The organism is Agreia sp. Leaf210, assembly GCF_001421485.1.
Taxonomy (GTDB): Bacteria; Actinomycetota; Actinomycetes; order Actinomycetales; family Microbacteriaceae; genus Agreia.
The window spans coordinates 915,299-1,026,659 of sequence record NZ_LMKK01000001.1 but is presented as its reverse complement, the minus strand read 5'-3'; the positions used below and the strand labels follow the sequence as shown (position 1 = coordinate 1,026,659).

Annotated in this window: 115 protein-coding genes, 3 tRNA genes and 1 pseudogene (2 of these 119 cut by a window edge); 68 read left to right on the top strand and 51 right to left on the bottom strand. The window is 67.3% G+C overall.

Translation table 11 applies throughout. The annotated features are described in order from the left end of the window. The 3 genes from ASE64_RS04880 to ASE64_RS17640 form a co-directional block, all read left to right on the top strand. Positions 1 to 968: the 3' portion of an MFS transporter gene (locus ASE64_RS04880; RefSeq protein WP_055776608.1), read on the top strand. 316 nt of this gene lie to the left of the window's left edge; 968 of the gene's 1,284 nt are visible here — the last part of the coding sequence; its start codon lies off the left edge, out of view; its stop codon occupies positions 966 to 968. A 96-nt stretch (positions 969 to 1,064) separates the two neighbouring features. Beyond that, complete coding sequence (locus tag ASE64_RS04875) at positions 1,065 to 2,024, top strand: Dyp-type peroxidase (protein ID WP_055776605.1); 960 nt, start codon at positions 1,065 to 1,067, stop codon at positions 2,022 to 2,024. Between the two features lie 109 nt (positions 2,025 to 2,133). Beyond that, a complete protein-coding gene (locus ASE64_RS17640; protein WP_200920098.1) occupies positions 2,134 to 2,700 on the top strand; it encodes a hypothetical protein in 567 nt (188 codons plus the stop codon). Between the two features lie 81 nt (positions 2,701 to 2,781). Here ASE64_RS17640 and ASE64_RS04865 read toward each other — a convergent pair whose 3' ends face one another. From ASE64_RS04865 to ASE64_RS04845, 5 genes are all read right to left on the bottom strand, one after another. After that, positions 2,782 to 5,466, bottom strand: a complete 2,685-nt coding sequence (locus ASE64_RS04865; RefSeq protein ID WP_055776600.1) for an ExeM/NucH family extracellular endonuclease — start codon at positions 5,464 to 5,466, stop codon at positions 2,782 to 2,784. A gap of 156 nt (positions 5,467 to 5,622) precedes the next feature. Next, on the bottom strand, positions 5,623 to 5,952 hold the full coding sequence (locus ASE64_RS04860; protein ID WP_055776597.1) for a DUF7882 family protein: 330 nt from the start codon (positions 5,950 to 5,952) through the stop codon (positions 5,623 to 5,625). Between the two features lie 396 nt (positions 5,953 to 6,348). Next, positions 6,349 to 7,041, bottom strand: coding sequence for a copper resistance CopC family protein (locus ASE64_RS04855; RefSeq protein WP_055776594.1), 693 nt, complete (start codon positions 7,039 to 7,041; stop codon positions 6,349 to 6,351). Between the two features lie 4 nt (positions 7,042 to 7,045). Then, positions 7,046 to 7,783 carry a YcnI family copper-binding membrane protein gene (locus ASE64_RS04850; protein WP_055776591.1) on the bottom strand — a complete coding sequence of 246 codons (738 nt, stop codon included), beginning with the start codon at positions 7,781 to 7,783 and terminating at the stop codon, positions 7,046 to 7,048. A 126-nt stretch (positions 7,784 to 7,909) separates the two neighbouring features. Then, the gene (locus ASE64_RS04845; protein WP_055776588.1) at positions 7,910 to 8,527 is read right to left on the bottom strand and encodes a hypothetical protein; all 618 of its coding nucleotides are present in this window, start codon (positions 8,525 to 8,527) and stop codon (positions 7,910 to 7,912) included. Positions 8,528 to 8,636: 109 nt separating this feature from the next. On the opposite strand from ASE64_RS04845, the gene ASE64_RS04840 reads away from it, so the two are divergent. After that, a complete protein-coding gene (locus ASE64_RS04840; protein ID WP_146077631.1) occupies positions 8,637 to 9,818 on the top strand; it encodes a hypothetical protein in 1,182 nt (393 codons plus the stop codon). Here the strand turns inward: ASE64_RS04840 and ASE64_RS04835 are convergent, their stop codons facing one another. Both ASE64_RS04835 and ASE64_RS04830 read right to left on the bottom strand, forming a co-directional pair. Continuing rightward, positions 9,819 to 11,240: a cryptochrome/photolyase family protein gene (locus ASE64_RS04835; RefSeq protein WP_055776582.1), complete on the bottom strand. Its 1,422-nt coding sequence runs from the start codon at positions 11,238 to 11,240 to the stop codon at positions 9,819 to 9,821. Continuing rightward, positions 11,237 to 11,680 (bottom strand): MarR family winged helix-turn-helix transcriptional regulator, encoded by a 444-nt coding sequence (locus ASE64_RS04830; RefSeq protein ID WP_082465894.1) that lies wholly within the window; start codon positions 11,678 to 11,680, stop codon positions 11,237 to 11,239. Before ASE64_RS04830 ends, ASE64_RS04835 begins: the two co-directional genes overlap by 4 nt. A gap of 354 nt (positions 11,681 to 12,034) precedes the next feature. On the opposite strand from ASE64_RS04830, the gene glsA reads away from it, so the two are divergent. The 3 genes from glsA to ASE64_RS04815 all read left to right on the top strand — a co-directional run bounded on the left by glsA (position 12,035) and on the right by ASE64_RS04815 (position 15,110). Beyond that, complete coding sequence (gene glsA, locus ASE64_RS04825) at positions 12,035 to 12,964, top strand: glutaminase A (protein WP_055776576.1); 930 nt, start codon at positions 12,035 to 12,037, stop codon at positions 12,962 to 12,964. A 134-nt stretch (positions 12,965 to 13,098) separates the two neighbouring features. Beyond that, positions 13,099 to 14,628 (top strand): hypothetical protein, encoded by a 1,530-nt coding sequence (locus ASE64_RS04820; RefSeq protein WP_156351644.1) that lies wholly within the window; start codon positions 13,099 to 13,101, stop codon positions 14,626 to 14,628. A 14-nt stretch (positions 14,629 to 14,642) separates the two neighbouring features. Next, complete coding sequence (locus tag ASE64_RS04815; RefSeq protein WP_156351643.1) at positions 14,643 to 15,110, top strand: hypothetical protein; 468 nt, start codon at positions 14,643 to 14,645, stop codon at positions 15,108 to 15,110. An 11-nt stretch (positions 15,111 to 15,121) separates the two neighbouring features. Here the strand turns inward: ASE64_RS04815 and ASE64_RS04810 are convergent, their stop codons facing one another. From ASE64_RS04810 to upp, 5 genes are all read right to left on the bottom strand, one after another. Continuing rightward, positions 15,122 to 15,688, bottom strand: coding sequence for an SRPBCC family protein (locus ASE64_RS04810; RefSeq protein WP_055776568.1), 567 nt, complete (start codon positions 15,686 to 15,688; stop codon positions 15,122 to 15,124). Continuing rightward, positions 15,685 to 16,791, bottom strand: a complete 1,107-nt coding sequence (locus ASE64_RS04805; RefSeq protein WP_055776565.1) for a carboxylate-amine ligase — start codon at positions 16,789 to 16,791, stop codon at positions 15,685 to 15,687. The genes ASE64_RS04810 and ASE64_RS04805 overlap by 4 nt, the downstream gene beginning before the upstream one ends. Before the next feature lie 78 nt (positions 16,792 to 16,869). Further along, a complete protein-coding gene (locus ASE64_RS04800; RefSeq protein ID WP_200920097.1) occupies positions 16,870 to 18,228 on the bottom strand; it encodes an amidase in 1,359 nt (452 codons plus the stop codon). Positions 18,229 to 18,297: 69 nt separating this feature from the next. Further along, positions 18,298 to 19,005 (bottom strand): winged helix-turn-helix domain-containing protein, encoded by a 708-nt coding sequence (locus tag ASE64_RS04795; RefSeq protein ID WP_055776559.1) that lies wholly within the window; start codon positions 19,003 to 19,005, stop codon positions 18,298 to 18,300. Between the two features lie 402 nt (positions 19,006 to 19,407). Beyond that, positions 19,408 to 20,040, bottom strand: a complete 633-nt coding sequence (gene upp, locus ASE64_RS04790) for a uracil phosphoribosyltransferase (protein WP_055776556.1) — start codon at positions 20,038 to 20,040, stop codon at positions 19,408 to 19,410. A gap of 90 nt (positions 20,041 to 20,130) precedes the next feature. On the opposite strand from upp, the gene tadA reads away from it, so the two are divergent. Continuing rightward, complete coding sequence (tadA, locus tag ASE64_RS04785; RefSeq protein ID WP_082465949.1) at positions 20,131 to 20,562, top strand: tRNA adenosine(34) deaminase TadA; 432 nt, start codon at positions 20,131 to 20,133, stop codon at positions 20,560 to 20,562. A gap of 7 nt (positions 20,563 to 20,569) precedes the next feature. Here the strand turns inward: tadA and ASE64_RS04780 are convergent, their stop codons facing one another. Beyond that, entirely contained in the window at positions 20,570 to 21,559 is a 990-nt protein-coding gene (locus ASE64_RS04780) for a LacI family DNA-binding transcriptional regulator (RefSeq protein ID WP_055776550.1), read from the bottom strand. A gap of 139 nt (positions 21,560 to 21,698) precedes the next feature. Here ASE64_RS04780 and ASE64_RS04775 point away from each other — a divergent pair, with 139 nt between their 5' ends. The 3 genes from ASE64_RS04775 (at position 21,699) to ASE64_RS04765 (ending at position 27,281) form a co-directional block, all read left to right on the top strand. Next, positions 21,699 to 23,228 (top strand): hypothetical protein, encoded by a 1,530-nt coding sequence (locus ASE64_RS04775; RefSeq protein WP_055776548.1) that lies wholly within the window; start codon positions 21,699 to 21,701, stop codon positions 23,226 to 23,228. 55 nt (positions 23,229 to 23,283) lie between these two features. After that, positions 23,284 to 26,316: an alpha-mannosidase gene (locus ASE64_RS04770; protein WP_055776545.1), complete on the top strand. Its 3,033-nt coding sequence runs from the start codon at positions 23,284 to 23,286 to the stop codon at positions 26,314 to 26,316. A gap of 80 nt (positions 26,317 to 26,396) precedes the next feature. Then, positions 26,397 to 27,281, top strand: coding sequence for a DUF2268 domain-containing protein (locus ASE64_RS04765; RefSeq protein ID WP_055776542.1), 885 nt, complete (start codon positions 26,397 to 26,399; stop codon positions 27,279 to 27,281). Between the two features lie 7 nt (positions 27,282 to 27,288). Here the strand turns inward: ASE64_RS04765 and ASE64_RS04760 are convergent, their stop codons facing one another. The 9 genes and pseudogenes from ASE64_RS04760 to ASE64_RS04725 form a co-directional block, all read right to left on the bottom strand. Continuing rightward, on the bottom strand, positions 27,289 to 27,825 hold the full coding sequence (locus tag ASE64_RS04760; RefSeq protein ID WP_200920095.1) for a TipAS antibiotic-recognition domain-containing protein: 537 nt from the start codon (positions 27,823 to 27,825) through the stop codon (positions 27,289 to 27,291). 95 nt (positions 27,826 to 27,920) lie between these two features. Further along, positions 27,921 to 28,091: pseudogene (locus tag ASE64_RS17920) on the bottom strand (MerR family DNA-binding transcriptional regulator); the annotation flags it as partial. A 42-nt stretch (positions 28,092 to 28,133) separates the two neighbouring features. Beyond that, positions 28,134 to 28,667 carry a DUF7010 family protein gene (locus ASE64_RS04755; RefSeq protein WP_055776539.1) on the bottom strand — a complete coding sequence of 178 codons (534 nt, stop codon included), beginning with the start codon at positions 28,665 to 28,667 and terminating at the stop codon, positions 28,134 to 28,136. A gap of 55 nt (positions 28,668 to 28,722) precedes the next feature. Continuing rightward, positions 28,723 to 29,700, bottom strand: coding sequence for an acetylxylan esterase (locus ASE64_RS04750; protein ID WP_055776536.1), 978 nt, complete (start codon positions 29,698 to 29,700; stop codon positions 28,723 to 28,725). A gap of 12 nt (positions 29,701 to 29,712) precedes the next feature. Beyond that, positions 29,713 to 30,624 carry a carbohydrate ABC transporter permease gene (locus tag ASE64_RS04745; protein WP_082465893.1) on the bottom strand — a complete coding sequence of 304 codons (912 nt, stop codon included), beginning with the start codon at positions 30,622 to 30,624 and terminating at the stop codon, positions 29,713 to 29,715. Beyond that, the gene (locus ASE64_RS04740; RefSeq protein WP_082465892.1) at positions 30,614 to 31,576 is read right to left on the bottom strand and encodes a carbohydrate ABC transporter permease; all 963 of its coding nucleotides are present in this window, start codon (positions 31,574 to 31,576) and stop codon (positions 30,614 to 30,616) included. Before ASE64_RS04740 ends, ASE64_RS04745 begins: the two co-directional genes overlap by 11 nt. Positions 31,577 to 31,580: 4 nt before the next feature. Further along, a complete protein-coding gene (locus ASE64_RS04735; RefSeq protein ID WP_055776532.1) occupies positions 31,581 to 32,861 on the bottom strand; it encodes an ABC transporter substrate-binding protein in 1,281 nt (426 codons plus the stop codon). A 17-nt stretch (positions 32,862 to 32,878) separates the two neighbouring features. Then, positions 32,879 to 34,486 (bottom strand): FAD-dependent oxidoreductase, encoded by a 1,608-nt coding sequence (locus ASE64_RS04730; protein ID WP_235480492.1) that lies wholly within the window; start codon positions 34,484 to 34,486, stop codon positions 32,879 to 32,881. Between the two features lie 321 nt (positions 34,487 to 34,807). Beyond that, the gene (locus ASE64_RS04725) at positions 34,808 to 35,746 is read right to left on the bottom strand and encodes a cation diffusion facilitator family transporter (protein ID WP_055776529.1); all 939 of its coding nucleotides are present in this window, start codon (positions 35,744 to 35,746) and stop codon (positions 34,808 to 34,810) included. A gap of 73 nt (positions 35,747 to 35,819) precedes the next feature. Between ASE64_RS04725 and proC the strand changes: the two genes are divergently transcribed. After that, entirely contained in the window at positions 35,820 to 36,668 is an 849-nt protein-coding gene (proC, locus tag ASE64_RS04720) for a pyrroline-5-carboxylate reductase (protein WP_082465891.1), read from the top strand. Between the two features lie 71 nt (positions 36,669 to 36,739). After that, positions 36,740 to 37,471 (top strand): SGNH/GDSL hydrolase family protein, encoded by a 732-nt coding sequence (locus ASE64_RS04715; protein WP_082465890.1) that lies wholly within the window; start codon positions 36,740 to 36,742, stop codon positions 37,469 to 37,471. On the opposite strand, the gene ASE64_RS04710 is transcribed toward ASE64_RS04715, so the two are convergent. From ASE64_RS04710 to ASE64_RS04700, 3 genes are all read right to left on the bottom strand, one after another. Further along, on the bottom strand, positions 37,465 to 39,954 hold the full coding sequence (locus tag ASE64_RS04710; protein ID WP_156351642.1) for a hypothetical protein: 2,490 nt from the start codon (positions 39,952 to 39,954) through the stop codon (positions 37,465 to 37,467). The genes ASE64_RS04715 and ASE64_RS04710 overlap by 7 nt on opposite strands. Before the next feature lie 126 nt (positions 39,955 to 40,080). Then, the gene (locus ASE64_RS04705) at positions 40,081 to 40,749 is read right to left on the bottom strand and encodes a potassium channel family protein (RefSeq protein ID WP_055776522.1); all 669 of its coding nucleotides are present in this window, start codon (positions 40,747 to 40,749) and stop codon (positions 40,081 to 40,083) included. Further along, a complete protein-coding gene (locus tag ASE64_RS04700) occupies positions 40,742 to 42,184 on the bottom strand; it encodes a TrkH family potassium uptake protein (protein WP_055776519.1) in 1,443 nt (480 codons plus the stop codon). Before ASE64_RS04700 ends, ASE64_RS04705 begins: the two co-directional genes overlap by 8 nt. Positions 42,185 to 42,325: 141 nt before the next feature. Here ASE64_RS04700 and ASE64_RS04695 point away from each other — a divergent pair, with 141 nt between their 5' ends. Continuing rightward, positions 42,326 to 42,826, top strand: a complete 501-nt coding sequence (locus ASE64_RS04695; RefSeq protein WP_055776516.1) for an ArsR/SmtB family transcription factor — start codon at positions 42,326 to 42,328, stop codon at positions 42,824 to 42,826. Between the two features lie 127 nt (positions 42,827 to 42,953). Next, the gene (locus ASE64_RS04690) at positions 42,954 to 43,151 is read left to right on the top strand and encodes a helix-turn-helix domain-containing protein (RefSeq protein ID WP_044442490.1); all 198 of its coding nucleotides are present in this window, start codon (positions 42,954 to 42,956) and stop codon (positions 43,149 to 43,151) included. Positions 43,152 to 43,261: 110 nt separating this feature from the next. On the opposite strand, the gene ASE64_RS04685 is transcribed toward ASE64_RS04690, so the two are convergent. Continuing rightward, positions 43,262 to 44,221, bottom strand: a complete 960-nt coding sequence (locus ASE64_RS04685; RefSeq protein WP_156351641.1) for a type IV toxin-antitoxin system AbiEi family antitoxin domain-containing protein — start codon at positions 44,219 to 44,221, stop codon at positions 43,262 to 43,264. Positions 44,222 to 44,402: 181 nt separating this feature from the next. Then, positions 44,403 to 45,734, bottom strand: a complete 1,332-nt coding sequence (gabT, locus tag ASE64_RS04680; RefSeq protein ID WP_055776511.1) for a 4-aminobutyrate--2-oxoglutarate transaminase — start codon at positions 45,732 to 45,734, stop codon at positions 44,403 to 44,405. Positions 45,735 to 45,857: 123 nt separating this feature from the next. Here gabT and ASE64_RS17080 point away from each other — a divergent pair, with 123 nt between their 5' ends. Beyond that, positions 45,858 to 45,956 carry a 30S ribosomal protein bS22 gene (locus ASE64_RS17080; RefSeq protein ID WP_003792170.1) on the top strand — a complete coding sequence of 33 codons (99 nt, stop codon included), beginning with the start codon at positions 45,858 to 45,860 and terminating at the stop codon, positions 45,954 to 45,956. Positions 45,957 to 46,122: 166 nt separating this feature from the next. Here ASE64_RS17080 and ASE64_RS04675 read toward each other — a convergent pair whose 3' ends face one another. Then, the gene (locus tag ASE64_RS04675; protein WP_055776508.1) at positions 46,123 to 46,896 is read right to left on the bottom strand and encodes an HAD family hydrolase; all 774 of its coding nucleotides are present in this window, start codon (positions 46,894 to 46,896) and stop codon (positions 46,123 to 46,125) included. A 58-nt stretch (positions 46,897 to 46,954) separates the two neighbouring features. On the opposite strand from ASE64_RS04675, the gene ASE64_RS04670 reads away from it, so the two are divergent. From ASE64_RS04670 to ASE64_RS04660, 3 genes are read left to right on the top strand one after another with little or no spacing between them, the layout of a single operon-like run. Next, a complete protein-coding gene (locus ASE64_RS04670) occupies positions 46,955 to 47,236 on the top strand; it encodes a glutaredoxin family protein (protein WP_055776505.1) in 282 nt (93 codons plus the stop codon). Beyond that, positions 47,233 to 47,532 carry a Dabb family protein gene (locus ASE64_RS04665; protein WP_055776502.1) on the top strand — a complete coding sequence of 100 codons (300 nt, stop codon included), beginning with the start codon at positions 47,233 to 47,235 and terminating at the stop codon, positions 47,530 to 47,532. Before ASE64_RS04670 ends, ASE64_RS04665 begins: the two co-directional genes overlap by 4 nt. Further along, a complete protein-coding gene (locus ASE64_RS04660; protein WP_055776499.1) occupies positions 47,532 to 48,107 on the top strand; it encodes a GNAT family N-acetyltransferase in 576 nt (191 codons plus the stop codon). Before ASE64_RS04665 ends, ASE64_RS04660 begins: the two co-directional genes overlap by 1 nt. A 25-nt stretch (positions 48,108 to 48,132) precedes the next feature. Here the strand turns inward: ASE64_RS04660 and ASE64_RS04655 are convergent, their stop codons facing one another. Continuing rightward, a complete protein-coding gene (locus tag ASE64_RS04655; protein WP_055776496.1) occupies positions 48,133 to 48,447 on the bottom strand; it encodes a helix-turn-helix domain-containing protein in 315 nt (104 codons plus the stop codon). Positions 48,448 to 48,544: 97 nt separating this feature from the next. Beyond that, the gene (locus tag ASE64_RS17840; RefSeq protein WP_268750559.1) at positions 48,545 to 48,673 is read right to left on the bottom strand and encodes a hypothetical protein; all 129 of its coding nucleotides are present in this window, start codon (positions 48,671 to 48,673) and stop codon (positions 48,545 to 48,547) included. 164 nt (positions 48,674 to 48,837) lie between these two features. On the opposite strand from ASE64_RS17840, the gene ASE64_RS04650 reads away from it, so the two are divergent. Genes ASE64_RS04650 through ccsB form a run of 5 tightly spaced genes read left to right on the top strand, consistent with a single transcriptional unit; the run spans position 48,838 to position 53,505 of the window. Further along, positions 48,838 to 49,482, top strand: a complete 645-nt coding sequence (locus ASE64_RS04650; protein WP_055776493.1) for a histidine phosphatase family protein — start codon at positions 48,838 to 48,840, stop codon at positions 49,480 to 49,482. Then, positions 49,479 to 50,090, top strand: a complete 612-nt coding sequence (locus ASE64_RS04645) for a TlpA family protein disulfide reductase (RefSeq protein ID WP_055776490.1) — start codon at positions 49,479 to 49,481, stop codon at positions 50,088 to 50,090. Before ASE64_RS04650 ends, ASE64_RS04645 begins: the two co-directional genes overlap by 4 nt. A 5-nt stretch (positions 50,091 to 50,095) precedes the next feature. Further along, on the top strand, positions 50,096 to 50,851 hold the full coding sequence (locus tag ASE64_RS04640) for a cytochrome c biogenesis CcdA family protein (RefSeq protein ID WP_055776487.1): 756 nt from the start codon (positions 50,096 to 50,098) through the stop codon (positions 50,849 to 50,851). Beyond that, on the top strand, positions 50,835 to 52,505 hold the full coding sequence (gene resB / locus ASE64_RS04635) for a cytochrome c biogenesis protein ResB (protein ID WP_055776482.1): 1,671 nt from the start codon (positions 50,835 to 50,837) through the stop codon (positions 52,503 to 52,505). Before ASE64_RS04640 ends, resB begins: the two co-directional genes overlap by 17 nt. A gap of 10 nt (positions 52,506 to 52,515) precedes the next feature. Further along, complete coding sequence (gene ccsB, locus ASE64_RS04630) at positions 52,516 to 53,505, top strand: c-type cytochrome biogenesis protein CcsB (RefSeq protein WP_235480491.1); 990 nt, start codon at positions 52,516 to 52,518, stop codon at positions 53,503 to 53,505. Here the strand turns inward: ccsB and ASE64_RS04625 are convergent. Genes ASE64_RS04625 through ASE64_RS04615 form a run of 3 tightly spaced genes read right to left on the bottom strand, consistent with a single transcriptional unit; the run spans position 53,490 to position 55,651 of the window. Further along, entirely contained in the window at positions 53,490 to 54,107 is a 618-nt protein-coding gene (locus tag ASE64_RS04625) for a hypothetical protein (protein ID WP_055776478.1), read from the bottom strand. The two genes, ccsB and ASE64_RS04625, sit on opposite strands and share 16 nt — an antisense overlap. Continuing rightward, positions 54,104 to 55,102, bottom strand: coding sequence for an o-succinylbenzoate synthase (locus ASE64_RS04620; protein ID WP_055776475.1), 999 nt, complete (start codon positions 55,100 to 55,102; stop codon positions 54,104 to 54,106). The genes ASE64_RS04625 and ASE64_RS04620 overlap by 4 nt, the downstream gene beginning before the upstream one ends. A 21-nt stretch (positions 55,103 to 55,123) precedes the next feature. Further along, a complete protein-coding gene (locus ASE64_RS04615) occupies positions 55,124 to 55,651 on the bottom strand; it encodes a ribonuclease H family protein (RefSeq protein ID WP_055776471.1) in 528 nt (175 codons plus the stop codon). 77 nt (positions 55,652 to 55,728) lie between these two features. Between ASE64_RS04615 and ASE64_RS04610 the strand changes: the two genes are divergently transcribed. From ASE64_RS04610 to ASE64_RS04575, 8 genes are all read left to right on the top strand, one after another. Beyond that, positions 55,729 to 57,063 (top strand): hypothetical protein, encoded by a 1,335-nt coding sequence (locus ASE64_RS04610; RefSeq protein WP_055776468.1) that lies wholly within the window; start codon positions 55,729 to 55,731, stop codon positions 57,061 to 57,063. A 30-nt stretch (positions 57,064 to 57,093) separates the two neighbouring features. After that, on the top strand, positions 57,094 to 58,029 hold the full coding sequence (locus tag ASE64_RS04605; protein ID WP_055776466.1) for a hypothetical protein: 936 nt from the start codon (positions 57,094 to 57,096) through the stop codon (positions 58,027 to 58,029). A gap of 34 nt (positions 58,030 to 58,063) precedes the next feature. Next, the gene (locus ASE64_RS04600; RefSeq protein WP_055776463.1) at positions 58,064 to 58,984 is read left to right on the top strand and encodes a 1,4-dihydroxy-2-naphthoyl-CoA synthase; all 921 of its coding nucleotides are present in this window, start codon (positions 58,064 to 58,066) and stop codon (positions 58,982 to 58,984) included. 70 nt (positions 58,985 to 59,054) lie between these two features. Next, positions 59,055 to 59,567 (top strand): MarR family winged helix-turn-helix transcriptional regulator, encoded by a 513-nt coding sequence (locus ASE64_RS04595; protein WP_082465889.1) that lies wholly within the window; start codon positions 59,055 to 59,057, stop codon positions 59,565 to 59,567. Positions 59,568 to 59,578: 11 nt separating this feature from the next. Next, positions 59,579 to 60,001, top strand: a complete 423-nt coding sequence (locus ASE64_RS04590; RefSeq protein WP_055776459.1) for an organic hydroperoxide resistance protein — start codon at positions 59,579 to 59,581, stop codon at positions 59,999 to 60,001. Between the two features lie 141 nt (positions 60,002 to 60,142). After that, complete coding sequence (locus ASE64_RS04585) at positions 60,143 to 60,820, top strand: response regulator transcription factor (protein WP_055776457.1); 678 nt, start codon at positions 60,143 to 60,145, stop codon at positions 60,818 to 60,820. Continuing rightward, positions 60,810 to 62,384: a HAMP domain-containing sensor histidine kinase gene (locus tag ASE64_RS04580; protein WP_055776454.1), complete on the top strand. Its 1,575-nt coding sequence runs from the start codon at positions 60,810 to 60,812 to the stop codon at positions 62,382 to 62,384. The genes ASE64_RS04585 and ASE64_RS04580 overlap by 11 nt, the downstream gene beginning before the upstream one ends. Before the next feature lie 93 nt (positions 62,385 to 62,477). Beyond that, positions 62,478 to 62,909, top strand: a complete 432-nt coding sequence (locus tag ASE64_RS04575; protein WP_055776451.1) for a hypothetical protein — start codon at positions 62,478 to 62,480, stop codon at positions 62,907 to 62,909. Positions 62,910 to 62,922: 13 nt separating this feature from the next. Here ASE64_RS04575 and ASE64_RS04570 read toward each other — a convergent pair whose 3' ends face one another. Further along, positions 62,923 to 64,155, bottom strand: coding sequence for an LCP family protein (locus ASE64_RS04570; protein WP_162234542.1), 1,233 nt, complete (start codon positions 64,153 to 64,155; stop codon positions 62,923 to 62,925). A 137-nt stretch (positions 64,156 to 64,292) separates the two neighbouring features. Between ASE64_RS04570 and ASE64_RS04565 the strand changes: the two genes are divergently transcribed. Further along, complete coding sequence (locus tag ASE64_RS04565) at positions 64,293 to 65,513, top strand: AMP-binding protein (protein WP_082465887.1); 1,221 nt, start codon at positions 64,293 to 64,295, stop codon at positions 65,511 to 65,513. Here the strand turns inward: ASE64_RS04565 and ASE64_RS04560 are convergent, their stop codons facing one another. After that, entirely contained in the window at positions 65,514 to 66,695 is a 1,182-nt protein-coding gene (locus tag ASE64_RS04560; protein ID WP_055776446.1) for a Na+/H+ antiporter NhaA, read from the bottom strand. It lies immediately after the preceding gene. 126 nt (positions 66,696 to 66,821) lie between these two features. Here ASE64_RS04560 and ASE64_RS04555 point away from each other — a divergent pair, with 126 nt between their 5' ends. Next, the gene (locus ASE64_RS04555) at positions 66,822 to 67,808 is read left to right on the top strand and encodes a 1,4-dihydroxy-2-naphthoate polyprenyltransferase (RefSeq protein WP_156351640.1); all 987 of its coding nucleotides are present in this window, start codon (positions 66,822 to 66,824) and stop codon (positions 67,806 to 67,808) included. An 83-nt stretch (positions 67,809 to 67,891) separates the two neighbouring features. Continuing rightward, the gene (locus ASE64_RS04550) at positions 67,892 to 68,308 is read left to right on the top strand and encodes an SRPBCC domain-containing protein (protein ID WP_055776440.1); all 417 of its coding nucleotides are present in this window, start codon (positions 67,892 to 67,894) and stop codon (positions 68,306 to 68,308) included. Positions 68,309 to 68,339: 31 nt separating this feature from the next. On the opposite strand, the gene ASE64_RS04545 is transcribed toward ASE64_RS04550, so the two are convergent. Continuing rightward, entirely contained in the window at positions 68,340 to 68,660 is a 321-nt protein-coding gene (locus ASE64_RS04545; RefSeq protein ID WP_055776437.1) for a DUF4229 domain-containing protein, read from the bottom strand. A 73-nt stretch (positions 68,661 to 68,733) separates the two neighbouring features. On the opposite strand from ASE64_RS04545, the gene ASE64_RS04540 reads away from it, so the two are divergent. The 5 genes from ASE64_RS04540 to ASE64_RS04520 are packed head-to-tail and all read left to right on the top strand — an operon-like array spanning position 68,734 to position 72,951. Next, complete coding sequence (locus ASE64_RS04540; protein WP_055776434.1) at positions 68,734 to 69,129, top strand: PLDc N-terminal domain-containing protein; 396 nt, start codon at positions 68,734 to 68,736, stop codon at positions 69,127 to 69,129. Further along, the gene (gene menD / locus ASE64_RS04535) at positions 69,129 to 70,850 is read left to right on the top strand and encodes a 2-succinyl-5-enolpyruvyl-6-hydroxy-3-cyclohexene-1-carboxylic-acid synthase (RefSeq protein WP_055776431.1); all 1,722 of its coding nucleotides are present in this window, start codon (positions 69,129 to 69,131) and stop codon (positions 70,848 to 70,850) included. The genes ASE64_RS04540 and menD overlap by 1 nt, the downstream gene beginning before the upstream one ends. Positions 70,851 to 70,878: 28 nt before the next feature. Continuing rightward, complete coding sequence (locus tag ASE64_RS04530; RefSeq protein ID WP_055776427.1) at positions 70,879 to 71,391, top strand: GNAT family N-acetyltransferase; 513 nt, start codon at positions 70,879 to 70,881, stop codon at positions 71,389 to 71,391. A gap of 29 nt (positions 71,392 to 71,420) precedes the next feature. Continuing rightward, positions 71,421 to 72,080: a dihydrofolate reductase family protein gene (locus tag ASE64_RS04525; protein ID WP_055776424.1), complete on the top strand. Its 660-nt coding sequence runs from the start codon at positions 71,421 to 71,423 to the stop codon at positions 72,078 to 72,080. A 10-nt stretch (positions 72,081 to 72,090) separates the two neighbouring features. Further along, entirely contained in the window at positions 72,091 to 72,951 is an 861-nt protein-coding gene (locus ASE64_RS04520; protein ID WP_055776423.1) for a PPK2 family polyphosphate kinase, read from the top strand. Here ASE64_RS04520 and ASE64_RS04515 read toward each other — a convergent pair. Both ASE64_RS04515 and ASE64_RS04510 read right to left on the bottom strand, forming a co-directional pair. Beyond that, positions 72,948 to 73,613 carry a hypothetical protein gene (locus ASE64_RS04515; protein WP_055776420.1) on the bottom strand — a complete coding sequence of 222 codons (666 nt, stop codon included), beginning with the start codon at positions 73,611 to 73,613 and terminating at the stop codon, positions 72,948 to 72,950. The two genes, ASE64_RS04520 and ASE64_RS04515, sit on opposite strands and share 4 nt — an antisense overlap. A gap of 11 nt (positions 73,614 to 73,624) precedes the next feature. After that, complete coding sequence (locus tag ASE64_RS04510; protein ID WP_055776417.1) at positions 73,625 to 74,887, bottom strand: isochorismate synthase; 1,263 nt, start codon at positions 74,885 to 74,887, stop codon at positions 73,625 to 73,627. A gap of 41 nt (positions 74,888 to 74,928) precedes the next feature. Here ASE64_RS04510 and ASE64_RS04505 point away from each other — a divergent pair, with 41 nt between their 5' ends. The 10 genes from ASE64_RS04505 (at position 74,929) to ASE64_RS04460 (ending at position 84,985) form a co-directional block, all read left to right on the top strand. Beyond that, on the top strand, positions 74,929 to 75,636 hold the full coding sequence (locus tag ASE64_RS04505; protein WP_055776414.1) for a helix-turn-helix transcriptional regulator: 708 nt from the start codon (positions 74,929 to 74,931) through the stop codon (positions 75,634 to 75,636). A gap of 75 nt (positions 75,637 to 75,711) precedes the next feature. Next, positions 75,712 to 76,086, top strand: coding sequence for a VOC family protein (locus ASE64_RS04500; protein WP_055777466.1), 375 nt, complete (start codon positions 75,712 to 75,714; stop codon positions 76,084 to 76,086). Between the two features lie 70 nt (positions 76,087 to 76,156). Then, entirely contained in the window at positions 76,157 to 76,870 is a 714-nt protein-coding gene (locus ASE64_RS04495) for a demethylmenaquinone methyltransferase (protein ID WP_235480490.1), read from the top strand. Positions 76,871 to 76,879: 9 nt separating this feature from the next. Further along, the gene (locus ASE64_RS04490; protein WP_082465885.1) at positions 76,880 to 78,001 is read left to right on the top strand and encodes a polyprenyl synthetase family protein; all 1,122 of its coding nucleotides are present in this window, start codon (positions 76,880 to 76,882) and stop codon (positions 77,999 to 78,001) included. Between the two features lie 16 nt (positions 78,002 to 78,017). Beyond that, positions 78,018 to 79,370 carry an FAD-dependent oxidoreductase gene (locus ASE64_RS04485; RefSeq protein ID WP_055776406.1) on the top strand — a complete coding sequence of 451 codons (1,353 nt, stop codon included), beginning with the start codon at positions 78,018 to 78,020 and terminating at the stop codon, positions 79,368 to 79,370. 77 nt (positions 79,371 to 79,447) lie between these two features. Continuing rightward, the gene (locus ASE64_RS04480) at positions 79,448 to 80,983 is read left to right on the top strand and encodes a L,D-transpeptidase family protein (protein WP_156351639.1); all 1,536 of its coding nucleotides are present in this window, start codon (positions 79,448 to 79,450) and stop codon (positions 80,981 to 80,983) included. 55 nt (positions 80,984 to 81,038) lie between these two features. Next, positions 81,039 to 82,049 carry a FecCD family ABC transporter permease gene (locus ASE64_RS04475; RefSeq protein WP_055776400.1) on the top strand — a complete coding sequence of 337 codons (1,011 nt, stop codon included), beginning with the start codon at positions 81,039 to 81,041 and terminating at the stop codon, positions 82,047 to 82,049. Further along, positions 82,046 to 83,107, top strand: a complete 1,062-nt coding sequence (locus ASE64_RS04470; protein ID WP_055776398.1) for a FecCD family ABC transporter permease — start codon at positions 82,046 to 82,048, stop codon at positions 83,105 to 83,107. The genes ASE64_RS04475 and ASE64_RS04470 overlap by 4 nt, the downstream gene beginning before the upstream one ends. After that, a complete protein-coding gene (locus ASE64_RS04465; RefSeq protein ID WP_055776396.1) occupies positions 83,104 to 83,904 on the top strand; it encodes an ABC transporter ATP-binding protein in 801 nt (266 codons plus the stop codon). The genes ASE64_RS04470 and ASE64_RS04465 overlap by 4 nt, the downstream gene beginning before the upstream one ends. An 88-nt stretch (positions 83,905 to 83,992) precedes the next feature. Beyond that, entirely contained in the window at positions 83,993 to 84,985 is a 993-nt protein-coding gene (locus ASE64_RS04460; RefSeq protein WP_055776393.1) for an iron-siderophore ABC transporter substrate-binding protein, read from the top strand. A gap of 87 nt (positions 84,986 to 85,072) precedes the next feature. Here ASE64_RS04460 and ASE64_RS04455 read toward each other — a convergent pair whose 3' ends face one another. Further along, positions 85,073 to 85,771, bottom strand: a complete 699-nt coding sequence (locus ASE64_RS04455; protein ID WP_235480489.1) for an NUDIX domain-containing protein — start codon at positions 85,769 to 85,771, stop codon at positions 85,073 to 85,075. Between the two features lie 11 nt (positions 85,772 to 85,782). Beyond that, the gene (locus ASE64_RS04450; protein WP_055776386.1) at positions 85,783 to 86,271 is read right to left on the bottom strand and encodes a YajQ family cyclic di-GMP-binding protein; all 489 of its coding nucleotides are present in this window, start codon (positions 86,269 to 86,271) and stop codon (positions 85,783 to 85,785) included. A gap of 62 nt (positions 86,272 to 86,333) precedes the next feature. On the opposite strand from ASE64_RS04450, the gene ASE64_RS04445 reads away from it, so the two are divergent. After that, the gene (locus ASE64_RS04445) at positions 86,334 to 87,065 is read left to right on the top strand and encodes a lytic transglycosylase domain-containing protein (protein ID WP_055776384.1); all 732 of its coding nucleotides are present in this window, start codon (positions 86,334 to 86,336) and stop codon (positions 87,063 to 87,065) included. A 76-nt stretch (positions 87,066 to 87,141) separates the two neighbouring features. Next, positions 87,142 to 87,226: transfer RNA gene (locus ASE64_RS04440), tRNA-Tyr, on the top strand. Positions 87,227 to 87,364: 138 nt separating this feature from the next. Here the strand turns inward: ASE64_RS04440 and ASE64_RS04435 are convergent. After that, the gene (locus ASE64_RS04435; RefSeq protein ID WP_055776380.1) at positions 87,365 to 88,258 is read right to left on the bottom strand and encodes a serine hydrolase domain-containing protein; all 894 of its coding nucleotides are present in this window, start codon (positions 88,256 to 88,258) and stop codon (positions 87,365 to 87,367) included. Between the two features lie 56 nt (positions 88,259 to 88,314). Here ASE64_RS04435 and ASE64_RS04430 point away from each other — a divergent pair, with 56 nt between their 5' ends. Next, on the top strand, positions 88,315 to 89,097 hold the full coding sequence (locus ASE64_RS04430) for an alpha/beta fold hydrolase (RefSeq protein WP_055776377.1): 783 nt from the start codon (positions 88,315 to 88,317) through the stop codon (positions 89,095 to 89,097). 31 nt (positions 89,098 to 89,128) lie between these two features. On the opposite strand, the gene ASE64_RS04425 is transcribed toward ASE64_RS04430, so the two are convergent. Further along, complete coding sequence (locus tag ASE64_RS04425) at positions 89,129 to 91,141, bottom strand: beta-galactosidase (protein WP_055776374.1); 2,013 nt, start codon at positions 91,139 to 91,141, stop codon at positions 89,129 to 89,131. Between the two features lie 115 nt (positions 91,142 to 91,256). Here ASE64_RS04425 and ASE64_RS04420 point away from each other — a divergent pair, with 115 nt between their 5' ends. Together ASE64_RS04420 and ASE64_RS04415 are read left to right on the top strand one after the other, a co-directional pair. Then, positions 91,257 to 92,081, top strand: coding sequence for an inositol monophosphatase family protein (locus ASE64_RS04420; RefSeq protein WP_055776371.1), 825 nt, complete (start codon positions 91,257 to 91,259; stop codon positions 92,079 to 92,081). A gap of 154 nt (positions 92,082 to 92,235) precedes the next feature. After that, entirely contained in the window at positions 92,236 to 93,723 is a 1,488-nt protein-coding gene (locus tag ASE64_RS04415) for a peptidoglycan DD-metalloendopeptidase family protein (protein ID WP_055776368.1), read from the top strand. 183 nt (positions 93,724 to 93,906) lie between these two features. Here ASE64_RS04415 and ASE64_RS04410 read toward each other — a convergent pair whose 3' ends face one another. Next, a complete protein-coding gene (locus ASE64_RS04410) occupies positions 93,907 to 95,646 on the bottom strand; it encodes a glycoside hydrolase family 13 protein (RefSeq protein WP_082465884.1) in 1,740 nt (579 codons plus the stop codon). A 118-nt stretch (positions 95,647 to 95,764) separates the two neighbouring features. Between ASE64_RS04410 and ASE64_RS04405 the strand changes: the two genes are divergently transcribed. The 4 genes from ASE64_RS04405 to ASE64_RS04390 all read left to right on the top strand — a co-directional run bounded on the left by ASE64_RS04405 (position 95,765) and on the right by ASE64_RS04390 (position 97,538). Then, positions 95,765 to 95,836: transfer RNA gene (locus ASE64_RS04405), tRNA-Thr, on the top strand. A gap of 50 nt (positions 95,837 to 95,886) precedes the next feature. Next, positions 95,887 to 95,960, top strand: a tRNA-Met gene (locus ASE64_RS04400). Between the two features lie 88 nt (positions 95,961 to 96,048). Next, complete coding sequence (locus tag ASE64_RS04395; RefSeq protein WP_055776365.1) at positions 96,049 to 96,717, top strand: CDP-alcohol phosphatidyltransferase family protein; 669 nt, start codon at positions 96,049 to 96,051, stop codon at positions 96,715 to 96,717. 11 nt (positions 96,718 to 96,728) lie between these two features. Then, positions 96,729 to 97,538: a TrmH family RNA methyltransferase gene (locus ASE64_RS04390; protein ID WP_055776362.1), complete on the top strand. Its 810-nt coding sequence runs from the start codon at positions 96,729 to 96,731 to the stop codon at positions 97,536 to 97,538. A 45-nt stretch (positions 97,539 to 97,583) separates the two neighbouring features. Here ASE64_RS04390 and ASE64_RS04385 read toward each other — a convergent pair whose 3' ends face one another. Beyond that, the gene (locus tag ASE64_RS04385) at positions 97,584 to 98,285 is read right to left on the bottom strand and encodes a hypothetical protein (RefSeq protein ID WP_055776359.1); all 702 of its coding nucleotides are present in this window, start codon (positions 98,283 to 98,285) and stop codon (positions 97,584 to 97,586) included. 60 nt (positions 98,286 to 98,345) lie between these two features. Here ASE64_RS04385 and ASE64_RS04380 point away from each other — a divergent pair, with 60 nt between their 5' ends. From ASE64_RS04380 to ASE64_RS04360, 5 genes are all read left to right on the top strand, one after another. Next, complete coding sequence (locus ASE64_RS04380; RefSeq protein WP_082465883.1) at positions 98,346 to 98,792, top strand: FAS1-like dehydratase domain-containing protein; 447 nt, start codon at positions 98,346 to 98,348, stop codon at positions 98,790 to 98,792. Beyond that, entirely contained in the window at positions 98,789 to 99,238 is a 450-nt protein-coding gene (locus ASE64_RS04375) for a MaoC family dehydratase (protein WP_055776352.1), read from the top strand. Before ASE64_RS04380 ends, ASE64_RS04375 begins: the two co-directional genes overlap by 4 nt. Beyond that, positions 99,235 to 100,452, top strand: coding sequence for a UDP-N-acetylmuramate dehydrogenase (locus tag ASE64_RS04370; protein ID WP_082465882.1), 1,218 nt, complete (start codon positions 99,235 to 99,237; stop codon positions 100,450 to 100,452). Before ASE64_RS04375 ends, ASE64_RS04370 begins: the two co-directional genes overlap by 4 nt. A gap of 63 nt (positions 100,453 to 100,515) precedes the next feature. Continuing rightward, the gene (locus tag ASE64_RS04365; RefSeq protein ID WP_156351637.1) at positions 100,516 to 101,271 is read left to right on the top strand and encodes a hypothetical protein; all 756 of its coding nucleotides are present in this window, start codon (positions 100,516 to 100,518) and stop codon (positions 101,269 to 101,271) included. A 127-nt stretch (positions 101,272 to 101,398) separates the two neighbouring features. Beyond that, positions 101,399 to 101,815 carry a hypothetical protein gene (locus ASE64_RS04360; RefSeq protein WP_055776347.1) on the top strand — a complete coding sequence of 139 codons (417 nt, stop codon included), beginning with the start codon at positions 101,399 to 101,401 and terminating at the stop codon, positions 101,813 to 101,815. A gap of 247 nt (positions 101,816 to 102,062) precedes the next feature. Here ASE64_RS04360 and ASE64_RS04355 read toward each other — a convergent pair whose 3' ends face one another. Together ASE64_RS04355 and ASE64_RS04350 are read right to left on the bottom strand one after the other, a co-directional pair. Further along, positions 102,063 to 102,554: a CarD family transcriptional regulator gene (locus tag ASE64_RS04355; RefSeq protein WP_044442618.1), complete on the bottom strand. Its 492-nt coding sequence runs from the start codon at positions 102,552 to 102,554 to the stop codon at positions 102,063 to 102,065. 83 nt (positions 102,555 to 102,637) lie between these two features. Next, complete coding sequence (locus ASE64_RS04350) at positions 102,638 to 103,216, bottom strand: TetR/AcrR family transcriptional regulator (RefSeq protein WP_055776345.1); 579 nt, start codon at positions 103,214 to 103,216, stop codon at positions 102,638 to 102,640. 114 nt (positions 103,217 to 103,330) lie between these two features. Here ASE64_RS04350 and ASE64_RS04345 point away from each other — a divergent pair, with 114 nt between their 5' ends. Beyond that, on the top strand, positions 103,331 to 103,828 hold the full coding sequence (locus tag ASE64_RS04345) for a MarR family winged helix-turn-helix transcriptional regulator (protein ID WP_055776342.1): 498 nt from the start codon (positions 103,331 to 103,333) through the stop codon (positions 103,826 to 103,828). Positions 103,829 to 103,845: 17 nt separating this feature from the next. After that, positions 103,846 to 104,163: a DUF7882 family protein gene (locus ASE64_RS04340; protein WP_055776340.1), complete on the top strand. Its 318-nt coding sequence runs from the start codon at positions 103,846 to 103,848 to the stop codon at positions 104,161 to 104,163. Between the two features lie 6 nt (positions 104,164 to 104,169). Here ASE64_RS04340 and ASE64_RS04335 read toward each other — a convergent pair whose 3' ends face one another. After that, positions 104,170 to 105,261 carry an NAD(P)-binding domain-containing protein gene (locus tag ASE64_RS04335; RefSeq protein ID WP_055776338.1) on the bottom strand — a complete coding sequence of 364 codons (1,092 nt, stop codon included), beginning with the start codon at positions 105,259 to 105,261 and terminating at the stop codon, positions 104,170 to 104,172. Positions 105,262 to 105,415: 154 nt separating this feature from the next. On the opposite strand from ASE64_RS04335, the gene ASE64_RS04330 reads away from it, so the two are divergent. Next, positions 105,416 to 106,105 (top strand): SOS response-associated peptidase, encoded by a 690-nt coding sequence (locus ASE64_RS04330; protein WP_055776336.1) that lies wholly within the window; start codon positions 105,416 to 105,418, stop codon positions 106,103 to 106,105. Between the two features lie 11 nt (positions 106,106 to 106,116). Here the strand turns inward: ASE64_RS04330 and ASE64_RS04325 are convergent, their stop codons facing one another. Continuing rightward, positions 106,117 to 107,301: a M20/M25/M40 family metallo-hydrolase gene (locus ASE64_RS04325; protein ID WP_055777456.1), complete on the bottom strand. Its 1,185-nt coding sequence runs from the start codon at positions 107,299 to 107,301 to the stop codon at positions 106,117 to 106,119. Positions 107,302 to 107,470: 169 nt separating this feature from the next. Between ASE64_RS04325 and ASE64_RS04320 the strand changes: the two genes are divergently transcribed. Continuing rightward, positions 107,471 to 108,181, top strand: a complete 711-nt coding sequence (locus tag ASE64_RS04320; RefSeq protein WP_055776334.1) for a hypothetical protein — start codon at positions 107,471 to 107,473, stop codon at positions 108,179 to 108,181. A gap of 27 nt (positions 108,182 to 108,208) precedes the next feature. Here ASE64_RS04320 and ASE64_RS04315 read toward each other — a convergent pair whose 3' ends face one another. From ASE64_RS04315 to ASE64_RS04305, 3 genes are all read right to left on the bottom strand, one after another. Continuing rightward, positions 108,209 to 109,657, bottom strand: a complete 1,449-nt coding sequence (locus ASE64_RS04315) for a phytoene desaturase family protein (RefSeq protein ID WP_055776332.1) — start codon at positions 109,655 to 109,657, stop codon at positions 108,209 to 108,211. Between the two features lie 10 nt (positions 109,658 to 109,667). After that, entirely contained in the window at positions 109,668 to 110,687 is a 1,020-nt protein-coding gene (locus ASE64_RS04310) for an SDR family oxidoreductase (RefSeq protein WP_055776330.1), read from the bottom strand. Positions 110,688 to 110,816: 129 nt separating this feature from the next. Next, positions 110,817 to 111,361, bottom strand: the 3' portion of a protein-coding gene (locus ASE64_RS04305) for a linear amide C-N hydrolase (RefSeq protein WP_055776328.1). 391 nt of this gene lie beyond the right edge of the window; the window shows 545 of its 936 coding nt (coding positions 392-936); its start codon lies beyond the right edge, outside the window — the gene reads right to left on this strand; its stop codon occupies positions 110,817 to 110,819.

The following is a 111,361-nucleotide window of genomic DNA, read 5'->3' as shown; positions in this document are numbered from 1 at the left end:
AGCTCTGGCATCTCGTCGTCGCGGCCGCTCTCCTCGGCATCGGCGAGGGGTTCTTCTACCCGGCGTATTCCGCGATCCTGCCTGCGCTTCTCCCCGCCGACGACCTGCTCGCGGCGAACGGAATCGAGGGAGTGCTTCGCCCCGCCGCGATGCAGGCGGCCGGTCCCGCCCTCGCTGCCGGCCTCATCGCGCTCGGCGGTCCTCCTCTTGCGTTCACGGTGATCGTGGTCGTGCACGTGCTGGCGCTCGCCGGACTCAGCCTGATGCGCAGCGTGCCCGTCGTGCGCGACCGCTCGGCCGACTCCGCGCATCCGATCGTCTCTGTCTATCGCGACATGCGGGAGGGCGTCGTCTACATGGTGCGCACGCCGTGGCTGCTCGCGACCCTGCTGTTCGCGTTCGGCTGGGTGCTCGTGATGCTCGGGCCCATCGAGGTGCTTCTTCCGTTCGCGGTGCGCGACCAGACCGGGGGAGGCGCCGGATCGTTCGCGTTCGTGCTCGCCGCCTTCGGTGTCGGCGGCGCCATCGGATCGATCTTCGTCGCCTCTCGACGACTGCCGCGCCGCTACCTCACGGTGATGCTGCTCGCGTGGGGCGTCGGCTCGGTTCCGCTCGCGGTCATCGGGTTCACGAGTGAGCTCTGGGTGATGGCGGTCGCCGTCTTCATCGTGGGATTCACGGGCTCTGCCGGCCAGGTGATCTGGGGAACGCTCCTGCAGCGCCGTGTTCCGCGTCACCTGCTCGGCCGGGTCTCGAGCCTCGACTTCTTCGTCTCGCTGGCGCTCATGCCGGTGTCCATGGCGCTCGCAGGCCCGGTCGGCGAGGCGGTGGGCCTTATGCCCACGTTCCTCGTCGCGGCCATCGTGCCCGTCTTCTTCGCGGTCGCCGCTCTGCTCATCGCCCGCATGCCGCGCGACGAGATCGCGCATCCCTTGGATGCGACGGCGCCCGTCGACGAGGTCGGCTGACGCCGGTCGCGGGCCGGCCGCTACGTGGGTCGGCTCCGCCGAAGGTTTCGACGCCCGTCTAGTGGAGTCGGCGTACCGCTCCAGTAGCGTTCACGTGTGACCGATCCTGTCGACGGGGTGCCACTCGCCGCATCCCAAGCCATCCTGAATCCGCTGAGCGATTCCGCGATCTTTCTCGTGCTGACGGTGGCGCCGGGCAACGAGCAGCTGGTGCACGACGCCCTCGGAGACATCTCGGGTCTCGCGCGCTCCGTGGGCTTCCGTGTGCCCGATGGCGTGCTCACGTGCATCACCTCGATCGGCTCGGATGCCTGGTCGCGGCTCTTCGACGGGCCGCGCCCGAAGGAGCTGCACGTTCTGCCCGAGTTCCACGGAGCGGTGCACTCGTCGGTCACGACGCCCGGCGACATCCTCTTCCATATCCGCGCCAAGGGCATGGATCTCTGCTTCGAGCTGGCGAGCCTTCTCGTCGAACGATTCGGAGGGTACTCCGCCGTCGTCGACGAGGTGCACGGATTCAAGTACTTCGAGGAACGCGACCTGCTCGGCTTCGTCGACGGCACGGAGAATCCGACCGGCGCCCTGGCCGTGCAGAACGTGATCGTCCGCGACGACGTGCCCCAGTTCGTGGGAGGAAGCTACGTGGTCGTGCAGAAGTACCTGCACAACCTCACGGCCTGGAACACCCTCACCGTCGAGCAGCAGGAGCAGGCGATCGGCCGGGGCAAGGCCGACAACGTCGAGCAGGCCGAAGAGAAGAAGGCCCCGAACGCCCACACGGTCTTGACCGTGCTGACGGATGCCGATGGCAACGAACTCAAGATCGTGCGCGACAACATGCCGTTCGGCACGATCGGCGAGGCCGAGTTCGGCACGTACTTCATCGGCTACGCGAAGACTCCTGCGGTCACCGAGCGCATGGTGAAGAACATGTTCGTCGGCGATCCGGAGGGAAACTACGACCGCATCCTCGACTTCTCGACGGCGGTCACGGGCTCGTTGTACTTCACGCCCACGGGCGATTTCCTCGACGACCCGCCGCCGCTCCCGAGCTGAGCGCCGCGGGCACGAGCGTGTGTCGAGTGCGTGGTTCGGTGCTTTCACACTGAGCACTGCCACTCTGGAACCCCGACGCGCCAGCGCCGCGGAAGAGAAGGGTGCCGACATGGCTGATAAGAAGACGAAGAAGTCCACCTCGAAGGCGACGAAGAAGTCGAACGAGAAGACCCCGTCGAAGGCTGCGAAGAACATCGAGAAGAAGCTCGAGAAGGCCGCACGCGAGGCGATTGCCGCCGCGGAGACCGCAGTGAAGAAGGCGCGCAAGGCCGCGAGCGAGCGCTCGAAGGAGCTGCGCAAGCAGGCCGAGAAGGTCGGCCGCGACCTCGAGAACGTCGTGAAGGATGCCGCGCCCGCGGCGAAGAAGCCCGAGGCGAAGAAGCCTGAGGCGAAGAAGCCCGAGGCGAAGAAGCCCGCCGCCGAGAAACCCGCCGCCGCGAAGAAGCAGGGTGCGAAGAAGGTGGCCGCGCCGCCCATCGCATCCGCGCCGCCGGCGACCAAGCGCGGTCTCGACCTGCCGAAGGCATCCGCCCCCACATCGGCGCCGAAGACCGCGGCGACAGCCCCGACCAAGCCGCCGACCCTCGTCGAGCTTCGCGCTCAGGCGAAGGCCAAGGGAATCGTCGGTTACTCGCGGATGAGCCGCGCCATTCTGGTCGAGAGGCTCAAGGGCTGACACCCCGATAGCAATTCAGGAGGAGCGCGTCGCCGTGGCCACTGTGGCGACGGAGACGCGCTCCTCCTGAATTAGTCGCGACTAGGCGCGGCGACGACGAAGAGCGACGTGACCGAACCCCGCCCCGAGCACGAGCAGCGCAAGGGCCGCGAACAGCGCCGGTGAGGCGTCCGTTCCGGTGGCTGCGAGGCGGCCCGATGCGGCGCCGCCAGCGCCCCCGGCGCCTCCGCTCGGAACCCCTGCTCCGGGATCGCTCGGTGTACCCGGGGTTCCCGGGTCGACCGGCGCGTCTTCCCGCAGAGCCAAGCCGACGACCACCGGATCGTGGTCGCTCGAGCGGTAGGGGTCGGCCCGATACAGGTCGAGCGCGTTGTAGTTGTAGCGGCTGTACTCGAGGGCGATCGACTCGACCGAGTTGATGTTCCAGATGTCTGTACCCGTCACATCCGCCGCGGCCGCGCTCGACGCGAACACGTGGTCGAGCGAACCGACAGCGCCCTCGAACGCGTAGCTCTTCTTGCCCGTCGCCTCGCCGATATCGGTGTACCCGGCCGCGAGGATCACGTCGATCGGATCCTCCTTCTCGTAGGCGTTGAAGTCGCCGCTCAGCAGCACCCGGTCGATGCCCGTCTCGGCCTTGCGGTCGGCGGCGAAGGTCACGAGAGCGTTGGCCTGGCGCACGCGCGATGCGTTCGACCCGCTCTGCCCGTCGTTCTGGTTCGCGTCGTCGCCCGTGCCCGAACTCTTCGACTTGAAGTGGTTCACGATCACCATGAACTGGCTGTCGTCGCCTCCATCGGCGAGTGCGAACACCTGCGACAGAGGGTCGCGCGCGTTCACGAAGGCCGGGTCGTCGAGGATCACCGAGGGGCCGACGGTCGTGATGACGGCCGGCTTGTAGATGAAGGCCGTACGGATCACGTCTTCGTCCGCGGGGATGGCGGAGGGCGAGGGGACGAATGCCCAGGTGTCGGCGCCGGCCGCGGCGTTGAGGGCTGCGGTCAGCTGGGCGAGGGCGGCGTCGCGTGCCTCTCCGAAGCGTGCCGAGTTCTCGATCTCCTCGAGAGAGACGACGTCGGCGTCGAGTGCATTGATGGCCGAGACGATCTTGGCCTGCTGCCTGTCGAGGTCCTCCTGCTCGGCCGCGCCACGAGCGTCACAGCCCCTGTTCACGGTGACGGGGTCGCCCTCTCGGTCCGTGTAGAACGAGCATCCGGTGAGCTCGTCGCCCGTGGTCGAGAAGTAGTTGAGGACGTTGAACGAGGCGACGGCGGCGTCGCCGCCGACCGCGGCGGGGGCGGGCGTGCGCGTGTTCTCGAACGTCGCCGGCTGCACCTCGGCGGCGTTCACGGCCGTCAACTGCTGAGTCGGCTGAAGGCTCCAAGCCTCGAAGCGGTAGTCCAGCACGACCGGGCGGGTGAAGGTCACGCCCGCGCCGATGCGCACCGGGGCCTCGACCGTCAGATACGGAAGCGGAGTCGAGCTGTTCGCGGAGCTCGAGAAGTCTGTGCTCGATCCGTCGTCGAGAGTCACCTTCGCGGCCTCGTTGGCGGCCAGGAGCGCCCTGTACTCGGCGCTGCCGGGCTCCGTCACCGACGTCGGCGTCACGAGCGGCTCGCTGCCCGCCGTGAGCACGACGGATCCGTAGAAGTTCGTGTCGTAGTTGTCGGTCACCGTGTAGTCGCCGACGGGGGCGATCAGCATGCTCTCGAGAGACTCGCGCTGGGCGGCGTCCGTGGGAACGGCGATGGTGGCGGGGGCGGGCGGCGTCGCCGCCTCGGCCAGCACGGTCAGCCCACCGGATGCGACGGTCACCTCGGTCAGGCCCTGATACTCCGACACGGCGCCGGTGACCTCGACGTACGCGCCGACGGTCGCCTGCTGAACCGTGGCCGATGAGAAGACGAAGACGGCATCGGATGCCGCGTGTGAGGCGAGGTCGAGCGCTCCTCCGGTGCCCGGGGTCTGGATCACGTAACCGTTCAGGCCACCCGTGGGGTAGCTCGCGGTCACGACTCCGCGGGTGACGACCCTCTGTCCTGCCAGCGGGCTCGTGTCGGTCGTGCCCTGGATCTCGGCGATCGAGGCCGGAGTCGGCGGCCCGGATGGCTCCTCCGGCTCTGGATCCTGCCCGCCGGTGCTGTTCTCCGGAGTCGGCGCGACGGCGGAGAAGTCGACGGAGTTCACGTCGCTGTCGGTGGTGCTCGAGCGGGTCAGCGAGGTGGTCACGGAGGGCGCTGCCGCGGGGGTGCCCTCGAAGGTGTTCGACGTGCCGTAGCCCAGAAGATCGACGACTGCCGGGTTGTTGACGAGGGAGCCCGTGGCGGGCGCCGACAGGGCGGTGGTCTGGTTCGCGAGGAAGAGTGTTCCTCCTCCACCCGCGAAGGAGAACGACAGAGTGGCGTCGGGTGTCGGCAGCGCCTCTCCGTTGGCGGCGTTGCTCGTGCCCTGAATGAGGTAGTGCCCGCCGGCCGGGATGGTTCCCGACAGCGGAAGGACTCCGGTCGGGTTCGCCGCCGCCGTGGCGGAGCGGTACTGCAGCGACATCGTGCTCAGGTCGACAGCGGCGTCGGTGGGGTTGTAGAGCTCGACGTACTTGTTGAGGTAGCTCGCGCCGGCGGAGCCGCCGTTCACGTACGCCTCGTTGATGATGACGCCCGCGCTGGCGGCGAGCGCGGGCACGGCGATCACGGGGCTGGCGGCGAGTGCTGTTCCCACGACGACGGCGAGGCCGATCGTGGTTCGCGCATGGATCATGCGGGGCATGGAGATCCCTTGTTCAGATGATGGGTGGTATCCATCTATCCAAGGGACAGCGAGCGACGCGCGAGAGACGAGCGTGTAAACAACAGGTTTAAAGTACCCCCATCAAGGGGGTGTTGGGCGAGTCCTGCCTGGCTGTGCTAGACGCCGCGGAAGGTTCTAGACGTGGCCGCGGGGCGGGTTGGTCGACCCGTTCGGCTCCTCGGAGAAGATGAGTCCCTGGCCGCTGTTCGCGGACGAGGTCAGGATCTCGAGCCATTCGCGGTTCAGCGTGGGCATCTTGCCGCCGAAGAACTTGAAGTACAGGGGGATCGACTTGTCGAGCCAGATGCTGGACCGGCCGTCGCCGATGGCCGGGTCGTCTTTCCATGAGAAGAAGAAGCTCTCACCACGGCGCAGCTTGGAGCCGATCACGATCTGCAGGTGCGTCAGCGCCCGGTCGTCGAACTCGATCTCGATATCGGAGTCACCGTATAGCAACTTTCCCATGATGTCCCCTCGTGCCTTACTGCGCCGCTGCGCGCGATGATCCTCCCACATTAGGCGAGACACGAGCTGAATCATTATTCGACGCGAAGAGTTCCAGTGCGTCATCAAGGCTGCGAGCTGTATGGGATGCGACGCCGCCGTTCAAAAGCGTCACCTCGAAGAGGGTGCCGCGTGCCTCAATGAACCCGAGCAGCGATGCGGCGTCGTGCGGTGAGACGCGAGGATCGGACACTCGCCACTCTGTAGGAGACAGTCTCACAAGCGAGATCGCCGGTTGAGTCGGCGCGGCTGTGCTGTGTGCGATCACGCTATTCCTGCTCTTTCTTCGCTTCTCTCACGAAGGACGCGAACCGAAGCTCTCACCAGTCTCGGCGAGAGCCCCGATTCGCGGCAGGGCTAGATATCCCTCGAGGAGCGTGAATCACTTCCGGAGCCGGCTCCCAGCTTCGGGCGACGCAGGACGAACAGCGTCACGCCCACCGCGACCGCGACGGCGGCGAGTGCACCGCCGCCCCATGCCGCGACCGAGAGGAACTCGTCGTTCGAGGTAGCCGCCACAGAGGTGTCGGCGCCGTCGGAAGAAGACGGCGCAGACGCATCGTCGACCGCCGTCGGACAGACGGGCGCGGTCGCGGAGCCGGAGGAGGCGGGCTGGCCCGCATCCGGCTGCCAGGTGAACGAGAACTGGTTCGAGACCGGATGCCCGTCGGTCGAGACGACCCGCCAGAGCACGGTGTAGTCGCCCGACGGACCGAGCGCTGCTGCTGTCGAGATCGAGGGTCCCGAGACGGTCACGCATCCATCGCCGTAGAACTTGCCGTCAGGGCCCTGCACCTCGAGGGCTCCTGCCGACCCGGTGTTGCCGCCGCCGAAGTCAAGCAGCACGTCGTTGGTCGTGATCACGAAGTCGCTCGGCAGCGTGGTGAGCACGGAACCCGCCTCCGGGGTCGACGACACGAGATAGTTGTGCGCCGACGCGGCCGGAACCTGACCGATCGCGCCGACGGTGAGCGCGCCCGTGCCGAGCAGCGCGAGTGCGCCGATCGCCACGGTCGCGCCACTCGACAGTCGCGGAAGAGGGATGCGCATGCGCCTAGGCCGCCCGCGAGCGTCGCGTGGCCACGACGGCGATGACGACGCCGACGGCTCCCACGACGAGTCCGCCGATGCCGAGAACGCGTGCCAGCACGTCATCCGACGAGCCGGAGGCGGCACTCGAAGCCGAACCCGACGCATCCGACGAAGCGGAGGCGGCGTTCATCGGGTCGCCATCGGCCTCGGTCGCCACGGCATCGGTCACCGTGATGCTGGGCGCCGGATGCTCGACCGAGTCCTCGTCGGCGCCGTCGGCCGGGATCTCGTTCCAGTTCGTCGACCCGGTCTCGCAGGTCTGCAGAACGGGGAAGTCGAGGGTCGTGCCTGCTGCATCGGCGGGGAGCTGCAGCGACAGAGCGAAGGTGTCGCGGTATCCATCGGCCAGCGGCGTCTTGGCGGTGTACACGACCTGACCGACACGCTCCGTCGCGGTTGCGCCGTGAGCATTCGTCGCGGGCGTGGCCAGCGGGGTCATGGTCTTCGACACGTCCCAGTTGGGGTTGACCGTGGGGGTCACCGATGCGATCGACTCGGGAACGTCGATGGTGATCGACGTGGTGGCCGACCCGTCGCATCCGTGCGGAACGGCGAACGTCAGCACGGTGTACGACCCGGCTGCCGTGGCGGCGGGCGTGACGCTCACGTGAGCGCTGGCCGACAGCGGAACGGCGACGGCCATCAGCAGTCCGAGGCCGAGGCCGGTCGAGGCGAGGGTGAGCGAGGTGGATTTCTTCATGGTGGGTCCTTGAGAAGAGTGCGGAGGGGCGCGTCGAACGCGCGGCTGCTCCGGCGAGGTGGATGCGCGGGGTGCGCGAAAAAGTCTCGGTACGCGGGCGGGTGCCGGTCCGAGCGAGGTGAGGGGTCAGGCGAAGAGCGGAGGACCGCGGTGCCAGAGGGATGCGCGCAGCACCTCGAGCGCGGCCGGTGCGTCGATGCGGTGTACCCGACCCACGCGGATCGCGCGGGGCACGAAGGTGGGAGCGGGGAGAAGGAGTGCCACGAGACGGCTCGAGCGCAGCACCGCGGCGGCCAGGAGGCCACGCACGGCGCGTTCACCCCAGACGATCGCGGCGAAGGTCGCTACCGCGGCGAACACGTGACCGGCGACCATGGCGATGTCGACGGTCACCGCCAGAGCACTGGATGCGCCGGGGCCGGCGGGTGCGAACATCGCGGCCATGTCGTGGCCGCTGTGAGCAGGCCGCGCGGTTGTGGCCGTCTGCGCCGCGGGCGTGGCGATGAGGCTGAAGAGAGTGTGGAAGAAGACCTGGCTCACGGCGACCGAGGCGCCGATGCGCCAGTACGAGAGGCCGCGTCCGGCGAGGGCCACGCAGATCATGGTCGAGAAGGCGATGGCCAACGAGACCGCCGCAATGCTCGGGGCCGTTCCGCCGGCGATGGCGTGCGAGAAGGCGGCGACGAAGGTGGAGAAGACGGCGGCGAGGCTGCCGCGAGCGACGCGTGTCCAGCGTGTGCTCATCGTGCTCCTCGTCTTGCGATCGCCCTCAAGTCTATTCGGCTCTTCCTCTCTCGAAATCCGCTCCCCGCTAGTCTGTTCAGCAGGATTGTGACGAGTGTTAGGAACCTCCGTGAGTCTTCCCCCGTATCCGACCGGCCCCGAGCGGGGCGGCGCAGAAGGTCGACCGCCGGTTCCCCCCATGCCACAGCAGCACGCCCCGCAACCGTCCTATCCGCCGCAGCCCACCCAGCAGTTTCCGTCACATGCGCCGCAGCCCAACGCATCCGGGTCGCCGAAGCCGGCGCGCACGCGCGGAATCACCTGGTGGCAGGGACTGATGGTCGGGGTCGCCGCACTGCTGGCGATCGCACTCCCCGTCTCGGGCGGCGTCTACTACATGGCAAACGCCCGGCTCATCGCCGACCGCCAGTCGGTGGCCGACTACACCCCGAGTGACAACATCGCGTCGCTGGTCGAGCGTGCTGATCTGAACGATGTCGGCACCTTCATCTTCTACACGAGTCATCCCGAGCTGAATACGGCCAACGAGTTCAACACGGCCTGCGGAATCCGCCCGGAGCAGTTCCTTCTCGGCTGTTACACGGGCGAGACGATCCATCTCTACGACGTCACCGAAGAGCGCCTCGACGGACTGCGCGAGGTCACCGCGGCGCACGAGATGCTGCACGCGGCGTTCGACCGCCTCGACACGGCGTCGCAGGATCACCTGGGCGACCTTCTCGAGAAGGCCTACGAGGAGCACGGCGACGACCCTGAGCTCGCCGAGCGCATGGATGCCTACGCCGTGTCGCAGCCGGGCACCCGCATCACCGAGCTCCATTCGATCATCGGCACCGAGTTCGCCGATCTCGACCCGGAGCTCGAGACCTATTACAAGCGCTACTTCAACGACCGCAGCGTCGTCGTCGACCTGCACGCCTCGTACATGAAGGTGTTCAGCGACCTCGAGCAGCAGACGACCGACCTGTCGAACCAGATTCTGGCGCTGGCAGACGAGATCGAGTCGGACACCGCGACGTTCAATGCCGATCAGACGCAGCTGAACACCGACATCGATGCCTTCATCGCCAAGAACCAGGCGTATGGCTACTCGGGCGACCCGGCCGGATTCGACGCCGACAAGGCGGCGCTCATCGCCCGCGACTCCGAGCTCGAGACGCGCAGGACGGCCATCAACGACAAGACCACGCGACTCGGAGACCTTCAGCAGCAGCTCCGAGACCTCGACGCCGATGCGCAGGCGCTGAACCGCAGCATCGACTCGACGATCGTGCCGGGCGAGGGAATCTAGCTAGTCGCCCGAGGCGCCCGGCTCGCCCAACGCGCGATCCTTCGAGATCGAGGCGTAGGCATCCAGCGCGGCCTTGCGCGACTCTTTGAGGTCGACGAGCGGCGGCGGGTAGGTCTCGTCGTCGATGTCGGGCACGAAGCGCCGGATGTACTCGCGGTGCGGGTCGAATTTGGAAGCCTGCAATTCGGGATTGAACACGCGGAAGTACGGTGCCGCGTCGACCCCTGAGCCCGCCACCCACTGCCAGTTCACCGCGTTGGCCGCGGGGTCTGCGTCGACCAGGGTGTCCCAGAACCACCTCTCGCCCTCGCGCCAGTCGATGCGCAGGTTCTTCACGAGGAACGAGGCCACCACCATGCGCACCCGGTTGTGCATGATGCCGGTCTGCCACAGGTCGCGCATGCCCGCGTCGACGAGCGGTATGCCCGTGCGACCCATCTGCCACGCCTCCATCACGACGTCGGTCGGCTCGGCCCACGGGAAGTCGTCGAAGGCGGGCCGCATATTGGCGTGCGTGATCTGCGGCCAGTGGAACAGCAGGTGGTACGAGAACTCGCGCCACACGAGTTGGCGCAGAAACGCGCTCGCCCCCTCGGCGGCTCGGGCGCCCTCCGAGGTGCGCCTGTCGAGCGAGGCGACGAACGAGCGGGTCTCGTGCCACACCTGGAACGGGCTGATCTCGCCCCAGCGCAGATACGGCGAGAGACCGGATGTCGCGTCCTGCGCCGGCAGGTCCTGCTCGGCCACGTACGACGACAGTTCGTCGGCCAGAAATGCGCGCAGCCTCTCGAGTGCGGTCTTCTCTCCCGGAGTCCACGCCTCGCGCAGTCCGCCCGCCCAGTCGGGCGTGGTGGGCAGCAGCGCCCAGTCGCCCAGATCGTCACCGGTCACGCCGGTGAAGGCCGACACGTCGTCGTCGACGGGCAGCGGATGCCGTGGCTCGGGTTGGGCGAGGCACGACCGGTAGAACGGGGTGAAGACGCGATAGGGGGCGCCCTGCCCGGTGAGCACGGTCCAGGGTTCGAACATCAGCGCAGCCTGAGAGCTTCGCGCCTCGATGCCCGCAGCCCGGAGCGACGACTTGATGCCGGCATCCACCGTGCGTTCGGCCTCGCCGTAACGACGGTTCCAGAAGACGGCGGCGGCACCCGTCTCGCCGACGACGGCGTCGATCACGTCGGCGGCGGCGCCACGTCGAAGCGTCAGTTCGAGGCCGAGGTCGCGCAGCGACGAGGCGAGGGTCTCGAGGCTGTGGTGCAGCCACCAGCGGGCCGCGCCGCCCAGCGGCCTGAGCCCTGGGCTGGCGTCATCCAGAATGTAGAGGCACACGATGGGCTCGCCGCGTTGGGCGGCCTCGTGCAGGGCGGGGTTGTCTGCAACCCTCAGATCGTCGCGAAACCAAACGACGCTGGGCGCGCTCATTTGGCGGTGACGCTTGCGTAGAGCTTGCCGGTGAGGCGGGCCAACTCCGTGAGCTCCTCGGGCGAGAGTGCGGCATTCATACGACTGGTGATCGATCGGCCGTGGATGCGGGCGGCGTCGCGGAACAGGGCGAAGCCGGCGTCGGTGAGAGCGACAAGGGTTCCCCGTCCGTCGTTCGGATCGGTGAGCTTGGTCACGAGACCGCGGGCCGAGAGCCGGTCGACGAGGCGGGAGATGCTGGGTTGGGTGAGCAGCACGTTCTCGTTCAGTTCGCGGATGCGCAGGGTGCGGTTCTCGCTGCGGGTGAGGGTGAAGAGAACGTCGTATTCGTTCAGAGAGATGACGTCAGAGGGGAACTCCGAAGCGATCTGCCGCATCACGGCGACCTGGGTGCGGAAAAGGGATTCCCACGCGTCGACGGGGGAGGCTGGCTTGGTCATGGAGATCCTCTCGTGGCTCCACATTAGGGCGGCCACCGGGTAATCCCCGAAACAGGCGAGGCGGGTTGACATCCCCGCGGGAGCGACGCGTTCGCAGACAGACAGAAAGCCCGTCGTAGAGGCTAACGACGGGCTTTCTTCCCTTGCACCAAGAGTGTCCTGCAATCACATTCCGCGTTACCTGCCACAGCAAACAACTAACGCTCTAGAACCATATAACGGTTGAGTAACGGAGCGCTAGTTACCAAAACGTTATTTTACTGGGAGTTGGCTGTGAGCCCCTGTTCGGGGGTGACTGCTCTGCGCGGGCGAAGTCGTCTGCGTTTTCATCGCGCGCCCGCCAGACTGGTGCACATGACGTCCACGGCCGACATCCTCGCTTACGACCTCGACCGACTCCGCAGACGAGTGCTTCCGGATACCGCCGGCGAAGTAGACGACAGCATTCCGCAGTTGGCCGACGCGGATCCCGACCTCTGCGGCATCGCTCTCGTCACGGTAAACGGCGAGGTCAGGGCGAGCGTCGATGCCGACGTGCCGTTCAGCATCCAGTCGGCGGTGAAGCCGTTTCTCTTCGCGCTCGCTCTGCACGACACCGACCGTGCGGCCCTCGGGCGTATCGGGATCGAGCCCACGGGTGAGGCCTTCGATGCGATCAAGCTCGAGACCGGCACCGGGCGTCCGCCGAATCCGATGGTGAACGCGGGCGCGATCGTCACCAGTTCACTGGTCGAGGGCGATGGAGTAGACGGACGCATCGCTCGAATCATCGCGGGCCTGTCGGCGTTCGCCGGACGGACTCTCGACATCGATGACGACGTGGCCCGCAGCGAGCACCTCCTCGGCGACCGTAACCACGCCCTGGCGCACCTCATGCGCTCCGAAGGCACCCTCAATGTGGAGGCCGATGACGCCATCGCCGTCTACGCGAGTGCGTGCGCCGTGCTGGTCGACGCGGAGGCGCTGGCCACGATGGGTGCGACGCTGGCCGCGGGAGGAGTGAATCCCCGCTCGGGCGAGCGCGTCGTCTCGCGCGACGTGGCGCGCGACGTCATCTCCGTGATGGCGACCTGTGGCGTGTACGACGGCTCTGGCCGGTGGATGCGGGAGGTCGGGGTGCCCGCCAAGTCGAGCGTCTCGGGAGCCATCGTGCTCTCCGTTCCCGGGGTTCTCGGAGCAGCGGTCGTGAGCCCACCCCTCGATGAGCGCGGTACCAGTGTGCGGGGCCACCGCGCCAGCGATGCACTGAGCGCGGACCTCGGCCTGCACGTCTTCGACGTGTGACGGGCAGGCTTCGGAGCTGCGCTCTCGGTCGGTGAGGGCTATGGGTAGTTCTGCCCATGGCTGTCTGGACCCCGTGCCCCTACTGTGGATCGAACCGGTGGTCAGTGCACGCCGCGCAAAAGGGGGAGTCGTTCATGGCCGGATTCGTAGGCGCCGATGTGGCCGAACTCCGCGCGTTCGCGAAACTCGTCGACACCGCCAGCCGCCAGCTCGACGATACGGCGATCGGCCTGACGGCGACGTTGACCGGCACGCCATGGCTCGGTCCAGACGGCTCGGAGTTCACGTCTCGGTGGAACTCGCAGCATAAGCCGGTGCTCACCCGGGCCAGCGGAAGTCTGCAGGGTCTCGTCGCCATCCTCGTGAAGAACGCCGACGATCAGCAGGCCACGAGCTCTGATGCGGGAGGAGGGGCCGGCGGTGCGCACGGATCCGGCGGAGAGAGAGCTGGCGGACACTCGGGAGAGCTGGGTGGCAAGTCGGTCGACGACCTCAGCGACATGTCAGCCGACAAGTTGCGCGATCTGGCTGAGAAGTACAGCAAGGATCCCGATGCCGCTCACGCGTGGTGGGAATCGCTGACGCCTGCCGAGCAGGCCCGGCTCATCAAGGATGCGCCCGAGCTCGTCGGAGGCCTCGATGGAGTGCCGGCGCTCGACCGCGTCGATGCGAATGCGAACATCGCGGGTGACCAGATCGATGCGAACGATGCCCGCATCAAGGAGATCGAGCGGGAGTTGGCCGACCCGTCGAGCATTGCTCTCAGCTCTATCTCGGCGGCCAACGACACCCAGGCCCTGCTCAACGAGCTGAAGGCGCTGCAGAGCGAGAACAAGTACCTGCAAGAGGCCGTCGACGGCGATGTCCAGCTCTACACCTACGACAAGGACGCCGACCGAATCGTCGAGATGATCGGCAACCCCGAGACGGCCACCCAGCAGCTGACCTGGATACCGGGAACGGCCACCACGATGGAGTCGTTCTACGGCCATGGCGTGCAGGGGCTCTCGGAGGTCTTGGCTGGACGCGTGCCCGACACTGTCGCCTTCGTCATGAAAGATGGAACCTACCCGCAGTGGGATCTCGCTCGTCCACCGTCGGACACCTCGCTCGCCGGTGATCTCGGCGCGACCCAGGCGCAGTTCCAATCCGGGCTCGAAGCATCCGGATTCGCATCGATGCCGAACACGGCCGTCGGTCACTCGGCAGGGCTCGCCATCCTCACTGCTAGCGAGACGGCGGGTGCGCACTACACGAATGTGGTGTCGTTGTCGGGCATCGGAATGGCCGGGGGATGGGAACCAGACAAGGGCACCGGCTACTACGACTACACGTCGGGAGGCGACGCCATCCTGCCCGTTCGAGGAGTCAACGGACTCCTGCCATCGGATATCGACTTCGGTGGCTCGATTCTCGATCCGTCGGTCTCGATAACTTTCGAGAGGGCTGGCTTCCCGCTCACTCCGAGCGAAGAGAACGGCTTCTCCGTGCTCGACTCGGGTATCGATTACGCGATACCCCCACTCTTCGGCCTCTTCCCTGTGCCGAGCCTCGTCATGGAATCGGTGGATCACCATAGTCTGATCGCCTCGTCGGATACGAGTGCGGAAGTCAGGAACGGTCTGATCAACTTGCTCACAGGCAAGAGGCCAACTGGATCGTGAAGTTGGGAATCAGAATGATGCTGGCGACCCTTGCGGTCGCCATGACAGTGACAGGATGTGGTGTGGTGAACAATGCGCAACCGACCGAATTGACGTTCGCCGAGGCGAAGGCGGGAGCGTTGTCGCTCGTGGATGAGATGGAGCAGATGCTGCCGTCTGAGGCGATCATCGCTTCAAGTGATAACGGAGTGCGCGTCGCGTGCGGTAACGACGCGGCTCAGTTCGATGGCATCAGAACCGTTTCTGTCGGAGCGGAGTTCGATCGTGCCGTATGGCTCGACGACGCTGCGGCCGAATTTGAGAAGAGGCGTGGCTGGACTGTGCAGAAGAATGTCAGAGCGGATGACTCGTCAAATGCGACATCGGCCCTCGCGGTCATATCCGCCGACGGCTACTACCTGCGGTTGGACGAATTTGCCACAACGTCTGCGGGCGGGCCCGTGATGGTCCTGTCCGCATCGAGCCCATGTGTGAGGGTTTGATTCCTCGGTCTTCAGTCGTACTGGGGCGGGCGATCTCCGCGTGCCTCGATCGCCTCGACGATCACCGAGAGCACCCGGCGCATGTACGGCGCCCAGAACAGCCCCACGATGGCGCGAACGATCGGCGCCCGGCCTGGCAGCGGAAAGAAGCGGTACTGCCAGCGGATGTTCGTGGTCGCCGATTCGGAGCGCGGGCTCGAGCCGCCCGGGCCACCTGAGGCGTCGGAGCCGCCGGAGCCTGCGGGCGTGAACGTCCACTCCGCGCGACCGCCGCTCACGAGGCGTCCGAGGATGCCGGTGAACTGGCTCAGATCGTAGGCGAAGAACGCCCCCGCCTCGCTGTGCGTGATCGTTTCGATGACGGTGCTGTCATCGGAGAGGCGAAGTGTTCGCGTGGAACCCACGATGTCCCAGGTCTCGGGCTGCCCGACGACACCGACCACGGCGGGCAGGGGCCCAAAGCGCGGGTAGAACTCGGTGGGAGGCGTCTGCGTCGCGACGCCCCAGCTGCGATGGGCCACGGCACCCGCGACGAGGTCAGTGGTGAAGCCGATAGCGCGGCGCGGTCGTGTCGTCATGGGTGTGCTCCGATCGATTGGGTCTCCGACACCACAAGCCTCACGACGTCGTCGAGCGCTTGTGTGCGGGCGAATGTCGCGCGCTGCCGGTCTGATGAATTGCCTCGCGCCAGGGTGTCCTGCGTCAGCGTCTGCACGTCGTCGTAGTCTCCCAGCTCCTCGAGGGCCGGGCGCACCAGGGCGATCAACTCGCTCACGGCATCCGCCGCGGGGATCGGTTGGGGGCGCGGGCCCGCGCTGAGCAGCTCTGCCGACAGCCCCGTGCGGGATGCCTGCCAGAGGGCGGCTCGCTGCACGGGGGCGCGGCGGGCGCGGAAGGGGAGACCCTTCTCGAGATCGATCTCCGCCGCTCTTACGATGCCCCGGAACAGGCCCGCGATGAGCACAGCATCGTCGACCCGGGGGATCGCATCACAGACGCGCAGTTCGAGCGTCGGCACGTGAGCGGAGGGGCGCACATCGAAGTAGGCCATGCCGCTGTCGGCGATGACCCCGGTGTCGATCAGCTCGGCGATGAGTTCATCGTATTCGGCCGCCGACTCGAGCGGGCCCGTGTCTCCGGCGCTCGGCCAGCGTTGCCAGACCAGGCTCCTGACGCTCGCGTACCCCGTGTCGTGACCGTTCCAGAACGGCGAGCTCGCCGACAGGGCGAGAAGTACGGGAAGGTGCTCGGCCACACGTTGCGCGAGTCGCACGGCGAGGTCGCGGTCGGAGACGCCGACGTGCACCTGGAAGCCGCAGATCAACTGCTCGTCGACGAGAAGCCGGTACTTCTCCTGCATGGCGCCGAAGCGCTGCGACGGGGTGAGTTCGAAGTCGGAGATCTCGGAGCGCGGCGCGGTACCGACCGCAGCGATTCCCACACCGAGCGGACCCGCGACATCCATCACGCCGCGGCGCAGCCGCACGAGTTCGTCGCGCAGTTCGCTCAGCGTTCGCACCACGCGGCTGTTGGTCTCCACGGTGGTGCGCTGCAGCTCGGCGGCGTAGCTCTCGCTCGGCAGCGTCGTCAACAGCTGCGGGGCCGAAGCCGAGAGGCGCGACGAGTCGAGATCGATGAGGTGAAGCTCTTCTTCTGCGCCTAGCGTCAGTTCCGCGCCCATGGGCACAACCTACTGGCGGTGACCGCGCAAAGCGAGAGCATGTCCCGGGCGGCGCGACCTGCTAGGAGAGCCGACGCCTCAGTCCGCGTAGATCAGCGGCAGTCGATCTGACCACGGGGCGGCCTGCTCCAGCTGCGCGGCGACGGCGAGGAGAAGGTCTTCGCGACCGGGTGCCGCCACGAGTTGCACGCCGATGGGAAGTCCTTCGCGACTCTGCGCGAGCGGGATGCTGATGGCCGGGTTGCCGCTGATGTTGAACGCAGACACGAACGGGCTGACCTCGAGCAGCCGCTGCAACCACTGGCGCACCGTGCAGTCGGGGTCGTCGTAGTCGAGCGCGCCGATCGCAAGAGGCAGCACCGCCATCGTCGGGGTGAGGAGGAGATCGTGGTGCGAGAAGAAGTCGGCTACGGCGCGGGTGACCCTGTTCTGGGCGGCGAGAGCGCGCTCGACGTCGACGACGCCCGCAGACGCCGTCTCTCTGAGAACCCGACGAGACACGGCCTCGAGCAGTGCCTCGTCGGGCTGGTGCGGCAGGCTCAGGATGGCTGCGCCCGACGAGTAGACGGCGAGCATCTCCGCCTCGAGCAGGTCCGACGTGGCGAGGGTGGGGCCGCCCTCGTCGAGCTCGTGCCCGATCCACTCGAGCAGCTCTCCGCACATCACGGTCGCCCGCGTGATCTGCGGGTCGGTGAAGGAGCCGGGTGCAGTTGCAGTCGTCACGCCGATGCGCAGCCGTCCCGGGTCGGTCGTCGGTGCGTCGACGAAGCGCGACAGCGGGGTCGGCATGGAGTACTTCTCGCCGGGGGCATGGGGCGACACGCAGTCGAGGAGCAGCGCGCTGTCGCGCACGGTGCGGCTGACGGCGAACTCGACGGTCAGCCCGAAACCGGCCTCGCCGACGAGGGGGCCGCTCGGCGTTCGACCCCGGCTCGGTTTCAGCCCCACCAGTCCGCACGAGGAGGCGGGAATTCTGATGGAGCCGCCCGCGTCGTTCGCGTGTGCGAGGGGAACGGCGCCGGCGGCGACCAGCGCGGCCGCTCCTCCGCTCGACCCGCCGACGCCGCGGTCGAGGTTCCACGGATTGCGGGTGGCGCCATAGCGCTTCGACTCCGTGGCGAAGCTCAGGCCGTACTCCGGTGCAGTCGTCTGAGCGAGGGTCACCAGACCCGCCTCTCGGAACCTGACCATGATCGTCGAGTCGACAGGCGACCTCGCTGCGGTGATGCTGCGGCTGCCGAGCGAGAACGGCACGCCGGATGCGACGGGTCCCGAATCCTTGATGGCGAACGGCACGCCGGCGAGGGCGGCAGACGGATCCGCGTGCAGAGCCGGCTCGAACGCGGGCGCGGCGAGGGCGTTCAGCTCCGAGTCCACCACAGCGATGCACTCTCGGGCGACGGCCTCGACCTCGGAGGCGGTGACCTGGCCGGTCACAAGCAGCTCCCGCAGGGCGGTGGCGTCGAGCGCCGAGTATTCGGAGGTCTTCAGAACGGCGCTCGCGGCTTAGAAGAGGTCGGGCGACGGCGTCGACGTGTGCTGCACAGACACGTCGGCGTGGCGATCGAAGCGGTAGCCCGCGCCGCGGACCGTGCGCACGATGTCTTCGTAGTCGCCCAGCTTGGCGCGGAGGCGCCGCACGTGCACGTCGATGGTGCGCTCGTTCGGAATGTCGCTGTCGTCGGCCGACCAGAGCGAGGCGATCAGTTCGGCGCGGTCGATGGTCTTGCCCTCGCGAAGCACGAGGTACTGCAGCAGCTCGAACTCCTTGTACGTGAGGTTCGCTGCGGTGTTGTCGAGCAGCACGCGCTTGCGGGACAGGTCGATCACGACGCCGTCACGGGCGCGGTCTTCGTCTTCGGGGGTGTGGCGGTGCTTCGCGAGCGCCGCAGGATCCTGCAGCGCGAGGCGCACGACGTCGACGTCGCGTCCGCCGGCGCCGCGAGGGGCCAGGGCGACGGCAGCATAGGTCTCGGAGGAGGGGGACAGCTGGGCTGCGAGAGCCCGCAGCTGGGCGACGATCTCCGAGAGATCGGTGCCGTCGGCTGCGGCCTTGTCTTCGTCGATTCCGACGTAGAGCACGAAGCCGCGAGCCTCGGTGCCGGTGGGCACGGCGCGCAGATGAGCCGACGTCGACTCGGGAGCGAACTGCTCCGAGCGGGTAATCGGGGTGACGGAGGCGGCGGGGCGGGTGTCGAGGTGTGCAAGAGACATGAGAGAAGTCCTTCGATGATGTGCCCTCAGGGCTCCGGCCGGATTCGGCGACGAAGCGGATGCCCCAGGGCGGGTTGTGCGAATGGTGCGGCGCAAAGGCCGGAGACCGCAGACGGTTCTAGAGAGTCAGAACCAGGCGGGGGGAACGGAGGTCTCGTTCACGAAAGAGAGAAGCAGACCTCAGAACCGAGCGAACCTGATTGTCAGGCGCAGTGTCTGGATTAGGCACACATTCGGCAACACATGACAGCGCTGCTGGGCATCATCATGCCAGCAGTCCCCAGTGCCTCAAAGGAGGTAAGGGCGAGCGCGTTGTCAGTCATGAACGAAAGCTAAGCGGAATGTGACTCCGCGTGTCAAGTTATTTCTTGCTCGCGAGGTCGATCGTGACCTCGCGAGGGGTCAGACGAGGCCGTAGAGGCGGTCGCCGGCGTCTCCGAGGCCCGGAACGATGTAGCCCTTCTCGTTGAGTCGCTCGTCGAGCGCTCCGAGAACGAGGTGCACCTCGCGACCCTCCACCGCCTTCTCGAGCGCCGCGACGCCCTCGGGTGCCCCGAGCAGGCAGATGGCGGTCACGTCGACGGCTCCGCGCTCGAAGAGGAACTCGATGGCTGCGCTCAGCGATCCGCCGGTGGCGAGCATCGGGTCGAGCACGAAGCACTGGCGGTCGCTGAGGTCGTCGGGCAGGCGCTCCGCGTAGGTCGTGGGCTCGAACGTCTCTTCGTCGCGCACCATGCCGAGAAAGCCGACCTCGGCGCTCGGAACGAGCTTCATCATGCCTTCGAGCATGCCGAGGCCCGCGCGAAGAATGGGAACGATCAGGGGGCGAGGCTCCGAGATGGCCAGACCCTGGGTCTCGGCGACCGGCGTCTGGATGGTGACGACCTCGGTGCGCACCTCGCGGGTGGCCTCGTAGGCGAGCAGAGTCACGAGCTCTTCGGTGAGCGCCCGGAACGTCGGTGACGGCGTCGACTTCTCTCGCAGCACGGTGAGCTTGTGCGTGATGAGCGGGTGGTCGGCAACGTGTACTCGCATAGGCTCAATCTACTGGAGCGGAAGGGGACCGACGGAATGTCCGATCGATCGCACCCCGCGCATCCATGGCCTGCCGCCTACGGCGAGCGGATGCGCGAGCTTCTCGCAGACGCCCGGCTCGCCGAGGCGTCGGGCGATGTGCCCGTGGCGGCCATGGTTCTGGATGCCTCGGGCCGGGTCATCGGACGCGGCCGTAACGAGCGCGAACTGCTTCACGACCCCACCGCCCACGCCGAGGTGCTGGCGCTGCGCGAGGCCGCAGCGGCGACGGGGGACTGGCGTCTCGAGGGCTGCACGCTGATCGTCACCCTCGAACCGTGCGTCATGTGCGCCGGGGCGATCCTCGGCGCTCGCGTTCCCACCGTGGTGTTCGGCGCGTGGGACGAGAAGGCGGGCGCGGTCGGGTCGGTCTACGACGTTCTGCGCGATGTGCGGCTGAATCACCGCGTCGAGGTGTGGGCCGGCGTCGAGGCCGACGCCTGCTCGTCAGCGCTGACCGCGTTCTTCCGCAGTCGGTTCTGACACGTCGTCAGGCGGGCGGCGCCAGAGTCGTGCCGGGCTCGATGCGGCAGTCGAGCAGCACCTGGTGACCATGCTGGCCTGGTTCCGACAGCATCGACACGGCAAGGCGGCCCATCTCTCGCCTCGGCAATTCGAAGCCGGCGTATTCCTCGGGTGAGTCGGGGGAGCCCGACAGTGTCACGAGCGAGAAGGCAGACGGCACAGACAGGCCCTGCCGGGCGAGAGCGGCGACCAGCTGCTGAACCTGCTCGTGCTGCTCGACGAACACCACTGTCGATCCCGACGCGCGGATGGCGCTGAGCCACTCCTCGGGCTCGCCTGTCGGAGCGAGATGGGTGCCGTCGGGCCCCGCCTTCGCGTCGAACCCCTTCGCGCGGTCGACGTACGACTCGACACCGGCCCCGTAGCCCAGATAGAAGAAACGTCGGTGGCCGAGCGACCGGGCCTGCTCGACCAACGCTCCGACCGCCTGCTCGTAGTTGGCCGCGACGTAGGGGATCGGCCCGCCCGCGTCATCGCGACGACCGATCGATACGAAGGGAAAGCCGCTGCCAGACAGGAAGCGCAGCTCTTCGGGAGGCATGTGCTGGCCGAGCAGGATGCAGCAGTCGGCGAGCCGTAGCCTCGTCGCCCCCGCGCTCAGGCCGAGGTTGCGCCCGGCGGCGCGCCCGCTGGTGAGCAGCAGCAGATCGTGGTCGAGGCGCTGCGCCTCCTCTTCGATTCCGGCGAGGAACGGGTAGAAGAAGTCCTCGCGATCGTGGGGGAACAACGCCTCGTAGGTGTAGACGCCGATCATGCGATTGCCCATCTGCTTGAGCCGTCGCGCGATCGGGTCGGCGACGTAGCCCGTCTCTTGGATGATGCGCAGCACTCTGGCTCTGGTGGCCTCGGGGACGCGCGTCAGATTCTCGTCGCGTTCGTTCAAAACGAAGGAGACGACCGTCTGGCTCACCCCGGCGAGCTTGGCGATGTCCTTCTGAGTGATGCGTGGATTCATTGCGGGCTCTTCCGTGAACCGTTGGGATCCCTATCGGATTCCAGTGCTAATAGGTATTACTTCTTGACGATCGTAGTCGGGTGGCGCATGCTCCGTATAGATACCCCCGCCATAGAAGCCGCACTGTAAGGATTCCACCATGTCAAAGAAGACAGAGAGTCAGAACGACGAGCCGATCAGCTCGGAGAACCGGTCCGACGAGAAGGGCACGGGGCGACGCCTGTTCCTCACCGGCGCTGCAATAGCTGCGGCGGGAGTCGTCACGGCGGTCGGCCCGGCGCGGATCGCCGCAGCGGCGGGAATGACGGCGTCGTCGGCGAGCGGCGCCGCATCCGGTGTTGTCGCTGCGCCGCCGGGCCCGAAGCCGCCGAAGCAACTGACCGTGAACGAGAAGCCCATCTCGCCGCTCGACCCCGAGTTCCACTACGACCGCACGCCGGGCGCCGACAACACCGCCGCCGTTCAGGCGGCCATCTCGAAGGCGATGACCGCCCCCGGTGGCGAAGTCTCTCTGCCGGCCGGCGAGATCTATGTCACGGCACTCGCGGTCGACTACCGCAATTCGCCGACCCAACCGGTGAACGGACTGCCCTACGGCTATGCGGGGCCCAAGATCACGGGAGCAGGCATGCGGCAGACCAAGATCATTCAGATCGCAGGCTCGACAGCCGACATCTTCACGGTCTGCGGGCAAGTCGACTCGAATGCGGGGCCCGCCAACAACAACAAGGCCACCGGCGTGACGATCGCCGACTTGGAACTGACAGGAACACCGGGAGGCGGAAACGGCCTCTACCTGCGCTCGCTCGTGAACTGCGAGTTCCGCAACATCTGGATGCAGAAGACGGGCAAGTCGGGCATCTTCAGAGAACGTGCGACCTTCGTGGGTGGGGTGAACGACGAGTACTCCTACGCGAACTCGTTCAACAAGATCAAGATCGTGTCTCCCGGCGGATGGGGCGTGCAGGACTCCGGCATCGCCTCGATCGGGGGCTCCATGACGAACGTCGAGGCGATCAGCCCTGGACTGGGCGGCTTCTTGCTCGCACCCACGAACATGACGCTGCTCGACTGCCAGGCGATCGGCGGCACAGTGGGCCTCCGATCGGTTCGCAACCAGACCCTGCGTTCGGTCAACTCGGGGCTCACCCTCCTGAACTTCCGCTCCGAGGGATCGCGCGAGGGCTACGAGATTCTGGTCGAGGCCGGTATCAGCCACATGATCGTGAACCCCAACTTCTTTCCGACCTCGGGCGCGCACTGCCTGGGGGTCGGTCTCGGAGACGAGAATTCGGACAACTACGTGCGCAACCTCACCGTGGTCGGCGGGTACTTCGGAGTCATCAGCAAGTTCGGCGACCAGAAGGCCATGGTGCTGGGCCCCAATTCACGGAACACCCGGTTCGTCAACCCGACCATCGAACTCGGCGGCGGGGAGGCTGCTCGAACCGAGGAATCCCTCATCTCCGACGGCGGATATCGCACATCGTTCGATCTGCCCGGATACACGTCGATGACCCCTCAGGGTTACACCACTCAGAACCGCTTCGCGGATTCCATTCCGACCCCCGCGGCCGACCAGGTCAACGAGGGCTGGGAGAAGAACGGCTCGACCTGGCAGAAGGTCGCGGTGTTCCCCGACGGGCGCCGCGTCGTCATCGCCTCGTAGCCGAGCACCGGCGGCAGACGCCACAGAACCCCACACGAGAAAGCACACACCCGACATGCACTTCAGCACCACCCAGATCCAGCAGCGCGTCGAGCGTTTCCGACAGGAGCGGATCCTGCCGGCCCTGCACCTCAGCACGACTCCGCTCTCCATCAGCATGTGGGAGGTGCCCGACGAACCGGTGCCGTTCGCCGAGATGCGCGCCCACCTCGACGAGTTCGAGGCGTTCGACGTGGGGCGTCTCTGGGGTCGACCCTGGGGAACGGTCTGGTTCCGCGTCACGGGAGAGGTGCCCGCCTCCTGGGCCGACGTGTCCGACGGTTCTGCCGAGCTGGTCGTCGACCTCGGATACACGGGGGCGCAATCGGGCTTCGAGGCGGAGGGGACCGTCTACACGCTCGACGGGCGCATCGTGAAGGCTGTCGAGCCGTTCAACAAGTCCGTTCCGCTTGCCACGGGCACCACGACCGTCGACCTCCTGATCGAGGCGGCGTCGAACCCGAACGTCACCGGCGACTGGTCGTTCGCGCCGACTCCGTACGGCGACAAGGCCACGGCGGGCCGCGACGCCATCTACCGCCTCGCCAGGCTCGAGCTCGGACTTCTCGACCAGACGGTCTGGGAGCTGGAGCAGGATCTGCGCACCCTCGTGGGGCTCGCGGCCCAACTGCCCGAGACATCCCAGCGCCAGGCCGAGATCATGGTGGCCCTCGACCGGGCGATCGACGCGCTCGACCCCGAGGACGTGCGCGGAACCGCTCACGTTGCCCGCGACATCCTGGCGGTCGCCCTGGCGAAGCCCGCGTCGGCGAGCGCGCATCACCTGCACGCCGTGGGCCACGCTCACATCGACTCCGCCTGGCTGTGGCCGACCCGCGAGACCGTGCGCAAGGTGGCGCGGACCTTCTCGAACGTCTGCGACCTCATCGACGAGAACCCCGACTTCGTGTTCGCGGCGTCTTCGGCGCAACAGTACGCGTGGCTGAAGGAGTTCTATCCCGAACTGTTCGAACGCGTGCGCGAGCGGGTCGCTTCGGGCAACTTCGTGCCCGTCGGGGGCATGTGGGTCGAGTCCGACACGAACCTGCCCGGCGGCGAGGCGCTCGCCCGGCAGTTCGTCGAGGGCAAGGCCTTCTTCCTCGAGGAGTTCGGCGTCGACACCGAAGAGGTGTGGCTGCCCGACTCGTTCGGCTATTCGGCCGCTCTGCCGCAGATCGCCATAGCCGCGGGTGCGCGGTGGTTCCTGACCCAGAAGATCTCGTGGAACGAGACGAACGTCATGCCGCATCACACCTTCCACTGGGAGGGAATCGACGGCAGCCAGATCTTCACGCATTTTCCACCCGTCGACCTCTACAACTCCGACCTGTCGGGTGAAGACCTCGCCAGGGCCGAGCGGCAGTACGCCGAGAAGGGTCGCGGCACCACATCGCTGGTGCCGTTCGGCTACGGTGACGGCGGCGGAGGCCCCACCCGCGAGATGATCGCCGCGGCCAAGCGAGCCGAGAGCCTCGAGGGCTCGCCCACCGTCGAGCTCTCGAGCCCACGTCGTTTCTTCGAGGCCGCCGAGGCCGAATACCCGCAGCCGCCGGTGTGGAGCGGCGAGCTCTACCTCGAATTCCACCGCGGCACCTACACCTCGCAGGCGCGCACCAAGCGGGGCAACCGCCGCAGCGAGCATCTGCTGCGCGAGGCCGAGCTGTGGGCGACCGCGGCCAACGTGCGCGCCGGGGCCGAGTATCCGGTCGAGGCCCTGCAGCAGGCCTGGCACACCGTTCTGCTGCAGCAGTTCCACGATGTGCTGCCGGGGACGTCGATCGCGTGGGTGCACCAGGAGGCCGAGCGGAACTACGCGCAGATCGCCGAGGTGCTAGAGCAGATCATCCGCTCGTCTGTCGAGGCGCTGGCGGGTGAGGGCGACCATGAGCTGACCCTGAACGCCTCGCCGTTCGCCGTCGACGGGATCCCGGCGCTCGCCGGGGGCGTTCTCGCGCCTCCGTCGGGGTCGACGGTGACTCGCCCCGAGGGCGACGGCTGGGTGCTCGAGAACGGCGTCGTGCGGGTCGAGGTGAACGCCAACGGGTTGATCACGTCGCTGCGCGATCTGCGCATCGACCGAGAGCTCGTGCCCGCGGGCTCCGTCGCGAACCTGCTGCAGCTTCATCGTGACACCCCGAACAAGTGGGACGCGTGGGACATCGACGACCACTACCGGCGCAACACTGTCGAGCTCACCGAGGTCGAGTCGATCGAGGCGGGAGAGGGGTCTCTCCGGATTGCACGATCCTTCGGCTCGTCCACGATCGTGCAGACTCTGGTTCTGGCTCCCGGATCCTCGACCGTCGACATCGAGAACGTCATCGATTGGCACGAGCGACAGAAGCTGCTGAAGCTGGCCTTTCCGCTCGACCTGCACACGGACCGGGCAGCCTCGGAGATCCAGTTCGGCCACGTCTACCGGCCCACTCACGCGAATACCTCCTGGGATGTCGCACGCTTCGAGACCTCGGCCCATCGCTGGGTGCACGTGGGCGAGCGAGACTACGGTGTCGTGATCGCCAACGACTCCACCTACGGCCACGACATCGGTCGTACGCGCCCCAGCGGCGACACGGGACGACGGGCATCGGCGACCACCATCCGGCTCTCGCTGCTGCGCGCGCCCACGTTCCCCGATCCGGCTGCAGACCAGGGCACCCACACCCTGAACGTCTCCGTGGGTCTCGGCGCAGACATCCGGGCAGCGGTCGAGGCCGGATACCGCAGGAACCTGCCGCTGCGCACGTTCTCGGGCGTCAGCGGGGCTCCCCTCGAGCCGCTCGTCGTCGTCGCCGACCAGGCCGTGGTGGTCGAGGCCGTCAAGCTGGCTCGCGACGGCAGCGGAGACGTGATCGTGCGGCTGTACGAGTCCACGGGGTCACGAGCACGGACGAGTGTGACCGCGGGGTTCGACGTGGCGGGTATCTCAGAGACCGATCTCCTGGAGCGCGTGCTGCCCACCGATGCTCTCGTCGAGACCGAGGGTGCAACGGCTCACATCGAACTGCGACCCTTCCAACTGCTCACTCTGCGCTTCGCGCGGGCGTGAGTGTCGGCCGCGCGGCTCCCTTGGGCTGCGCGGCCGGCACCGCTTGACCCTGACGTGACGTCAGGCTTTAGCGTGGCCGCATGACGATCACCGTTCTCGACACCTCAGCTGGCATGCGGGCCGTTCTCTCAGCCGACCCATCTCAGCGCCCAGAGGCGCTGCGTCGGATGCTCGCCCCGACGAAGGGCATGTTCCGCTACTTCTCCGACGAGGTCGACCTCGCGGCGATGCACGCCATGAGTCTGGGTTTCCCTATCGACCGGCACCTGGAGGAGTCGAGTCGTGCCCTGGCTCGCCTCGACGAGGCTGATGCCTGGACCCGAATCGAGACGTCTTTGGCCGAGGCGGTACGAGTGCAGACCGCGGCGCTTCCCGCCATCGTCGTGCCGGACATCACGGTTCTGCTCGTGCTCGGCGACCCGGGCGACGATTACTTCATGGGCCCCGCACGCGGCTTCACCGGAAACGGCAGCATGACGGGATTCATCGCCCTCACCGTGTGGCCGACAGACGAGAACCTGGGCAGGCTGGAGGCTGCGGCCGCTCACGAGCTGCAGCACAATCTTCGGTACGCACCCGGAGGCGTGGTCTGGAATCCGGCATCCGTCATGGTGGGGGAGCAGATCGTCTCGGAGGGCCTGGCAGACGCGTTCGCCCGGGAATTGTTCGGCGACATCGGCTACACGCCTATGGGTGCGGCGCATCTGCACGACGACGACGTCTTCGACAAGGTGGTCTCGGGCTTGCGGGTAGACGGCATGCAGAACTTCACGGCCTGGGTGCACGGAGACGAGGCGGCTCGCCGGTTCGGCGCAGAGCCGATGGGCGTTCCGACCGGAGCGGGCTACGCGGTCGGGAATCGCTTGGTCGACGCCTTCTTGCAGAGCACGGGCATGTCGGCGTCGCAGGCCCTTCACGTCGACAGTCACGAGGTCATCGACGTGGCCCTTCGAGCGTTGCGCTAGGCCGGGCTCAGATCCACTGTGCCGAGCTCGGGTCGACCCCCTTGGCCGTCGCGTTCGCATCGATGATGCGTGTGAGCCACTCGGCGAGCCCGGGCTCGATGTCGTCGTAGAAGGCGGTGAATCCGGCTTCCGTCACGTAGCGGCGCGCGATGAGGACGTGCATCGAGTGCGTGCAGTGGAAGTGCTCGCTCTGAGCGGCGCGATGACGCTCGGCGAGGGCGTTCGCCTCCGCCGTTCCCGGCTCGACGTGTGAGCGCATCGCGCCAGCCAGGTCGGCGTGCAACGCGTCTGTCGCCGACGCCATCGACCGCCACTCGTCGGATGTCCTCTGGCTGCTGCGCTCGACGTACTCCGCCCACTGCGCGGATCCGTCCCACCGGTCCCGCGCCTGCTGCGTCCACGAGGGGTCCCAGGCCGGACCGAAGATCTCGGACTGCTCCTGCTCGGTGAGGGCGAGGCCCCCCTCGTGGGCGTCGAGCAATCTGTCGAGGTCTCCGGCGAGCCGTTGCAGGTCGGTGATCTTGTCGCCCAGTTTGCGACGCACCTCGGCCAATTCGTGTCGTCTCGACTGCCAATCGTGTCGAGCAGCGCGGGGATGGCCGCCAACTCGATGCCGAGCTCTCGGAACAGCATCACCCTGCGCAGGTAGGCGATATCGGCGGGGCTGTAGGCCCGGTATCCACCGGCAGTGCGTCCGGACGGCGACGCAACGCCGAGTGCATCCCAGTGGTGCAGCGTGCGCACACTCACGCCGAGCCGTCGGGCGACAGCGCCCACGAGTTCGGGTCCATCCGGGTCGTGCGCGCGCATGCGACCAGCCTTGCAGACGCCGATCGTCGACGGGTTCTTTTCTCAGCGTGCGTTTCGTGCGCGGAACAGCACGGCTCCGAAAACGGCGAGCACGGCGGCACCCAGCCATCCGGTGATCGAGCCGAGACCGGGCGCGACAAACAGCACGACCGTGCCGAGAACGATCAGCACTCCGGCCAGCACCCCGAACACCCTCAGCCCGTACAGCGAGATGAACACGAGATAGTGAGCGCCCACGATGATGAGCGATGCCGCGAAGAAGAGAGCCGGTTCGTACGCACCCAGCACGATCGCGACGAGCAGGCCGAACGGAACCGTGAATGCGGACTGCATGGCGAGGGCGACCGATGGGTGGCCCTTCGGCAAGGTCGCCGGCCCTCCCATGAGCTTCAGCACGAGTGTGGTCAGCGGAAAGATGAGCATGCCGCCGACGAAGAGCACGACCATGGCCGCGCTCGGAGAGACCCAGATGAAGACCGCGTTCGCCAAGGCCCAGATGACGGCCGAGATGAGGGGACCGGGAAAGCCCGCGCGATAGACGCGTCGAACATCGGCCTGAGCTCGAGACACGTTCATGAGTTCCTTGGCCTAACGAGCGATTGTGGGGAGAGGCGGGCTGCGGGAGCGCTGATCAGCCCCGCAGTACCTCGGCGAAGATCTCGAGCGCCTGGGCGCGGTCTTCGATCGCGCCGCCCTCGTGGCCGTTGTAGGGCCACACCTGAATGTGCTTCGGCCCCGCGTAGTCGTTGTACGACGCGAACACCGTCGACGGCGGGCAGATCGCGTCCATGAGGGCCACCGAATACCACGCGGGTGCCGACGCGCGGCGGGCGAAGTTCACGCCGTCGAAATAGGCCAGGGTCTGCGTGACCGCATCGACCTGATCGCGCTGCGTCGCCAGGTAGTTCGCGATCTCGGCATACGGGTTCTCGTTCGTGATGGTCGTCGCCCGCACGATGTCGGAGAGGAACGGAACAGAGGCCACGGCCGCCGCGATGTCGTCGCGGAGGCCCGCCACAGCGAGCGACAACGCCCCGCCCTGGCTGCCGCCGACGACCCCGATACGCGTGGCATCGACGAACGGCAGTTGCGCCACAGCGTCGACGGCGAGCACGGCGTCGGTGATCAGCCGACGAAAGTAGTAGCTGTCGCGGTGGCCGATGCCCTTGGTCATCACCCCGGGGAATGCGGGTGGCGAGCCGTGCGGGTCTGCGGTCGCGCCCGCCGCCTGAAGCCGACCCGAGCCCTGCCCTCGCGAATCCATGACGAGATGCGCGAAGCCGGCCGACGCGTAGGCGAGGTGCGCGATCGGGTTGCCGCGACCGCCGCCGTAACCCAGGTACTCGACGACGGCCGGCATCGGATGCGCTGGGTCGGCGCCCACGGGCACGATCAGCCAAGCGCGCACGGGCTCGCCGCCGAAGCCCGAGAACTGCACGTCGTGCACGTCGACGCTCGAGAGCGGTGTCGCGAGCGCGGTGAAGACCGCGGGCTGAGCCGCCTGGCGCGACGCGGCGATCGTCTCAGACCAGAACTCGTCGAAGTCGGCAGGGGCGACGACGGCGCTGCGGAAGGTGCGCAGCGCCGCCTCGGGCATATCGGTGAACATGACTCGATCCTGTCAGCCCTTGAGACCGGAGTGGGCCAGGCCCTCCACGAACTGTCTCTGCGCGATGAGGAAGACGACCAACACCGGAACGACCGTCATCGTGGCCGCGGCCAACTGGGTGTCCCACATCTCTCCGCCGTAGGCATCGGTGAACCTGGTCAGCGCCTGCGGCAGCGTGAACAGCTCGGGGCTCGTGAGATACACCGTGGGTTCCAGGTACATGTTCCACGATCCGAGGAACGTGAGGATGGCGACGGCCGAGAGTGCGGGTTTGGCCAGCGGCATGCAGATGCGCCACCAGATCGCCACACGACCCAGGCCGTCGAGGCGTGCGGCCTCTTCGAGCTCGACCGGCAACGAGATGAAGAACTGCCGCATGATGAAGGTTCCGAGCACAGCGGGAGCACCGATTGCGGGCACCAGGATGAGCGGCAGGTGGGTGTTGATCATGCCCAGGTACTTGAAGATCTGGAACAGCGGGATGATCGTCACCTCGCTCGGCACCAGCAGGCCCGTGAGCACGATCAGGAACAGCACGTTCTTGCCGGGAAAGCGGATGCGCGCGAACGCGTATCCGGCCAGGCTGGAGACCAGCATCGCGACCACGGTGACGATCGCCGCGATATAGAGGCTGTTCAGGTACTGCTGCGCGAACGGCTGGAATGTGAACGCGTCGACGTAGGCCGCCGTGGTGGGGTTCTCGGCGAACAGGGTCGGCGGCGACGCGAAGATCTCGTTCAACGGCTTGAACGACGACGTGATCATCCACAGGGTCGGCACCGCGAATGGGATGGCCATCACGATCAGCGAGGCGATGAGCAGCACCGACCTGAGACGCGAACGCACGCGACGAGGCTTGCGGATGCCGTTGGCCGCCGGGGCCTGTGTAGCCGTGACGGGTCTGGTCAGGACGTCAGTCTTCATAGAACACCCACTTGCGTCTCAGCTGCCACTGCACGATGGTGAGCACCAGCACAAAGCTCAGCAGCATCAGCGCCAGCGTGGAGCCGTAGCCGATGTCGTTGAATTGGAAAGCCTGCTGGAACACGTAGTAGACCAGCACGGTCGTCGAGAGTTCCGGTCCGCCCTCCGTGAGCACGGCCACCTGCGCGAAGGCCTGCAGTGATCCCACGATGGTGATGACCGAGGTCAACAGGAGCGTGGGGGAGATCAGCGGCAGCGTGATGCTGAAGAAGATCTTGCGAGGGGTGGCGCCGTCGATGCGGGCAGCCTCGTAGAGGTCGCCGGGCACGCCCTGCAGAGCAGACAGGAACAGGATCATGTTGACCCCGACGCTGCGGATGACCTGCGTGACGATGACGGCGATCATCGCGGTGGGGCCGGTCTGCAGCCAGTTGGGTCCACTCACCCCCACGAGCGCGAGCAGGTTGTTGATCGCGCCGTTGTCTTGGAGGAGGAAGCCCCAGACCAGGGTCCAGGCGACGACCGAGATGACGACCGGCGAGAAGAACAGCGTGCGGAACAGGGCGCCGCCCTTGATACGCCGATTCAGCAGCACGGCCAAGCCGAGACCGACGGCCAGGTTGAGCACGACGACACCCACGCTGAAGATGGCCGTCGCACCGAGCACGCTGCCCAGCTTGGGGTCGGCGAGGGCCGCGCTGTAGTTCTCTCCGCCGACGAAGCTCAGCTTGCCCGTGAAGATGTTCCACTTGTTGAGGCTGAACCAGATGCCTAGCCCCACGGGGATCAGCACGAACGCGACGATCCCGATGAACTGGGGAAGGATGAACAGGTAGCCCGCGAGAGTGTCGCGGCGCTTCATATTCCAGAACGACCGCTTCTTCGCCGTTGCCCCGGGGGGCGCAGCCGGCGACGTGGGGGGCGCCACCGGCTGCGAGATGGTGGAGGTCATGAGGTCACTCGGCCGTCAACAGGGGCTTGAGCGCACCGCACATGTCGGTCAGAACCTCTTTCACGTCGGCGTCAGGCGTCCACATGCGGTCGAGCACCGTCTTTCCGGTCTGCGCGATCTCGGCCGGACCTGTGTGCACGGGCGGCGAGACGGCCTCGGGAAGCTCATCGACGACCACGCGGGTCAGCTGCTCCTCGGAGAGTTTCGTGTTCACAGCGGCCAGCTTCTCGCCGGTCAGGAGCGACTCGCGGGGCGGCGGGAAGAACTGGGCCAGCTTGGCCGAGTTCGTCGGGTTCGTCAGGAACGAGAGGAAGTCCACGGCCTCCTGCGGGTGCTTGCTCGACTGAAGCACGCCCATGCCTGCCTGGCCGAGAACGGAGTAGTCGCCTGCGGGGCCTGCGGGCAGTGGGTAGATGTCGAAGTCGAACGACCCGTCGAGCAGCGACGCCCGTGACACCTGCGCGGTGGTGAAGGCGGCGTCACCGGCGAAGAAGTCCGCCGTCACACCAGGACCGGGCATCGACTTGTCGACATAGACGGCGTCGTGCAGGAACTGGAACGCGTCCACCATCTCCGGCGTGTCCATCGTGCACGTGTCGCCCTTGTCGTTCCAGGCTTCTGCGCCCCATCCGGTCCACACCGCGGGAAGGGTGAGCCACGATGAGAAGTTGAAGTCGCGGATGACGAAGCCGGCCTTGCCGGTCTGCGCGTTCACCGCCGCCCCCATCTTCGAGACGTTCTCCCACGTGAGATCGGCGGGATCGACCGTCTGGCCGGCCTCGGCCAGCAGCGTCTTGTTCACGTACAGGGCGAACGGCGAGTTCGAGAACGGATAGGCGTAGAGCTCTCCGTCTTGAGAGAACGACTTCGCCACGCTCGGCAGGATGTCGTCGTAGTCGTACCCCTTGGTCGCCTTGAACGGCTCGGTCAGCGGCACCATGGCATCCGACACGATCAGGTCTTTCGCGATGTCGCCGACCCAGGCCATGTCAGGTGCGTTGCCGCCGGCGACCTGCGTCGTGAGGGTGGTGTTGTAGTCGGCGAACGGCAGTGACTCGAACGTGATCGACTTGATCTCGGGGTGGGTCGTCTTGTACTCGTCGGCGACCGAGTTGAACAGCGCCAGCTGGTTCGCGTCAGACGTCCAGACCGACATGCGCAACTCGACGCTTCCGGGCGGGGCGGAGGTGGGTGCCGCGTCGGGCGCCCCTCCCGAGCACGCGGATACGAGCAGTGCGCTCGCCGCGATCGTGGCGACGGCCGCCAGCTTCCTTGCTGATTTCATTGCCTCTCTCATTTCTCTTAGTAGCCCAGGATTTCGGGCCAGTGGATCTCGATTCCGGACGCTTCGAGCCGCGCCTGGAACTGCTCGGTCAGGGCGTCGTCGGCCCAGACGTCTCTCGGTGTGTGCCCGGTCTCGAGGCAGAACGCCGCCAACTCACCCGCGGACTCGCCGATGTTCCACTCGACCGGGTGCAGTCGATACGCGCCGTTGGTGATGTGGGTCGTGCCGATGTTCTTCGACGCGGCCAGCAGATTGATCGTCTCCCGGGGGATCAAGGCTCCCAGGGGGATCTCGAAGGGGCTGCATTCGACATCGATGTAGTTGTCGCCGCCGACCGACGGGTGCAGGTCGATACGGTACATGCCGACGCCCACCGACTTGTCGAAGCGGGCCGGTCCGTCGCTTCCTCGAGCGGCGACGCTGATGTCTTGCTCGACGATCGTCGTCAGGGCTTTGATGCGGCGGGATTCGCGGATATACGGTGCCTGGGCCAGGCCGTCGGCCGTTCCCAGAACGTCGCCGCGCAGCCTGAGTCCGGGCCAGCCGAACCCGCCATCCGGTCTCGGTGCCTCGGTCTGAAGCCAGTAGAAGTACGACAGTGCGAGCTGGCGGGCGCCCTCGAGATGACGCGCGACGTCGTCGTTGTCGAGGATGGACTCGTCGAGGTAATCGAGCATCGGCCAGTTGGCGATCACGATGTCGCTCTCGTAGCTGCCTTCGGTGAACGTGGAGCGTGCGGCGATGCGGCGGAACATCCACAGATCGGTGTCTCCGCCCGACAGGCTCTGATCGGCGTCGCGGCCCTCGACGAGCGGCGGGTTGACGAACATGGTGCGCAGCTCGGGCGTGAGGGTGCGTGGGTTCGGGGCGGTGAACGACAGCAGCCTGTCGCCCCAGAACGTCGGTTCGTAGCTGTGCCAGTAGTCATAGTCGGCTGGGCGGTCGATGGTGTTGTCGCCCGGCGCGACGTCGAATGCGAAGCACCACGTGACGGCCTGCACATTGCGCGGGTCTGCGGTGTCGGGAGCGCTCGGTTCGCCGTACTCCGCGTTCGACTCGGAGCCGGTCACGTAGTCGGTCGACGAGAGCGGAAGCAGCGCTCCTGTCTCGGTGGCGTCGAGCACGTACGGTGCCGACACCGAGACCTCGTGTCCGTTCTCGATATTGCGCAGCAGCACGCTCGAGACGACGTGTTCGTGGCGCTCTACGGCAACGGGAACGTAGGGCTGCAGCACCTGCAACCGCCCGCTCGAACGGTAGGGCGCCAACATCTGATCGATGACGGCGACGGCGACGCGGGGCTCGTGGCAGAGCTTGCTCACAAGACCCGCACCCGGGTTCAGCCAAGCGTTGTCGCGAGCCTCGGGGGTGAGCGGGTAGAAGTCGCGGTAGTACTGCCTGATTCCCTCACGCAGGGCTCGATACGAGGAGGTGACCCCGAACTGCTCGACCCACTTGTGCTCGTCGGGCGGCACGGCCTGCGAGGTGAGCTGTCCGCCGAGCCAGGAGAACTCGTCGCTGAGCAGAACCGTGCGTCCCGAACGCAGCACGGCGAGGGCCGCGGCCACTCCGCCGAGGCCGCCCCCGATCACGGCGACGTCGACCTCGATCGACAGGGCCTTCACGCTCGCACCCGGTCGCGGCGGGCTTCGGCCGACCGCGCGGAGGAGGTGCTGTAGTTCGGCTCCATCGTTCTGCTCCCTTGCAGGTAATTCGTATTGTGTCTGGGACTTGCCCGGTACCCCAGTGACTCTACGATGCGTTTGCACGAAGAGAAAGCTTTCGCGCGGGTAATCTTCATTGCCTCGTCGAAGAGGGTGTTCAGAGACCGATCAGCCTCGGGCGCGCGAGCTAGATGAGGACAAAATCCTGCCTCGAGCGGACGGCACAAGCCGATTCGCGGCACACGCTGCGCCGAGTGGGACTCGACGCGAATATGTCCTCGGTTAGAGGTCGGTCGTCGCGTCCGCGACGCTCGGCGCGTAGACGTCGGGCTCCAGGTAGATCACACGAGCGATGGGTACTGCCTCGCGAATGCGCGCCTCGACGGCGTTGATGGCCAGAGCGATATCGGTGAGCGTGGTGGCCGCGGGCAGCGTAATCTTGGCGCCGACGAGCATCTCGTCCGGGCCGAGATACATCGTCTTCAGGTGCACGAGGTGCTCGACCTCGGGGCTCGACGTGATGGCGTTCTCGATCTTCGAGAGGTCTTCATCGGTGGCGCCCTCGCCGACCAGCAGACTCTTGGTCTCGATGCCCAGGATCACGGCGACGAGCACGAGCAGGGCACCGATGAACACGGTTCCGATGCCGTCCCACACGCCATTGCCGGTGAGAACGGTCAGGCCGACTCCGGCGAAGGCGAAGACGAGTCCGAGCAGGGCAGCCGTGTCTTCGAGCAGTACCACGGGCAGCTCCGGCGCCTTCGCCCGGCGGATGAACTGCAGCCAGCTGAGCGTGCCACGCGTGGGGTTCGACTCGCCGATCGCCGTGCGCAGAGAGAACCCCTCGAGGCCGATGGCAATGACGAGCACCAGCATCGGCAGCCACCACACCTCGAGCGGGTGCGGATTGTTGATCTTCTCGATGCCTTCGTACAGAGCGAACACGCCACCCACAGAGAACAGGATGATCGACACGACGAAGGCGTAGACGTAGCGCTCGCGGCCGTAGCCGAAGGGATGCGCGCGGTCGGCCTGCTTGCGCGACTTGCGGCCGCCGAGCAGCAACAGCAGCTGATTGCCCGAGTCGGCGGCAGAGTGCACGCTCTCGGCGAGCATCGACGACGACCCAGAGAACAGGAAGGCGATGAATTTGGTGAGAGCGATGCCGAGATTGGCTGCCAGCGCGGCGAAGATCGCCTTGCTGCCTCCGGATGTGCTCATGAGTCTGTCCTCTACGCGCTGTACCTGCACAGGTGGCGGCTTACCCGTCGATCCCCAATCCTAGGATGGACCCGTGACCGACACTGCCCCCGTCTCCCTGCCCGCCATCGCCATCCTCGGCGCCGGATCGATGGGTCGTGCCATTCTCTCCGGACTGCTCGCACCGACCGTCGACGTGTCCGGCGGCATCCGCGTGACGAATCGCTCGGCCGCCCGCGCCGCGGAGTTCGACGACGTCGAGGCGGTCTCGGCCTGGGCGACCGACGACGATCCCGAGGCGAATCGCCGGGCTGTCGCCGGCGCATCCATCGTTCTGGTGGCGGTCAAACCGCCCATGGTGCCGGCCCTGCTCGACGAGATCGCGGATGCGCTGGAGCCCGGCGCGATCGTCGTGAGCGTGGCGGCGGGCGTGACCGTCGCGACTTTCGAGCAGCGTCTGCCGGAGGCTGTGGCCGTGCTGCGGTCGATGCCCAACACCCCCGCGATCGTCGGCAGCGCCGTGACCGGGCTCTCGGCCGGCACCCGGTCGACGGCCGATCAGCTCGCGCTCGTCAGGCGGGTGTTCGAGACGGTCGGCGAGGTCGTCGTCGTTCCCGAAGACAAGCTGGATGCGTTGTCGACGATCTCGGGGTCGGGCCCGGCGTACGTCTTCTTTCTGATCGAGCAGCTCACCGCGGTGGCCGTGCAGAAGGGGTTCACCCCGGAGGAGGCCGCCGTTCTGGTGAACGGCACGTTCCTGGGGGCATCGCAGTTGCTGGCGGCGTCGGAGTCGACCCCTGCAGAGCTGCGTCGACAGGTGACGAGCCCCAAGGGAACGACCGAGCGCGCCGTCGCGGTGCTGCAAGACGGGGGAGTCGACGAGCTGTTCGCCCGGGCGACGGATGCGGCGCTCGCTCGCGCTCGGGAGCTCGCCGCCGGCTGAGCGTTCGCTCCCTGAGCCAGCAGATGGGCAACCCCCTGTGCTGTGTCGGGGCGCAGCGATAGCGTTTCAGAGTGAACCTTCTCTCTCTGTGGCCGATCAGTCTGATCGTGCGGCATCGCGAAACAGCGGCGGCGCGCATCGACCTCACGATTCCGGTGAACTCGGCGTTCTGGCGCGCGCGCCAGAAGAAGGCGGGCGAGCTGCTCTACGTGGTCATCGGAGATTCAGCGGCGCAGGGAATCGGGGCGTCGAAGCCGTACCGCGGTTACGTCCAGGTCGTGGCGAACCACTTCGCCGCAGAGACGGGGCGCTCTGTGCGGATCGTCAATCTCAGCGTCGCGGGCGCCCGGCTTCGAGAGGCTCTCGCCATCCAGATGCCGAAGCTGGCCAAGCTGCTGCGCGATGTCTCGCCCGATCTGCTGACCGTGTCGATCGGTGCCAACGACATCAACTCGTTCGAGAAAGAGCGCTTCGCCCGCGAGCTCGAAGAGCTGTACTCACAACTGCCCTCGACCGCGATCGTCGCCGATCTGCCCTGCTTCCATATCCCACAGCGTGAGCGGCTCGTGGCCGTCGCCAATCGCATCGTGAGGGCGACCGCCGAGCGCCATGGCCTCACCGTCGCGCCGCTCTACGAGGTGACCAAGCGGCAGGGAATCGTGAAGGCGGTCTATCAGTCGGCGGCCGACCTGTTCCACCCGAACGACCGCGGCTACCGGGTCTGGGCCTCGGCGTTCTTGCCTGATGTCGCTTCGCGGGCCCGAAGCATCCGGGCCCGCGAGGCTGCATCGCCGACTCAGTAGCCGTTGGAGTCGGGCACGAAGGTCGCCTTGTCGCCGTCGATCTTCACGTCGCCGCTCACCCGGATAGTCGTCTTGTTCGAGCCGTCACGCTCGCCGCCCGAGGTGTACTTGTAGGTGACCGAGGCGGATCCGGTCTTGGTGGTCGTCACGCTCATAGTGCCGTCGTAGCTGATTCTGATCTCGTATTCGGGAGCCTCGGTCAGACTCCACACCACGTTGGTGGGGTTGCCGTACGAGTAGTACAGATCGTTCGGGCAGTTGTCAGGCTCGAGCGATGTCGACGCGATGCACTCTGCGAGGTAGGCGTCCACCTGCTTGCTGATCTCCTCTGTCAGGCCCGGCGTGGCCTCGGGCTCGAGCGCGACCGGGTTCGTGCTGCCGAGGACGCTGCCGGCCATGATTGTGCCGGAGACCGGTTCCGCGGTCAGCCATCTGCTCGACTTGGAGATGCTGAAGTCGTAGCGTCCCGGGAACGCGATCAGGCTCAGCCCTTCACCGCGCTGCTCGTCGCTGAGTTCGATCGGCACGCCGTTGACCTCGACCTGGTCGAGCGACTCGTCGATGTACACCGGCAGGGTGGACTGTTCGGGGCGGTCGAGCTTCCAGTCGTCGAAGAAGAGCCACTGCTTGCCGCGGGACTCGACGGTGAACTGCATGGTGGCCTTGCTACCGTCTTGATCGACCTCGGCGGTCACGTTCGCGGTGTCGCCCGAGGTGGTCACCGACGTGATGTCGTATGACGTGATGCGGCCGGCCGCGGCGCGGAAGATCTCGTCGTCGAGCAGGAGGCGCTCAGAGTTCGGGGCGTCGACGTCGCTCAACTGGAGCGCACGCGAAGCGTCGCCCTCGACGAGTGCATCGAGGTACTCCGACACCTTCGCCTGCGGGGCGTTGACCACGCCGTTGGCGATCGAGAGCCCCACCGACGCGAGTACCGCGACGACGATCACGCTGCCAGCCACGATGGAGCCGACCACGATGCGCTTCTTGGTGCGCGGATCTAGCGGGTTGGTGGGCGGGGTCGTCACCGCGGGTGAGGCAGTGGTCGCGGGTGCCGAGGTTGCCGCGTTCGGGTCGGTGACGACCGGCTCCCCGACCTCGGGAGCGCCCGCGAACGGCGCGACGGACACGTGGGGCCGAGCGAGAGACGCGGGCGGAGTGGAGCTCACGAAACGCAGCGCCACGCGGTTGAGGCGAGCGACGAAGCCGGCGGGCAGGACTCCGAGTACGTATCCCGCGACGTACCGAGAGACCACCTCGACGAGGGCCCCGAGCGCGGCGAAGAGCAGGAACGTGTAGGCCGCAGGGCCGACCGTCAGTGACCCCGAGACGAACCCGCCCACGGATCCGCTTGCCGCGACCGAACCGAACAACGAGATGAGCAGACCGACCAGAGCGAAGGCGCCGACGCTCGAAGCCCAGGCCGCCACGGGAGCCATGGGTCGCGAGGCCCGGAGGACTCGCAGGAGCGTGCCCGCAACGGCGATCAAGACGATGACGAGCACGACATCGACGACGACGACCCAGGGGTCCGCCGAGCCGATCCAGATCGAGCTCGGTGTGCCGGTTCCGATGGCCTGCATCAGGGTGCCGCCGGCCGAGAGCTGGCCGAAATGCATGACCGCAAGCGCGTCGACCGCGGCCGTCGGCAGCCAGAGCGGCGCGCTCAACAGGGCGCGCGGACCAGATTGCACGGTGACCCCGATGATGAGTGCGATGCCGACGACGAGCGAAGCGGCGACGGCGTAACCGAGGGCGATCCAGAGCGCTGAGCTGAGCGCAGCGGGAAGGCGAAGGCCGACACCGAACGGCTTCGCCTCGCGTCGGGCACCGGGTGTGCTCGCGCGACCGATCACAGCACTGAGCGTCATGATCACGAGTGCGCCCGCGAAGAGGCTGACGGATGCTGTGGTGACCGAGAACATCGCGCCCTCGGACGAGTAGGCGATCGAACCGATCAGCGCGAGCACGGTGATCAGGACGGAGTAGCTCAGGCCCTGGGTCAGCGCGGTGATCCAGCGTACGGACGCAGTGTCACTCGGTACTCGCCGTTCGGCAACGTGAGACGTGACGGCAAGAGATCCGGCCTGCACCAGGAGGAAGAGCAGCGGTACGACGAAGACGAAGACCGAGCCGCTGACGGACAATCCCATGGCGCCGGCAGAGACCGATCCCGTGATCGTTCCGAAGAGCCCGGCACCCAGCAGCTGCAGGGGAAGTGCGGCCACCAACGACCATGGCCGAGACTCGTCGATCGAGAGAACGGTGAGGATCGTCGCCAGGAGTCCGAGCACGTAGCCGACCACCAGCGTGGTGGCCACGGGCAGAAACATCGGCAACAGGCGCTGCGGCCCGAATGCTCGGGCAAAGACGGATGGCGGCCCCGCGGGTGGCGGTGTCGCAGCGGCCGGTTGCGGCTGCGCCGGGGCGGCCGGTTGCGGGGTGTTCGGATCGCCTGCGGGCGCGGTTGCTTCGTCGGTCACTGGAATTCCCTCGAGTCGGCCTGAATTCGGCGTGGGATTTTCCCCACACCTTGTCTAGCACTCGGGGGCACCCGTATGAGGGTGTTCGGTGTCCGCATTTATGCCGACACCGGTAGCGAGATTTCGCTACTCGAGGGCCGAGAACTTCTCGATGTCGCTCGAGGTGCCGGAGACGATGATGATGTCGTGGTCGGTCACGACCGTCTTCTCTGTGGCGTAGGTGAAGGGCTTGCCGGGCGACTTCACTCCGACGACGGTGATGTTGTGGCGCGAGCGAACGCCCGACTCGGTGAGGTTCTTTCCGCGGATGGGCCTCGGCGGGAACATCTTGACGAGAGCGAAGTCGTCGTCGAACTCGATGAAGTCGAGCATCCGTCCCGACACGAGGTGGGCGACCCGCTCGCCGGCCTCGGCCTCCGGGTAGATCACGTGGTTAGCGCCGATGCGCTCGAGGATCTTGCCGTGCGATTTCGAGATGGCCTTGGCCCAGATCTGCGGAACCTTGAGATCGACGAGGTTGGCGGTGATGAGCACGCTCGCCTCGATCGACGAACCGACGGCGACGACGGCGATCGAGAACTCGCCCGCGCCGATCTGCCGTAGCGCGTCGATGTTGCGCGCATCCGCCTGCACCGTGTGGGTGATGCGCTCGGACCACTTCTGAACGAGCGTGTCGTTGTCATCGATGGCCAGGACCTCGCGGCCGAGGCGGTCGAGCTGGCCGGCCGTCGCGGCGCCGAAGCGACCGAGGCCGATCACGAGGACAGGAGCGTCGTGCTTGATGCGATCAACCAACGATGGGCCTCTCTTCGGGTCGTCTGAACAGCTGCCGGCGCTGGCTCGCTGCGAGGGCTGCGGCGAGAGTCACTGTACCAACGCGACCCATGAACATCGTCGCGGCCAGCACGTAGATGCCCGAGTCGGGCAGGGATGCCGTGAGTCCGGTCGTGAGCCCCGAGGTCGCGAACGCGGAGATCACGTCGAAGAGCACGAAGTCGAGCGGTGCCTTGGTGATCTGCAAAATGACGATGGTGGAGATGGCCACGGTGGTGGCGCCCCACAGCACGACGCTCACGCCGAGTCGGAGGACGTCACCCGGGATGCGGCGCCCGAAGGCCTCCATCGACTCGTTTCCGCGGGCCTCCGCGAAGGCGGCGAGAAACAATACGGCGAGTGTGGTGACCTTGATGCCACCGGCCGTCGACGCGGAACCGCCGCCGATGAACATCAGCATGTCGGTGACGAGCAGGCTCGATCCGTTGAGGTCGCTGATGGCAACCGTCGAGAAACCACCCGACCTCGTCATCACCGACAGGAAGAGCGACTGGAAGATGGTGTCGCCCGCGTTGAGGTCGCCGTAGGTCTTCGGGTTGTCGAACTCGAGCACGATGTAGAGCACGGCACCGGCGACGATGAGGATGAGCGAGGTCACGAGCGTGAGCTTCACGTGCAGTGACCAGCGCTTCGGCTTCTTGATGTTGCGCGAGAGCACGTAGATGATCGGGAATCCGATGCTTCCCATGAAGACGCCCAGCATCAGGATGCTGAGGAACCAGTAGTCGTTCTCGAACGGGGTGAGGCCTTCGGCGTTAGGCGAGAAGCCGGTGTTCGTGAAGGCCATGGCCGAGTAGTAGAAGCTGTCGGTGATCGCCGGGGCGAGGGCGACGCCGTCGATGAGCATGCGGGGGATGAGAAGAAGCGCGATCACGAGCTGGATCACGAGGGAGCTCACCGCGACGGTGGCCAGCAGCCCGCCGATCTCGCCGAGCCGCACGGCCTGGCCTTCCGACACGGCGCCGTGGCGCATCCGCATGGGGTTGGTGTCGCCGGCGGCCATGAGTCGGCTCTTGAGGCCGAGTTTGCGCGACACGGCGAGGCCGAGGATCGACGCCAGCGTGAGAACGCCCAGCGCACCGATCTGCACGCCGATAAAGATGAAGATGTGGCCCACGACCGACCAGTGCGTGGCCATGTCGACGGTCGAGAGCCCCGTGACGCAGATCACCGAGACGGCGGTGAAGAGCGCGTCGGCGATCGGCGTGACCGAGCCTTTCGCCTGCGAGATCGGCAACGAGAAGAGCACGGTGAAGATCAGGATCATCGCCGTGAAGATCAGAATCGCGAAGCGCGACGGCGACTGCTCGGAGAACTCGTCGATCATGTCGCGGATGCGGCCGATCGGTGTGCGCCTGGCGTAGACGGAGCGCCGCGTGGGTGCGGGTATGCGCATCGAGCGTCCTTCGTCGACAAGGCCGACTGCTGCTCGGTCGGCCGAATGAATTCCAGTCATGGTACTCCGGCGAAGCATCCGGGCGGCGCGCCAGCCCCCAGGCTAAGAAGCAATCTCGCCTCGACTGACTACCCTGGTGCCATGGCCGACATCTTCTCCGTGATCGCTGACCCGACGAGACGCCACCTGCTCGAGCTTCTGCTCGAGCGCTACACGGCAGCTGGTTCCGCCGAGGCCGCGCCGCACGCGGGGGAGTCGAGCGTCTCCGAACTGGTTCACGCACTCGACCTGAGCCAGCCCACCGTGTCGAAGCACCTCAAGGTTCTGCGCGACGCCGGCCTCGTCGCCGTTCGCGAAGAGGGGCAGCACCGGTACTACAAGCTCGACGCATCGCCGCTCGAAGAGGTCGAGGACTGGGCCATCCCGTTTCTCTCGGCCGACTTCGATGGCTCCCTCAAAGACGACGACGCCGAGTGGGCAGACACAGCCGTGGGCGGCCACACGCCGGATGCCGCGGGCTCGGCCTCGGAATTCGCCCGCAACGTCGGGCGCACGGTCGCGACCTCGAGCCACCAGGCGCGAGCCGTGGTCGAAGATCTGCAGGCCAACGCGACCAAGCTCGTATCGCGACTGCGCAAATAGGGGCGAACACCCGGTTGCCCCGCATCCGGTGCACGCCCTAGAGTTGCGAATCATCACGGAGTCTCGTTCGTCACTCGCGTGATTCGTCGCAGTGCCCGTAGAGAAGTTCGTATAGAGGAGAGACGCCATGGCCGGCTCAGACCTGCCCGATGTGCGCTTTCTGACCGTGGCCGAGGTCGCCGACATGATGCGCGTGTCGAAGATGACCGTCTACCGCATGGTGCACTCGGGCGAGATGCCCGCGATCCGTTTCGGCCGCAGCTTCCGCGTGCCCGAGACCGCGGTGGCCGAGGCCCTCACGCAGCACGCGGCCGACACGGCGTAGCCCAGCGGCGGTTCCTGCCGCCCGCCGCTTGCCTCCCGCCGCATCCGCGCCTACTGGGCGCATCCGCTCCTGCTCGTCCAGGCGCGGATACCCCGAACAGGCGCGGATACTCAGCGATGCCAGCGGCGGTGCGGATTTACGATGGGCAGTCCATCACGCAGGAGGCGCGCTCGCAGCTTCGGAATGCTGATGCAGATCGGCCAGTCCCAGCGCGTGACCTTTCTGGGCAGCGCCTTGAACCTGTCCTCACGGATCTTCTCTTCGTAGATCACGTCGCCCGCATTGCGCCCGCGGAGGTATTCCGGCTTGAAGTACTTGACCTTTCCGTCCACTTCTCCGAGGTGGTCGAAGCCCTCGAAGTCGTAATCCGGTTCGCCGATGAAACCGTCGACGTCGAAGAACGGGGTTTGCAGGCGAGGCTGGGGAAAACCCGCCAGGTACATGTTCACGCGTCCCGCGGATTCGGCCGGAGAGTCCGCGAGGTGCGTAGCGAACTCGAGAATGCGCAGCGATCGTGCATGGGCCTTCAACGGCTTCGCGGCTTCCCACTCCGCGAGTAGTCGCTCCTTCGTGAGATGGCCGGGCCGCTTGCGGTGGAGCGCGTATTCGGCGCTGGCTACACCGGACATCGCCGAACTCACCGTGGCCAGATCGATGATCGTTCGAACGAACGATGTCACGAGCAGTCCGTCGACCTCGACGACATCGACCGACGCCATCTCGGTGACGTGGGCGATGATGCCGTCTTTCGAGCGTCCGCCCGATGTGCGATCGATCACTCGATGCACCTCGGCCGGCCAGCGCCCGATGATCGGGATGCCCCAGATCGCCGCTGCGGACCAGTGAGAAAGCACCGGGCGCTCGCGTCGCGTCTCGGCAACACCTCGCACGCGCAGCAGATAACGGTCGAGGTCATTGAGGTCGGCCCAGTCGGCGGCAGACGCATAGACACCCCGCCGAAGCCGCACGGCACGCCCCGATGTCTTCGCCCGCGCAAGCGCGTGCCGGTCACCTCCCACCCTCTCGAACTCGCGGATGAGCACAGGCCGTGGCGTGTTTTCGGTAGTCATGCACGACAGCGTGCGGCACCGTGATCTCTCCGACCCATTCTCATCCGCACATTGTGCACAGCTCGCGTGCGACGTTCGAGGGGAGGAGTGGTCGGCGCGCACGTCCGCGCCGGTTCGGCGCATCCGCTACCGGCCGACCAGGCGCGGATGCCCCCAACAGGCGCGGATGCGAGCGCGGCGGCTAGAGCGTGGCCAGCGCCTCTTCGAGGACCGTCGCCGCGTCGTCGATCAGTTCGTCGCTGATGACGACCGACGGCATGATGCGCAGCACCGAGTCCCAGCTGCCCGCATCCAGCACGATCACGCCGTGCGTGGTGGCGTACTTCAGGATGGCGGTCAGGGCCTCGGGGTTGGGCTCGCGCGTGCCGGGCTTGACGAGCTCGACGCCGAACATGGCACCCTTGCCGCGCACCTCGCCGACCACGTCGAACCTCTCGGCCCAGTCGCCGATGCGCGCCCTGAGCGACGCCTCGACCCGCTGCGCCTCGGCCAGCAGGCCCTCGCGCTCGATGATGTCGAACACTTCGAGGGCGGCCGCGGTCGAGACCGGGTTGCCGCCGAACGTGCCGCCGATGCCGCCGGGCTGCACGGCATCCATGATCTCTGCGCGACCCGTGACCGCGGCGAGAGGGAACCCGCCCGCGATGCCCTTGGCCGTGGTGATGAGGTCGGGGATCACGCCGTCGTGGTGCTCGATCGAGTACCAGGCTCCGGTGCGGGCGATGCCGGCCTGGATCTCGTCGGCGACGAAGACGATGCCGTTCTCGCGGCAGAACTCGGCGATGCGGGCGAAGTACCCGGGTGCCGGAATGACCACGCCGCCGTCGCCTTGGATCGGCTCCACGAAGAACGCGGCGATCTCGGACGCGCCGATGTGGGTCGTGATGTAGTCGATGGTCTTCTCAGCGGCCTCAGGTCCGGAGAGCCCGTCGCGGAACGGGTAGCTCGTGGGAACGCTGTAGACCTCGCCGGGGAACGGCCCCATGCCGGCGCGCTCGGGCCAGGGGCGGTAGGTCATGGCCATGGTGAGGTTCGTTCGGCCGTGGAACGCGTGGTCGAGGCTCACGATCGCCCGGCGCCCGGTGAACTTGCGGGCGATCTTCACCGCGTTCTCCACCGCTTCGGCGCCCGAATTCACGAGGATCGAGTGCTTCTCAAAGTCGCCAGGAGTGATCTCCGCCAGCTTCTCGGCCACCCGCACGTAGTTCTCGTAGGGGGTGACGGTGAACAGGGTGTGGGTCAGCTTGCCGGCCTGCGCGGCGGCGGCTGCGGCGACATCCGGATGCGCGTGGCCGATCGTGGTGACACCGATTCCGCACCCGAGATCGATCAGCTGGTTGCCGTCGACGTCGACGAGGATCGCTCCGGCACCGCGGTCCATGTAGATGTTCGCCAGGGTGCCGGCGCCGCGCGAGACGGAGCGCTCCCGCCGCTCCTGCAGGGCGACCGAATTGGGCCCGGGCAGTTCTGTGACGAGCGAGCGCTGTTGGGGAATGTCGAAGTCGCGAACCATGGCTTCAGCCTATGCGCTGGTCGGGCGCATTAGTCGTTCAGCGTTCGGCCTTGTAGACTGCTCCGAGGCAAAATTCTCTTCCGCTGCGATCTGCGCAGCGAAGCTCAAAATCGTGAGGTCCCTGTGGGTTCAGTAATCAAGAAGCGTCGCAAGCGTATGGCGAAGAAGAAGCACCGCAAGCTGCTTCGCAAGACACGTCACCAGCGCCGCAACAAGAAGTAGCATCTCGTGCAGCGCTCATAGCGCTGCCGATGTAGCACCAGCGCCAGGCCTGAGGTCTGGCGCTTTTGCTGTGCCCGCGCGCCTTGGCGGCCGCATCCGCGCCGATCGGGCGCATCCGCTGCTGGTCGATCGGGCGCGGATGCGCCCAACCGGCGCGGACGCCGGATCAGCGAGCTCGGCGGGCCTCTCGGCGTACGCGCTTGCGTGCATCTTTGATGCTCGACGGGTTCAACCGCATCACCGGCCAGTCGTGCTTGGTGGCGTGGGCGAGCAGCGCGTGGTCGGGGTTCACCACGACCGGATGGCCGACGAACGACAGCAACGGAATGTCGTTGCTCGAGTCGGAGTAGGCCCAGCATTCGGTGGGGTCGACGCCGGCTCCGTTCGCGAGGGCGATCGACGCGTCGGCTTTGTCTTGCGCGTGCATGACGGGGCCCTCGAGCACGCCCGTGTAGACGCCGTCTTTCGACTCGAAGCGGGTTCCCAGTGCGCCGGTCAAGCCGAGTCGGCTCGCGAAGACGTCGGCGACCTCGCTGGCTGTGGCAGAGACGATCCAGACCTGGTGCCCCATCGCGAGGTGCTCTTTGGTGAGCGCCACGGTCTCGGGCCACAGTCGCTGGCTGATGCGGCGATCGAAGATGTCCTCGCTCAATGAGCGGATCTCGGCCTGAGTCTTGCCCGCGATGAGAAGCAGCGCCTTCTCTTTAATGTCGCTGAGGTGGCCCATGTTCTCGCCGACCTTGATGAAGTGTCGCTGCTGCCAGAAGAAGCGCCAGATGTCGCGGGGCGAGAGCATGCCGCGTCGCCACGCGCCGATGGCCACATGCCAGATGCTCGCGCCGCGCAGGAGCGTGTTGTCGACGTCGAAGAACGCGATGACAGGGCGGTCTCCGGCGGGCGATTCGCGGCCGCCGCCAGACGGGAGTTCGGTATTCGGCATGGGTTCTCCATGGTACTCACCCGGGCTGCGCGACAGCGCCGGGGGCTAGGGTGAATGAGTGCCCGCCATCCAGCTCACCCTGCTCTCGAAGCCGGGCTGCCATCTCTGCGATGATGCCCGACAGGTCGTGGCAGACGTACTGGCGACGATCCCGCAGCGCGACAGTTCTGCCTCGGTGGACTTCGACGAGAAGTCGATCCTCGACGACCCGGAGCTCTTCGATGAATACGTCGAGGAGATTCCCGTGGTGCTGATCAACGGGCGCGTGCACACCATCTGGCGCGTCGACCCGGCGCGCCTCACGAACGCTCTCACCACCGAACTCGAGGAGTCCGCATGATCCGTCACGTCGTCGCATGGAAGCTCGCCGCAGAAGACGACGAGGGCAAGGTGGCCGCTGCCGCCTCCATCCAGGCCGCCCTCGCCCCGCTTCCCGCGATCATCCCCGAGATCAAGAGCTTCTCGATCGGACCCAACGTGGCGTACGCCGATCAGAACTGGGACATCTGCCTCGTCGCCGACTACGACGATCTCGATGGGCTGGAGACGTACCAGGTGCACCCCGAGCACCTGAAGGCCGTCGACGTCGTCAGGCCGCTCGTCTCGGCGCGGGCGAGCGTCGACTTCGAACTCTGATGACCGCGACGGCGCAGCTCGAGACGCCGAGGCTCATCCTTCGCCGCTGGCGCTCGTCCGACCGTGAGCCTTACGCGGCGATGAACGCCGACCCCGAGGTGATGCGCTACTTTCCCGCTGTGCTCGATCGCGAGAGGAGCGACCTCTCGGCCGAACGGATCGACGCGGGCTTCGATCTGCACGGCCACGGGCGCTGGGCCATGGAACGTCGTGACACCGGCGAGTTCATCGGCTTCACGGGCGTCGGGCCGATGCCCGAGGGTGTGCCCGGTTCTGACGGCATGGAGATCGGCTGGCGGGTCGCCCGCGCGCACTGGCGGCAGGGTTTCGCCCTCGAGGCGGCGACCGCCGCGCTGGATGCCGCGTTCGCGCCGGACGCTGCTCCGGCGCTTCAGGAGGTCAACTCCATCACGGCGGTCATCAACGAGCCGTCGCGCGGCGTAATGCGCCGTCTCGGCATGCGCCATGTCGACGATTTCGCGCATCCGGTCGTGCCCGAGGGGTCGCCCATCAGGGCGCACGTGCGTTACGTGCTCACGCGCGACGAATGGATGCGGTCGCGCCCGACCTCGTGACGGTGTTGCCTGCCGCGTGAAGCGGTCAGGACGCCTCGGAGCGCCGCGACGCCTCGCGTTCGCGAATGAAGTCTGCGGCGGTGAGGCCGTGCACGCGCTTGGAGTACATCGACGCGTTCAAGCCTTCGACGAAGAAGCCCGGGTCTGCGTTGAGCGCAGTCGCGAGCCGCACCAGTGTCTCGACGTTGGGGTGCACCTGGCCGCGTTCGATCTTGCCGACGCTGGTCCAATGCATCTCTGACAGCGAGGCGAGGTCTTCAAGAGTGAGACCCAGCTTGAGACGCTGTTCGCGCACTCGTTCGCCGAGAATCGCGGCGGCATCCGAGTGCGTTTTGGTCACGCGTCATGATGTCGCGCATAAGAGAAGCGAGGCCAGAGCGTCGACGCTCAATGCGTTTGTGCCCTGCCAGGACTCGAGTCTCGGCAGGGACTCGGCGTCAGCGTGCGGCGTACTCGCGCGTGGGCTGGCGGCGGTAGCCGTCGGTGGCGACGGCGCGCACGGTTGCGGCGATGCCGGCGACCGAGATGGTGGCGAAGATGGACGATACGACGATGGCGATAAGCATGAGTTGTGAACCTTTCTTGTGATAAGTCTCAACTTCTCAACGCAGAAGCACAACTAACTATTTCTTGCACCGAGAAGTAGTTTGCCTACTTTGTTGGGCTTCTCTGTAAGCGCATCATGCGGCTATCAGCTTTTCCCCGACCGAGGCTCCGTAAACTGGACTCCGTGGTAGCCAGCCAGATCCATCTCGTGCGTCACGGCGAGGTCTTCAATCCCCAACGTGTGCTCTACGGGCGACTCCCGGGATTCGGTCTCTCCGATCTCGGGCACGAGATGGCGCGCTCCGCCGCGGCCGAGCTCGTCGAGAGGCGCCGCAGTGTCAGTGCCCTCTACGCATCTCCCCTGCAGCGCACGCAGGAGTCGGCCCAACCGATCTCGCAGGCGTTCGAGCTGCCGATCATCACCGATCCGCGCATCATCGAGCCCACGAACCGCTTCGAGGGGCTGAATATGCGCGGCCGCAGCTCCGCGCTCAAGAGCCCACGCACCTGGCCGTGGCTCCGCAACCCCACCATCCCCACGTGGGGCGAACCGTACGCTTCGATCAAGATCCGGATGCTGGCCGCCATGAGTGACGCCTACAACTCCGTCGAGTCGGGAGACGTCGTGCTCGTGAGCCATCAACTCCCCATCTGGACGACACATCTCGCGGTCGCCGCGAAACCCCTCTTCCACGATCCGCGCCGCCGCCGATGCGAGCTCTCGAGCATCACGAGCTTCGAGCGCGTGGGCAACCGCTGGGTCGAGTCGGGGTACGTCGATCCAGCCGCCGATCTTGCCGAGAACGCGACCGACGTGGGTGCCGTATGACCGGCATCCGGATGCGCCGCGCTGCCAAAGCGGGGGTCGCGGGTCTCGTCGTGGCCGGTGCCCTGCTGCTGGCGGGATGTTCGAACGATCCCCTCGCAGACCAGTACCTCTCGGGCGACAGCAAGAACTACATCGCCGGCGACGGCACGGTCACCGAGATCGAGCCCGAGTCGCGACAGCAGGCCGTCGACTTCAGCGGCACCACGGCCGAGGGCTCCACGGTGAGCCAGGCCGACTACTCGGGCGAGGTTGTCGTGCTCAACTTCTGGTACGCCAGTTGCGCGCCGTGCCGGGTCGAGGCCCCCGACCTCGCGAAGCTCAGTGCGAAGTACGACGGACAGGGCGCGAGCTTCCTCGGGGTCAACGTGCGCGACCAGGCGCCCCAGGCCATCAGCTTCGAGAAGAACTACGGCATCGAGTACCCCTCTGTGATCGACACAGACGGCGCGCTGCAGCTCGCGTTCAGCGGAGAGGTGTCGCCGAATGCGGTGCCGACCACCCTCGTCATCGACAAGCAGGGCCGGGTCGCCGCTCGCATCCTCGGCCAGGTGAGTGAGCCGTCGATTCTCGACACGCTCATTCGCGACACCATCGCCGAGTCGAGCTAGCACCGGTGAACAATCCCTTCGCGGAGGCGGTGCTCTCCGGGCAGTTGCTGCTCGCCCTGCCGATCGCCTTGCTGGCCGGTCTGGTGTCGTTCGCATCACCGTGCGTTCTTCCGCTCGTGCCGGGCTACCTCGGCTACATAGGCGGCTTCGCCTCGGCTCCGGATGCGACGGGTCGCGCGCGCGGCCGCGGCCGGCTACTCCTCGGCGTGGCTCTGTTCGTGCTCGGTTTCTCGCTGGTCTTCGTGGCCTACGGAGCGGCATTCGGCGCGGTCGGCGCCTGGCTCACCACCTGGCAGGACCTGATCACTCGCATTCTCGGCGTCGTCGTCATCGTGCTGGGCCTGGTCTTCATCGGCCAGTTCACCTTCATGCAGCGCACCTTCAAGCCGTCGTGGGCTCCCGCAACCGGGCTGGCCGGTGCGCCGTTGCTCGGCATCGTCTTCGGGCTCGGCTGGACTCCCTGCATCGGCCCGACCCTCTCTGCCATCGCCGCGCTCAGCCTCAACGGAGCCTCCCCGTGGCGGGGTGCCCTGCTCGGCCTGGTGTACTGCATCGGCCTCGGCATCCCCTTCTTTCTCGTCGCCCTCGGCTTCAACTGGGTCACCGGATCGGTCGCATTCCTCAAACGGCATATTCGCGCCGTCAACATCATCGGTGGAGCGCTGCTCATCGCCGTCGGTCTACTGATGGTCTCGGGAATCTGGACCATCGTCATGAACAACCTGCAGGGGGTGATGTTCTCCTTTGTCTCGCCCGTCTGATCATTACGATTCCCCGAGCCCGGCGCCCGAGTCCGCACGAGGCGGCGGCTCGGCATCCATCACCCAGCCCAAGCTGGGCGTGGTCGGCTGGCTACGCTGGTTCTGGCGTCAGCTCTCGAGCATGCGCACCGCGCTGTTCCTGCTGCTGCTGCTCGCGCTGGCGGCTGTGCCCGGCTCGCTCGTGCCGCAGCGCTCCAGTGACCCGAACGGCGTCACGCAGTACTTCGTCGACAACCCCACGCTGGCGCCGATCCTCGACAGCGTGCAGATGTTCTCTGTCTATAGCTCTGTGTGGTTCTCGAGCATATATCTGCTGCTGTTCATCTCCTTGGTCGGCTGCGTCATTCCGCGCACCAAGCACCACTTCGACGCGCTGCGCTCTGCCCCGCCGAAGACGCCCGCCCGGCTCGAGCGGCTCGGTGGGTTCATCACCCGACAGGCCGAGGGCGACTCCGCCGCGATCCTCGAGTCGGCGCGGACGGTCCTCAAGAAGTCCGGTTACCGGGTGCGTCTGTTCCAGGATGCGCGCTCCACGTCGGTCTCGGCCGAGCGCGGATACGCTCGCGAGACCGGCAACCTGGTGTTCCACACGGCCCTCGTCGGCATCCTCGTCACCGTGGGAATCGGCGGTGGCTTCGGCTACGCCGGACAGCGCGTCGTGGTCGAGGGACAGACATTCGTGAACACGCTGCTGGCCTTCGACTCGTTCAACCCGGGCAGGTTCTTCTCCGACGACACGCTCTCGCCGTTCACGCTGCGGCTCGACGAGTTCGACGCCACCTACGAGACCAAGAACCTCAATGCGTTCGGGCAGCCGATCGACTACACGGCGCACGTGACGACCGCCGAAAACGGCACGGAATCGGACGGCGAGGTCAAGGTCAACAGCCCGCTGAAGATCGGCGGCTCAGACGTCTATCTGCTCGGAAACGGCTATGCGCCGACCCTCACCGTGAAGAACGCTCAGGGCGACGTCGTCTTCACCGACTCGGTTCCGTTCCTGCCGCAAGACGCCAACCTCACCTCTCTGGGTGTCATCAAGATCACCGACGGGCTGCCCGAGCAGCTGGGAATGATCGGCTTCTTCTATCCGACGCAGGACGTGGGCTCGAACGGCGCCTACTTCTCGTCGTTCCCCGAGGCCGAATATCCGGTCGTCACCCTCAATGTCTACGAGGGTGACCTCGGTCTCGACAAGGGTGTGCCGACATCCGTCTACTCGCTCGCGACCGACAAGATGACCCAGCTCACCGGCGGCAAGACCGGTGTGGACTCGATCGAGCTCAAGCCCGGCGAGACGGCGCAGCTGCCGAACGGCATGGGCACGGTCACGCTCGACGGGATCAAGCGCTTCGCGTCGTTCGACATCCACCGCGACCCGACGCAGGCCTGGGTTCTCGTGTTCGCCATCCTGGTGCTGGGCGGCCTGCTCACCTCACTGTTCATCCCGAGGCGCCGCGTGTGGGTCAAACTCATCGAGAACGCCGACGGTGCGGGCGTGACTCTCGAGTACGCGGGACTGGCCCGAGGTGACGACCCTCGACTCGACGACGCCGTGGCCGAAATAGCCGACAAACACATCAAGAGCCTTCCGACGCCCGCCGGCAAGCCGACAACCACAAACCCCGGCGCGAACACGCCAGACGACGCTTAGGATTACCCCCGTGACCGAAACGCTCGAACAGTACTCGATTCTCCTCGTCTATTCGGCGATGGCGATCTACGCGCTCGCGTTCATCTCCTTCGCGCTCGACCTCGCGCGTCGCTCATCGCAGATGAAGGCCGCGGCGGCTGTTGCTGTCGCGCCTGAGCTGGTGGGCGCTTCGGTCTCGGGTGCGGGTTCCGCGTATGGCACCCCGGCAAGTGATGCGCCCGTCGACGGCGCGGTGGCCACGAAGCGCTCGGCGAGCCTGCGCATCGGCGTCTCGCTCACCATTCTCGGATTCCTGCTGCAGCTCGTCGGCGTCGTCCTCCGCGGCATCGCCGCCGGACGCGTGCCGTGGGCCAACATGTACGAGTTCTCGATCACGGGAACGCTGCTGATCATGGCCGTCTTCCTCGTCGTGCTGACTCGCCAGGACCTGCGCTTTCTCGGAACGTTCATCACCGGCCTCGTGCTGATTCTGCTGGGCGTCTCGACGGTCAACTACTACGTGGCTGTCGTTCCGCTGCCGCCCGCGCTCGAGTCCGCGTGGCTCGTCATCCACGTCTTCGTGGCCAGCCTGGGCACCGCGTTCTTCGCCCTCGGCGGCGCACTCTCCGGCATCCAGCTGTTGCAGAACCGTCGTGAGGCGTCGCCGAAGTCGCGCTTCCTCAACTTCCGTCTGCTCGACACGCTGCCCGACTCGGTGCGCCTCGAGAATCTGGCCTACCGCATCAACATCGTCGGCTTCGTGTTCTGGACCTTCACCCTCATCGCCGGTGCCGTCTGGGCCGAGCGGGCCTGGGGTCGCTACTGGGGCTGGGACACCAAAGAGGTGTGGACCTTCATCATCTGGGTCATCTACGCGGGCTACATCCACGCTCGGGCGACGAAGGGCTGGCGTGGATCGCGTTCAGCGTGGCTGGCACTCATCGGCTTCGCGGCCGTGCTGTTCAACTTCGGCGTCGTGAACGTGTTCTTCAAGGGTCTGCACGCCTACTCGGGTCTGTAGGCCGCGCGGTCGAGTACGAATGAGGCTCCGAAGAGTCCCAGGGCGAGGAACGTAGCCGCCAACATCCCGGGCTGCACGACGAGCGCGGCGACCATGAGCACGCCTCCCGCGATGTAGAGAACGAGCCGAGGCCGCGGCCCCCGTACCGCGAAGAGAACGAGTACGACCGCCGCGAACGCGCCCATCAGAATCGTGACCACGAGCATCGGGCCCGACCAGAAGTCCCGCGGCTGCCCTGTCACGCGGAGTCGGTCGATCGACTGGACTGCGATGACACTGATGTACGCCATGGGCGCGAGTGCGAGCAGGCCGACGAGCCGCGGCCGAAGCGTTGATGGAATCCACGCGGACATGGCGACGATCGCCAACGCTGAAACAAGCGTCCACACGAGGATGGCCGTTGCGACGGGAACGATGTAGCCGATGCCGTCGGCACACATGAACGTGCCCGGCGCGGACTCGCCCACATCGGAGTACTCGCAGTAGAGATGCACGCCGTCCCGAAGGAAGGAAACAAGCGGGAGTGCTCCGACGATCACGGAGAGAACGAGCGCCACGCAGACGACGGGCGCTGCCCACGCGCGACCGGGAACTCGTGTCATGCCCGCTCTGACAGCGAGTCGTAGCAGCGGCTGATTCGCGCTCGCCACCAGGCGTCGCGCTCGGGCGACGCCGCGTGCTGCGTGAGTCGTTCCTCGTCGAGGTCGACGCGCCCCACATCGATGAAGCCGCCGACGGCGCGCAGAGGCCGTGCCGTCACATCCGCCGCCAGCAATGACGCGGTGCCGAGGCCGCAGTCGAAGTCGAGCGAGGGGATGCTGGCGGCCAGCCATGCGCCCATCGACAAGCCCACAGACGTGTCGAGTGCGCTCGACACCACCACGGGCAGACCTGCCTCACGAACGATGTCGAGCGCCGAGTGGATGCCGCCCAGCGGTTGTGCCTTGATGACGAGCAGGTCGGCGGCGCCCGCACGCGCCACCGCCAGCGGGTCGTCGGCTCGGCGCACGCTCTCGTCGGCCGCGATCGGGATGTCCCAGTCGTGCAGGCGCTCGCGCAGCTCCGCGAGCTCGTCGATCGTCGCGCACGGCTGCTCGACGTACTCGAGATCGAATTCCGCCAGCGAATGGATGGCGTGCTCGGCCTCGTCGACGTTCCAGCCGCCGTTGGCATCGACCCGGATGCGCCCTTCTGCGCCGAGCTCCCGGCGAACGGCGCGCACGCGAGCGACGTCGTCGGCGAGCACCTGCCCGGCCTCGGCGACCTTCACCTTCGCGGTGCGGCATCCGTCGTACAGGGCGAGCACCTCGGGCACGCGTGACGCATCCACCGCGGGAACAGTGGCGTTCACGCGGATGCGGTCGCGCAACGGCGAGGGTTGCGTGCGCCACCCGAAGTCGATGGCGGCGGCGAGCCAGGTCGCGGCCTCGTCGTCTCCGTATTCGACGAAGGGAGAGAACTCCGTGGATCCCTCGGGCCCGCGGAAGACCACGGCCTCACGGGTGTCGATGCGGCGGAACCGGGTCGCCAGCGGAAGAGAGACGACGTGCGCGACGGCGAGCAGGTCGGCGAGGGGAGGGAGTTCGGGAGAGGCCATCTCCCCATTCTGCTCTGTGGCTCAGAACAGGGAGGGCGGGGCGGTGTCTTCGGCCAGGATGGCCTCGACCGGGGCAGATGCGGCGGCGCCCGGCCATCCCGGACCGCTCGGCACAGCGGTGCGGTTCTGGAATGCGGTGGATGCCGCGCGGGCGCGAGCGTCGGCCGCCTCGTTCATGGGGTGGTTCGCGTGGCCCTTGACCCACTCGAAGGTCACGACCCGGCCCTGTAGCGCCTCGTCGAGCTGCTTGATGATCTCCACGTTCAGCACCGGCTTGCCGTCGGCTTTGCGCCAGCCCTTGCGCTTCCAGCCCGCGAGCCACTCGGTGCACGCCTTGATGGCGTACTGGCTGTCGCACAGGATGTGCAGGGGCTCAGACTCGTTCTCGGTCGCGCGCAGCAACTCGAGGACCGCGGTGAGTTCTCCGATGTTGTTCGTGGCGCGCGGCCATCCGCCTGCCGCCCAGCGCTCGTCGTCGACGTACCAGGCCCAGCCTGCGGGGCCGGGATTGCCGAGGGCTGAGCCGTCTGCGGAAGCGACGATCGTCACGGGTGAACTCCTTCTGGCGCACGAAGCGGGAATGCGCACTATCGAGGGTAGGCGACTCCGACTGACACACTGGACAGATGGACGGAGACGACGAAGCGGTCACCAAGAAGGTCGTCCGTCGATCGAGACCCGCCAAGCCCAAACGGTCGGGCCCCGCAGTGTCTGCCCCGCCGTCGGGCCCGCCGGTGTACGGAACGCCGCCGGGCACGGATCCCGCACTGCCGGTCTACGGCAGCCGCGATTCGGCGAAGCCGGTCGAGCCCGCGCGGCACGATTTCGATCCCCGTGCCGAGGAGAAAGCCGCCGCGGCCGAGGCGGCCGCTGCCGCGCGCCGGGCGGCGGCCGCCGCGCGCGAGGCCAAGGCGGCTGAAGCAGCCCGGGCCGCCAAGGACCGTGCGACGAAGCGCGCGGCTGAGAAGGCCGCGAAGAAGCAGGCGGCGAGGGCCGCCTACGCCGCGAAGAAGGAGCGCACGGCTCGGATAGCGGAGGAGACCCGGTGGGCGCGATTCGAACGCAATGGCCAGAGGGGAACCTACCGCTATGAGCGTGCACGGCAGCGCAGGCTCAGACGGAGGCCACCGAAGCCACCGAGGCCACGGGTATCCGGTGTCGCCCGACCTGCAGAGCGCGCTCGGAAGTCGGCAACCGTGCGGAATCTGCTGGTCGCAACTCTGCTGATTGCGGCAGCGATCTTCATTCCGATCATCGTGACCAACAGCTCTTCGTCATCATCGACGGTGTCAGACGGGGTCGATTGGACGGGCTACCCGGGTCAACGTGCCGGTGACGCCCAGAGTACTCTCGCCGCCCCGAGCAAGGAACAGGTGGTTGCCGAGAACACGGCTCTCCTCGCCGAGCTGCGGGCCGCCGTCGATGACGAAGTCACCGTCTCGTGGCTAGAACACGGCTCCACAATCGACCGGCCGCTCGAGAACGCGTGGGGTGCCCCGAGCCTTCTGAGGGATTCGCAGTCGCCCCGCTGGTATGCGACAGAGCCGGTCTCCGGCCAGAAGCTCAAGCAGCGACTGGTCGACCGTGTGAGCGAGGTGCTCTCCGATCACGGATTCCAGGATGTACGGCTCATGAACGATCCCGCCACGACGTTCTACTCTCCGAAATCGATCGAGCGGTTGTACGGCGGCTCGAAGCTCGACACTCAAGTCGTGTGGGAGCTCAAGGCCTCGAGCGTCGAAGACGCGTATGTCGATGTCACCGTCACCATCACCGACTTCTCGAAGGACAAGGCCGGCGAATTCGCCGCGGATGCCGAAGCAGACGCGGAGCACCTCGACCTGCCCGTGAGCTCGATAGCGATGACGCTCACGAGCCATGCGCTTCTCGCCGCCTCCGATGCACCCGAGTTTCGCGAAAGGGCGGCCCCCTTCGAAGACAAAAAGCCGCCGAGGCGGTAACAGAGCGATTCCGGCTGGCACACTGGTCGCATGCACGACGACGCGGAGGGCGGCATCCCCGACTACGGCACGCCTGGAGGCACGCCGCCTCGCATGGGCGGGCCGGCCTACGGCTCGGCGCGGCCCGCTCGAACGGTGTCGGATGCGCCGGCCCCGGCGGTCGAGACCGGGCCGGGCGACGACGACGAAGGCGGCTTGGCAGGGTTCCTGGATGCCGTTCAAGACCGCGCCCAGGCGGTGCTCTCCGATCTCGGCATCGGCCCGGACGACGACCTGCCCACGGTCGCCGACGGGGTGGACTGGTCGCTGTACCCCGGAACGAGGGCGGGCGACGCCGACTTCGCTCTCGCCGCCCTCTCGCAGGAGGAGACGATCGAGCGCAACGAGGCTTTCCTGGCACGACTGCGCGAGGCCATCACCCCGCGCTTCGGATTGAGCTGGGGGCTGTTCGGAGAGATCCCGCGCATCGACCCCGAGGTCAACGACTGGGGAGGCGACAGCCTGCTCGAGACCTGCACCACCGGCACCTGGCGCTCCACGGCGAAGCTCACGAACCCTCTCGTCAAGATGCAGCTCGTCGATCTGGTCAGGGGAATGCTCGGGGCCGCGGGCTTTCACGACGTGACTCTGCGCAACGACCCGGCCCACGCATCCGGGGCCGCGGCACTCGCCGCCCTCGAGCACGAGTTCGGCGGTATGACCCTGCGGGATCAGGTGGTGTGGTCGCTGGTCGCCCGCGAGTCGGTGCACTCGGACAGCGTGTTCGAGCTCATGATCATCGAGCTGAAGCACGATCGCACCGGCCGCTTCCTCGAAGCGGCACAGGCGAGGGCCGAGCTTCGCGGCGGGCCGATGAGCTCGGTCGACCTCGAGATCGTCAGTCGCGGAACTCTGCCCGCCGAGCTCGAAGACGAGTTCCGCGACAGGGCCCGCCGCTACGACGACCGCGAACCACCCGAGCTCTGACCTCGCATCGGGCAGAGGCTGGCAGACTGGCAGCATGTCTGAAACGCCGTTCGTCTCTGAGATCTTCGATGCATCCGAGTGGGCCACCGCGCCCGGGGCGAGCGCCCTGACCGACATCACCTACCACCACTCGAACGACGGGCGCGTGGCGCGCATCGCCTTCAACCGTCCCGAGGTGCGCAACGCCTTCCGACCGCACACCGTCGACGAGCTCTATCGTGCCCTCGACGACGCGCGGCAGAATCCGCGTATCGGCGTCGTGCTGCTCACGGGAAACGGACCGAGCCCGAAAGACGGCGGCTGGGCCTTCTGCTCGGGCGGCGACCAGCGCATCCGGGGCCGCGACGGCTATCAGTACGCCGACGGCACGGCGCCCGACGGGCCGCTCGCCGGTGCCGCGACCGGGCGCCTGCACATCCTCGAGGTGCAGCGACTCATCCGCACGATGCCCAAGGTCGTGATCGCGGTCGTTCCCGGTTGGGCCGCCGGTGGCGGACACTCGCTGCACGTGGTCTGCGACCTGTCGATCGCCAGCGCCGAGCATGGCAAGTTCAAACAGACGGATGCCGATGTCGGCTCGTTCGACGCCGGTTACGGCAGCGCGTACTTCGCACGCCAGATCGGGCAGAAGTTCGCGCGCGAGGTCTTCTTTCTCGCCCGGGAGTACTCCGCCGAGCGAGCGTACGAGATGGGCGCGGTGAATGCCGTTGTTCCGCATGCGGAACTCGAACGCGAGGCGCTGGACTGGGCGCGCACGATCCTCACCAAGTCGCCCACGGCCATCCGCATGCTGAAGTTCGCGTTCAACGCGGTCGACGACGGCCTGATGGGGCAGCAGGTCTTCGCGGGCGAGGCCACACGGCTGGCCTACGGAACCGACGAGGCCGTCGAGGGCCGCGACTCGTTCCTCGAGAAGCGCGAGCCCGACTGGTCGCCGTTCCCGTACCACTACTGAGGCCGTACCACTTCTGAGGGGTTGCTGGGAAAGAATTGCGCGCAATTGAGTTGTGCGCAATGCTTTTGGAATGACCGCATCGACGACAGCCTCTGCAGCGCCGCAGCCCTTCGTGATCGATGAACTCGTCTGCTTCGCCCTCTACAACGCGTCGCACGCGATCACCCAGACCTACCGCTCGGTTCTGGCGCCCTGGGGGCTGACCTACCCCCAGTACCTCGTGTTCGTCGTTCTCTGGAACGAGGGAGCGATGTCGCTGCGAGACCTCGGAGCCAGGCTCGAGCTCGACTCCGGCACCCTCTCGCCGCTCACGAAGCGCATGGAGGAGGCGGGCTACCTCGAGCGCTCGCGCGCGTCCGGCGACGCGAGGGTGGTGACGATCGGCCTTACCGACAAGGGCGAGCGGATGCGCGAGGAGCTCTCGGCCGTTCCGGGCTGCGTCTCCGGCGCGATGAACCTCGACCGCTCCGCCGCCACGCAGCTGCGAGGCATGCTGCACCAGCTGGCCGACGACACGCGTTCATTCGACGCCGCGTCGTCAGGCCCCACCCAGACCACCGGCGCACCCGACGCCGGTCGATGAAAGGAAACCCCATGGAGATTCTCTACACGGCAGAAGCGCTCTCGACCGGCGAAGGCCGCAACGGCCACGTGCGCACCAGCGACGGACAGGTCGACCTCGACCTCGCCATCCCCAAGGAGATGGGCGGATCGGGTAACGGAGCCAACCCCGAGGACCTGTTCGCAGCCGGTTACGCGGCCTGCTTCCACTCCGCTCTGCAGAGCGTCGCCCGCGCCCGCAAGGTGAAGATCTCCGACTCCAGCGTCGGCGGCCGCGTTCACATCGGACCGAACGGCGAAGGCGGATTCCAGCTCGCCGTTCTGCTCGAGGTCGTCCTTCCGGGTCTCGAGCTCGGTCAGGCCCAGGAGCTCGCCGACGCCGCGCACCAGGTCTGCCCGTACTCCAACGCGACCCGCGGCAACATCGACGTTCAGATCGTCGTCGAAGAGGGCTAGTCTCCTCGGATTCTCCGCGCCGAGCGCGGGTGTTCTCGCCGACAGCGGTGGCTCAGCCACGGCACCGCACGAGGACGCCCGCGCTCTCCGCTTTCACTCCGCTTCAGCCTCGCTTCAGCGCCCGTCGGGCAGACTGGGCGCATGCGCGTGCTGGTTGTCGAAGACGAGAAACGCCTCGCCGAGGGGCTGAAACGCGGACTGGAGGCCGAGGGCTTCGCCGTCGACGTCGCCTCGACCGGCACCGACGGCCTCTGGCTCGCCACCGAGAACGACTACTCGGTGATTCTGCTCGACATCATGCTGCCCGGAATGAGCGGGTACCGCGTGTGCGAGCGTCTGCGCGCCGATCAGAACTGGACTCCGGTACTGATGCTCACCGCGAAAGACGGTGAGTGGGATCAGGTCGAGGCGCTCGACACCGGCGCCGACGACTATCTCACCAAGCCGTTCTCGTTCGCGATCCTGCTCGCGCGCATCCGGGCCCTCATCAGGCGCGGCCAGAGTGAGCGGCCTGCCGTTCTCGAGGCCGGCGACATCCGCGTCGATCCCTCAACGAGACAGGTTCGCCGCGGCGAGACCGTGGTCGACGTGACCGCTCGGGAGTTCGCCGTGCTCGAGTACCTGATGCGTCGCAAGGGCGACGTGGTGTCGAAGCGCGACATCATCGACAACGTCTGGGACGACGACTTCGATGGCGAGCAGAACATCGTGGAGGTCTACGTGGGGCATCTGCGCAACAAGCTCGATCGCCCTTTCGGCCGCAACGCCATCGAGACCCTCCGCGGCGCGGGCTACCGGCTGGCATCCCATGGCGGCTGAACAGGCGGCCCGCCGCCGTCGTCTGTCGCTGCGCTGGAGGATCGTGCTCGTGGCGACCGCGGTGGTCGCGGCGGCCCTCGTCGTCGGATCCGCCGCATTCGTCGGGGTTCTGCGCGAGTCGCTCGTCTCCGGCGTGCAGCTGAGCGCCGAGCGGGATGCCGCAGAGCTCGTCGGCCAGGTCGAGACGACCGGGGTCGCGGCCGTCGACACCGATATCGACGACGATGACGGACGGGTCGTTCAAGTCGTCTCGGCCGGGGGCACGCTGCTCGCGTCGACGGACAATGCCGACGACGCACCGCTGATCGCAGTGCCTCAGCTGCGCCACCGCGCGTCGCCCGTGACCGACGACGTGGCCGGCTCTCCGACTCCCTCGCCGAGCGACGACGACTCCGATGACCCGTCGGACGACTCGTCCGACGGCGATTCCGACGACGATGCGAGCGACGCTCCAGGCGAGACCGCCGCCCCCGGCTCTACCTCTGATGACACGGCCTCACCGACGGCGCCTCCTGTGCTGATCGATGACTCGGCGACTCGATCCGTCACCTCCGACGACGGCGACCCGTACGTGGCGGTCGGACGCACGGCGACGGAGGGCGGCTCCGGCCGCGACCTCTGGGTCGTCGCCGCGCGCAGCCTCGCGCCCGTCGACGGCACCATCGGCACCGTTCTGAGCCTCCTCGCGGTCGCCCTGCCGGTTCTGCTCGTCGTGCTGGCCCTCACCATCTGGTTCGTCGTGGGCAGGGCGCTCCGCCCCGTCGATCGCATGCGCCGGCAGGTCGACGAGGTCACGGCGTCGAGCCTCGACCAGCGCGTCGCCGACCCCGGAACGGACGACGAGGTCGGACGCCTCGCCCACACGATGAACCGCATGCTGCAGCGCCTCGACGACTCCCGCCGCTCGCAGAATCGCTTCATCTCGGATGCGTCGCACGAGCTCAAGTCGCCTCTCGCGTCGCTGCGCCAGTACGCCGAGGTCGCCCGTGCGCACCCGGATCGCATCTCGCCCGACGAGTTGTCGACCGCGGTGCTCGACGAGGGAGCCAGGCTCGAGAGCCTGGTGCAGGGGATGCTCGTTCTGGCGCGGGCAGACGAGCGCGCGCTCGCGAGGCCGACGGCCCTCGTCGATCTCGACGACATCCTCTTCGCCGAGGCCCGGCGCCTGCGGGACTCGACGTCGCTGACCATCGACTCGAGCGGCGTCGCCGCGGCACAGCTGCGGGGCGACGCGGGTCTGCTCGCGCAGCTGGTGCGCAATCTGGTCGACAACGCGGTGCGCCACGCCCGCTCGTCGGTGGGACTGGCTGTGCGCACGAACGACGCGGATGGCACGGTCGTTCTCGTCGTCGACGACGACGGCCAGGGCGTTCCCGAGGCAGACCGACAGAGGGTCTTCGAGCGCTTCGTGCGCCTCGACGAGGCTCGTGCCAGAGACGGCGGCGGCAGCGGGCTAGGACTCGCCATCGTGCGCGAGATAGCCGCGGCCCACGGCGGCGAGGTCACCGCGTCGACGGCCGAAAGCGGGGGAGCGCGCTTCGTCGTCACCATGCCGGTCGACTGAACGGCTTGCTGAAGAAGGCTTCAGGATGCTTCAGGACTGCTTCAGCGCCCCTCGGACACAGTGGTCTCACCACCACAAACCAGGAGGCACATCATGCAGAAGAAGACCATGTGGATCACGGCCGCAGCCGTCGGAGCCGTTCTCGTTCTGGGCGGAGCAGGAGTCGCCGTCGCATCGAGCGACGCGTTCGACAACGACGACGACCGCGCCGTCAGCAGCTCGTCGGGCACCGGCTCGAACGATCGCTCGGTGACAGGGCAGGACATCGACGACGACCGCGACGTCGACGACAGCGGCGACGTCAACGACATCGATGACACCGACGTTCCCGCGACCGCCGAGGAGCGCTCGGCCGCAGAGGCCGCCGCACTCGACGAGGTCGGGCAGGGAAAGGCGAACGAGTTCGACACCGGCGACGCCGGCGACACCTACGCCTACAAGGTGGAGGTCGTGAAGGACGACGGCACCAGCGTCGAGGTCGAACTCGACGACGACCTGACCGTGCTGCGCGTCGACAACGACTGACGCTGCTTCGCGGTCAGTTGGGGATGGCGCAGGTCGCCTGTTGCGCCGTCTGCCCCGTCACTCCATCGAGTACGACGGAGTCAACCCCGGCAGGCGCCTCCGGTTCCGTCGAATCAGGAGCTGAGGGCTCCTCTGCAGGAACTGCCGGGTCGACGGGCGCGGTCACGCTCGGATCTGCGACCGTCCCGATCCCCTGGGAGTCCGCGCCCAGAGTGAAGGGCTGGTCTGACGCGATCAGTGCGAATAGCTCGTCGGCCTGGTCGGAGAGCGGCACGACCTTGCCGGGGTAGTTGGAGTCACCGGTCGATCCCGGGTACTGCACGAACACGATGTTGTCGAGGTCGATGGTGCGCAGCGCCTGGGCCATCGAGATCATCGTGTCGGCGCTCGTGAGGGTGCTCGACAGTCGAACGTTCGTGGCCACGACGTTCGCCAGCGAATAGAGCTTGCTCAGATCGCTCAGCGTCTCGTCGCTCTTGATTTTGCGCATCAGTGACGACAGGTACTGCTGTTGCGATGAGATGCGTCCGAGATCGCTGCCATCACCCACTCCGTGCCGGGAGCGAAGAAAGCCGAGCGCCGAGGCCCCCGAGATCTCGGAGTATCCGGCGGGCAATGCGAGGGGAATCCAGGGGTCGTCGAACGAATCGGTGAGGCAGATCGTGACGCCGCCGATCGCATCCGTCATCTGCACGACGGCGTCGAATGAGACCTGCCCGGCGTAGGGCACGTTCAGACCGGTGAGCTGCTCGACAGTGCGCACGACGCAGGCCAGACCGCCTCGGCCCATGGCGATGTTGATCGGTTCTCCATACGCCTCCGGATACTCGGCTCCGTCTGGGCCGGTGCACGTGGGATGGTCGACGATGAGATCTCGGGGGAAGCTGACTGCCACGGCGTTGGAATGATCGGCCGACACATGCAGCATGAGATTGACGTCGTTGAGCGTGCTTCCGCGCTCGCCGTACGCGTCGCCTTGTTCGGAGTCGTTGTCGACGCCCACGATGAGGATGTTGAACGCGCCCGAGTACTCGCCGATCGACGGAGGTGCCTGCTCGTCGTCGTCGAGGATCTCGATCGAGTTCGCCTCGACCTTCTTCGCGAGGCTGAAGCCGGCGATGGCGGCCACCGACGTTGCACCGACAAGAGCCACCGCGAGCGTCATGCCGACGACAATCAGGATCGACAGCACGGGACGACCTCCGTGGCGGCGCGCATGGCGAGGGTTCGTGTTCGTGGGGGGCATTCGGCTCTTTCTACTGGTGGAGGATGACGTTCCCTCGGAACGCTCCCGATACGAACGGGCAATGTTACGGCACATGATCGAAGCGATTCCGGCCAGACGTTACCCACCGGAAACACGCGCTCCCGTAGGGTGAACGAATGACACGCCCGCTCGACATCGTGGTTGCGAATGATCCCATGGCCGTGCTTCAGCGCCTGCGCGAAGCCCTGTCGCAGGGCGGCGCGGCCATCCTGCCCCGGCTCGAAGAGCATCTCGCGCCCGACGCGCGGCCCCAGCCGCGGCACGCCGCCCCCGCACCGGGCGAGACGCCCGCCGTGCTCGATAACCCCGTTCCCGACGAGGTCGCCAAGAATGTCGCCCTCGTCATCGAGACGTCCGGCTCCTCGGGTGCGCCCAAGCGCGTGGCGCTGTCGACCGGAGCCCTGCTCGCCAGCGCAGCCTCCGTCGAGAGCGAACTCGGCGGCAACGGTCAGTGGCTGCTGTCGCTTCCCACCCACTACATCGCCGGCGTGCAGGTGCTCGTGCGCTCCATCGTCGCCGGAACGACGCCGGTCGTGCAGCCCTCCGGCCACTTCTCGGCCAGGGTCTTCGCCTCGCTCGTCGACGAGATGGATGCGCCGCTGCGGTTCGCCTCCTTGGTTCCGGCCCAGCTCGCCCGGGTCATCGACGCGGGAGAGGCCGATGCGGGCATCCGACAGCAGCTTCGTCGCCTCGACGCGATCCTCGTGGGCGGCCAGGCGTTGCCGGCCGCTCTCTTCGAGCGTGCCGTCGAACTCGGTCTCACCGTTCGACGCACCTACGGCTCCTCCGAGACGGCGGGCGGATGCGTGTACGACGGCATTCCGCTCAGCCAGGTTCAGGCGCGGGTGAGCGCGGGCGAACTCGAACTGTCGGGCCCGATGCTGGCCGAGGGCTACCTCGGCGACCCGGAGCTCACCGACCGCAAGTTCCGAACCGAGAACGGCCGTCGCTGGTACCGCACGGCAGATTCCGGCGACGTCGTCGACGGGGTCGTGCGTGTCTCCGGCCGCATCGACAACGTCATCATCTCCGGCGGCATCAAGGTGTCGCTCGACCGGGTCGAGCGCGTCGTCCAGTCTCTCGAGGGCTTCCGCGGCGCCGTCGTCGTTCCCCAGCCGAGTGCCGAATGGGGACAGGTGTCGGTGGTCGTCACCGACGGTGTTGTGGATGCCGACAGCCTGCAGCGCGTGCGCGACGCCGTGATCGCGGGGCCGGGCCGCGCGGCTGCGCCCGTGCGCATCGTGACCGTCGAGGCCATGCCGACCCTCGCATCCGGAAAGCCCGATCGGCTCAGCCTCGCCCGAACCCTGGCGTCGGCCGAGCCCTCTGCCGGCTGATCAGGAGGTGCGGAGTTTCTCGACCGCACTCGCGCGCAGCACCCGGAGCCGCGTGTAGTACGCGGCGAGGCTCGAGACGAGCACCGCGGCGATCACGATGGAGATCGACGACCCGAGCAGCACGGCGAGGGTGCCTTCATCGGCCACCTCTTCCTGGCCGGCGAAGGCGAGCTCGTTCATCAGCAGCGAGACGGTGAAGCCGACGCCGCCCAAGGCTCCGGCCGCGAGCAGTCCGTGGAGGGTGAGGTGGGGCCGCTTCTCGCGGGGCCCGACGAAGCTCGAGAGCCATCCGCCGAGGCTGATGCCGATGATCTTGCCCACGGGCAGGGCGACGAGGATGCCCCAGAAGGGCGCGGCAAGCTCGCTCGGTGCGACCTGCGGAATGGCGACAAGCGCCGCCGAGAAAGCGAACAGCGGAAGGATCGCTCCGTTCGTCACGGGTTCGAGCACGTGCCGAACGCGCATGGCCGGCAGCCGCACCATGGCCAGGCCGAGCGCAACGCCCGCGATGGTGGCGTGCACGCCGGAGAGATAGGTGAGCGACCAGGTGGCCACGGCCACGAGCCCCATGAGGATGCCGACGGGAACCCGGTAACGCCCGCCGAGGCTGCGGCTGAGCAGCCAGAAGAGCGCGACCCCGACGGCGGCGAGGCCGATGAACAGCAGATTGGGGTCGGCCGTGAAGAACACGGCGATGATGAGGATCGCCACGATGTCGTCGAGGATCGCCAGCGCCAGGATGAAGATGCGCAGGCGCGACGGGATGCCCTTTCCGAACACCGCGAGCACGCCCAGAGCGAAGGCGATATCGGTGGCGGTGGGGATGGGCCATCCGCCCTCGTAGCCGGAACCGGCCGTGATGGCCACATAGATCAGGGCGGGCACGATCACACCGCCGAGCGCGGCGATGGCCGGGCGCACGGCCTTCGACACGCTGTTCAGCTGACCGACGGCGAACTCGTTCTTCAGCTCGACGGCGACCACGAAGAAGAAGATCGCGAGCAGGCCGTCGCTGATCCAGTGACCCACAGAGAGATCGAGCGGTGTGCCGGGGATGGCGAGGTGCGCGTCTTGCAGACCCATGAGGGCCGGGCCCACGGGCGTGTTCGCGAGGATGAGGCCGACGGCAGCGGCCACGAGGAGGAAGAGGGCGGCGACGCGCTCGGATCGAATGAAGCTCATGTGGTGTCCTTCGTGCCTCCGTGTCGGAGGGGTCGAGAAGCGGAATGAAACGATCCCCTGATCGCTTGCCGACCAGACTTCCCGGCGCACCAGCATCCATTCTACGTCGAGCCCTACAATCATCGGGTGCCTACGAGTAAGAAGTCGCCCCGCAAGAAGTCTCCGTCGAGGAACGCCCGTCGAGTGAAGTCCACCGGGCATCCGGCCGGGCCTCGCGTCGCGCCCAACCGCCCCACGAAGGTCACGGCACGCGACTGGATAGCGGGCGCGCGGCTGCGCACTCTTCCCCTGGCGATCGCACCGGTCGCCCTCGGAACCGGTGCCGCCACGATCCTCGGATCGGTGCACGACAAGTGGCCTCTCGTCGTGCTCTGCCTGGCCGTCTCGCTGCTGCTGCAGATCGGCGTGAACTACGCGAACGACTACTCCGACGGCATCCGGGGCACCGACGCCCACCGTGTCGGCCCCGCGCGCCTGACCGGCTCGGGTGCGGTACGACCGAAGCTGGTGCTGACCGTCGCGCTGGTCTTCTTCGGTCTCGCGGCGGCTGCCGGTCTCGCCATCGTGATCATCACCCAGATCTGGTGGCTCCTCGCGGTGGGCGCCGTGGCCATCGTGGCGGCCTGGTTCTACACCGGCGGCAAGCGTCCGTATGGATACGCGGGGCTCGGCGAGCTCTTCGTGTTCGTCTTCTTCGGACTGGTCGCCACCCTCGGCACGCTGTGGGTTCTGGCCCGTGACCTCAGCGTCGAGGGTCTTCTCGTCGCCGTGGCGATCGGGTTCATCTCTTGCGCCGTCCTGATGGTGAACAACATCCGCGACATTCCGCAGGACCGCATCGCCAAGAAGAAGACGCTCGCGGTTCGGGTCGGCGACCGGGCGGCGCGCATCCTGTACTGCGTTTTCATGCTGATTCCCTTCCTCGTGGTGGGATTCCTGACGCTGCTGTTCCCGCTCGCGATCCTCGTGCTCTTCGCGCTGCTCATCGCGATTCCGGCGTCGCTGATCGTGCTCACCGCGAAGACGCCGAAGGAGCTGATCCTGGCGCTGCAGCTCACCAGCCTTACCGGGCTCGTCTACGGGTTGGGCCTGGCGGCCGCGATCGCGTTCTAGCCGAAGCGCTGATCGAGTAGCCGAGCGAGCAGCGCGGAGGGGCAGCGGCGCGAGGCGAGTGCCGCAGCGCCTAGAGTCGAGGGATGGCTGACTACTCGCGACCGAACACTTCTGCAGGCTGGGATGTCGGCGTTCGACAGACGGTTCTGGGCAGCCGCAAGGCCGTCTGGGCGTTCCTCGTGGGCGAGGGCCTGCCGCTCTGGCTGGGCAAGACCACGAAGCTCCCGCTGGTCAAGGGTGCTGCCTACGAGACCGACGATGACATCACCGGCCGGGTTCTCAGCGTGCAGCCCGGAGTGGACCTGCGCGTGAGCTGGCGACCGGGCGAATGGAATCACGATTCCACTCTGCAGTTGAGCCTCAAAGAAGCCGATGGCGCGACGACCATCTCGTTCCACCAGCAGAAGCTCACGAGTCGCGACGAGCGCAAGATGATGCTCGGGCGCTGGAAGGGTGTCGCCAGCGACCTCGAGAAGGCGCTGAAGCGCCAGGCCAAATAAGCAGAGGCCTTCAGCCTCGCAGCCGAGGGGGCTACGCCTGCTTGTCGCCGGCCCGGCCGTCGCCGGCCGTCCCGTCGACGGCTGCGTCTTCGACGTCTTCATCGTCGCCCGCCGCAGACGACTGGGAGCGCTTGGTGCTGGCGCGCGCCTCGTAGAGGCTCCGCGCCGCTTCCTCGCGAGGTTTGCGCAGGAAGATGAACGAGATGCAGAGCGAGATGACCGCGGCGAGCAGTGCTGAGATCCACGCGGGCACACCGCCAGGCGACAAGAGAAGCAGCAGAAGCGCGAGGATGACGGCGAACAGCCCGATGCGGATGAGCGAGAAGAGCAGCCAGGTGCGTCGAGGATTCACGGCACTCAGTGTATGCGCTGCTCCTCTGGCAACCCCCGGGCAAACGTACGGTTACCGCGCCTATCATTGACGCATGGCCCGCTTGCTGTTCGTCCTCGGTATCGTCGCCGTGACGTTCATGATCTATTCGATCGTCGACGCCGCCCTTCGGCCTGTCCGCCTCATTCGAGGTCTTCCCAAATGGGCATGGCTGCTCATCATCATCGTGATCCCGATCATCGGTGGTGTTCTCTGGTTCGTCATCGGCCGCGGTCGAGAGCAGAAGTCGGCTGTCTACCGAACGCTGGGCCCTGACGACGACCCCGACTTCCTCGGTAAGCTCGGCTACACGACGCCGCGCGACCCGGCAGCAGACGCTCGCACCGACGAACAGATCCGCGACCTCGAGAAGCGTCTCGCAGAGCAGGCGGGCGACAACCCGACGGACGACCCGACGTCGGGGCGCAGAGGAAAGCCCGGCCCGGCCTAGTGAGTCCGGCAACGGACTTCTCCGTCGCCCTCCTCACGCACCTTGCGGCCAGGGGGCTTCGCCATGTCGTGCTCACGCCGGGGTCGCGTTCTCAGGCCCTCGCTCTGGCGGCCGCTGAACTCGATCACCGCGGCATCCTGACTCTCACCGTTCGCATCGATGAGCGCTCGGCAGCCTTCACCGCCCTCGGCATCGCCCGCGAGACCGGGCTGCCCGTAGCCGTCGTCACGACGTCGGGCACGGCCGTCGGCAACCTCGTTCCCGCTGTTATGGAGGCGCACCACAGCGGCGTGCCCCTCATCGTGATCTCTGCCGACAGGCCCGCTCCGTTGCGAGGCACAGGGGCGAACCAGACCACCTGGCAGCCCGGCATCTTCGCCGCGTTCGTGAGGCTCGAGCTCGACGTGGAGCCGCCATCCGCTGCCGCAGACGAGCCGGTCGACGAGGTGCTCGGGCTGACGCCCGACGCGGCGGCACTCGCGGCCCGGTCGATGGATGCCGCGCTCGGCGGAGCGGGCATGCCCGGCCCCGTGCACCTCAACCTGCAGTTCCGCGAGCCTCTCTCGGGTGCATTCCCCGAGATCGAGGTGCCGGATCTCGGTGACCCGGGCCCGTCGCATCCGGCACCCGCCCACGCGCTGGAGCCCGGACCGCGCACCATCGTCGTCGCGGGCGACGGCGCGGGCGCCGAGGCCGAAGAACTCGCCCATGCGGGTGGCTGGCCACTGATCGCCGAGGTCTCGAGCGGCGCGCGCTTCGGACCGAACCTGATCGTCGCCTATCGCTCCCTGCTCTCGAGCGAGCTGGCCGCGCATGTCGAACGCGTGATCGTCTTCGGCCATCCGACTCTCAGCCGCGAGGTGCCCGCCCTGCTCGCGCGAGAAGACGTGCAGATCGTGGTCGTGGCATCGGGCGGCGAGCGCATCACGCCCGGTCACGACGGCCGGATGCTGGTGGACCGGGTCGAGGCGAGTGCCGAGGCCATCGCCGCGAGTCGAGAACCGGATGCCCGTGCCTGGCTCGGTCGCTGGGTGATGGCGAGCAGACACCAGCTCGAACTAGACGACCCGGAGCTGCCCGCCCCCGACGTCGAAGCTCCGCGCTCGGGTGATCTCGGTCGTCGTCGTGAGTACGCGAAGGCCGAGCTCGCCGCCGCTCGCGCGTCGATCTCGAGGCCGATCCTCGCGCTCTCTGTGTGGCGAGCGACGTGGCCGCACGACAGGCTCGTGCTCGGTGCATCGCGACTGATCCGCGAGGTCGACAAGATCGTGCCTGGCAAGAAGATCACGGTGCACGCCAATCGTGGCCTGGCCGGCATCGACGGAACGGTGTCGACCGCCGTCGGGGTGGCGCTCGCCAGCCAGACCGATGCGAAGGGCGGAATCACCCGCGTACTGCTCGGCGATCTCACACTGCTGCACGACGTGGGCGGCCTGCTGATCGGCGACGGCGAGAGACGCCCGAGGGTTCAGCTCATCGTCGCGAACGACGGGGGTGGCACGATCTTTGACTCCCTCGAGGTCGCGGCGACGGCAGACCCGGATGCCTTTGCCCGCGTGATGCGCACGCCCCAGTCGGTCTCGGTCGAGCAGCTCGCCGCGGCATACGGCTGGAGCTACACGAGGGTCTCTACGCGTGCCGAGCTCGATCGCGCGCTCACCAGCCCGGAAGGGCCGCTGAGCATCGTCGAGGTTCCGTTCGGCGACGCCAACGAAGACTGACCCGTCGCACTCCGCTTAGTGTTGGGGGATGGTCGTGACCCGTCGTGCGAATGCTGATGACTATGAACGCGTTCTGGGGTGGGTGCCCGACGCCGACGCTCTGTATCTGTTCGCCGGTCCGAGCCTCGTCTGGCCGCCGTCGGCGGCGCAATTCGCGGAGATCGCTCAGCGATCCGGTTTCAGTGCCTGGATGGTCGGGGACGACGAACACCCGGCCGCATGGGGACATTTCGACCTCACGATGCAAGACGATTCTGCGCGATTGGGACGGGTGATCATCGATCCCCGGTATCGGGGCCGGGGCCTGGGACGCGCTCTCACCCAGGCGGCGATCGAGAAGGCTCGTGCCCTCGGCGCGAGTGACGTTCGCTTGGCCGTCGTTTCAGACAACGAACCGGCCGTGAAGGCCTACCGGCGAGCCGGGTTCGAGGAGATCGTCGATCCCGAGCGTTCCCAGTTCACGGCAATGAGGTACGCCATCTCTGATGGCCCGTACCCTCAGCGCGTTCAGCACGGCGGCCGAAACGGCGAAACCGCCTAAACAGCTCGCGGGATTGCTAGATTGCCCTCGTGACGAAACTCCGGGTGCACAATCTCGCCGTCTCGATCGACGGCTTCGCCACGGGCGAGAGTCGAACGTTCGAGGCTCCGTTCGGTCATGCCGGGCATCGGCTCATGCAGTGGTTCATGCCGACGCACACCTTCGTGAGCAAGACGGGCCACGGCGACGAAGCGGTCGGCGCCGGCACTCGGGGTGTCGACGACGCGTTCGCGGCCGCCACCCACGTGGGTATCGGCGCCGAGATCATGGGCCGCGGCAAGTTCGGGCCGCAGGAAGGACCGTGGGAGGACGAGTCGTGGCGCGGCTGGTGGGGCGAGGAGCCACCGTTCCACTCGCCGGTCGTCGTGCTCACGCATCACGCGCGCCCCGACATCTCCGTCGGCGAGACGACGTTCCTGTTCCGCGATGCCTCGCCCCGTGACGCCCTCGAACTCGCGACGGAGGTGGCCGGCGGTCTCGACGTGCGCCTGGGTGGCGGACCCACGATCGTGCGCGAGTTCCTCGAAGCCGACCTCGTGGATCTCCTGCACATCGTCGTCGTGCCCATCGTGCTCGGCCGGGGCGTTCGACTGTGGGACGGCCTCGAGCACCTCGAGGATCGCTTCGACGTCGAGACGACGGCCTCGCCGTCGGGCGTGGTGCACTACGTCTTCACTCGCAAACAGTAAGGGAACGACCATGGCCAAGAACGACGACACCTTCTTCTCGGGCAGCGCCCGCGATCTTCTCGCGGCGCGCGCGGGCTTCGTGCTCGCCGACGTCGATCCGGCCAGCACCCCGGGCGTGACCGCGTCGAAGAAAGAGGGTGAGAAGGCCCTGGCCGCCGGAGCACCCACTCTCGACGATCTGCAGATCAGGCTGCACGCCAACAGCCTGTCGGGTGACAACCGCAGCGTCTTGCTGGTTCTCCAGGCAATGGATTCCGCGGGCAAGGGCGGCATCGTCAGTCACGTGATCGGCACGGTCGACCCCGAGGGTGTGTCGCACACCTCGTTCAAGAAGCCGACGCCCGAAGAACTCAGCCACGACTTTCTCTGGCGCATCCGCAATGCACTGCCGAAGGCCGGGCAAATCGGTGTGTTCGACCGTTCTCACTACGAAGACGTGCTCATCGCGCGGGTGCGCAATCTCGCCACCCCCGATGTGATCGAGCACCGCTACGAGCTCATCAACGAGTTCGAGCGTCAGGTCACCGAGTCGGGCACCAGCATCGTCAAGGTCATGCTGCACATCAGCTCCGACGAGCAGAAGGAGCGACTGGGCGCGAGGCTCGAGCGCGAAGACAAGTACTGGAAGTACAACCCGGGAGACGTCGACGAGCGCCTGCTCTGGCCCGCCTATCAAGAGGCGTACCAGCTGGCGATCCAGAACACGTCGACCGAGATCGCCCCCTGGTTCGTCGTACCCGCCAATCACAAGTGGTACGCCAGGGCCGCGGTGCAGCAGATTCTCATCGAGACGATGTCGGCGTTCGGCCAGGGCTGGCCTCCGGCCGACTACGACATCGAGGTCGAGAAGGCGCGGCTGGCTGCCAGCTAAGGCTCGCCCTGCCCGACGCTCGATCCGTTCTGGCCGACGTGCACGTCGGCGCCGTCCCAGAACGCACTTATCGAGGTCGATCCCACGCTGGAGATGACCGCACCCGACTCCGCGAAGACCTCGGGGGTGACGCACTCGGCGACGGCTTTGGTCGTGCCGGACTCGTGCACGACCAGGCAGAGATCGGCATTGTCGCCCTTCGCCACGTAGACCTTCCATCCCGGCATCGCCGTCGAGACGAGCCGGGTGGTCGACCCATCGACATACGACGGCAGGTACGAGTCCACCCGATCGCGGTCGGTCTGCGTCTCGTCGAACCACGAGCCCGCCGGCCCCGTGGCCGCGCCGGCATCGAGCGGCGTGCTCGACCGCAGGGGTGGCGCGAGCAGCAACGCGGCGCCCAGCGCGATCACGCCCATGACGGCGAGTGCGACCAGCACCCGAATACTGCGAGACCGGATGCGATGGGCTCGGCGCTCGCGGGCATCCGCCGCATCGAGGGCGGCCCGTTCCAGAGCCTGCCGCTCGGCAGCCTCGAGGAGATCGAGCTCGCGCAGCCTGCGTGCCGCCTCGGCGGCGCGGGACTCGTCTTCGCTCGATGCCGTGCGTCCGAAGGCGACACGCGCCAGCGCCTCGCGCTCAGAGAACGAAGACGGCGGCACGACGCACGCTCCTAGCCGAACGCCTCGACGATGGGCCGGAACTTCATCTTCGTCTCGATGAGTTCTCGGTCCGGATCGGATCCGGCCACGATGCCCGCACCCGCGTAGGCCGTGATGTCGCCGTTCTCGGCGATCTGGGCGCAGCGCAACGCCACGGCCCACTCGCCGTCGCCATCCGCCCCGACCCACCCGACGGGCCCGGCGTAGCGGCCCCGGTCGAACGGCTCGAGTTCGTCGATGACAGACAGCGCGGTCGCCGTCGGCGCACCGGCGACGGCCGCCGTCGGGTGCAGCGCGGCGATCAGATCGAGCGAGGTCGAGCCGTCGGAGAGGATGCCTTCGGCGTCGCTCGCCAGGTGCCACAGGTTGGGCAGCTTGAGGGTGAACGGAATCTCCGAGGTGATGAGCGTGCGCGTGTGCGGCTGCAGAGACTGCACGACGCTGGCGACGGCGAAGCGGTGCTCGTCGAGGTCTTTCGAGCTCGTGGCGAGCGAGATGGCGGCGTCGTGGTCGGCCTCGGCGTCGCGACCGCGCGAGATCGTGCCGGCGAGCACTCGGGCGCTGACCGTTCCGTGGTCGACACGCACGAGAGTCTCGGGGCTCGACCCGATGAGGCCGTCGACCGCGAAGGTCCAGCAGTCGGGGTAGCCCAGGGCGAGGTCGGTGAGGGTGCGTCGCAGATCGGCTTCGGCGGGCAGGTGCCCCACGAGGTCGCGGGCGAGCACCACCTTGTTCAGCTCTCCGGCAGCGATGCGTGAGACGGCGGACTCGACGGAGGCGCGGTAGTCGTCGGGCTTCACCTGCCCCGGCAGCAGCGAGAGTCGGTACTCGGCGCCGAGCGGTCGGGTGGTGGGCATCGGCAGAGGAGGGGCGAGCGGAGCGCCCGAGTCGGACACGGCCGTGATGCGGGTGATCCAGTAGACGCCAGCGCGCTTGCCGATGACGATCTCGGGAACGATGAGGGTGGAGATGAGTGCCGAGGTGGCCGAGAACGCAAAGGCGCCGAAGGCGACGAGCCCGGTGCCGGGCGACTGCAGCGGATCGGTCACCTGGGCGAGCCGGGCGACTTCTCGCCAGGTCTCGCACGCATCGACGAAGCGGTTCTCACCCGAAAACTCGAGTCGCAGCGCAACACCCGCGCCGGCCATCCCCTCACCCTTGCGCATCCAGAGCAGCGGGTGCCGCGAGTCGAGCAGTGGCACCAGAAGTCGGATGTCATCGACGCGGGTGGTCTCGACGACCAGCCGGGGCAGAGTTCGTGACGTTTCGCTCACTGGTTCAGCCTAGTTCCGCTAGCCGCGCCTAGGGTCGAGGTGTGAACCGTACCGACCGTCTCTATGCACTTGTGGAGGAACTTCGCACGGTCGCGCCCCGCCCGAGGAGCGCTCGCTGGCTCGCAGAGCGGTTCGAGGTCAGTTCTCGAACCATCGAGCGAGACCTGGCGGCCTTGCAGCAGAGCGGGGTGCCGATCTGGGCCGAACCGGGGCGCACCGGCGGCTACTGCCTCGATGTGTCGCACACGCTTGCTCCGCTCGGCCTCACGGTCGACGAGACCCTCGCGGTCACGATCTCGCTCGAGATGCTCGCGACGAGCCCCTTCCGTGATGCCGCGACGTCGGCGCTCCGCAAGGTGGTGGCCGTCATGAACGACCGCCGCCTCGCGAAGACGGTGGAGTTGGCAGAGCGAGTGCATCTTCTGACGGACGGCCCCGTGGCCGAGACCCCCGTGGAGTTCGTGGATGCGCTGCGCACGGGGCACGTGCTGCGCATCGGGTACGCCGACAAGGCGGGCGCGCGCACAACTCGCGATGTCGAGCCGATGGGGTTCGTCGCGCGCGGTCAGTACTGGTACCTCGTCGCCTGGTGCCGTGATCGGCAGGGCACTCGGGCGTTTAGAGGCGACCGGATCGTGAGCGCGGCGCCGACCGGCGAGATTCCTGAGCGGCGTGCCCTTCGTGCCGAAGACCTCGATATCGCATTCGGCGAACTGCGCACCATCACAACGACGGAAAAGAATCGCTAAACACCGACAGGACGGTGTCGTCGCCCCGCGTCACGATGGATGCGTCGGGCCGAGTGGTCCGACGGAAAGGCAGAAATGACTCTCGCATCCATCCGCATCATCACAGACGATGTCGATCGTCTCGTCGCGTTCTACGAGACGGTCACGGGCATGGCTCCGGCCAGGCCCGCGCCCGTGTTCGCCGAGTTTCGAACCGAGAACGGCACTCTCGCCGTAGCAAGCACGGCGACCGTGGCCATGCTGGGCGACAGAGCACCGAGGCCCGGGAGCAACGACTCCCTGATCATCGAGTTCATGGTCGCCGACGTCGACGCGGAGTTCGACCGCCTCCAGAACTCGCTCGACGACGTCGTGCTCGTGCCGACCACCATGCCCTGGGGCAATCGCTCGACCTTGTTCCGAGATCCAGACGGCAACCTCGTGAATCTGTTCTCCAGACCCGTTCCGTGATCCGCGCGGTCGACTTTTCGGGATGCGCTATCCCCAGCCGTCATGCGGGCTACGCAACTACACTGGGAGCGTGAATAAGGCAGACCTTACTAAAAAGCCCCAAGCGGTCTCAGCGATGTTCGACCAGGTCTCCACGCACTACGACCGCACGAACGCGGTGCTCTCGGTGGGCAACGACCAGCTGTGGCGCGCGGCCACGGTGCGGGCCGTCGACCCTCGACCCGGCGACCGCATCCTCGACCTTGCGGCCGGAACGGGCACGTCGAGCGCCGCGCTCGCCGCGAAGGGCGCCCACGTCGTGGCCGCCGACTTCTCGCCCGGCATGATCGAGGTCGGCAAGCGACAGCAGGCCGGCAACCGCAACGTCGAGTTCGTGCAGGCCGACGGCATGAACCTGCCTTTCGCCGACGACGAGTTCGATGCCGTCACGATCTCGTTCGGTCTGCGCAACATCGTCGACCCCCACGTCGCGCTCACAGAGCTCTACCGGGTCACCAAGCCCGGTGGCCGCATCGTCATCTGCGAGTTCTCGAAGCCCCCCGCCAAGCTCGTGCGCACCGGCTACTTCACCTACCTCAACAAGGTCATGCCCACCCTCGTGAAGCTCGCCTCGTCGAACGCCGAGGCCTACGACTACCTCGGTGACTCGATCAAGGCCTGGCCCGACCAGAAGACCCTGGCCGAATGGATGCGCGTGGCCGGGTTCTCGAGGGTCGCGTACAAGAACCTCAGCCTCGGTATCGTCGCCCTGCATCGGGGCATCAAGCCCCGCACGGGTCAGTAGGCTGAACTCGTGACCCCGAAAACACCCGTTGCCGGCACAAGTGTGCCCGCAGGCAAGGCACGGCGCACCCAGAGCCTCTCATCGTCGCTCAATCTGCACGACCGCCTCTTCTCGACGAGTCGCGACCGCGAGGTCGCGCGCGCCGTCGACAACGGCATCGAGCGCCTCGAGGCGCGGCTGTTCGCCGAGGTCAAATTCAGCGACGAGCTCGCCGACGTGGCGGCGCGCTACCTGCTCGAAGCCGGTGGCAAGCGGGTGCGACCCATCCTGGCGATGCTCACGGCCCAGCTCGGCGACGGCGTGACCGACGAGGTCATCATGGCCGGGGCATCCATCGAGCTCACCCACCTCGCCTCGCTCTACCACGACGACGTCATGGACTCCGCTCCCGTGCGACGCGGCGTGCCGACGGCCCAGAACGTGTGGGGCAACTCCATCGCGATCCTCGTCGGAGACCTGCTCTTCGCCCGCGCGTCGAAGCTGCTCTCCATCCTGGGCGAGCGCGCCATCCAGCTGCAGGCCGACACGTTCGAGCGCCTGTGCCTGGGCCAGCTGCGCGAGACGATCGGCCCCAAAGACAACGAGAACCCCATCGAGCACTACCTGCAGGTGCTGAGCGACAAGACCGGGTCGCTCATCGCCGCCTCCGCTCAGATGGGCGTGATCTTCTCGAACGCTCCCGTCGAGTACGAGCAGCCCGTGATCGAGTTCGGCGAGAAGATCGGTGTCGCCTTCCAGCTCATCGACGACGTGCTCGACATGTCGCCGCCCGCCGCGAGCGACGCGAAGAGCCAGCCCACGGGTAAGAAGGCCGGCACCGATGTGCGTGCGGGCGTCGTCACCCTGCCCGTTCTCTATCTGCGCAAGCGGGCCAAGCGCAACGCCGAGGCCGCAGCGCTGCTGAAGCGCATCGACGCGATCGCCACGGCGAAGCCGGGCGCTCCGGTCGACGAGGCCGCCGTCGATGCCGTGATCGCCGAGCTGCGCGCGCATCCGGTGACCAAGGCCACGATCGACGAGGCGCACGGCTGGGCCCGTGGCGCCGTCGATGCCCTCGCTCCTCTTCCAGACGGAACCGTCAAGAAGACCCTCACCCGATTCGCCGACACTGTGGTGGATCGCACAAATTAAGGAAACACCTCCCTCCATGACCACGTTGCGACTGGCCATCGTCGGAGCCGGCCCTGCCGGCATCTACGCTGCCGACCTTCTGATCAAGGCCGAACGTCACTTCGACGTCTCGATCGACCTCTTCGAGCACCTTCCCGCTCCCTACGGACTCGTGCGTTACGGCGTCGCCCCCGATCACCCGCGCATCAAGGGCATCATCACCGCTCTGCGCGAGGTGCTCGATCGCGGAGACATCCGCTTCTTCGGCAACGTGCGCTACGGCGTCGACGTGACCCTCGACGACCTCAAGAAGCACTACAACGCCGTGATCTTCGCCACGGGCGCCATCACCGACGCTCCGCTCGCGATCCCGGGCATCGAGCTCGAGGGCTCCTACGGCGCCGCCGACTTCGTGAGCTGGTTCGACGGCCACCCGGATGTTCCGCGCACCTGGCCGCTCGAGGCCCAGTCGGTCGCCGTGATCGGCAACGGCAACGTCGCGCTCGACGTGTCGCGCATCCTGGCCAAGCACGCCGACGACCTGCTGCCCACCGAGATCCCCGACAACGTCTACGAGATCCTCAAGTCGTCGCCCGTCACCGACGTGCACGTCTTCGGCCGTCGCGGCCCCGCTCAGGTGAAGTTCACGCCGCTCGAGCTGCGCGAGCTCGGCGAGATGCGCGATGTCGACATGATCGTCTACGACGAGGACTTCGAGCTCGACGAGGCGTCGAAGGCCGCGATCGCCAGCAACAAGCAGGTGTTCGTCATCAACAAGGTGCTCAACCAGTGGCGCGAGCGCCCCGTGGGCGAGGCCTCGCGTCGCCTGCACCTGCACTTCTACGCGAAGCCGCTCGAGATCACATCGGATGCCGATGGCCGGGTCGCATCGATCCGTTACGAGCGCACGCGACCCGATGGCGCGGGAAGCGTCGAGGGCACGGGTGAGATCCGCGAGATCGAGATCCAGGCCATCTACCGGGCCGTGGGGTACTTCGGATCGCCGCTCACCGACATCCCGTTCGATGAGCGTCACGGCGTGATTCCCAATCACGAGGGGCAGGCGCTCGCAGACGACAACTCCGTGATTCCAGGCGTCTACGCCACGGGGTGGATCAAGCGTGGGCCGGTCGGCCTCATCGGTCACACCAAGTCAGACGCCATGGAGACCATCCAGCACGTGGTGAACGACCAGGCGAGCTGGTGGGCGCCGTCGCAGCCCGACGAGCAGAGCATCGTCGATCTGCTCACCTCGCGGGGCATCGATTTCACGACCATCGACGGCTGGCACCAGCTCGACCAGCACGAGCTCGCGCTCGGCGAGGCCGAGGGGCGTCTGCGCAAGAAGGTCGTGCCGCGCGACGAGATGATCCGGGTCTCCAACGCCTGACGCCTGATCGTTATCGGCCGCGCCGAACTTGTGACGTAGCATGAGGTCAGTGAGTTCTCCGAGGCGGAGGTAGTGACGTGACTGAACTGGCTCCTGCGCCCAGCGTGGCCGAGGCCTCTACTGTCGCGCCCGAAACGGCCCAGACGCCTGCGTCGGCCGCCTCGCCCAAGACGACCCGATGGGTTCTTCCCGAGACTAAGAAGAAGAAGAAGCGTCACCTCGGCCTCTGGATCGGCGTTCCGGCGGTCGTTGCCGTGGCTGCTCTCGTGGCCGCGTCGCTCGTCTTGATCGCCCCGGGAACGACCGTGGCCGGTGTGAATGTCGGCGGCATGACCGTCGGCGCCGCATCCGATGCCGTGAGTCAGCGACTCGCCAACACCTCGATCGTCATCACGGGGGCCGACGGCGACCCGATCGTTCGCGGAGCACAACTCGGGGCCAGCGTCGTAAGCGCGCCCAAGAGCGCGACCACCGAGCTCACGGGCAGTGACCTCGGGGCGTCTGTCGACGCCAAGACGCTCGCAGAGAAGGCGCACGCGGAGAGTCCGTTCTGGAACGTGACCGCGTGGAACGCGAAGACCTCTGTCGCCCCGACCGTCGAGATCGACGAGAAGACGGCCACGGCCGAGCTGCAGAAGGTGGCTCCCAGTCTCTTCGTCGAGCCGACGAACGCGACCCTCCAGTTCGACGCGGCGACCGCCACCTACACGGTGACGCCTGCCGTCGACGGAACCGGTGTCGACCTCGATTCGTTCCGCGACGCGCTGCAGAACGCGCTCGTCTCGGGCGAGTCCAGCGTCGAGGTCGCGGCGGAGTCCACGGTGCTTCCGGCGTCCGCGTCGACCGAGGCCGTGACCGCGACGGCCACGCAGCTGAACACGATCCTCGACACCGCGGGCTTCTACGTGGGCGAGGAGCGCACCGTTCCCGTCGATCGAGCCGTGGTGGCATCGTGGATCACACTGTCGACGAACGATGACGGCACCTACAGCTACACGGCAGACAAGGCGGCCATTCAGAAGGTCGTCGACACCCTGCCGGCAGCCGTGAACCGTGATGCGGTCAACGGTACGGAGATCACCGACACCGACGGTGCCACTCTCGACACCGTCACCGCGGGCGTCGACGGCCGCGCGCTGGGCGACACCAGTGGAGTGGCTGCGGCCTTCGCGACACAGCTGGCCGCGGGCAAGCCCGCGCTCGAACTGCCCGTCACCGTCACTCCCGCGCAGGTCACCAAGACGTCGCGCAACATCGTCGTCAACCTCAGCGAGCAGCGCACGTACCTGTTCGAGAACGGTCAGGTCATCGACAGCTTCCTGATCTCGTCGGGTACTGCCGGGCACGACTCCCACACGGGCAGCTTCCGGATCACGGCGAAGCTGACCTCGCAGAACATGGGCAACCCCGACCTGACGAAGGCGCCCAACTACTACACGCAGAACGTTCCCGACGTCATGTACTACAACGGTGACGAGGCCCTCCATGGCGCCTACTGGCACAACAACTTCGGCAACGTCATGAGTCACGGCTGCATCAACATGCCGCTCGACAAGGCCGCCAACGTCTTCGACTGGGCTCCGATGGGAACCGAAGTCACCGTCACCTACTGACGATTCGCCCGCCCGTTCTCAGAGAGCGGCTCGGGCCGACTGTCATACTTAGGTAATGCTTACCTTCACCCGGCCCGCGACGAGGATCCTGGGTTTCATCGCCCTGCTCGTCGTGGTGCTTCTCGCGGTGGGGGCGAGCCTCCTTCTCGGCAGCCGTTCGATCGACGTGGCCGCCGTGCTCGATGCCGTGTTTTCGCGCGGCACGAAGGGGGTCGAGCAGATGGTGGTGCTCGACCTGCGCGTTCCCCGCACGGTCATCGGGCTTGTGGCGGGGGCGGCTCTCGGACTCGCGGGCGCTCTGATGCAGGGCCTGACGCGAAACCCGCTCGCCGACCCCGGTCTCCTCGGGGTGAACGCCGGGGCCTCGCTCGCGGTCGTCACGGCCATCGCCTTCTTCGGCGTCACCGCTCCGTCGGGCTATATCTGGTTCTCGTTCGGGGGAGCCGCCCTGGCTGCAACGCTGGTGTATGCGGTGGCCTCGGGCCGCACGGGCCCATCCCCGCTCAGCCTGACCCTCGCGGGCGCAGCCACGACGGCCGTGCTCACGTCATTCATCACGCTGATCCTGCTGCGCGATCTCGACACCCTCGCGCAGTACCGGTTCTGGTCTGTCGGCTCGCTGGTGGGCAGAGACGTGTCTACGGTCGCCACCCTGGCGCCGTTCCTGGTCGTGGGGGCGGCGACCGCGCTGCTGCTCGGGCGCAGCCTCAACTCGCTCGCGCTCGGAGACGATGTCGCTCGAGGGCTCGGCCAGCGGGTGGGACTCACCCGCATCGTCGCGGGCGTCGCCATCATCTTCCTCTGCGGCTCGGCGACGTCGCTGGCGGGGCCGCTCGTCTTCGTCGGACTCGTCGTGCCGCACATCGTGCGTCGCTTCGTGGGCGCCGACTATCGCTGGATTCTGCTCTGGTCGATGCCTCTCGGGGCCGCGCTGCTCGTCATCGCCGACACCATCGGACGCCTCATCTCCCCGCCCTCCGAGGTCGAGGCCGGCATCGTGGTCGCGCTCATCGGTGCACCGGTGCTGATCGCCCTCGTCCGCGGAAACAAGGCGGTGACCCGATGAGCGTGCTGAATCACGGCCGCCCGCCGGCCGACGATCTCGCGCTGGTGGCCGTCGCGCGCCGGGCCGGGCGCATCCGGACTTTCGTCATCGCCGCCGTGCTGCTTGCTGCGCTCGCCGCCCTCGCCGTCGTCGCGCTGATGCTCGGCGACCGTGTTGTCGCGCCGGGCGACGTCTTCACCACGCTGCTGGGCGGGGGCAGCGGTGGCGACCGCTTCGTCATCCTCGGCCTGCGGGTGCCACGGCTCCTCCTCGGGCTCATGGTGGGCGCGGCGTTCGGGCTGTCGGGCGCGGTCTTCCAGAGTCTGCTCGGCAACCCGTTGGCGAGCCCCGACATCATCGGCATCTCGCAGGGCGCGAGCGCGGCGGCAGTCGCTGCCATCCTGCTGGCCGGCTGGAGCGGCCTTGCCGTCTCGTTCGCCGCGTTCGGTGGCGCCGTGCTGGTGGCGGGGCTCATCACGGTGCTCGCGGCCCGGCACGGAGTGGCCGGCTCTCGGTTCGTGCTCGTCGGCATCGCTCTCGCCTTTCTCGCCCAGGCGGTGATCGGGTACATGCTGACCCGGGCGGACGTGCGCGACGCTCAGTCCGCCCTGGTCTGGTTGGTCGGCAGCCTCGGAACTGTCACCTCGGAGGAGCTGACGAGCACGGCCGTCGGTCTTGTCGTGCTCGGTGTGGCGCTCGCCGCGGTGTCGCCCCGGCTGCGGATGCTGCAGCTCGGCGACGAGGCCGCCGCCGGTCTCGGCGTGCGCGTCACCCCGGCGCGACTCGTCATCACCCTGATCGCGGTGGGGCTGGCGGCTGTCGCCACGGCTGCCGCGGGGCCCGTGGTGTTCGTCGCCTTCGTGTCTGCGCCCATCGCGCGTCGGCTCCTCGGCGGAACCGGGCCCGCCCTCGTCGTCAGCGCGCTCGTCGGGGCGCTCGTCGTCACGGGCTCCGATCTGATCGCCCAGCACGCCGTCTCGAATCTCCAGGTGCCGGTGGGCATCGTGACGGGGATCGTGGGCGCCCCGGTTCTGCTACTTCTGCTGGCCTGCAGCAACCGATCGAGAGGAACAGCATGACGTCTCATGAATTGCGAGCGGATGGTCTTGCTCTCGGCTACGACGGGCGTCGCGTCGTCGAGGGCCTCGACGCCGTCATCCCCGACGGGCGCGTGACCGTGATCGTGGGCCCGAACGCCTGCGGCAAGTCGACGCTGCTGCGCTCGTTCGCGCGGCTGCTGCGCCCGGAGGCGGGCGTCGTGACGCTCGACGGAACGGACGTGCACCGCTACCCCAGCAAGCAGCTCGCGACCGTGCTCGGTCTGCTTCCTCAGCAGCCCATCGCCCCCGACGGCATCACCGTGGCCGACCTGGTGGGTCGCGGACGGTTTCCTCGTCAGGGCCTGTTCCGGCAGTGGACGGCCGAGGATTCGGCGGCCGTCGCCGAGGCGCTGCGATCGACCGACACGGTGGATCTGGCCGACCGGCGCATCGACGAACTGTCGGGAGGTCAGCGGCAGCGGGTGTGGATCGCCATGGCCTTGGCGCAGCAGACCGACATCCTGCTGCTCGACGAGCCCACGACCTTCCTCGACGTGACTCACCAGATCGAGGTGCTCGACCTGCTGCACGAGCTCAACCGCGAGCGGGGGACCACGGTGGTGATGGTGCTGCACGACCTCAATCTGGCTGCCCGCTACGCCGACCACCTCGTCGTGATGTCGGCCGGCACGATCGTGGCGGAGGGCGCACCGGGTGACGTGATCTCGGTCGACACCGTGGGCACCGCTTTCGGGCTCGAGGCCATGATCATCGACGACCCGATCAGCCACTCGCCCATGGTCATACCGATGGGGCGGTTTCACCAGGGGCTGTGAGTGGCGCGAGGGGGCCAGGTCAGCTTAGGCTTACCTAATAACCCCGAACCCTCGCATCACTATTGGAGATCTCCCCTTGCCCCGAAGAATGAAACTCGCCGCGCTCGCAGCGACGACTCTCACCGCAGCGCTGCTGCTGGCCGGCTGCAGCACCGCCGCCTCCGACTCCTCGACCGACTCCGCGTCGGCCGGAGGCGCGACCATCGAGCACGCGTTCGGTGAGACGACGGTGCCGGCCAACCCGAAGAACGTGGTGACGCTCGGCTGGGGCAGCACCGACGCATCCATCGCCCTCGGCGTGATCCCCAAGGCCATTCCGTTCGACTCCTACGCGGGCGACGAAGACGGCGTGCTGCCCTGGGTGAAAGACGCGATCGAGAAGGATGGCGCCGCCATGCCGACGATCCTCCCCGACTCGCCCGACGAACCGCCGTACGAGGCGATCGCCGCCGCAGACCCCGACGTCATTCTGGCCGTCTACTCGGGCATCACCGACGAGCAGTACAAGAAGCTCTCGGAGATCGCACCGACCGTCGCGTACCCCGATCAGGCGTGGAGCACGCCGTGGCGCGACGTCGTCACCACCGTGGGCACCGCCCTCGGCAAGAGCGACGAGGCCAAGACGGTTCTCTCGGACATCGACGCGCAGATCGCGCAGAAGGCATCCGAGCACCCCGAGTTCAAGGGCAAGACCCTCGCCGCCGTGGCCGACAGCTCGGGCACGTTCTACGTCTACAAGAAGAACGATCCTCGCGTGGGCTTCATGTTCGACCTCGGCTTCACGAACGCACCAGCGGTCGACGAGCTGTCGAATGGCGACGGCACGTTCTTCTACACACTCAGCTACGAGCAGCTCGACAAGCTGCAGGCCGATGTCGTGCTGAACTACGCGACCACGCAGCCTGAGGCCGACACGTTCACCAGCTCGCCTCAGACCTCGGTGATCCCGGCCGTCGCTGCCGGGCACGCCGCGCAGCTGGTGGGGGCGCAGAACATCTCCGCCGTCTCGCCGCCTACCGCGCTGTCACTGCCGTGGGGCCTCGACAACCTCGTCGACACCCTGGCCGCCGCCACCAAGTAGGCGTCGGCACGAACGCAATTCAGGAGGAGAGGCTCACCGTCGCCACAGTGGCGTTGGCGAGTCTCCCCTCCTGAATTCGTTACGGCGTCAGCGTGCGAATGGTCCGCGCAGTGCGGCCCACTGCAGCAGCATGATCGTCTTCGCGTCGATGATGTCGACTCCGATGCGATCGAGCGCCTCGTCGAAGTCGATCTCGAGCAGCTCGATCTCTTCGCCCTCGTCGGCGAGCCCGCCACCGGCATCCGCTCGGGTATCGGGCGAGTAGGGCGCGGCGAAGAAGAAGAGCTTCTCGGTGACCGAGCCGGGGCTCATGTACGCCTCGAAGACCGGGCTCACCTCGCCGATCTCGTGGCCTGTCTCTTCGCGCGCCTCGCGCCGGATGGCGGTGAGCGGGTCGTCGTCATCGAGCAGGCCCGCGGCCGCCTCGATGAGATTGCCATCTGGATGCCCGTTCACGTAGGCCGGGTAGCGGAACTGACGGGTCAGCAGCACCGTGCGCTGCTCGACGGAGTAGAGCAGGATCGTCGCTCCGTTGCCCCGATCGTAGGTCTCTCGATACTGCGTCTCCCACACACCGTCGGCTCGCTGATACTCGAGCGTGTTGGCGCGGAACACGTGCCAGTTCGACGAGAGCAGGCGCACGTCTGCGACGCGCACGCGGGGATTGCCGCTCAGGTCGCGGCCCGTCTGGTCGAGACCGATGCGACCCCGAGCGTCAGGAACATCGACGCCGGGAACTCCCGCGGGCTGCTGGGCGGTGGCCGGCGTGCCGGCATCCATCACCATCTAGCCGCCGATCAGCGGAAGTTGATGAACTGCAGGGCCACGTCGAGATCGGCGCCCTTGAGCAGCGCCATGGTGGCCTGCAGGTCGTCGCGGCTTTTCGACGAAACGCGCAGCTCGTCGCCCTGGATCTGGCTCTTGACGCCCTTGGGGGCCTCGTCTCGGATGAGCTTCGAGATCTTCTTGGCGGCCTCTTGCTCGATGCCGTTCTTCATGGATGCCTCGAGTCGGTACTCCTTGCCGGACGCGTAGGGCTCGCCCACGTCGAGGCTGCGCAGCGAGATGCCGCGCTTGATGAGCTTGGCCTCGAACACCTCGAGGATCGCCTTCACGCGCTCGGCGGAGTTGGCCTTCATCAGAACCTTCTCGCCGCTCCACTCGATGGAAGCGCCGATGTTCTTGAAGTCGTAGCGCTGCTCCACCTCTTTGTGCGCCTGATTGAGGGCGTTGTCCGCCTCCATCTTGTCGACCTTGCTGACTACGTCGAAGCTTGAATCTGCCATGCGCACCAGTTTAGCTTCGCCGTGTCGGCGCCGTGTCAGACCCCATCCGTACACTTGAGGCCGTGCGTCGTTCCCGTCTCCTTGCTCCTGTCCTCGCGGTCGCGTTCGCCCTCGTCGGGTGCACGACGTCGCCCGAGTCCAGCGAATCCGAGACGGCCGAGGCTCCGGCCAAGGCCACGCCAGAGGCGGCCATCGCTCCGGTCGTCGACCCCTGGTCGGGCCTGCCGACCCTGGTCGATGCCGACTGGGCGGCGCGCGCGGCCGCGGCCACGGGCATCCCTGATCGCGCCATGCTGGCCTACGGTGGCGCCGCTGTCTATGTGGCCAACCAGAACCCCGGCTGCAACCTCGGGTGGAACACCCTGGCGGGCATCGGCGAGATGGAGAGCCACCACGGCACCATCGACGGCTCGTCGATCGGCGCCGACGGCCTCGTCACCCCTCCCATTCTCGGAATCGCCCTCGACGGCGCGACGACCAATGCGATTCCCGACAGCGACCAGGGCGCCATCGACGGCGACGCCGAGTGGGATCGCGCGGTCGGCCCGCTGCAGTTCATCCCCGACAGCTGGCGCAACTGGGGTGCAGACGGGTCGGGCGACGGAGAGGTCGATCCGCAGAACTTCGACGACGCCGTGCTGGCCACCGCCAACTACCTCTGCCACGCGGGCGGAGACCTCTCGGTGGCCGACAACTGGCGCATGGCCATCGCGGCATACAACGACGCCGCGCCCTATGCGGTGGGCGTCTCGGAGTACGCCATCCGCTATTCGAACGACCTCGCGACGGGCTGATTTCGCCGACGGCGTGAAGGCGGGTAATGTGTACACGCGCCTTCGGTTGTGTGTCTCACGTGGTCGGGTGCGCCCTGGCAAGTTACCCAAGCGGCCAAAGGGATCTGACTGTAAATCAGCCGTCTTAGACTTCGGGGGTTCGAATCCCTCACTTGCCACCAGAAAAGCCCTGCGAATCATACGATTCGCGGGGCTTTCTTCGTTGCCGCTGCTGTCGCTGCGGATCCGCCCGATGATTGTGCCCGTTTACCTCCAACTGTGCGGCCGCGCACCGACGGAATGGAGGTAAACGGGCACAGTCATGCGCGTAGGGATGCACCCCCGACGAGGGCCGCGTGCGCAAGATCCGCCAGTCGATGATCGTGCCCCTCCTCGTGAGCCGTGATCGTGATCATGGCATCGCGGGCATCATCGACGATCACGTACTGGCCATACCGGCCGTCGAGCCTCCACGAGTCGCCGGGCCCTGCCCAGGTGGCGATGCCGTAGCGCTCGAAGGGCGGTGCGCCGCCCGTGGACACCCAGTCGCCATGCAGCGCGTCGATCCGTTCGGCAGACACGAGGCTCTGTCCGTTCCAACTGCCCCGATCGCGAAGCAGCCGCCCGATCCGGGCCAGCTCCGAGGTTCGCAGGTAGAGGCCGCTGCCGCCGAGGATCCAGCCGAGGGGGCAGCGGTGCCACTGCGGATTGTGAATGCCCAGCGGCTCGAAGAGACGTGGCATCAGCCAGTCGCGCACGTCGCCGACGATCGAGCCCAGCATCCGCATGGCCAGGTAGGTGCTCGCATCCGAGTACTGGAAGACGCGACCGGCGCCGCGTGTGGGCCTGCCGATCATCTCGAGGGCGAGGTCGGGCCAGACGACCTCGTCGTCGCCGAACCATTCGAAGTCGATGCCGCTCGTCATGGAGAGGAGCTGGCCGAGGGTCACGTCGTGTGTGCCCTCTCCCAGCTGGCCACCCGCGAAGACCTCGCCGACACTGGTGTCGAACGAGATGACGCCCTCATCGGCGGCCATACTTGCCGCGAGGGCGCAGACACCCTTCGACACCGAGTAGAGGTTCTCGCGGTCGTCGCTGCGCCAGCGGTGGTGAGCCTCGTTGTCGGCGACGAGTACGTGCACGCCATAGGCGCCGAGATGGTGGGCATCGATGGATGCGACGAGGGTGTCGAGAACGGAGGCTGCGGCGGTCACGACACCAGTATGCGACCGTGCGCGGGCGCACCGCCGATTGTTGGCAGACTGGACGCGTGAACTCACTTGTGCCGGCCGCGCCCCGCGCGCAGAAGATCATGTCCTCCGATGGGCTGCAGTTAGCCACCTACGAGTTCGGAGATGCAGACGCGCCGACCGTTCTCGCGGTGCACGGCTTCGCCTCGAGCGCACTCGTCAACTGGCATGCCACGGGGTGGACCCGCGACCTCACCCGCGCGGGCTATCGGGTAATCGCCCTCGACCAGCGAGGGCACGGTGAGAGCGACAAGCCCCACGACCCCTCCGCCTATTCGATGGAACAGCTCGTCTCCGATCTGGTCGTGGTGATGGACACCTATCTCATCGACGAGGCCGTCTACGCCGGGTACTCGCTGGGCGCGCGGGTCGGCTGGCAGGCGGCGCTCGATCTTTCCGGGCGCATCACCCGCGCGGTTCTCGGCGGAATCCCCGACGGCCAGCCGCTGACCCGTCTGCGCACCGACGAGGCCAGGGCGTTCATCGAGACCGGCGCCGAGGTCGAGGATCGGATCACCCGCGCCTACGTGACCATGGCCTCCGCCATTCCGGGCAACGATCTCGAGGCGCTGATGAGCCTCGTCGACGGCATGCGCGACGGCATCCAGCCCGACCCGGCGCATCCGCCCCTGCAGCCCGTGCTGTTCGCGACCGGCAGCGACGATTCGATCCTCGAGCGCTCGAAGGGCCTGGCCGAGGCCACGCCGAACGGGGTCTTCTACGAGATCCCCGGTCGCAACCACTTCAACGCGCCCACGTCGCGCCACTTCCGCACCGCGGCGATCGAGTTCCTGCGCGCCTGAGCGCCGCCAGCCCCAGCGCTACGCCACGGCACTAGACCACGGGCAACCGCACCAGGTCGTGAGCCGGGATCGTCACCGTGTCGTCGCCGACGGTGACCGTGGCCTCGGCGCGTCCGAAGTTCAGCACCCAGCGCATTCCGGCGCGCTCGACCACCTCGATGTCGGGGTTCGAGCCGTCGAGCAGGGGGCGCACGCCCGCGCGACCCAGCGCATCCAGAAGCAGTTCGTACACGGTGGCCGTATCGGGCCGGGTCGCCACGTACCAGGCCGTGCCCGCGGCCCTGCCCGGCGCATCCGACCCGCTCGCCGGACCACCCGCCGAGCGCCTCGTGATCGCGGGTGACCCCGCCGCGAGCCCATCGGTGAACGTCGCCAGCACCTCGGAGTCGTCGGCGCGCAAAAGCTCGGTCCAGACAGCGGCCGGGCGCACCTCGTCGCCGAACCGGATGCCCGTGGTCGGCACGGGCGCGGTTCCCGTGGCGCGCAGGTCGGGCCCGGCGAGGGGCGCGAACTCCTCGACCCGCACTCCCAGCGCCGCCTGCAGCGGGCCGAGGTAGCCGCCCTGCTGCACGTGCAGGTTCTCGTCGAGGATGCCGGTCTGGTAGCCCACGATCAGCTGCCCTCCGCGGGCGGGAACCGCGGCCAACGTCTCGAGCGCCGCGCGGGGCACGGCGAAGAGAGCCGGCGCGATGACGAGCGAGTATCCGTCGACAGAAGCGCCCGCCTCGACGAAGTCGACCGTCACACCGAGCGCCCGCAGCGACCAGTGCCACGACATGATCTCGTCGAGATAGACGAGCTGCGCGGGCGAGGCCGGCTGCTCGAGCGCGTTCCACGAATCCCAGTCGAAGACGATCGCGACAGAACTCGGGACCCGCGATCCCACGACGTCGACCAGGGTCGTCAGCTCGGCGCCGAGAGCCGTCACCTCGCGGAAGATGCGCGTGTCCTCTCCGGCGTGCGGCACCATCGCGGCGTGGAACTTCTCGGCCCCCGCGACGGACTGCCGCCACTGGAAGTACAGGATGCCGTCCGCGCCACGGGCGACGGACTGCATCGAGTAGAGCCGGTTCTCGCCCGGCAGCTTCGGGGCGTTGCGGGTACGCCAATTCACCGCGCCCGTCGTCTGCTCCATGAGCATCCACGGCTGGCCGCCGCGCAGCGAGCGCATGAGGTCGCGGGTCATCGCGGCGAACGCGGGAGAGAGCGGGTCTGCGGGGTCGGGGTACGAGTCGTCCGAGACGAAGTCGACCTCCTTCGCCCACTTCCAGTAGTCGACCGGTTTGAAGAAGCCCATGAAGTTGGTGGTCACGGGGATGTCGGGAGTGACCTCGCGCAGAACGGCCAGCTCGGCGCGGTAGCACTCGAGCAGCGCGTCCGAAGAGAAGCGGTGCCAGTCGAGCAGCTGTGTGGGATTCGGGAACGTGGGCATGGCGCGTGGCGGCTGCACCTCGCTGAACTTCGAGTAGTGCTGCGACCAGAACGCGGTGCCCCACGCGTGGTTCAGCGCCTCGATGCTGCCGTACTTCGCCTCGAGCCACACCCTGAACGCCGCGGCCGACTCGTCGTCGAACGACTGCGCCACGTGGCATCCGTATTCGTTGTTGATGTGCCAGGCCGCGACGGCCGGATGCGCGCCGTAACGCTCGGCCATGGCCCGCACGAGGCGGGTCGCGTACTCGCGGTACACGCGGGAGCTCGGGCTGTACTGCTGCCGGCTGCCGACGTCGAGGCGCACACCCTCGGCGGTGACCGGCAGGATCTCGGGATGCGCGGCGCTGAGCCACGGCGGGGGAGAGGCGGTCGCGGTCGCGAGGTCGACGCGGACTCCGCCCGCGTGGAGACCGTCGATCACCCGGTCGAGCCAGGCGAAGTCGAACTCCCCGTCGCGCGGCTCGAGCTTGGCCCACGAGAACACGCCGACCGTCGCGATCGTGACGCCGGCCTTCTGCATGAGCCGCACGTCGTCGGCCCAGACCTCCTCCGGCCACTGCTCCGGGTTGTAGTCGCCGCCGAACCATACGGGCGCGTTGTTGCCGATCATCCTCTTACTGCTCCTGTTCCGCTGCCGGTGCTCGCAACGACCCTAGCGGGGGCGCCCGTTCACGTGAATATTCGGGCGAGTTCTGTGGATCAGGCTGCTGTGACAGGCTGGAGTCATGACCATCGCTGCGAACAACGATCTGCTCGACATCGCCCGCCGAATCGGCCTCGAAGCGGGCGCGCTCGCGGCCCGCCGTCGCGCCGAGGGTGTCGAGGTCGCGGCGACGAAGTCCTCGATCGTCGACGTGGTCACCCTCGCCGACCGGGAGGTCGAGAGCTACATTCGCAGCGCGATCGCCGACGTACGACCGGACGACGGCTTTCTGGGCGAGGAGTCCACCGGCTCGACGGGCGGTTCCGGACTGACGTGGATCGTCGATCCCATCGACGGAACGGTCAACTATCTGTACGGCATTCCTCAGTACGCGGTGAGTATCGCCGTCGTCGAGGGCGGCGCCGACCCCCAGCAGTGGAACACCCTCGCCGGCTGCGTCGTGAACCCGGCCACGGGAGAGGTCTTCACGGCCTCGCAAGCAGGTGGGGCCTACCTCGGCGCCCAGCAGCTTCAGGTCAACTCCGACGTCTCGCTCGAGCAGGCGCTTCTGAGCACGGGCTTCTCGTACAGCGCCGAGACACGCGTGCGCCAGGGTCAGGTGCTGGCCGGCATCATCGGCCGCGTCCGCGACATTCGCCGTGCCGGCTCTGCGGCTCTCGACCTCTGCTGGGTCGCGGCGGGGCGCCTCGACGTCTACGCCGAGCGGGGTCTGAATCCGTGGGATCACGCCGCGGGTGCCCTTGTCGTTCGAGAGGCGGGCGGCCGGGTCAGCGGCTTCGACGGCGACGCCGAGAGCGCCCGGTTCCTGCTGGCCACCGACGAGTCGCTCGCTGTCGAGCTCGAGCCGATCCTGCGCGAGCTGTACGCATCCGCCGGCCTCATCTGACAGTCGGAGACCGTCAGTGTGCGCCGAAAGTTTTTCGTTTTGCGGAAATTTTCAGACTAGGCGGTTAGCCTCGACAGTCGCGTCTTTGACTGGCGTGAGACATACAGAACGCACTTTGCTCTAAAACCCGAACTGACATTGGAACTCCTGCACCTTGGCTCGTCACAACCCCCGTCCAGATGACCTCTCGTCTGCGACCGACGGTTCGACCCCCAAGGCCCACGACGTTCCCCAGTCCCGAAGGTCACGGCGCCAGGCGGCATCCAGCGATGCCCTCAGCACCGAGGTTCCTCTCGCAGCGCCCGTGGCCGCTGCGGCGACTCCGGATGCGCGACCGGTCGCTGCCCCTCAGACCCGCAGGGCGGCTCGAGCCGCCGGCGTGGCCGCCCCCGTCATCCTCACCGAAGAGCAGGAGCGCGCGGCCGAACGCGCCGCGTTCGAAAACACTGTTCGTCCCCGCGGGCGTCGCGCTGCCGCGTCGACCGACGAGCTCGCCTCCGCTGTCGCGTTCGCAACGACCGAGCCGCAACTGGTCGCGGTCGGCGTAGCCGAGTCGGTCACGCCGGTGTCTGCCGTCGATGTCACCCTCGACGGCTCCGGAGTCTCGGCAGACTCGCCTGTCGACGTGAGCGTTCCCGTCGTCGACTCTTCGGCTGAGGCCTCCGTCGACATCGCCGCCGCCGACGTGCTCGGCGAAGTGGCACCCGCGCCCTCGACTCGCGTGCCGGGCCGCCGCGCCGTCTCCGGCCGGTCCGACGACGAGAACACTCCTCCGCGGGTGAAGGTCGGTCGCCGCGCGGCCAGCGCGCCCGCCGAACGCTCCCGCGTGAGTTCGCCGAAGTCGGCGGCCGACGCATCCGGCAACGGCTCTGGCGAGGCGGCCATCCCGCAGCAGCGACGACGTCGCCCCTCGACCAAGACGATCGCCAAGAAGAGCTTCGGCATGTTCGCGTTCCTGATCGCCGGCGGAATCGCCGTGGCCACGTCGCTTCCCGCCGAGGCGTACTTCGCCGCGACGCCGAACGCGTCGATCTCGCAGAGCGTGCAGGTGCAGGCCGAGCAGAACACGACCCGCGACACGACGAAGCAGCAGGCCAGAACCGCGACAGAGGCCGCCGCGGCGCAGGTCAACCGCGACTCCTACACGGTCACGAGCGTGCCCAAGGTGTCGATGACCGGTTTCAGCACGGCCGACACCTTCTCGAACGACACGAGTGGCAGCATCCAGTGGCCGTTCCCGACCGGCGTGCCGATCAGCGACGGCTTCGGCTACCGCTCATCACCCGGTGGTATCGGAAGCACGAACCACCAGGGCATCGACTTCAACCCCGGAATGGGCGCCCCTATTCAGGTGATCGCCGACGGCACCGTGCGGCTCTCGCAGAAGAGCGATGCGGGCGGCTACGGCTGCTACGTGATCGTCGACCACAACGTCAACGGCATGAAGTTCGCGAGCCTCTACGGCCACATGCAGTGCAACTCGGTCGCGATGAGCAAGGGCGAAGACGTGAAGGTCGGCCAGCAGGTCGGCAACGTGGGCAGCACCGGAACCTCGACGGGTGCGCACCTGCACTTCGAGATCCACGATGCGAGCGACAAGCCCATTGACCCCATGCCCTGGCTGAACCAGTACGCCAACTAGCCGCCGGATACGCCGACTCGGGATGCGCCGACTCGGCGGAAAAACACCGATAGCCGAGGCGGAGAGTGCATCTTCGCCGGATGGATCTGTTCCCTCGAACTCACTCGTCGCAAAAGCACCCAAGAGCGGATTCTTGGGTGCTTTTTCGACGTGTCGATGCTGGGACCGCGGTGCCCCCGAGGGCTAGTTCGCGAGCCAGACCGTGGTGTCGACGGGTAGTACAGCTTCGGCGACGGACTCCGACGCGAGCAGCACTTCGCCCTCCGGCAGCTCGACCGGCACCGAACCGATGTTCGCGATCACGGTCACGGCTCCGTTCGAGAATGCGATCACGTCGTCGCCGTAACCGGGTAGCCACTCGATCAGGCCCGTGCCCAGTTTGTGCTGTGCGCGCAGCGACAGCGCGAGCTTGTAGAGCTCGAGGGTCGATCCGGGCACGCCCGTCTGGCTGTCGCGGGAGTAGGAATCCCAATCGCTCGGCTGTGGCAGCCAGCTCGCGGCCGTGGGGCCGAAGCCGTAGCTCGGCCGGCCGGCCTCCCAGGGAATCGGCACGCGGCATCCGTCGCGCCCGTAGCGCTCACCTTTGGTGCGGAACCAGGTGGGGTCTTGTCGCGCGTCGTCGGGCAGATGGATGGCCTCCGGCAGGCCGAGCTCCTCGCCCTGGTAGACGTAGGAGCTGCCGGGGAGGGCGAGCATCAGGGCCGTGGCGGCGCGGGCGCGACGCAGACCGAGTGCGGTGTCGGGCAGCCCCGGGGTCTTCGGCCCGATGCCGTCACCCTGCAGGTTGTCCGCTCCGAGAGCCAGGCGGCTGGCGTGGCGCACCACGTCGTGATTCGAGAGCACCCAGGTGGAGGGGGCGCCGACGGTTCCGAAGGCGTGGATCGACGTGTCGATCACCGCGCGCAGCTGCGGGGCGTTCCACGATGCCTCGAGGTAGGTGAAGTTGAAGGCCTGCTGCATCTCGTCGGGGCGCACCCAGCGGGCGAGCTTGGTGAGCGGCTCGACCCAGGCCTCGGCGCAGAGGACGCGATCGCCCTCGTACTCGTCGAGCACCTCGTGCCAGGCGCGGTAGATCTCGTGCACGCCGTCCTGTGCCCAATAGGGCGGTGTGGGCGGGTCGTCCGAGTCGATCCCGGGCTCGAGGGGCGAGGCTCCGCCGCCCATGCTGCCGGCGTCTGCGGGAGGCGTGTAGTCGGGAAGCCCGGCCTCTTTGATCAGGCCGTGCGCGACATCCACTCGGAAGCCGTCGACGCCGCGGTCGAGCCAGAAGCGCAGAACGCCGATCATCTGCTCGCGCACCCACGGGTTCTGCCAGTTCAGGTCGGGCTGGCTCACGTCGAAGATGTGCAAGTACCACTGGCCGGGGGTGCCATCGGGGTTGGTCGTGCGCTCCCACATGGGGCCGCCGAACACCGACTGCCAGTTGTTGGGCGCGATCTCGCCGTTCTCGCCGAGGCCGTCGCGGAACATGTAACGGTCGCGCTCCGGGCTGCCTTCCGGAGCGGCGAGGGCGGCCTTGAACCACTCGTGCTCCCACGAGGTGTGGTTGGGAACGAGGTCGACGATGACCTTGAGCCCGAGTTCGTGTGCGCGAGCGAGCATGGCGTCGAAGTCGGAGAGGGTGCCGAAGAGCGGATCGACGTCGACGTAGTTCGCCACGTCGTAGCCGGCGTCGTGCTGGGGAGAGGTGTAGAACGGCGAGAGCCAGATCGCGTCGACCCCGAGGTCTGCGAGCGAGTCGAGGCGGCTCGTGATGCCGGGCAGGTCGCCGATGCCGTCGCCGTCACTGTCAGCGAATGAGCGCGGGTAGATCTGATAGATCACGGCGGAGCGCCACCACTCGGTGCCGCTGCCGATCGCGAGCAGCGAGCTGTGCGAGGCGGATTCAGGCGCGCCGGAGGCGTCGGTGAGTTCGACTGTCATGCGCAACACTCTAGTCTCGAATCGTTTCGATCCCAGACGGCGGTTCAGGCTGGCCCGTTTGTGATGCTATTCTCTACAGGTGCCAAATCGCACGGCTTATCAGTCGTGCGCAGGTTACGCCCCCTTAGCTCATTGGTAGAGCACTTCCTTGGTAAGGAAGAGGTAGTGGGTCCGATTCCCACAGGGGGCTCCGTCCTCCACAGGCGGCAGCGCGAGCTGCTTGCCGAACGGACGGCGCCCGGCGGGGTAGCTCAGGTGGTTAGAGCACACGGCTCATAATCGTGGTGTCGCGGGTTCGAGTCCCGCTCCCGCTACGAAAGCCCCGAGATCTCGCCATCTCGGGGCTTTTTTCGTGCCTGTGGCGTGCAGTGCTCGCGGCCGTGCAGCGGTTACCCTCAGAGGGTGGACACCTCGACAGCGCACCCGGAGCGCGAGCGGATTCTGAACGTGCCGAACACGATCACGTTCGCCCGTCTCATCCTGTTCATGCCGCTGTTCGTGCTTCTCGTGCTGCTGTGGCACGAGAACTTCTGGGCGTTCATCGTTCTCGTCGCGCTCGGCGCCACGGACTGGATCGACGGCTTCGCAGCGCGCAAGCTCGGCCAGGTGACGCACTTCGGCGCCGTACTCGACCCCGTGGCCGACCGTGCCAGCCAGGTGGTGGTGTGCCTCACCCTGGTCATCAGCGGAATTCTGCCCCTCTGGATCCTCATCGCCATCGCGGTGACCGACCTCGTTCTGGGCCTGATCATCGTTGCGTACAAGCGCCAGGGTTCGATGACGATCACATACATCTCGAAGATCCGCACCACGTTCCTGATGCTCGGCCTTCCGTTGCTGCTGCTCGGCCATGCCGACTTCCCCGGCCACGAGGTGCTCGCCGTCGTCGCCTTCTACGGCGTGGTCGTCGGATGCCTGCTGCACGTCTTCGTCGGCGCCCAGTACGCGCTGATCGTCATCCGCGAGGGCCGCGAGGGCCGCGCCGGCGGCGCTGGAGGCGGACATCCGCGCCCGTCCGGCGCATCCGCTCCCGGTCGTCCAGACGCGGATGCACCGAACCGGCGCGGATAGCGACAGCGCGAGTGCCCGTACTTCCCGTCGAGAGCCTGACCGATCCGAGGCTCAGCGACTACGCCCACCTCACCGACGTCGCCCTCAAGAAGGCTCGCGGCTCCGAGCACGGCCTCTATCTCGCTGAGTCGTTGCTCGTGTTCGAGCGAGCACTGCGCGCTGGCCACGTGCCCCGCTCGGTCCTGGCGCTCGGAACCTCGACCGACGAGGCCCAGGCCGCCCTCGCCGAGTACGGCTTCTCCGACGTGCCGATCTTCACCGGCCCGGGCGAGCTCCTCGCCGAGCTCACCGGCTACATTCTGCACCGCGGACTCATCGCCTCGATGAATCGCCCGGCGCTCGCGAACCCGGCGGAGCTCATCCGGAACGCCCGTCGTGTCGTCGTTCTCGAGAATGTGGTCGACCCTACGAATGTGGGCGCGATCTTCCGCTCGGCGGGCGCGATCGGCGCCGATGCGGTTCTCGTCACGCCGCGGTGCTCCGACCCGTTCTACCGCCGCGCGATCCGGGTGAGCATGGGCACGGTGCTGCAGGTTCCCTGGACGCGCGTCGGCGAGTGGCCGGAGACGCGCGAACTGCTCGTCGGCACCGGTTTCCACGTCGCCGCGCTGGCTCTGACCCCGGATGCCGTCAGCCTGCGAGACTTCCAGGCTCGCCTTCCCGAGAAGCTCGCCCTGGTGCTGGGCGCGGAGGGCGAGGGCCTGACGCCCGAGGCGATAGCGGCATCCGACACCGTGGTGCAGATTCCGATGAAGCACGGAATCGACTCGCTGAACGTGGCAGCGGCCAGCGCCGTCGCGATGTGGGCGGTCTCGGGCTGACCTCGGTACGGCCGCTGGCGGCCTACGCGATCACTGCAGGAGTAATTACTCCGACAGGGTGACGACTCCGAGCCCCGAGTCGGCCTTCTTCACGGCGTCCCACGCGCTCGACTGCGTGCACGCCACCCCGACCGACACGAAGACTCCCGCCTCGCCGAACGCGCGCACGGCCAGGTAGTTGCCGTTCGATGCGCCCCAGAGCAGGTCGACGAACTCGACCTTGGCCGACGAGAAGCCGCCGGTGAACGTGTGCTTGGCGAAGGCGTCGTCGGCGATCGGCTGCGTGCGCAGCGCCGAGGCCACCTCACGCGAGGTCGCCTCGTCGTCGTCGCCGGCGGCGACATCGACGGAGTCGAGAGACGACTGCCAGATGCGCAGCTTGCATCCGGTCGATTCGCTGACGTAGCTCATCGTGTCGGCGTCGCTCGGGGCATCCGCATCGACGACCCAGTCGGTGCCCTCCGGCGGGCGGAAGGTGAGGGCCGCGAGGCTGCCGGAGGGCAACGTGTACGTCGAGCCGAAGGTGAGGTCGCTGTAGTCGACGTCGTCGGGTGACGCGCCGGATGGCGACGGCTCGGGCGCCGGGCCGGCCTCATCGCCGCCCCGCATGACCCCGGTCGCCAGCGCGAAGACCATCACGGCAGCCGCTATCGACACGAGCAGCCCGAGAGCGCCGCCGATTCCGAGCACGAGGAACAGGGTGCGGTTCGAGCGCGACCGCGGTTTCGGGGCTGGGGGGGTGCTCATCGGTGATCAGTCTAGGCAGCCGCAGAGCACACCCGGCCGGGGCGTTCGTACAATGGACGGGTGCCAGTGAACCCCGAACTCGTCGGACGCGTCTTCGCCCCGACCTCTCCCTATCTCGTCGGCCGTGAGAAGGTGCGCGAATTCTCCGCGGCCGTCTTCGCCACGAGCCCGCTCAACACCGACGTCGAAGCGGCTCGAGCGGCCGGCTACGCCGACGTCGTCGCCCCGCCCACATTCGCGGTGGTGGTGCAGGAGCACACGTTGAAGCAGCTGCTGAGCGAGCCGGATGCCGGCATCGACTTCTCGCGCGTCGTTCACGGCGACCAGCGCTTCACTTTCACCCGCCCGATCGTGGCCGGCGACGAGCTCACCGCGACCCTGAGCGTCGCGAGCATCAAGTCGCTGGGCGGCCACTCGATGGTCACCGCCGAGTCGAGAATCGTCGACGCGACGGGCGCGCACGTCGTGACCGCAACATCCACCCTCGTCGTCAGGGGAGACGAATGACCGCCGGAATCACCCTCATGCCCGACGAGCTGACTGCGGGCGACGTCGTCGCGGGTGGCCACTTCGCGCTGAGCCGCGACTCGCTCGTGCGCTACGCCGGAGCAAGCGGCGACTTCAACGCCATCCACTATCGCGACGACGTCGCGGCATCCGTGGGCCTGCCCGGCGTTCTCGCGCACGGCATGCTGACGATGGGCCTCGCCGTGCAGCCGGTCGTCGACTGGATCGGCGACCCCGGGCGTGTGCTCGACTACCAGGTGCGCTTCACCCGCCCGGTGCTCGTCGACCCCGTCGAGGGAGCTGAACTGATCGTCAGCGCGAAGGTCGGCAAGATCGACGCCGACGCAGGAACCGCGCGCATCGACCTGACGGTCACCTACAACGGCGACACGGTTCTCGGCAAGGCGCAGGCCGTCGTCTCTCTGGCGCCCTCCGCATCCGTATGAGCGGGCGGCACGGGCGGCCGGAACCGCACGCCGAGGGGCAGTCGAACGGCTCGGTCGAGGCCGCGGATGTTCCGCTCGGCCCCCTGACGACGCTGAAGGTCGGCGGCCCCGCGGCCCGCATCATCGAGCCGCAGGGTGAGCCCGAGTTGTTGCAGAGCGTGCTCGGGGTGTGGGATTCGGGTGACGACTGGTTCGTGCTCGGCGGTGGCTCCAACGTCGTCATCTCCGACGAAGGCTTCGACGGCACGGTCGTGCGCGTCGCGACCAGAGGAGTGGCGCGCATCGTCGCGCCGAGCGGCACCGTTCGGCTGCGCGTGCAGGCCGGCGAACCGTGGGAAGACCTCGTCGCCTACACGGTGGAACAGGGCTGGTCGGGGCTCGAGGCGCTCTCGGGCATCCCCGGATCGACCGGCGCATCGCCCATTCAGAACATCGGCGCCTACGGGCAGGAGGCCGGCGACTCGATCGTCTCTGTGGACTTCCTCGACTACGGCACCGGCCGCGTCGAGCGCATCGCCCGCGATGAGCTCGAACTCGGCTACCGCACCAGCGTGTTCAAGAAGGGTCGGCGCGGAGTCGTGCTCTCGGTCACGTTCTCGCTGACCGACTCCGACGACTCCGCAGAGCCACTCGGACCGCTCGCTCTCGGCAACCCGATCGCGTACCCGCAGCTGGCCGCCGCTCTCGGCGTCGCCGTGGGTGACCGGGTGGCCCTCGGCGCCGTGCGCTCGGCCGTTCTGTCGCTGCGCTCGTCGAAGGGCATGGTTCTCGACGCCGCGGATCCCGATTCCGTGAGTGCCGGCTCGTTCTTCACGAACCCGATCGTCTCTGAGAACTTCGCCCGTGGGCTGCCGTCGGATGCACCCCGCTGGCTCGTCGAGGCCGAGCCGGCCCCGGTCGTGGTGCCATTGCCCGACCCCGCATCCGGTCTCGTGGTCGATCTGTCGGGTCCGCTCGGCGGAGCCGCATCGGCGTCCGCCTCGACGGAACCGCAGGTCAAGCTGAGCGCCGCGTGGTTGATCGAACGCACGGGCATCGGCAAGGGCTTCTCGCTGCCGGGATCCCGCGCGGCGATCTCCTCGAAGCACACGCTCGCGATCGTGAACACCGGCGGCGCCGCAGCCGCCGATATCGCGGAACTGTCGCGGTACATCCAGAATCGCGTGTCGGCGGAGTTCGGCGTCGTGCTGCAGCCGGAGCCCGTCTTCGTCTAGCGCACTGTCTTCGTCTAGCGCACTGTGACGTTATTGCGTCGGAGCATGCGCTAGCCTCGGCGGGTGGTTCGAAATAGTCGTGGGGTGCGCCCCCTGGTGGTGGCGGTGCTCCTGGGTGGTGTCCTCGGTGTGTCGGGCTGTACCCCGTCAGATGCGCCGGATGCTGCGGCGTCGAGCCAGGCGGCGACTTCGAGGCTGTCGACGGAGCAGGCGCAGCGGCTCGCGATCTTTCGCTTCAACAACTTCGACAGCGGTGTGCGTGCGGTGACGTTCAGTATCGCGGGGCAGCAGCCGGTCACGTTCTCGGGCTGGGTCGACTACGCGGCGGCGGCGGGCTACGGCTTCGCGTCGACCACGGTGAATGGCGCGGCCGACACCGGCCTGCTGCGCTTCACGCCGCAGACGCTCGGCTATCAGCCGACGACGCTCGATGAGGCGCCACTGCCCGTACCCGCCGACGGCTGGACGGACAGCCCCCTCGACCCGTCGGCGACGAGCCTCTCGAACGTCGTCTCGGTGCTGCTGAGTCTCGGCAACGACAGGCCCGACAACCCCCAGCTTCTGCAGCAGACGGATGCCCTCTGGTTGCGTTCCGACGACATCGACGGCGTGCCGGTCGACGTCTTCGCCGGCCCCACGTCGGATGCCCCGGCTACGGCGCCGCCGAGCGACGCGGCGTCGACGATCCGCTATTGGATCGACGAGACCGGCCACCTGCTGAAGGCGGAGATCCCGGTTGCCGGAGAGGCCGACGCCTGGACGAGCGTGGAGTTCTCCGACGCCGATGCGGGCGTCAGCCTGGCTGTTCCCACGCCTTGACCGGAGCCTCGCGTCGGGCGGTGAGAGATGTCAATGGTGAGCACTGCCCATGCCCTCGGCTCGGCCCGTTTACGGCTGACTGCTAGGGTTTTCACACCAAGCACCCCCCAAAAAGGAGTACCTCCCAATGCGAATTTCGCGCACCAAGACCACCTCGCTGATCGGCGCGCTCGCCATCACCGGACTTCTGCTGACCGGCTGCGCCGGCGGACAGAGCAAGGCCGACGCCTGCAAGGTTCTCGAGACGGGTCTCACCGACCTGCAGAGCGAGCTGACCAGCAGCCTCTCCGACGCCGCGACCGACCCCGAGGGTGCGGCGAAGGCCCTTCAGACGGTCTCTGACAAGTTCTCCGACAACGTGTCGAAGGTCTCGAACGACGAGGTCAAAGACGTTGCCGATGACGCAGACGAGGCTCTGAGCTCGCTCGTCAGCGAGTTCAAGACGTTCTCGGTCGACCCGGCATCTGCCGACACCGAGGCCCTGACCGAGGCCTCGACCGACGTTCAGGACACCTTCATGGCGCTCTCGAAGGTCTGCAACTAGCACGATCGACGAAGCGGGCCCGGGGTGCAGCACCCCGGGCCCGCTTCTCTTTTTAAGACGCCGGATACCCGTCGTTGGGCCCACACAGCGACTCGCGACGTAACGTGAGACATCGTCACGTTGCAACCGCTCTCAGAAATGTCTAACTTGAGCTAATAGGCAGAGGCCGACAGGGATGTGGGGATCTGGTCCGGGGGGACCGGTCGGCCTCTGCCACGCTTTCCTCGATACGAGGGGCTGCGAAAGTTTAGACGACGACCGCGTTCAGCACCTCGTCGAGCAGCAGCGATGCGTCTTCGTCGCTGACCCGGCGCGCGAGTGCCAGCTCTGAGATGAGCACCTGTCGAGCCTTGAGCAGCAGTCGCTTCTCGCCGGCCGAGACGCCCTGAGCCTGCTCGCGACGCCACAGGTCGCGAACGACCTCGGCGACACGGTGCACGCTGCCCGAGGCCATCTTCTCCTGGTTCGCCTTGTAGCGACGCGACCAGTTGCCGGGCTCCTCGACGAAGTCGTTCTGCAGAACGGCGAAGACCTCGTCGACACCGGCGGCGTCGATCACGTCACGCACTCCGACGAGTTCGACGTTGTCGATCGGAAGCTTGATGATGAGATCGCTCGTGTGCACCCGCAGCGTCATGTAGCGCTTGTCTTCGCCCTTGACCTTCTTGGTCTCGAGTTCCGTGATGGTGACCGCTCCGTGGTGCGGGTAGACGAGGGTCTCTCCAATATCGAATTTCACGGCTGGGCTTCTCTTTTCTATGTGACGTGGTGTGTGGAGGTGAGATCTGAGGTGAGCGCTGACCGGAGGTCAGACTCGAGGAGTCAGGTGAGCCAGGAGGGCAGCAGGTCGATGAGTTGGTCGACCAGCTCGTCTTCGCTGATGTCGTGGTGATCGGCTACCCAGGCGCTGAGCAGGCTCACGGTGCCGCCGGCGACGTAGGTCGCGGCAAGACGCGCCCGGATGGCGGAGGCCCCGGAGGCGGGCGCGTCGAACGACGCCAGCACCTGCTCGGCGTATGCCGCGATCACCTCGTCGAACGCTCGTCGAGAGAGTGGGAGGCCGAGAGCGTGAGAGTAGAGCGACTCCCGTTGGGCGAAGTGCTGCACGAGACGGGTGTAGCTCTCGCGAAGGCTGGCTGCGGAGTCGGGCTCATCCGGGTTTGGCGCGGCGACGCTGGCGAGCTCCTGCCGAAGCAGAGCGACCGCGAGGTCGTCGAGGCTCGAGAAGTGCGCGTAGAACGAGCTGCGGCTGATCTTCGCCTCGCGCACGATGTCGCTGACAGAGATGTCGCCGGAATCGGCGGAGTGGAGCCGTGCGACCGCGGCCAGGATTCCCTGCCGGGTGCGTGCCGCTCTCGGGTCGGCCGGAGCCTCGGAGGAAGATCGAAAACTGTCGGGCATTACAGCACTCCGAACAGTTGACATCAGGGCAGTCTATCACGATTTCTCGGACACCTGTCCGAGAAGAATGAGAGATACTTAGTTCGCCTAGCAACCTCGCCGTAGAATCAATGCATGGAATCGGCGGAGGTGCGTGCTTCGGGCTATTGGTATGGCGACGATACCGAGCTGAAGACCGGTGTCGATGCGCTCAATGCCCTCCGCCGCTACCGGGTGGCAGAGATGGCGATGCGCCGTCGAACTCGCGCAGCGCTGCGTCTGAATGAGACCGACATCACGGCGCTTCGCTTCGTGGTGAATGCCGAGCGCGATTCGCGGGCGGTGAGTCCGAAAGACCTAGCCGGCCACCTCGGCATCTCGTCGGCATCCACGACCGTGCTCGTCGACCGATTGGTCGCGAGCGGGCATCTGAGCCGCACCAAGCATCCGAGCGACGGACGCGCCGTGGTGCTGGTCGCAACGCCCATGACCCATTCCGACATGGGCGAGGTGTTCGGCGACATGCATCACCGCATGATGGCCGTCGCGCGGAGCCTCGACCCGGCCGAGGCCACGGTCATCACCGCCTTTCTCGAGCGAATGAGCGATGCGGTGTCGCAGTCGGATAAATAGCTAGATAAACTAACTAGGTGGGAAAACTCATCTACGGCCCGACCGGCCTCGAAATCGACATCGACGATCGTGTGCTCGCGCACATGCGCGTCGTGGTCAACGCCAAATTCCGACGGGGAGAATCCTTCCTCTTCAACTGGGAGCACAACTCCGACGAAGGCAACGGGCGCAGCTCCATTTGGATGCATCCGACGATTCCCCTGCACATCCGTTTCTACGGCAACCGCCAGCCACCCGTGAACCGCGCGTGGATCGAGGCGCTCATGGTGACGGCGAACAGCGCCAACGGAATGGTTCTGATCGCTGAGCCCGGCGGAACGAGTCCGCAGACCTAGTCCGCGTCATTCCCCGCGGTCGTTCGCGGCCGCCAGGGCATCCATCACCTGAGTGGCCACGACCCGACCCGCTCGATTCGCGCCGATCGTGCTCGCCTGCGGCCCGAACCCCGCCAAAAACACGTGCGGATCGCGCAGCGACCTGCCCTTCTCGACGGCTACCCCGCCTCCTGTCTCGCGCAGATGGAGCGGTGCGAGGTGGGCAAGTTCTGCCCGAAATCCCGTCGCCCAGATGATCGCATCGGCGTGCTGGAACGAGCCGTCGGCCCAGCGCACCCCGTCTATCTCGATCGACGCGAACATCGGCCGGTCCACGAGAACGCCGCGCTCGCGGCCGGCGACGTTGCGAGCGCTCGCGGGCAGCCCGGTGCCGCTCGACACGCTTGGAATCGGCAATCCCGCGCGGGCCGCCGCATCGGCACGCTCGACGGCGGCGACCTTGGAATGCTCGTCCATGGTGAACTCCACGGGCCTGCGTGTGACCCAGGTGGTCGAGGCGGCGACGCCCTCGAGCTCGAGCAGGAACCCCACGGCGGAGGTTCCCCCACCGACCACCACGACGTCGAGGCCCGCGAGGTCGCTCGCCGCCCTATAGTCGGGGGTCGAGAGTTGGATGCCCGCGAAGGCGCCGGCCCCCGGATACGACGGGAGGAACGGCCGCGCCCAGGTTCCGCTGGCGTTCACGATGACCTCGGCGCGAACGGGGCCGAGATCGGTCTGCACCTCGTAGCGCCCATCGGGCATCTTCGACACGCCGGTGACCTCGACGGGGCGCACGACTCCGAGGGCGAAGTGCTCTTCGTAGCGCCCGTAGTAGTCGCTCACCACCTCGCGCGCCGGCAGCGATTGATCTGCGGTCGAGAAGCTGATTCCGAGTTCGGACATGCCCGGAAGATCGTCGACCTTGTGCGCGGTGTCGAGGCGCAGCGATTCCCAGCGGAACTGCCAGGCGCCTCCGGCGTGCGGTCCGCGGTCGAGGACGACGAAGTCCCGGCCGGCGACGAGCCCGAGGCGGCGCAGGTGGAAGGCGACGGAGAGCCCTGCCTGGCCGGCGCCGATGATGACGACGCGGGTGTCTCGGAGGAGTGCTGTGCTCACGTGCGCCTCAACCGCTTGAGCGAGGGATTTATTGCCGACCGCCGCGCTCCAATTTAGGAAAACCGCCCCGATTATGCGGTTTTCGTACGCGGCACCGTCGATTCTCCTGAAAACGGGCGTTCCGCTGTCGGAGGCTCGGGGCTAGCTTGGACGCATGTGTGGACGATTTGTGGTGGCCAGGGCCTCGGCAGACCTGCTCTCCGGCCTGATGCACGACCTGCCCGACCTCGAAGACAACTACAACGTGGCCCCGACCGATGATGTGGCGGTCGTTCGGCAGCGCAAGGAGCATCCCCGTGAGCTCGACGCGGTGCGTTGGGGCTTCGTGCCCGGCTGGTACCCCGACCTCACGAAGCGGCCCCAGCCGATCAACGCGCGTATCGAGACGGTCGCGACCTCGGGCATGTACCGGCGGGCATTCCAGACGCAGCGCTGTATCGTTCCGGCGGCGGGCTACTACGAGTGGACGATCCTGCCGGACGGCTCGAAGCAGCCGCACTTCATCCATGCGCCCGGGCAGGCGCTGGCCATGGCCGGCATCGTCTCGGCCTGGCGCGACAAGACGAAGCCCGACGACGACCCCGATCGGTGGGTGATCTCGATGGCCATCATCACCCGAGACGCGCACGTCGCGCCCGGCGAGGTGCACGACCGCATGCCGGCGTTTCTCACCCCGAACGGTTACGACGACTGGCTGGGCGCCGACCTCGATGCCGACGCGCTTCTGCACCTGCTCGACGCAGAATCGGTCGAGGTGGCGCACGAGCTCGAGCACTACGAGGTGTCGAAGCAGGTCAACAGCGTGCGCAACAACGGCCCCGAGTTGATCGAGCCGCTGGCCTAGGCCGCGAGGGCTTAGGCGCAGAAGTCGTCGATGGTGCGCTCGAGCACCTTCGCGACCGTCTCGACCGATGCCAGGTCGACCCATTCGCTGGCCGCGTGTGCTCCGCCCCCGGTCACTCCGAAGAGCACAGCGGGGATGCCGGCCTCGGCCAGCAGGGCGCAATCGGTCCAGAAGGGCTCGCCCCGCAGAACGGGCGGCTTGCCGGTGACGGCCTCGACGTTCGCAAGCACACTCCGCACGACGGCCGACGAACGGTCGGCCTCGAACGGCGGCTCGGTGAGTCCCGGCACGATGCGGTACGTGAACCCCGGATGCTCGGCCGACACCGCGACCAGGAGTGCGTCGATCTCGCCGACGATCGTGTCGAGATCCTGCCCGGGCAGCGTGCGCCACTCGATGCCGATGGTGCACTCGGCCGGGTAGCTCGACATCTCGACGCCGCCGCGCACGAGAGACGCGTGCACGTTGGCCGCGCCGAGAAACGGATGCTCGGGCCGGGTCGTGAGCTCGTGCGCCAGGTCGCCGAGACGGGCGAGAAAGCGGCCCGCCTGAACGATCGCGTCGCGGCCGAGGTCGGGGCGGGAGCCGTGGGCGGCACGGCCCGTGATGACGACGTCGAGCCACACGAGACCGCGGTGTGCGAGGGTGACCTCGCCGTCGCTCGGTTCGACGACGATGGCGCCGTCTGCGGTGAACTGCTTCAGCACCTCGACGGTGCCGGCGCTCTCGAACTCCTCGTCGGCGACGAGGGCGAGCACGATATCGCCGCGGTGCGGTCGCTCTGCGGCTGCGGCAGCGGCTACCATCATGGCGGCGATTCCCGACTTCATGTCGTAGCTGCCGCGACCGAACATCGAGCCGTCGCGGATCACCGGGGCGAGGCCGTCGCCGTCGTAGCTGTCGAGCGAGACGGTGTCGATGTGCCCGTTGAGCATCAGCGACCGGCCTCCGCCCGACCCGCGCCAGGTCGCCACGATCGACGGACGACCGGGCGTTGCCTCGAGTCGTGCGATGTCGCATCCATGGGGCGCCAGCCATTCGGTGATGAAGTCGGCGACGGCCGCCTCTCCGCGGCCCGTGCTGCCGAGGTCGGGATTCGACGAATCGATCTCGACGAGTCGCCGCAGAAGCGAGATGAGTTGGGACTCGTCGGTGTCTGCAGTGCTCTGCCCTGGGCTGTCGACGATCTCGCTCATGACTCCATTGTCTCGCGACGGCGGCTGTGCCGTGGAACGGGTTGCCGCGAAGGTGCGAGCAGCCGTCATGCCGCCTCGACACGACCCTCAGGCCCTCGATGCAACGAGATATCGAACGATGAGACACGCGTGTCGATAAATCCTCAGCTATCGGATGTATCCTGCTCGTATGTCCGTCGTTTCGACCACCGATGAGCGCGCCCTGGTGCGCCGTCTTCTCGCCGACCGTTCGGTCGCGGGCGCAGAAGATTTCGGTCGCTTCGTCAACGACCGCCGCTACTTCGATACCTCCTCGTTCGATTCCAAGGCGGCCACGCCCGTGCTGATCGACGTTCTGCCCCGGCTCTCCGATCCCGGAGTCATCGAGACCGTCGCCCTGCACCTCAAGAACCCCGCGGCGCGGCCGGTGGCGTTCGAGGCGCTGCACGCGTCGTTCGTCGAGTGGGGTGCGGTTCGACGCGGACGCGTCGGATGGCAACTCGGCGAGGCGCTCGTGAACGCGGCGCCGCTGAGCGCAGCGTCTGTGATTCTCGCTATCGCCGCAGACACGGGCTACGGCATGAATCGGCAGCAGGTCGTGCTCGGACTGCCGCGCTTCCGTCGCGCCCCCGAGACCGAGCGCGTGTTACGCGAGCTCGTGCACGACGTCGACGTCGCGCAGCAGGCCATGTACGCACTGCGTCGCGTGGTGGGGCCCCAGCTGACCGTCGAGGCTCTCGAAGACGTGCGCCGCGCGCACCCCGACTCGACGCTGGAGCGCATGGCCCGCCACGAGGTGCGCAAGATCAGCCGCACCCTACGCCGTCACGACACGGCGGCCGCCGCCGGCGCGGTTCCCGCCGCCGAAGCCGTCTCCGAACTCGACGCGATCCCGGCCTGAGCCGCCGACCGGGCACGGCCCTCGAGGTCAGGGAGCCAGCGACGGGGTCGACCTGATTCCGAAGCTGTGCTTCAGAGCGCTCTTCGCGGCGTACCAGCCGGCGAGTCCGTGCACGCCGGGGCCGGGGGGCGTCGACGACGAGCAGAGGTAGATTCCCGACGCCGGAGTGCGCCAGGGGTCGAACGAGAGCACGGGTCGGCGCACCAGCTGGGCCAGGGTGGCGGCGCCGGCTGCGATGTCGCCACCGATGTAGTTCGGGTTGTAGTTCTCCATGTCGCGCGCGGTCATGCTCGCCGAGCCGAGGATGAGGTCGCGGAACCCCGGAGCGAAGCGCTCCATCTGCGTGATGATGGGCTCGGTCTGATCGATCGACGAGTCCTTCGGAACGTGCGTGTACGCCCAGAGCACGTGCTTTCCCTCGGGCGCGCGCGTCGAGTCGAAGCTCGACGGCTGCGCGACGAGCACGTAGGGATTCGAGGTGTGCCGCCCCGAAGCGACCTCGGCCTCGGACGCGGCGATCTCGGCGCGAGTTCCACCGACGTGCACGGTGCCCGCCTTGTGCAGCTCGGCGTTCGTCCAGGGCACAGGTCCCGACAGGGCGAAGTCGACCTTGGCCACGCCGTTGCCGTAGCTGAACTCGCGCAGCGCCTTCGTGTAGAGCGTGGGCAGGCGTCGGCCCGCGATGTCGGCCACCGCGCGCGGTGTCGTGTCGAAGAGCACGGCCGTCGACGACGGCAGCTGATCGAGCGACCGGATGCCGGCATCCGTCTCGATCTGCCCGCCGTGCGCCACGAGATCGTCGGCCATCGCGTCCACGATCGCCTGGCTGCCGCCGACCGGCACGGGCCAGCCGCGACCGTGCGCGTAGCTGCCGAGGCTCAGCGCGGCTGCCGCGGTGACCGGACTGGGCATGGGCCGGATGGCGTGGGCCGCGACGCCGGCCAGCATGGCGGGCGCGACATCGCCCTGGAAACGGGCGTTCCAGGTGGGCAGGCCCTGCTCGAGCACCCGCAGGCCGAAGAGTGCGGCCGTGATGGGCTGACGCGGAGCCATGAGCAGATTGGAGCCCGCGAGCCGTGCCACCTGGTCGGCGCGCTGCACGAGCGGCGCCATCAGCGAGTGGAACGCGGCGCCGTCGCGGCCGAGCGCTGCGACCGTGCGGGCGAGGTCGTGGTACGCGATTCCGGCGCGTCCGCCGTCGAGCGGATGCCCGTACGACACCTCGGGAAGTACCAGCTCGATGCGCTGCTGCAAGCCGAAGCGCTGGAAGAATCCCGAGGCCAGGGCCATGGGATGAACGGCGGAGCAGACGTCGTGCAGAAAGCCGGGAAGCGTCAGCTCTTTCGTGCGAGCGCCCCCGCCGATCGTCGAGTTCTTCTCGTAGACCCGCACCGATAGCCCGGCACGGGCCAGGGTCACGGCCGCGGCAAGACCGTTGGGCCCGGAGCCGACGACGACCGCATCCACTTCGCTCATGCGGCCCAGCCTACGACCGACGCAAGCGGGAGACCACAGCGGTGACCGCAACGACGGCGCCGCCCACGGCCGCACCTCCGAGGCCGATCGCAGCCGCGGCCATCGTCTTGCGGTGGCCGATCGCCCAGGTCGCCGGGCTTCCGTTTCGCGCGTCGCTGCCGAAGATTCCGCGCGCGCCCTTGTCGCCCGACGCGGGCTCGTAGAGGTTGTTGGGCAGCATCGCCTCGACCTTCTCGGGAGCCTGCTGCCCGTCGTAGCCGACCTTCGCCAGGTAGTTGTCGAGCCAGCCCGCGACGAAGCGGTTGCCCAGCACGGTCTTGATGGTGGGCTCGCCCACCCAGGTGCGGCGGCGCGGGTGATCCGCGACGTCGGCCACGGCCTTGGCCCCGACCTCCGGCTGGTAGATCGGTGGCACGGGCTGCGGGTGGTGAGGCAACTGTGACTTGACCCAGTTGAACTGGATCGTATTGAGCGCGGGCATGTCGACGGTCGAGATGCGCACCGGGCTCTTGGCATGGATGAGCTCGGTGGTGACCGACTCGGTGAAGCCCTTCACGGCGTGCTTCGCTCCGCAGTAGGCCGCCTGCAGGGGGATGCCCCGGTGCGCCAGCGCGGATCCGATCTGGATCACGTGACCGCGCTCGCGGGGGACCATGCGCGAGAGTGCCGCGCGGGTTCCGTTGACGAAGCCGAAGTAGTTCACCTGCGTCGCGCGCTCGAAGTCGGCGGGCTCGGTGGTGAGAAAGTCGCCGAAGACGCCGACCATCGCGTCGTTGACCCACAGCTCGATGGGGCCGAGTTCGGTCTCCACGCGGTCGGCCGCAGATTCGACGGCGTCGCGATCCGCGACATCCGTGCTGATGCCGAGGGCACGACCCCCGCGGATGGTGACATCGGAGACGGCACCGGCGAGACCGTCTTCGCCGCGCGCGAGCACGGCCACATCCCAACCTCGATCGGCGAGTTCCCTCACGATGGCACGGCCGAGTCCGGCGGTTCCTCCGGTGACGACGGCTACTCCACGGGTCATGACAGTCCTTTGCTCTTCAGATGGGCAGGCCGATACCAGCCGCCTCACTCGAGTCTGTGCCCACCCGGTGCGCCCCGTCGCCCCGTCGACAGGATTCGATGCATGGCGTATGGGGGACTGCTGGCCTGATCAGTAGGCGAGGTCGGCGCCGGCGAGTCGAGCCGTCACGTCGCCGATGAGACCCTCCCGGCGCGGGTCGAGAGCGAGCAGCTCTTTGCCGTCGGCGAGCTGGGCCAGGTCGACCCAGATGGCCGAGGGGCTGTGCGTCGACCAGAAGTAGTACACGCGATTGGTCACGTCGCTGGCCGCGTGCCACCACGTGGGATACACGCCTCCGTCGTTGTAGGGCGCACCCGGCGGAACCGCCGCGTTCTGCGTGATGCGGAACACCCCCGCGATCGTCTCCGTGACGTTCGCCGGCTCCGGCAGGTAGTGCCTGAAGTAGCTCGCGCGCACGAAGCGGTCGAGCGAGGTGATGTCGCCCGGGGGAGTGAGGTCTCCGCCGAACGGCGCGTAGCGGGCGAGATTCGCGAGCTGCTCGTCGTAGCCGGGGGAGTTCGCCATGACCGTGTACTCGGCACCGTGGTGCACGACCAGCTCGCCGTCGATGGGCTCGATGATCGCCGAGTCTCCCGAAGGATCTTCGAGGGCGAGGTGCGCGCCCATGTACTGCC

Excerpts from the sequence above, each read along its gene's own strand:
- ASE64_RS17640 (WP_200920098.1), top strand. The coding sequence starts at position 2,134 with ATGGCTGATAAGAAGACGAAGAAGTCCACCTCGAAGGCGACGAAGAAG.
- ASE64_RS04865 (WP_055776600.1), bottom strand. The coding sequence starts at position 5,466 with ATGCCCCGCATGATCCATGCGCGAACCACGATCGGCCTCGCCGTCGTC.
- ASE64_RS04860 (WP_055776597.1), bottom strand. The coding sequence starts at position 5,952 with ATGGGAAAGTTGCTATACGGTGACTCCGATATCGAGATCGAGTTCGAC.
- ASE64_RS04855 (WP_055776594.1), bottom strand. The coding sequence starts at position 7,041 with ATGCGCATCCCTCTTCCGCGACTGTCGAGTGGCGCGACCGTGGCGATC.
- ASE64_RS04850 (WP_055776591.1), bottom strand. The coding sequence starts at position 7,783 with ATGAAGAAATCCACCTCGCTCACCCTCGCCTCGACCGGCCTCGGCCTC.
- ASE64_RS04845 (WP_055776588.1), bottom strand. The coding sequence starts at position 8,527 with ATGAGCACACGCTGGACACGCGTCGCTCGCGGCAGCCTCGCCGCCGTC.
- ASE64_RS04835 (WP_055776582.1), bottom strand. The coding sequence starts at position 11,240 with ATGAGCGCGCCCAGCGTCGTTTGGTTTCGCGACGATCTGAGGGTTGCA.
- ASE64_RS04830 (WP_082465894.1), bottom strand. The coding sequence starts at position 11,680 with ATGACCAAGCCAGCCTCCCCCGTCGACGCGTGGGAATCCCTTTTCCGC.
- glsA (WP_055776576.1), top strand. The coding sequence starts at position 12,035 with ATGACGTCCACGGCCGACATCCTCGCTTACGACCTCGACCGACTCCGC.
- ASE64_RS04820 (WP_156351644.1), top strand. The coding sequence starts at position 13,099 with ATGGCCGGATTCGTAGGCGCCGATGTGGCCGAACTCCGCGCGTTCGCG.
- ASE64_RS04815 (WP_156351643.1), top strand. The coding sequence starts at position 14,643 with ATGATGCTGGCGACCCTTGCGGTCGCCATGACAGTGACAGGATGTGGT.
- ASE64_RS04810 (WP_055776568.1), bottom strand. The coding sequence starts at position 15,688 with ATGACGACACGACCGCGCCGCGCTATCGGCTTCACCACTGACCTCGTC.
- ASE64_RS04805 (WP_055776565.1), bottom strand. The coding sequence starts at position 16,791 with ATGGGCGCGGAACTGACGCTAGGCGCAGAAGAAGAGCTTCACCTCATC.
- ASE64_RS04795 (WP_055776559.1), bottom strand. The coding sequence starts at position 19,005 with ATGTCTCTTGCACACCTCGACACCCGCCCCGCCGCCTCCGTCACCCCG.
- upp (WP_055776556.1), bottom strand. The coding sequence starts at position 20,040 with ATGCGAGTACACGTTGCCGACCACCCGCTCATCACGCACAAGCTCACC.
- tadA (WP_082465949.1), top strand. The coding sequence starts at position 20,131 with ATGCGCGAGCTTCTCGCAGACGCCCGGCTCGCCGAGGCGTCGGGCGAT.
- ASE64_RS04780 (WP_055776550.1), bottom strand. The coding sequence starts at position 21,559 with ATGAATCCACGCATCACTCAGAAGGACATCGCCAAGCTCGCCGGGGTG.
- ASE64_RS04775 (WP_055776548.1), top strand. The coding sequence starts at position 21,699 with ATGTCAAAGAAGACAGAGAGTCAGAACGACGAGCCGATCAGCTCGGAG.
- ASE64_RS04770 (WP_055776545.1), top strand. The coding sequence starts at position 23,284 with ATGCACTTCAGCACCACCCAGATCCAGCAGCGCGTCGAGCGTTTCCGA.
- ASE64_RS04765 (WP_055776542.1), top strand. The coding sequence starts at position 26,397 with ATGACGATCACCGTTCTCGACACCTCAGCTGGCATGCGGGCCGTTCTC.
- ASE64_RS04755 (WP_055776539.1), bottom strand. The coding sequence starts at position 28,667 with ATGAACGTGTCTCGAGCTCAGGCCGATGTTCGACGCGTCTATCGCGCG.
- ASE64_RS04750 (WP_055776536.1), bottom strand. The coding sequence starts at position 29,700 with ATGTTCACCGATATGCCCGAGGCGGCGCTGCGCACCTTCCGCAGCGCC.
- ASE64_RS04745 (WP_082465893.1), bottom strand. The coding sequence starts at position 30,624 with ATGAAGACTGACGTCCTGACCAGACCCGTCACGGCTACACAGGCCCCG.
- ASE64_RS04740 (WP_082465892.1), bottom strand. The coding sequence starts at position 31,576 with ATGACCTCCACCATCTCGCAGCCGGTGGCGCCCCCCACGTCGCCGGCT.
- ASE64_RS04735 (WP_055776532.1), bottom strand. The coding sequence starts at position 32,861 with ATGAAATCAGCAAGGAAGCTGGCGGCCGTCGCCACGATCGCGGCGAGC.
- ASE64_RS04725 (WP_055776529.1), bottom strand. The coding sequence starts at position 35,746 with ATGAGCACATCCGGAGGCAGCAAGGCGATCTTCGCCGCGCTGGCAGCC.
- ASE64_RS04700 (WP_055776519.1), bottom strand. The coding sequence starts at position 42,184 with ATGCGCATACCCGCACCCACGCGGCGCTCCGTCTACGCCAGGCGCACA.
- ASE64_RS04695 (WP_055776516.1), top strand. The coding sequence starts at position 42,326 with ATGGCCGACATCTTCTCCGTGATCGCTGACCCGACGAGACGCCACCTG.
- ASE64_RS04690 (WP_044442490.1), top strand. The coding sequence starts at position 42,954 with ATGGCCGGCTCAGACCTGCCCGATGTGCGCTTTCTGACCGTGGCCGAG.
- ASE64_RS04685 (WP_156351641.1), bottom strand. The coding sequence starts at position 44,221 with ATGACTACCGAAAACACGCCACGGCCTGTGCTCATCCGCGAGTTCGAG.
- gabT (WP_055776511.1), bottom strand. The coding sequence starts at position 45,734 with ATGGTTCGCGACTTCGACATTCCCCAACAGCGCTCGCTCGTCACAGAA.
- ASE64_RS04675 (WP_055776508.1), bottom strand. The coding sequence starts at position 46,896 with ATGCCGAATACCGAACTCCCGTCTGGCGGCGGCCGCGAATCGCCCGCC.
- ASE64_RS04665 (WP_055776502.1), top strand. The coding sequence starts at position 47,233 with ATGATCCGTCACGTCGTCGCATGGAAGCTCGCCGCAGAAGACGACGAG.
- ASE64_RS04660 (WP_055776499.1), top strand. The coding sequence starts at position 47,532 with ATGACCGCGACGGCGCAGCTCGAGACGCCGAGGCTCATCCTTCGCCGC.
- ASE64_RS17840 (WP_268750559.1), bottom strand. The coding sequence starts at position 48,673 with ATGCTTATCGCCATCGTCGTATCGTCCATCTTCGCCACCATCTCGGTC.
- ASE64_RS04645 (WP_055776490.1), top strand. The coding sequence starts at position 49,479 with ATGACCGGCATCCGGATGCGCCGCGCTGCCAAAGCGGGGGTCGCGGGT.
- ASE64_RS04625 (WP_055776478.1), bottom strand. The coding sequence starts at position 54,107 with ATGACACGAGTTCCCGGTCGCGCGTGGGCAGCGCCCGTCGTCTGCGTG.
- ASE64_RS04620 (WP_055776475.1), bottom strand. The coding sequence starts at position 55,102 with ATGGCCTCTCCCGAACTCCCTCCCCTCGCCGACCTGCTCGCCGTCGCG.
- ASE64_RS04610 (WP_055776468.1), top strand. The coding sequence starts at position 55,729 with ATGGACGGAGACGACGAAGCGGTCACCAAGAAGGTCGTCCGTCGATCG.
- ASE64_RS04605 (WP_055776466.1), top strand. The coding sequence starts at position 57,094 with ATGCACGACGACGCGGAGGGCGGCATCCCCGACTACGGCACGCCTGGA.
- ASE64_RS04600 (WP_055776463.1), top strand. The coding sequence starts at position 58,064 with ATGTCTGAAACGCCGTTCGTCTCTGAGATCTTCGATGCATCCGAGTGG.
- ASE64_RS04595 (WP_082465889.1), top strand. The coding sequence starts at position 59,055 with ATGACCGCATCGACGACAGCCTCTGCAGCGCCGCAGCCCTTCGTGATC.
- ASE64_RS04590 (WP_055776459.1), top strand. The coding sequence starts at position 59,579 with ATGGAGATTCTCTACACGGCAGAAGCGCTCTCGACCGGCGAAGGCCGC.
- ASE64_RS04585 (WP_055776457.1), top strand. The coding sequence starts at position 60,143 with ATGCGCGTGCTGGTTGTCGAAGACGAGAAACGCCTCGCCGAGGGGCTG.
- ASE64_RS04580 (WP_055776454.1), top strand. The coding sequence starts at position 60,810 with ATGGCGGCTGAACAGGCGGCCCGCCGCCGTCGTCTGTCGCTGCGCTGG.
- ASE64_RS04575 (WP_055776451.1), top strand. The coding sequence starts at position 62,478 with ATGCAGAAGAAGACCATGTGGATCACGGCCGCAGCCGTCGGAGCCGTT.
- ASE64_RS04570 (WP_162234542.1), bottom strand. The coding sequence starts at position 64,155 with ATGCCCCCCACGAACACGAACCCTCGCCATGCGCGCCGCCACGGAGGT.
- ASE64_RS04565 (WP_082465887.1), top strand. The coding sequence starts at position 64,293 with ATGACACGCCCGCTCGACATCGTGGTTGCGAATGATCCCATGGCCGTG.
- ASE64_RS04560 (WP_055776446.1), bottom strand. The coding sequence starts at position 66,695 with ATGAGCTTCATTCGATCCGAGCGCGTCGCCGCCCTCTTCCTCCTCGTG.
- ASE64_RS04550 (WP_055776440.1), top strand. The coding sequence starts at position 67,892 with ATGGCTGACTACTCGCGACCGAACACTTCTGCAGGCTGGGATGTCGGC.
- ASE64_RS04540 (WP_055776434.1), top strand. The coding sequence starts at position 68,734 with ATGGCCCGCTTGCTGTTCGTCCTCGGTATCGTCGCCGTGACGTTCATG.
- ASE64_RS04530 (WP_055776427.1), top strand. The coding sequence starts at position 70,879 with ATGGTCGTGACCCGTCGTGCGAATGCTGATGACTATGAACGCGTTCTG.
- ASE64_RS04520 (WP_055776423.1), top strand. The coding sequence starts at position 72,091 with ATGGCCAAGAACGACGACACCTTCTTCTCGGGCAGCGCCCGCGATCTT.
- ASE64_RS04500 (WP_055777466.1), top strand. The coding sequence starts at position 75,712 with ATGACTCTCGCATCCATCCGCATCATCACAGACGATGTCGATCGTCTC.
- ASE64_RS04485 (WP_055776406.1), top strand. The coding sequence starts at position 78,018 with ATGACCACGTTGCGACTGGCCATCGTCGGAGCCGGCCCTGCCGGCATC.
- ASE64_RS04475 (WP_055776400.1), top strand. The coding sequence starts at position 81,039 with ATGCTTACCTTCACCCGGCCCGCGACGAGGATCCTGGGTTTCATCGCC.
- ASE64_RS04470 (WP_055776398.1), top strand. The coding sequence starts at position 82,046 with ATGAGCGTGCTGAATCACGGCCGCCCGCCGGCCGACGATCTCGCGCTG.
- ASE64_RS04465 (WP_055776396.1), top strand. The coding sequence starts at position 83,104 with ATGACGTCTCATGAATTGCGAGCGGATGGTCTTGCTCTCGGCTACGAC.
- ASE64_RS04460 (WP_055776393.1), top strand. The coding sequence starts at position 83,993 with ATGAAACTCGCCGCGCTCGCAGCGACGACTCTCACCGCAGCGCTGCTG.
- ASE64_RS04455 (WP_235480489.1), bottom strand. The coding sequence starts at position 85,771 with ATGGTGATGGATGCCGGCACGCCGGCCACCGCCCAGCAGCCCGCGGGA.
- ASE64_RS04450 (WP_055776386.1), bottom strand. The coding sequence starts at position 86,271 with ATGGCAGATTCAAGCTTCGACGTAGTCAGCAAGGTCGACAAGATGGAG.
- ASE64_RS04425 (WP_055776374.1), bottom strand. The coding sequence starts at position 91,141 with ATGATCGGCAACAACGCGCCCGTATGGTTCGGCGGCGACTACAACCCG.
- ASE64_RS04420 (WP_055776371.1), top strand. The coding sequence starts at position 91,257 with ATGACCATCGCTGCGAACAACGATCTGCTCGACATCGCCCGCCGAATC.
- ASE64_RS04410 (WP_082465884.1), bottom strand. The coding sequence starts at position 95,646 with ATGACAGTCGAACTCACCGACGCCTCCGGCGCGCCTGAATCCGCCTCG.
- ASE64_RS04385 (WP_055776359.1), bottom strand. The coding sequence starts at position 98,285 with ATGAGCACCCCCCCAGCCCCGAAACCGCGGTCGCGCTCGAACCGCACC.
- ASE64_RS04375 (WP_055776352.1), top strand. The coding sequence starts at position 98,789 with ATGACCGCCGGAATCACCCTCATGCCCGACGAGCTGACTGCGGGCGAC.
- ASE64_RS04370 (WP_082465882.1), top strand. The coding sequence starts at position 99,235 with ATGAGCGGGCGGCACGGGCGGCCGGAACCGCACGCCGAGGGGCAGTCG.
- ASE64_RS04360 (WP_055776347.1), top strand. The coding sequence starts at position 101,399 with ATGCGAATTTCGCGCACCAAGACCACCTCGCTGATCGGCGCGCTCGCC.
- ASE64_RS04350 (WP_055776345.1), bottom strand. The coding sequence starts at position 103,216 with ATGCCCGACAGTTTTCGATCTTCCTCCGAGGCTCCGGCCGACCCGAGA.
- ASE64_RS04345 (WP_055776342.1), top strand. The coding sequence starts at position 103,331 with ATGGAATCGGCGGAGGTGCGTGCTTCGGGCTATTGGTATGGCGACGAT.
- ASE64_RS04330 (WP_055776336.1), top strand. The coding sequence starts at position 105,416 with ATGTGTGGACGATTTGTGGTGGCCAGGGCCTCGGCAGACCTGCTCTCC.
- ASE64_RS04325 (WP_055777456.1), bottom strand. The coding sequence starts at position 107,301 with ATGAGCGAGATCGTCGACAGCCCAGGGCAGAGCACTGCAGACACCGAC.
- ASE64_RS04320 (WP_055776334.1), top strand. The coding sequence starts at position 107,471 with ATGTCCGTCGTTTCGACCACCGATGAGCGCGCCCTGGTGCGCCGTCTT.
- ASE64_RS04315 (WP_055776332.1), bottom strand. The coding sequence starts at position 109,657 with ATGAGCGAAGTGGATGCGGTCGTCGTCGGCTCCGGGCCCAACGGTCTT.
- ASE64_RS04310 (WP_055776330.1), bottom strand. The coding sequence starts at position 110,687 with ATGACCCGTGGAGTAGCCGTCGTCACCGGAGGAACCGCCGGACTCGGC.